This is a genomic window from Roseateles sp. P5_D6 (assembly GCF_054049415.1).
Genome location: NZ_JBFUMK010000013.1, coordinates 112299 through 225967, shown reverse-complemented (window position 1 = coordinate 225967; position 113669 = coordinate 112299). Strand labels below are relative to the sequence as shown.

The 113669-nt window shown below is 67.4% G+C and carries 104 protein-coding genes and 1 tRNA gene (2 of these 105 cut by a window edge); 57 read left to right on the top strand and 48 right to left on the bottom strand.

All coding sequences use genetic code 11. The annotated features are described in order from the left end of the window. The 4 genes in view from aroE to ACXJKM_RS18955 are tightly spaced (at most 18 nt apart) and all read right to left on the bottom strand, a layout consistent with a single transcriptional unit that may run on beyond the window. A protein-coding gene (gene aroE / locus ACXJKM_RS18970) for a shikimate dehydrogenase (protein WP_457354331.1) crosses the window boundary here: on the bottom strand, positions 1–402 show its 5' end (the start). The gene continues 438 nt to the left of window position 1, outside the view; 402 of the gene's 840 nt are visible here — the first part of the coding sequence; its start codon is at positions 400–402; its stop codon lies off the left edge, out of view. Further along, positions 399–1253, bottom strand: a complete 855-nt coding sequence (locus ACXJKM_RS18965; RefSeq protein WP_457354329.1) for an energy transducer TonB — start codon at positions 1251–1253, stop codon at positions 399–401. Before ACXJKM_RS18965 ends, aroE begins: the two co-directional genes overlap by 4 nt. Before the next feature lie 2 nt (positions 1254–1255). Next, positions 1256–3280, bottom strand: coding sequence for a ribonuclease catalytic domain-containing protein (locus tag ACXJKM_RS18960; RefSeq protein WP_457354327.1), 2025 nt, complete (start codon positions 3278–3280; stop codon positions 1256–1258). Between the two features lie 18 nt (positions 3281–3298). Next, positions 3299–3889, bottom strand: coding sequence for a YqiA/YcfP family alpha/beta fold hydrolase (locus ACXJKM_RS18955; RefSeq protein WP_457354325.1), 591 nt, complete (start codon positions 3887–3889; stop codon positions 3299–3301). A 115-nt stretch (positions 3890–4004) separates the two neighbouring features. On the opposite strand from ACXJKM_RS18955, the gene ACXJKM_RS18950 reads away from it, so the two are divergent. Both ACXJKM_RS18950 and ACXJKM_RS18945 read left to right on the top strand, forming a co-directional pair. Then, positions 4005–6701, top strand: coding sequence for a zinc-dependent metalloprotease (locus tag ACXJKM_RS18950; protein WP_457354323.1), 2697 nt, complete (start codon positions 4005–4007; stop codon positions 6699–6701). An 83-nt stretch (positions 6702–6784) separates the two neighbouring features. Beyond that, positions 6785–7195: a PaaI family thioesterase gene (locus ACXJKM_RS18945; RefSeq protein WP_457354321.1), complete on the top strand. Its 411-nt coding sequence runs from the start codon at positions 6785–6787 to the stop codon at positions 7193–7195. A gap of 151 nt (positions 7196–7346) precedes the next feature. On the opposite strand, the gene mpl is transcribed toward ACXJKM_RS18945, so the two are convergent. The 3 genes from mpl to thiD are packed head-to-tail and all read right to left on the bottom strand — an operon-like array spanning position 7347 to position 10990. Further along, a complete protein-coding gene (gene mpl, locus ACXJKM_RS18940) occupies positions 7347–8708 on the bottom strand; it encodes a UDP-N-acetylmuramate:L-alanyl-gamma-D-glutamyl-meso-diaminopimelate ligase (RefSeq protein WP_056199486.1) in 1362 nt (453 codons plus the stop codon). Positions 8709–8737: 29 nt separating this feature from the next. Next, positions 8738–10024: a glutamate-1-semialdehyde 2,1-aminomutase gene (gene hemL, locus ACXJKM_RS18935; protein WP_457354319.1), complete on the bottom strand. Its 1287-nt coding sequence runs from the start codon at positions 10022–10024 to the stop codon at positions 8738–8740. Between the two features lie 18 nt (positions 10025–10042). Continuing rightward, a complete protein-coding gene (gene thiD, locus ACXJKM_RS18930; protein ID WP_056199479.1) occupies positions 10043–10990 on the bottom strand; it encodes a bifunctional hydroxymethylpyrimidine kinase/phosphomethylpyrimidine kinase in 948 nt (315 codons plus the stop codon). A 182-nt stretch (positions 10991–11172) separates the two neighbouring features. Between thiD and ACXJKM_RS18925 the strand changes: the two genes are divergently transcribed. The 7 genes from ACXJKM_RS18925 (at position 11173) to ACXJKM_RS18895 (ending at position 22399) form a co-directional block, all read left to right on the top strand. Beyond that, positions 11173–11325 (top strand): rubredoxin, encoded by a 153-nt coding sequence (locus tag ACXJKM_RS18925; RefSeq protein WP_056199756.1) that lies wholly within the window; start codon positions 11173–11175, stop codon positions 11323–11325. A gap of 70 nt (positions 11326–11395) precedes the next feature. Then, entirely contained in the window at positions 11396–11800 is a 405-nt protein-coding gene (locus tag ACXJKM_RS18920; protein ID WP_056199476.1) for a response regulator, read from the top strand. Between the two features lie 11 nt (positions 11801–11811). Then, complete coding sequence (locus ACXJKM_RS18915; protein ID WP_056199473.1) at positions 11812–12177, top strand: response regulator transcription factor; 366 nt, start codon at positions 11812–11814, stop codon at positions 12175–12177. Positions 12178–12261: 84 nt separating this feature from the next. Then, positions 12262–12792 (top strand): chemotaxis protein CheW, encoded by a 531-nt coding sequence (locus tag ACXJKM_RS18910; RefSeq protein ID WP_056199470.1) that lies wholly within the window; start codon positions 12262–12264, stop codon positions 12790–12792. A 72-nt stretch (positions 12793–12864) separates the two neighbouring features. Continuing rightward, positions 12865–15237, top strand: coding sequence for a methyl-accepting chemotaxis protein (locus ACXJKM_RS18905; protein ID WP_457354316.1), 2373 nt, complete (start codon positions 12865–12867; stop codon positions 15235–15237). A gap of 39 nt (positions 15238–15276) precedes the next feature. Further along, positions 15277–21354: an Hpt domain-containing protein gene (locus tag ACXJKM_RS18900; protein WP_457354314.1), complete on the top strand. Its 6078-nt coding sequence runs from the start codon at positions 15277–15279 to the stop codon at positions 21352–21354. A gap of 7 nt (positions 21355–21361) precedes the next feature. Beyond that, positions 21362–22399, top strand: a complete 1038-nt coding sequence (locus ACXJKM_RS18895) for a GGDEF domain-containing protein (protein ID WP_056199460.1) — start codon at positions 21362–21364, stop codon at positions 22397–22399. Between the two features lie 63 nt (positions 22400–22462). Here ACXJKM_RS18895 and ACXJKM_RS18890 read toward each other — a convergent pair whose 3' ends face one another. Next, a complete protein-coding gene (locus ACXJKM_RS18890; RefSeq protein ID WP_457354312.1) occupies positions 22463–23887 on the bottom strand; it encodes a cryptochrome/photolyase family protein in 1425 nt (474 codons plus the stop codon). A gap of 112 nt (positions 23888–23999) precedes the next feature. On the opposite strand from ACXJKM_RS18890, the gene ACXJKM_RS18885 reads away from it, so the two are divergent. The 6 genes from ACXJKM_RS18885 (at position 24000) to ACXJKM_RS18860 (ending at position 28529) form a co-directional block, all read left to right on the top strand. After that, positions 24000–24578 carry a YqgE/AlgH family protein gene (locus tag ACXJKM_RS18885; RefSeq protein ID WP_056199455.1) on the top strand — a complete coding sequence of 193 codons (579 nt, stop codon included), beginning with the start codon at positions 24000–24002 and terminating at the stop codon, positions 24576–24578. After that, the gene (ruvX, locus tag ACXJKM_RS18880; RefSeq protein ID WP_457354310.1) at positions 24575–24970 is read left to right on the top strand and encodes a Holliday junction resolvase RuvX; all 396 of its coding nucleotides are present in this window, start codon (positions 24575–24577) and stop codon (positions 24968–24970) included. Before ACXJKM_RS18885 ends, ruvX begins: the two co-directional genes overlap by 4 nt. Next, positions 24967–25455, top strand: a complete 489-nt coding sequence (gene pyrR, locus ACXJKM_RS18875) for a bifunctional pyr operon transcriptional regulator/uracil phosphoribosyltransferase PyrR (protein ID WP_056199449.1) — start codon at positions 24967–24969, stop codon at positions 25453–25455. Before ruvX ends, pyrR begins: the two co-directional genes overlap by 4 nt. Beyond that, complete coding sequence (locus tag ACXJKM_RS18870; protein WP_056199446.1) at positions 25455–26417, top strand: aspartate carbamoyltransferase catalytic subunit; 963 nt, start codon at positions 25455–25457, stop codon at positions 26415–26417. The genes pyrR and ACXJKM_RS18870 overlap by 1 nt, the downstream gene beginning before the upstream one ends. 2 nt (positions 26418–26419) lie before the next feature. Further along, a complete protein-coding gene (locus ACXJKM_RS18865; RefSeq protein ID WP_457354308.1) occupies positions 26420–27721 on the top strand; it encodes a dihydroorotase in 1302 nt (433 codons plus the stop codon). Positions 27722–27797: 76 nt separating this feature from the next. Then, a complete protein-coding gene (locus ACXJKM_RS18860) occupies positions 27798–28529 on the top strand; it encodes a lysophospholipid acyltransferase family protein (protein WP_056199441.1) in 732 nt (243 codons plus the stop codon). On the opposite strand, the gene ACXJKM_RS18855 is transcribed toward ACXJKM_RS18860, so the two are convergent. After that, complete coding sequence (locus tag ACXJKM_RS18855; RefSeq protein WP_457354306.1) at positions 28510–29271, bottom strand: hydroxypyruvate isomerase family protein; 762 nt, start codon at positions 29269–29271, stop codon at positions 28510–28512. The genes ACXJKM_RS18860 and ACXJKM_RS18855 overlap by 20 nt on opposite strands. Positions 29272–29415: 144 nt before the next feature. On the opposite strand from ACXJKM_RS18855, the gene ACXJKM_RS18850 reads away from it, so the two are divergent. Next, on the top strand, positions 29416–30348 hold the full coding sequence (locus ACXJKM_RS18850; protein ID WP_056199435.1) for a glycosyltransferase family 9 protein: 933 nt from the start codon (positions 29416–29418) through the stop codon (positions 30346–30348). On the opposite strand, the gene gpmA is transcribed toward ACXJKM_RS18850, so the two are convergent. Next, positions 30333–31076 carry a 2,3-diphosphoglycerate-dependent phosphoglycerate mutase gene (gpmA, locus tag ACXJKM_RS18845; RefSeq protein ID WP_457326075.1) on the bottom strand — a complete coding sequence of 248 codons (744 nt, stop codon included), beginning with the start codon at positions 31074–31076 and terminating at the stop codon, positions 30333–30335. The genes ACXJKM_RS18850 and gpmA overlap by 16 nt on opposite strands. Before the next feature lie 89 nt (positions 31077–31165). Between gpmA and ACXJKM_RS18840 the strand changes: the two genes are divergently transcribed. From ACXJKM_RS18840 to ACXJKM_RS18825, 4 genes are all read left to right on the top strand, one after another. Then, positions 31166–31576 carry a rhodanese-like domain-containing protein gene (locus tag ACXJKM_RS18840; protein WP_056199428.1) on the top strand — a complete coding sequence of 137 codons (411 nt, stop codon included), beginning with the start codon at positions 31166–31168 and terminating at the stop codon, positions 31574–31576. Between the two features lie 83 nt (positions 31577–31659). Further along, complete coding sequence (gene grxC / locus ACXJKM_RS18835) at positions 31660–31920, top strand: glutaredoxin 3 (RefSeq protein ID WP_457326074.1); 261 nt, start codon at positions 31660–31662, stop codon at positions 31918–31920. Positions 31921–32062: 142 nt separating this feature from the next. Next, positions 32063–32536: a protein-export chaperone SecB gene (secB, locus tag ACXJKM_RS18830; protein WP_056199425.1), complete on the top strand. Its 474-nt coding sequence runs from the start codon at positions 32063–32065 to the stop codon at positions 32534–32536. A 79-nt stretch (positions 32537–32615) separates the two neighbouring features. After that, on the top strand, positions 32616–33614 hold the full coding sequence (locus ACXJKM_RS18825; protein ID WP_056199422.1) for an NAD(P)H-dependent glycerol-3-phosphate dehydrogenase: 999 nt from the start codon (positions 32616–32618) through the stop codon (positions 33612–33614). Positions 33615–34022: 408 nt separating this feature from the next. On the opposite strand, the gene trmL is transcribed toward ACXJKM_RS18825, so the two are convergent. Then, positions 34023–34493, bottom strand: a complete 471-nt coding sequence (trmL, locus tag ACXJKM_RS18820) for a tRNA (uridine(34)/cytosine(34)/5-carboxymethylaminomethyluridine(34)-2'-O)-methyltransferase TrmL (protein ID WP_056199419.1) — start codon at positions 34491–34493, stop codon at positions 34023–34025. A gap of 23 nt (positions 34494–34516) precedes the next feature. Further along, the gene (locus ACXJKM_RS18815; protein WP_457354303.1) at positions 34517–35272 is read right to left on the bottom strand and encodes a ComF family protein; all 756 of its coding nucleotides are present in this window, start codon (positions 35270–35272) and stop codon (positions 34517–34519) included. Between the two features lie 23 nt (positions 35273–35295). Here ACXJKM_RS18815 and ACXJKM_RS18810 point away from each other — a divergent pair, with 23 nt between their 5' ends. From ACXJKM_RS18810 to ACXJKM_RS18780, 7 genes are all read left to right on the top strand, one after another. Beyond that, the gene (locus ACXJKM_RS18810) at positions 35296–36219 is read left to right on the top strand and encodes a biotin synthase (RefSeq protein ID WP_457324491.1); all 924 of its coding nucleotides are present in this window, start codon (positions 35296–35298) and stop codon (positions 36217–36219) included. Between the two features lie 186 nt (positions 36220–36405). Continuing rightward, positions 36406–37593 carry a cytochrome c oxidase subunit II gene (gene coxB, locus ACXJKM_RS18805; protein WP_457354301.1) on the top strand — a complete coding sequence of 396 codons (1188 nt, stop codon included), beginning with the start codon at positions 36406–36408 and terminating at the stop codon, positions 37591–37593. Positions 37594–37623: 30 nt separating this feature from the next. Then, positions 37624–39279 carry a cytochrome c oxidase subunit I gene (gene ctaD, locus ACXJKM_RS18800; RefSeq protein ID WP_457354299.1) on the top strand — a complete coding sequence of 552 codons (1656 nt, stop codon included), beginning with the start codon at positions 37624–37626 and terminating at the stop codon, positions 39277–39279. Further along, positions 39279–39395: a cytochrome oxidase small assembly protein gene (locus tag ACXJKM_RS18795; RefSeq protein WP_394326330.1), complete on the top strand. Its 117-nt coding sequence runs from the start codon at positions 39279–39281 to the stop codon at positions 39393–39395. The genes ctaD and ACXJKM_RS18795 overlap by 1 nt, the downstream gene beginning before the upstream one ends. A gap of 83 nt (positions 39396–39478) precedes the next feature. Further along, entirely contained in the window at positions 39479–40093 is a 615-nt protein-coding gene (locus tag ACXJKM_RS18790) for a cytochrome c oxidase assembly protein (RefSeq protein ID WP_056199405.1), read from the top strand. Beyond that, the gene (locus ACXJKM_RS18785; RefSeq protein ID WP_056199402.1) at positions 40090–40332 is read left to right on the top strand and encodes a DUF2970 domain-containing protein; all 243 of its coding nucleotides are present in this window, start codon (positions 40090–40092) and stop codon (positions 40330–40332) included. Before ACXJKM_RS18790 ends, ACXJKM_RS18785 begins: the two co-directional genes overlap by 4 nt. Positions 40333–40382: 50 nt before the next feature. Beyond that, the gene (locus ACXJKM_RS18780; protein ID WP_056199399.1) at positions 40383–41267 is read left to right on the top strand and encodes a cytochrome c oxidase subunit 3; all 885 of its coding nucleotides are present in this window, start codon (positions 40383–40385) and stop codon (positions 41265–41267) included. Positions 41268–41325: 58 nt separating this feature from the next. Here the strand turns inward: ACXJKM_RS18780 and ACXJKM_RS18775 are convergent, their stop codons facing one another. Continuing rightward, complete coding sequence (locus ACXJKM_RS18775) at positions 41326–41541, bottom strand: DUF2909 domain-containing protein (protein ID WP_056199395.1); 216 nt, start codon at positions 41539–41541, stop codon at positions 41326–41328. Positions 41542–41571: 30 nt separating this feature from the next. Between ACXJKM_RS18775 and ACXJKM_RS18770 the strand changes: the two genes are divergently transcribed. Genes ACXJKM_RS18770 through ACXJKM_RS18750 form a run of 5 tightly spaced genes read left to right on the top strand, consistent with a single transcriptional unit; the run spans position 41572 to position 45520 of the window. Beyond that, positions 41572–42282, top strand: coding sequence for an SURF1 family protein (locus ACXJKM_RS18770; protein ID WP_056199392.1), 711 nt, complete (start codon positions 41572–41574; stop codon positions 42280–42282). A 16-nt stretch (positions 42283–42298) separates the two neighbouring features. Further along, on the top strand, positions 42299–42931 hold the full coding sequence (locus tag ACXJKM_RS18765) for an SCO family protein (protein WP_327082885.1): 633 nt from the start codon (positions 42299–42301) through the stop codon (positions 42929–42931). Further along, positions 42928–44013 carry a COX15/CtaA family protein gene (locus ACXJKM_RS18760; RefSeq protein WP_056199387.1) on the top strand — a complete coding sequence of 362 codons (1086 nt, stop codon included), beginning with the start codon at positions 42928–42930 and terminating at the stop codon, positions 44011–44013. The genes ACXJKM_RS18765 and ACXJKM_RS18760 overlap by 4 nt, the downstream gene beginning before the upstream one ends. 2 nt (positions 44014–44015) lie before the next feature. After that, a complete protein-coding gene (cyoE, locus tag ACXJKM_RS18755) occupies positions 44016–44921 on the top strand; it encodes a heme o synthase (protein ID WP_056199384.1) in 906 nt (301 codons plus the stop codon). After that, the gene (locus ACXJKM_RS18750) at positions 44918–45520 is read left to right on the top strand and encodes an SCO family protein (RefSeq protein ID WP_056199381.1); all 603 of its coding nucleotides are present in this window, start codon (positions 44918–44920) and stop codon (positions 45518–45520) included. Before cyoE ends, ACXJKM_RS18750 begins: the two co-directional genes overlap by 4 nt. A 43-nt stretch (positions 45521–45563) precedes the next feature. Here ACXJKM_RS18750 and rpoH read toward each other — a convergent pair whose 3' ends face one another. The 4 genes from rpoH to ACXJKM_RS18730 form a co-directional block, all read right to left on the bottom strand. After that, a complete protein-coding gene (rpoH, locus tag ACXJKM_RS18745) occupies positions 45564–46481 on the bottom strand; it encodes an RNA polymerase sigma factor RpoH (RefSeq protein WP_394326329.1) in 918 nt (305 codons plus the stop codon). 148 nt (positions 46482–46629) lie between these two features. After that, a complete protein-coding gene (locus tag ACXJKM_RS18740) occupies positions 46630–47130 on the bottom strand; it encodes a chemotaxis protein CheW (RefSeq protein ID WP_056199375.1) in 501 nt (166 codons plus the stop codon). A 31-nt stretch (positions 47131–47161) separates the two neighbouring features. After that, the gene (locus tag ACXJKM_RS18735) at positions 47162–50338 is read right to left on the bottom strand and encodes an ATP-binding protein (protein WP_457354294.1); all 3177 of its coding nucleotides are present in this window, start codon (positions 50336–50338) and stop codon (positions 47162–47164) included. Positions 50339–50343: 5 nt separating this feature from the next. Further along, a complete protein-coding gene (locus tag ACXJKM_RS18730) occupies positions 50344–52911 on the bottom strand; it encodes an ABC transporter permease (protein WP_056199369.1) in 2568 nt (855 codons plus the stop codon). A gap of 55 nt (positions 52912–52966) precedes the next feature. On the opposite strand from ACXJKM_RS18730, the gene ACXJKM_RS18725 reads away from it, so the two are divergent. Next, positions 52967–53040: transfer RNA gene (locus ACXJKM_RS18725), tRNA-Gly, on the top strand. 187 nt (positions 53041–53227) lie between these two features. Here ACXJKM_RS18725 and ACXJKM_RS18720 read toward each other — a convergent pair. The 3 genes from ACXJKM_RS18720 to ACXJKM_RS18710 form a co-directional block, all read right to left on the bottom strand. Next, entirely contained in the window at positions 53228–54166 is a 939-nt protein-coding gene (locus ACXJKM_RS18720; RefSeq protein WP_327082884.1) for a diguanylate cyclase, read from the bottom strand. After that, positions 54163–56775 carry a response regulator gene (locus ACXJKM_RS18715; protein WP_457354291.1) on the bottom strand — a complete coding sequence of 871 codons (2613 nt, stop codon included), beginning with the start codon at positions 56773–56775 and terminating at the stop codon, positions 54163–54165. The genes ACXJKM_RS18720 and ACXJKM_RS18715 overlap by 4 nt, the downstream gene beginning before the upstream one ends. A 121-nt stretch (positions 56776–56896) precedes the next feature. After that, entirely contained in the window at positions 56897–58573 is a 1677-nt protein-coding gene (locus ACXJKM_RS18710) for a bifunctional metallophosphatase/5'-nucleotidase (protein ID WP_457354289.1), read from the bottom strand. 413 nt (positions 58574–58986) lie between these two features. On the opposite strand from ACXJKM_RS18710, the gene ACXJKM_RS18705 reads away from it, so the two are divergent. Next, positions 58987–61542 (top strand): TonB-dependent receptor, encoded by a 2556-nt coding sequence (locus ACXJKM_RS18705; RefSeq protein WP_457354287.1) that lies wholly within the window; start codon positions 58987–58989, stop codon positions 61540–61542. Positions 61543–61644: 102 nt separating this feature from the next. Here ACXJKM_RS18705 and ACXJKM_RS18700 read toward each other — a convergent pair whose 3' ends face one another. Further along, positions 61645–63129 (bottom strand): NAD-dependent succinate-semialdehyde dehydrogenase, encoded by a 1485-nt coding sequence (locus ACXJKM_RS18700; RefSeq protein ID WP_457354285.1) that lies wholly within the window; start codon positions 63127–63129, stop codon positions 61645–61647. A gap of 103 nt (positions 63130–63232) precedes the next feature. On the opposite strand from ACXJKM_RS18700, the gene alaS reads away from it, so the two are divergent. Together alaS and ACXJKM_RS18690 are read left to right on the top strand one after the other, a co-directional pair. After that, positions 63233–65857, top strand: coding sequence for an alanine--tRNA ligase (alaS, locus tag ACXJKM_RS18695; RefSeq protein WP_457354283.1), 2625 nt, complete (start codon positions 63233–63235; stop codon positions 65855–65857). 250 nt (positions 65858–66107) lie between these two features. Continuing rightward, the gene (locus ACXJKM_RS18690) at positions 66108–67244 is read left to right on the top strand and encodes a serine hydrolase domain-containing protein (RefSeq protein ID WP_457354281.1); all 1137 of its coding nucleotides are present in this window, start codon (positions 66108–66110) and stop codon (positions 67242–67244) included. A gap of 28 nt (positions 67245–67272) precedes the next feature. Here the strand turns inward: ACXJKM_RS18690 and ACXJKM_RS18685 are convergent, their stop codons facing one another. The 5 genes from ACXJKM_RS18685 to ACXJKM_RS18665 all read right to left on the bottom strand — a co-directional run bounded on the left by ACXJKM_RS18685 (position 67273) and on the right by ACXJKM_RS18665 (position 73068). Then, positions 67273–69393 carry a methyl-accepting chemotaxis protein gene (locus tag ACXJKM_RS18685; protein WP_457354279.1) on the bottom strand — a complete coding sequence of 707 codons (2121 nt, stop codon included), beginning with the start codon at positions 69391–69393 and terminating at the stop codon, positions 67273–67275. 87 nt (positions 69394–69480) lie between these two features. Further along, the gene (locus ACXJKM_RS18680) at positions 69481–70005 is read right to left on the bottom strand and encodes a chemotaxis protein CheW (protein ID WP_056199343.1); all 525 of its coding nucleotides are present in this window, start codon (positions 70003–70005) and stop codon (positions 69481–69483) included. Between the two features lie 29 nt (positions 70006–70034). Continuing rightward, entirely contained in the window at positions 70035–72158 is a 2124-nt protein-coding gene (locus ACXJKM_RS18675; RefSeq protein ID WP_457354277.1) for a chemotaxis protein CheA, read from the bottom strand. A 25-nt stretch (positions 72159–72183) separates the two neighbouring features. Continuing rightward, positions 72184–72546: a response regulator gene (locus ACXJKM_RS18670; protein ID WP_056199337.1), complete on the bottom strand. Its 363-nt coding sequence runs from the start codon at positions 72544–72546 to the stop codon at positions 72184–72186. 54 nt (positions 72547–72600) lie between these two features. Beyond that, positions 72601–73068, bottom strand: coding sequence for a hypothetical protein (locus ACXJKM_RS18665; RefSeq protein WP_056199334.1), 468 nt, complete (start codon positions 73066–73068; stop codon positions 72601–72603). Between the two features lie 197 nt (positions 73069–73265). Here ACXJKM_RS18665 and ACXJKM_RS18660 point away from each other — a divergent pair, with 197 nt between their 5' ends. The 6 genes from ACXJKM_RS18660 to ACXJKM_RS18635 all read left to right on the top strand — a co-directional run bounded on the left by ACXJKM_RS18660 (position 73266) and on the right by ACXJKM_RS18635 (position 79773). Beyond that, positions 73266–74423: a response regulator gene (locus ACXJKM_RS18660; protein ID WP_457354275.1), complete on the top strand. Its 1158-nt coding sequence runs from the start codon at positions 73266–73268 to the stop codon at positions 74421–74423. Further along, positions 74420–75067, top strand: coding sequence for a response regulator (locus ACXJKM_RS18655; protein WP_056199324.1), 648 nt, complete (start codon positions 74420–74422; stop codon positions 75065–75067). Before ACXJKM_RS18660 ends, ACXJKM_RS18655 begins: the two co-directional genes overlap by 4 nt. 217 nt (positions 75068–75284) lie before the next feature. Continuing rightward, positions 75285–76505, top strand: coding sequence for an efflux RND transporter periplasmic adaptor subunit (locus ACXJKM_RS18650; protein WP_457354273.1), 1221 nt, complete (start codon positions 75285–75287; stop codon positions 76503–76505). A gap of 4 nt (positions 76506–76509) precedes the next feature. Then, on the top strand, positions 76510–77196 hold the full coding sequence (locus tag ACXJKM_RS18645; protein ID WP_056199321.1) for an ABC transporter ATP-binding protein: 687 nt from the start codon (positions 76510–76512) through the stop codon (positions 77194–77196). A gap of 88 nt (positions 77197–77284) precedes the next feature. Then, the gene (locus tag ACXJKM_RS18640; protein ID WP_056199318.1) at positions 77285–78454 is read left to right on the top strand and encodes an ABC transporter permease; all 1170 of its coding nucleotides are present in this window, start codon (positions 77285–77287) and stop codon (positions 78452–78454) included. Between the two features lie 2 nt (positions 78455–78456). Then, a complete protein-coding gene (locus ACXJKM_RS18635) occupies positions 78457–79773 on the top strand; it encodes an ABC transporter permease (RefSeq protein WP_056199315.1) in 1317 nt (438 codons plus the stop codon). On the opposite strand, the gene fliR is transcribed toward ACXJKM_RS18635, so the two are convergent. The 13 genes from fliR to fliF form a co-directional block, all read right to left on the bottom strand. Continuing rightward, entirely contained in the window at positions 79770–80534 is a 765-nt protein-coding gene (gene fliR, locus ACXJKM_RS18630; protein WP_457354271.1) for a flagellar biosynthetic protein FliR, read from the bottom strand. The genes ACXJKM_RS18635 and fliR overlap by 4 nt on opposite strands. A 676-nt stretch (positions 80535–81210) precedes the next feature. Continuing rightward, positions 81211–81480, bottom strand: coding sequence for a flagellar biosynthesis protein FliQ (gene fliQ / locus ACXJKM_RS18625; protein WP_056199307.1), 270 nt, complete (start codon positions 81478–81480; stop codon positions 81211–81213). Next, a complete protein-coding gene (gene fliP / locus ACXJKM_RS18620; protein ID WP_056199304.1) occupies positions 81480–82226 on the bottom strand; it encodes a flagellar type III secretion system pore protein FliP in 747 nt (248 codons plus the stop codon). The genes fliQ and fliP overlap by 1 nt, the downstream gene beginning before the upstream one ends. Then, positions 82216–82539 (bottom strand): FliO/MopB family protein, encoded by a 324-nt coding sequence (locus tag ACXJKM_RS18615; protein WP_457354269.1) that lies wholly within the window; start codon positions 82537–82539, stop codon positions 82216–82218. The genes fliP and ACXJKM_RS18615 overlap by 11 nt, the downstream gene beginning before the upstream one ends. A 94-nt stretch (positions 82540–82633) precedes the next feature. Beyond that, positions 82634–83080: a flagellar motor switch protein FliN gene (gene fliN, locus ACXJKM_RS18610; protein WP_056199299.1), complete on the bottom strand. Its 447-nt coding sequence runs from the start codon at positions 83078–83080 to the stop codon at positions 82634–82636. After that, positions 83070–84074 carry a flagellar motor switch protein FliM gene (fliM, locus tag ACXJKM_RS18605; protein ID WP_057295840.1) on the bottom strand — a complete coding sequence of 335 codons (1005 nt, stop codon included), beginning with the start codon at positions 84072–84074 and terminating at the stop codon, positions 83070–83072. The genes fliN and fliM overlap by 11 nt, the downstream gene beginning before the upstream one ends. A gap of 13 nt (positions 84075–84087) precedes the next feature. Beyond that, positions 84088–84687, bottom strand: coding sequence for a flagellar basal body-associated FliL family protein (locus ACXJKM_RS18600; protein ID WP_056199292.1), 600 nt, complete (start codon positions 84685–84687; stop codon positions 84088–84090). Between the two features lie 134 nt (positions 84688–84821). Then, a complete protein-coding gene (locus tag ACXJKM_RS18595; protein WP_457354266.1) occupies positions 84822–86147 on the bottom strand; it encodes a flagellar hook-length control protein FliK in 1326 nt (441 codons plus the stop codon). Between the two features lie 13 nt (positions 86148–86160). Further along, positions 86161–86616, bottom strand: coding sequence for a flagellar export protein FliJ (gene fliJ / locus ACXJKM_RS18590; protein WP_056199287.1), 456 nt, complete (start codon positions 86614–86616; stop codon positions 86161–86163). Between the two features lie 79 nt (positions 86617–86695). Next, positions 86696–88123 carry a flagellar protein export ATPase FliI gene (fliI, locus tag ACXJKM_RS18585; RefSeq protein ID WP_457354264.1) on the bottom strand — a complete coding sequence of 476 codons (1428 nt, stop codon included), beginning with the start codon at positions 88121–88123 and terminating at the stop codon, positions 86696–86698. Beyond that, positions 88120–88896, bottom strand: coding sequence for a FliH/SctL family protein (locus ACXJKM_RS18580; RefSeq protein ID WP_056199282.1), 777 nt, complete (start codon positions 88894–88896; stop codon positions 88120–88122). The genes fliI and ACXJKM_RS18580 overlap by 4 nt, the downstream gene beginning before the upstream one ends. A gap of 250 nt (positions 88897–89146) precedes the next feature. Beyond that, positions 89147–90142, bottom strand: a complete 996-nt coding sequence (gene fliG / locus ACXJKM_RS18575; RefSeq protein ID WP_056199280.1) for a flagellar motor switch protein FliG — start codon at positions 90140–90142, stop codon at positions 89147–89149. A gap of 229 nt (positions 90143–90371) precedes the next feature. After that, positions 90372–92024, bottom strand: coding sequence for a flagellar basal-body MS-ring/collar protein FliF (gene fliF, locus ACXJKM_RS18570; RefSeq protein WP_457354262.1), 1653 nt, complete (start codon positions 92022–92024; stop codon positions 90372–90374). 189 nt (positions 92025–92213) lie between these two features. Between fliF and fliE the strand changes: the two genes are divergently transcribed. Next, positions 92214–92540, top strand: coding sequence for a flagellar hook-basal body complex protein FliE (gene fliE / locus ACXJKM_RS18565; protein WP_056199272.1), 327 nt, complete (start codon positions 92214–92216; stop codon positions 92538–92540). Between the two features lie 61 nt (positions 92541–92601). Here fliE and ACXJKM_RS18560 read toward each other — a convergent pair whose 3' ends face one another. The 8 genes from ACXJKM_RS18560 to ACXJKM_RS18525 form a co-directional block, all read right to left on the bottom strand. Further along, a complete protein-coding gene (locus tag ACXJKM_RS18560) occupies positions 92602–93171 on the bottom strand; it encodes a pilus assembly FimT family protein (RefSeq protein ID WP_268795266.1) in 570 nt (189 codons plus the stop codon). Continuing rightward, a complete protein-coding gene (locus tag ACXJKM_RS18555; protein WP_457354259.1) occupies positions 93168–93899 on the bottom strand; it encodes a flagellar brake protein in 732 nt (243 codons plus the stop codon). The genes ACXJKM_RS18560 and ACXJKM_RS18555 overlap by 4 nt, the downstream gene beginning before the upstream one ends. A gap of 168 nt (positions 93900–94067) precedes the next feature. Then, positions 94068–94367 (bottom strand): flagellar protein FliT, encoded by a 300-nt coding sequence (locus ACXJKM_RS18550; RefSeq protein ID WP_056199261.1) that lies wholly within the window; start codon positions 94365–94367, stop codon positions 94068–94070. A 46-nt stretch (positions 94368–94413) separates the two neighbouring features. Further along, positions 94414–94851 (bottom strand): flagellar export chaperone FliS, encoded by a 438-nt coding sequence (fliS, locus tag ACXJKM_RS18545; RefSeq protein WP_056199259.1) that lies wholly within the window; start codon positions 94849–94851, stop codon positions 94414–94416. A 124-nt stretch (positions 94852–94975) separates the two neighbouring features. Continuing rightward, a complete protein-coding gene (gene fliD / locus ACXJKM_RS18540) occupies positions 94976–96376 on the bottom strand; it encodes a flagellar filament capping protein FliD (protein WP_056199256.1) in 1401 nt (466 codons plus the stop codon). Between the two features lie 146 nt (positions 96377–96522). Then, the gene (locus tag ACXJKM_RS18535) at positions 96523–97497 is read right to left on the bottom strand and encodes a flagellin N-terminal helical domain-containing protein (protein ID WP_056199253.1); all 975 of its coding nucleotides are present in this window, start codon (positions 97495–97497) and stop codon (positions 96523–96525) included. A gap of 199 nt (positions 97498–97696) precedes the next feature. After that, positions 97697–98614 carry a flagellin N-terminal helical domain-containing protein gene (locus ACXJKM_RS18530; protein ID WP_056199250.1) on the bottom strand — a complete coding sequence of 306 codons (918 nt, stop codon included), beginning with the start codon at positions 98612–98614 and terminating at the stop codon, positions 97697–97699. Between the two features lie 291 nt (positions 98615–98905). Next, complete coding sequence (locus ACXJKM_RS18525) at positions 98906–99817, bottom strand: flagellin N-terminal helical domain-containing protein (protein WP_056199247.1); 912 nt, start codon at positions 99815–99817, stop codon at positions 98906–98908. A 521-nt stretch (positions 99818–100338) separates the two neighbouring features. On the opposite strand from ACXJKM_RS18525, the gene ACXJKM_RS18520 reads away from it, so the two are divergent. From ACXJKM_RS18520 to ACXJKM_RS18480, 9 genes are all read left to right on the top strand, one after another. Next, the gene (locus ACXJKM_RS18520) at positions 100339–100722 is read left to right on the top strand and encodes a tetratricopeptide repeat protein (RefSeq protein WP_457323263.1); all 384 of its coding nucleotides are present in this window, start codon (positions 100339–100341) and stop codon (positions 100720–100722) included. Between the two features lie 223 nt (positions 100723–100945). Beyond that, entirely contained in the window at positions 100946–101266 is a 321-nt protein-coding gene (gene flhD / locus ACXJKM_RS18515) for a flagellar transcriptional regulator FlhD (protein ID WP_056199242.1), read from the top strand. A gap of 35 nt (positions 101267–101301) precedes the next feature. After that, entirely contained in the window at positions 101302–101838 is a 537-nt protein-coding gene (flhC, locus tag ACXJKM_RS18510; protein ID WP_056199239.1) for a flagellar transcriptional regulator FlhC, read from the top strand. A gap of 25 nt (positions 101839–101863) precedes the next feature. After that, positions 101864–102616, top strand: a complete 753-nt coding sequence (locus ACXJKM_RS18505) for a class I SAM-dependent methyltransferase (RefSeq protein WP_457354257.1) — start codon at positions 101864–101866, stop codon at positions 102614–102616. Positions 102617–102705: 89 nt separating this feature from the next. Continuing rightward, entirely contained in the window at positions 102706–103563 is an 858-nt protein-coding gene (gene motA / locus ACXJKM_RS18500) for a flagellar motor stator protein MotA (RefSeq protein ID WP_457354255.1), read from the top strand. 127 nt (positions 103564–103690) lie between these two features. Continuing rightward, positions 103691–104665 (top strand): flagellar motor protein MotB, encoded by a 975-nt coding sequence (gene motB, locus ACXJKM_RS18495; RefSeq protein ID WP_056199229.1) that lies wholly within the window; start codon positions 103691–103693, stop codon positions 104663–104665. Positions 104666–104720: 55 nt separating this feature from the next. Beyond that, positions 104721–105113, top strand: a complete 393-nt coding sequence (gene cheY / locus ACXJKM_RS18490; RefSeq protein ID WP_056199225.1) for a chemotaxis response regulator CheY — start codon at positions 104721–104723, stop codon at positions 105111–105113. Positions 105114–105140: 27 nt separating this feature from the next. After that, entirely contained in the window at positions 105141–105770 is a 630-nt protein-coding gene (locus ACXJKM_RS18485) for a protein phosphatase CheZ (RefSeq protein ID WP_157255979.1), read from the top strand. A 154-nt stretch (positions 105771–105924) separates the two neighbouring features. Beyond that, positions 105925–106503: a hypothetical protein gene (locus tag ACXJKM_RS18480; RefSeq protein ID WP_457354252.1), complete on the top strand. Its 579-nt coding sequence runs from the start codon at positions 105925–105927 to the stop codon at positions 106501–106503. 36 nt (positions 106504–106539) lie between these two features. Here ACXJKM_RS18480 and ACXJKM_RS18475 read toward each other — a convergent pair whose 3' ends face one another. Continuing rightward, positions 106540–107292, bottom strand: coding sequence for a substrate-binding periplasmic protein (locus ACXJKM_RS18475; protein ID WP_457354251.1), 753 nt, complete (start codon positions 107290–107292; stop codon positions 106540–106542). A gap of 171 nt (positions 107293–107463) precedes the next feature. Between ACXJKM_RS18475 and flhB the strand changes: the two genes are divergently transcribed. The 5 genes from flhB to ACXJKM_RS18450 form a co-directional block, all read left to right on the top strand. After that, on the top strand, positions 107464–108639 hold the full coding sequence (gene flhB, locus ACXJKM_RS18470) for a flagellar biosynthesis protein FlhB (protein ID WP_457354249.1): 1176 nt from the start codon (positions 107464–107466) through the stop codon (positions 108637–108639). Between the two features lie 95 nt (positions 108640–108734). After that, entirely contained in the window at positions 108735–110825 is a 2091-nt protein-coding gene (gene flhA, locus ACXJKM_RS18465) for a flagellar biosynthesis protein FlhA (protein WP_057295862.1), read from the top strand. After that, on the top strand, positions 110822–112483 hold the full coding sequence (gene flhF / locus ACXJKM_RS18460) for a flagellar biosynthesis protein FlhF (RefSeq protein WP_457354246.1): 1662 nt from the start codon (positions 110822–110824) through the stop codon (positions 112481–112483). Before flhA ends, flhF begins: the two co-directional genes overlap by 4 nt. A gap of 8 nt (positions 112484–112491) precedes the next feature. Next, entirely contained in the window at positions 112492–113268 is a 777-nt protein-coding gene (locus ACXJKM_RS18455) for a flagellar biosynthesis protein (RefSeq protein WP_200955297.1), read from the top strand. A 98-nt stretch (positions 113269–113366) separates the two neighbouring features. Then, positions 113367–113669, top strand: partial view of an RNA polymerase sigma factor FliA gene (locus ACXJKM_RS18450; RefSeq protein WP_056199199.1) — the beginning only. It continues 411 nt past the right edge of the window; 303 of the gene's 714 nt are visible here — the first part of the coding sequence; the start codon lies at positions 113367–113369; the stop codon falls past the right edge of the window.

Below are 113669 nucleotides of genomic sequence, written 5' to 3'. Positions count from 1 at the left end.
GCCGGCCGCCGCGCCTCCGGCGCCCACCAGCAGCACCTGCAGGCCTTCCAGCGGCCGGCGGGCGTTGCGCTGGATGTCGTTGACGAGACCGACGCCGTCGGTGTTGTCGCCCACCCAGCCGCCTTCGTCGAAGCGCAGCGAGTTGACGGCGCAGGCCAGCGCGGCGCGTTCCGTATGTTCGGTGGCCAGCGCAAAGGCATCGAACTTGAAGGGTACGGTGATGTTGCAACCCTTGGCGCCAGCGGCCGCGAACGCGCGCAGCGTGGCCTCGAAGCCATCCAGCGGCGCAAGCAGCCGCTCATAGACGAGCTGCTGCCCCGTCTGCTCCGCAAACATCGCGTGGATGGCCGGCGAGCGGCTGTGCGCCACCGGATTGCCCGCGACTGCATACCTATCAGTCATTGCGGCTGCCCCTGCAAAGTCGTTTCCAGGCTTTCGTCACGCGTGAACTTGAAGCGCGATGTGATGACCAGCACCTCAGCCCCGCGCAGCATCTCCTTGCTGAAATTGCCGAAGGGCGAGGCCGCCTGCACGATGGCGACGGCGCGCTTGTCCAGCGTCGGGTTGCCGCTGGAGGCGACGATCTCGGTCTCGATGACGCGGCCCTTGTGGTCGATGTGGATGTTCATGGTCAGCTCGCCATAAAGCTTCTTGCCGCGCGCCTCGGGGAAGTCGCGCGTGCCGCGCTCCTCGATGCGGCGGCGCAGGCCGTCGTAGTACTGGGCGTAGACCACCTCGCGCGTGGCCGGGCTGACGTAGCGCTTGCGCGGCCGGGCGCTCTCATCGTTGACGCGCTTCTCGATCTCGGCGAGCAGGTCCACGAGCTGTCGGCGTTTCTCGGCCAGGGCGCGCTCGGCAGCGTCGGTCTTTTCGCGGCGCGGGTCAGGCGGGGGCAGCAGGGCCAGCTCGCGCCTCACCTGGGTCAGCAACTGCTGTTGCTGCTGCTGCAACTGGGCGATCTGCGAGCTTTGCGCTTCGGCCGCATCACCCACTTCGCTTTGCCGCGCCGGTGGCAGTGGCGAAGTCGCGCGGCCGGTTTCCATGTTGCCGCCGCCGGCCAGGTTGGCCTGGGCCAGGGCCTGGGCCTTGACGGGGGCCTCGTTGGAGCGCGTGTTGACGAGCACGACCTCCAGCGGCGTGTCCTGGAAGATGCGGTTGAAAGCCTCGGGCGCGGCGATGCGCAGACTGCCCAGCGACGCATGCACGCCGAGCGAAATACCCAGCGCGATCTGCAGCGTGGTCAGCTTTCGCATCGTCAGGGCGCCGGAGCCGCTTCCGCCTCCGACTCATTGACGTCGATGGCCAGCGTCAGCGGTGCCGCGGCGGCTTCGAGCTCGTCCTCATCGCCTTCCGCTTCCTCCGCGGCCGGCGCTTCATCCAGCCGCTCGATCAGCGTCGCATGCACGTCCAGCGTCATCTCGTCCAGGCCGGTGATGCGCACCTTCACATGGCTGCCGCGCGGCAGCGAGTCGCAGCCCAGCGCCTTGAACACCAGCGGCAGGTCGTCGGCGCGCACCAGGCCGTCCTTCATGACGGCGGCGGTCAGTTCGGTCGTGCCGTTCTGCTGCAGCCAGCGCAGCGTCCAGAAGCGCTCGATGCCGTTCTGGAAGCCGTTGTAGGCCATGTAGGYGGACTCGAAGCCCGAGATGATGGAGAACAGCTGCGCGTCCTTGGGCTTGAAGGGCGCGGCCAGCGCTGCCATCTTGCCGTGGCGAGCGCAGGCAATGATCTGCCACTGGTTGACCAGGTCGACATAGCGGCGCAGCGGCGACGTGGCCCAGGTGTACTGCGCCACACCCATGCCGGCATGGGGCAGGGCCTTGACGCCCATGCGCACCTTGATGCCCGGCGCGAGGCTGGCCTGGCTGCGGTAGATGCCGGGCAGGCCCAGCTCGGCCAGCCAGCCACCCCAGGCGGAGTTGGCCAGGATCATGGCCTCGGCCACGATCAGGTCCAGCGAGCTGCCGCGGGCGCGCATGCTGATCTCGACGGACTCCGTGCCGTTCGGCGCCTCCGAGCGTTCGCCGGCAAGGCGGAAGTTGTAGTCSGGCCGGTTGAAGTTCTCSGGYTTGCCGCGCACGACYTCRCGCTGSGCCTTCAAGTGCTTGGCCAGGCGCCAGGTGAAGGCGAGTTCGCGTGCGAAGGCGTAGTCGGCCGGCGCCTCGCCCGACAGCGTGGCGTCGGTGACGATGCCGTCGAGCTTGTCGTGGCGCAGGTTGGCGGCGATGTGCACGCGCTCCAGCCTGGTCTCGCGTGCCTTGATCTCGAAGGTGGCCTCATCCATCGTGAAGTAGATGGAGACTGCCGGGCAGTCGCGGCCCTCGATCAGCGTGTAGGCCTGCACGACGTCGTCGGGCAGCATGGTCAGCTTCCAGCCCGGCATGTAGACGGTGGACAGCCGCTCGCGGGCGACCTTGTCGACGGCAGAGTCTGGCGTGATGGCCAGGCCAGGTGCGGCGATGTGCACGCCGAAGGTGACGGTGCYCGTGCCCAGCCCCTGCACCGACAGCGCATCGTCGATCTCGGTGGTCTGCGAGTCGTCGATGGAGAAGGCCTGTGCCGGCGATAGCGACAGTTCGTCCTTGATCTCCGGCGCCGTCAGCGCCGGGAAGCCGGCGCCCTTGGGGAAGTTCTCGAACAGGAAGCGCTTCCAGTGGAACTGGTAGGCGCTGGTGATGGCGCCTGCTCCTTGCAGCAGGTCCAGCGGCGCCTTGTGCGACTTCTTGCTGGCCTCGACCACGGCCTTGTACTCGGGGCCGTTCTTGTCGGGCTTGAAGAGGATCTTGTAGATCTGCTCCTGGATGGGCGCAGGGCAGGTGCCCGCCGCCAGTTCGTCGGCCCAGGCCTCGATCTGCAGTTGTTGCTGGCGCTTGCGCTCGATGCCGAGCAAGGCCGCCTTGACGATCTCCTCGGGCGCCTTCTTGAACTGCCCCTTGCCGGCGCGGCGGAAGTAATGGGGCGCCTCATACAGGCGAAACAGGGCGGCGGCTTGCTGCAGGGTGCCGGCCTTGGCGTCGAAATAGTCGCGCGCCAGGTCGGCGAAGCCGAATTCGCCTTCGGGGGCGAATTCCCAGGCCAGGTCGAGGTCGATGTCGTCGGCCAGCTTGCGGGCCTCCGCCAGCAACACGGCTGGCGCCGGCTGCTCGAATTTCAACAGCACGTTGGCGGACTTGACCTTGACCCGCTTGCCCGAGTCCAGCTCGACCTGCAGCGAGGCATCGGCCTCCGACATCACCCGGCCGGCGAGAAATTTCCCGGCGTCATCAAACAGCGCAAACATAGGAGGGCGATTGTCGCCTCAGCCTTGAAGGTGTTTCAGCAAGCCGGGCAGGTGGTCTTCGAAGTCGGTCAACCCGTGGTCGCTGCCCTCCAGCACCTCGCCGTCGCAGCCGGCATAACGGGCCAGCATCTCGCGCCAGTCCAGCAGCTCGTCGCCCTTGGCGATCAGCGCGTAATAGCGCAGCGGCTTGGTCAGCCTCGCCGGTGGCGTCAGGGCGGCCAGTTCCGCCACATGCTGGGCCGTGAACTCGAACTTCAGCTGCGGGTCGTGCCAGGCCGTCAGCGTGCCGATGTGGCGGGACAGATCGCGCGCCGGGTCCACCGCGGGGTTCAGCACGGCGACGCGCCAGCCGCGGTGAGCGCGCTGCTCGGCCAGCGAGGTGGCGTAGAAACCGCCCAGCGAGCTGCCGATGACGGCGGCACCCTCGGATGGCCAGGCCGCCACGATTCCGGCGACAAGGGCCATGGCGTCAAGCGGGGAGGGCGGCAGCTGCGGGCAGGCGAAGGTCAGGCCCGGCTGTGTGGCCGCCCAGGCGGCCATTCGCAGCGCTTTGGCCGAGGCCGGCGACGAGCGAAAGCCGTGCAAATAGAGCAGATGAGTCAACGACATGACGGAAGTTTTTGCGTGAATTTCTGCCGCTCCGCGACGGGGGAGGGCTCCGATTGACGCGAGTGTCGCTCCCAGCCACAGTGCCTGCCTTTCCGCAATCCCGGACCGTCACCCCATGATCCCGATGCCCCGCACCGCCCTGGCCGCCGCCGCCCTGCTCGCGCTGGCTGCGGTTGCCCACGCCCAGACCCCGCCCGCGCCCAATGGCGCCGCTTCGGCCCCCGGCGCCGCCGCTTCGGCACCCGCTCCCGCCCGCCCGCCGGCCGACCCGACGGCGCCCAAGCCCTTTGCCGAGATCATCAAGGGCGCCAAGGAGCAGCCCGGCCTGTTCCCGATCTGGCGCAAGGACGAGAAGGTCTGGATCGAGATCCCCAAGGAAGCCTTCAACAAGCCCTTCCTGTTCAGTGTCAACGTCGCCAACGCCGTCGGCGAGCGCGGCCTGTACGCCAGCCAGATGCTGGGCGACGAGCTGGCCGAATGGCGTCGCATTGGCAACCATGTGCAGCTGATTGCGCTGAACACCAAGTTCCGCACGGACAACCCGTCCAGCAAGCTGGCCATCGAGCAGGCTTTCTCGCCCAGCCTGATCGGCGGCGTGCCGGTCGCCAGCGCCGACCACCCGGACCGCAAGTCGGTGCTGATCGACGCCAGCAACCTGCTGCTGGGCGACATTCCGGGCTACTCCACGCGCCTGGAATTTGCCTACCGCCTGCCGTTTGCGCCCGACCGAGGCAACTCATTCATCGAAGCCACCCGCGCTGATGCCCAGGTTTCCACGCTGACTTCACGCGTGCACTTCGCCACGCCGCGCATTCCCGCGCCGCCGCTGGTTCCCGTGCCCGTGCCTGTGCCCACGCCGCCTCAGGCGACGCCGGACCCGCGTTCGATGTTCTTCAGCTTCGTCTACAGCTTCCGTGCCTTGCCGGAGCAGCCGGCCGCCGTGCGCCATGCCGATCCGCGCCTGGGTCATTTCATGGAGAGCTACAGCGACTTCGGCGACGACCTGAAGGCCAACCCGCGCGTGCACATGATCGCCCGCTGGCGCCTGGAGAAGAAGGACCCGAGCGCAGCGCTGTCGGAGCCCGTGCAGCCCATCGTCTACTGGATGGACAAGAACATCCCGACCAAATACCGCGCGGCGGTCAAGGCCGGCATCGAGGAGTGGAACAAGGCCTTCGAGAAGATCGGCTTCAAGGACGCCGTGCAGGCCAGGCAGCAGCCCGACGACGCTGACTGGGACAACATGGATTCGACGCACGCGTCCGTCCGCTGGTTCACCGGCGCCGACGTCGGCTTTGCCATCGGCCCTAGCAACAAGGACCCGCGCACCGGTGAAATCCTGGACGCCGACATCGGCATGAGCGACGTCTTCGGCCGCGGCTCGCGCCGCCTGGCTTCGGACGACGTCGTGGGCTTCCATGGACACGACCATGCCGCCAGCAGCTGGATGGGTGAGCGCAGCCTGCGGCTTTCCGAGCAGCAATGCAATTACATGGCCGACCAGGCCAACGAGTTCGGCTTCGCGCTGGATTTGCTGTCCCTGCGGGGCGGGGCAGAGGGCATGGACATGAACGGCCCCGAGGCCGAGGCCCTGGCCCAGGCTGTCATCAAGGACGTGGTGATGCATGAGGTCGGCCACACGCTCGGCCTCAAGCACAACTTCAAGTCCTCCACGACGGTCACCCAGGCCCAGCTCAAGGACAAGGCTTTCACCGAGGCCAATGGCATCTCCAACTCGGTGATGGACTACAACGCCTACAACCTGCCGCTCAAGGGCGAGGCCAAGGCCAGCCTGACGAACACCACGCTGGGCGCCTACGACTACTGGGCCATCGAGTACGCCTACAAGCCCATCGTTGCGGAGCAGGAAGCGGCGGAACTCGCCAAGATCGCTGCGCGCTCGACCGAGCCCAAGCTGGCCTATGGCGACGACTTCGACCAGGGCGTCGGCGGCCCCTACGATGGCTTCGACCCGCGCACCAACCAGCGCGACCTGGGCGACGACCCACTGGCCTATGCCAAGAAGCGTCTCAAGCTCAGCCAGGAATTGTGGGATCGCGTGCAATCGCGCCCGGCCGCTGTCGGTGACGACCCGCTGCGCAACCGCCGCTCCATCTTTGAGAGCTTCCGCCAATTGGGCATGACGGCCAACAACGTCAGCAAATACGTGGGCGGCATGCAGGCCGAGCGCGTGGTGCCGGGCATCACGACCGGTCCGGCTTTCAAGCCGGTCGACAACGCCCAGCAGCGCGAGGCCCTGCGCTTCATTGCCAGCGGCCTGCTGTCCAGCGATTCGTTCAAGTTCAAGCCCGAGTTCCTCGTCACTCAGACGCTGGACTACAACGAGTGGGACCGCGGCCTGCCCATCTCCATCCCGGACAGCGTCAGTGCGCTGCAGGGCCGGGTGCTGGACCGCCTGATGTCGCCCAACACGGCGCGCCGCCTCATCGAGCAGGGCGCTTACCTGCCCGAGGCCCAGCGCAAGGGCGCGGTGTCGCTGAGCGAGGTCTATGGCACGCTGCAGGGCGCGATCTTCAGTGAGCTGAAGACCGGCGCCGAGATCGACCGCATGCGCCGCAGCCTGCAACGCGAATACCTGCGCCGCCTGCAAGGCCAGCTGAACCGTGCGACCAATGGGGCGACGGTGTACGCCGACGCTTTCTCGATGGCACGCTGGCACGCGACTCAGCTCGCCAACGAGCTGCGTGTGGCCTCGGCCAAGCCGGGCCTGTCGGTCGAGACGCGTGCGCATTTGGCGGAGACGCTGGACATGCTGAATTCGATGCTGAAGGCGTCGCTGGTGCGCAGCTGATCGGCTTCGTGCTCAATCAAAGGCCGGCTTCATGCCGGCCCTTTTTCTTGTCTTAGCATGGCCGCCACTTCGAGGGATCCGCCATGTCCACACCCGACAAACTGAATCAATTCGGTGCCAGGAACCTGCCTGGCCATCTGGGCATTGTCTTCACCCAGGCCGACCCCGGCGAGATCAAGGCTGAGCTGGTGGTGCGCGAGGAGCTGATGGCACCCAACGGCTATCTGCACGCCGGCAGCATCGTCACGCTGGCGGACAGCTGCGCCGGCTACGGCTGCATTGCCAACCTGCCGCCGGGCGCGGTGGGCTTCACGACCATCGAGCTGAAGTCCAACCACCTCGGCACGGCGCGCGAGGGCACTATCGCCTGCGTGGCCCGGCCCGTGCACCTGGGCAAGACGACGCAGATCTGGGATGCGGTGGTGACGAACAAGGAGACCGGGAAGACGATGGCTTTGTTCAGGTGTACGCAGATGGTGTTGTACGGGAAGTGAGTTGGTGTGGTTTGCTCTTGCAGGCGTCCTCATGACTCGCGTGCAGTGCCGCGGGAATCCGCCCCGCGAGGGCGGGTAACTTTCTTCTGGCGCCGCAGAAGAAAGTTACCCGGCCGCCGGGACGGACTCCCGGCAATGCATCGAGCAGACGCTATTTGGACAGAGCGTCCAACAGCTTCTCGTGGATCCCGCCAAACCCACCATTGCTCATACACAGCAAATGGTCCCCAGGCTTGGCGGCCTTGACGACAGCCGCCACCAACGCATCCACATCCGCACCCACAACCGCTGACGCACCCATCGGCGCCAGCGCCTCCTTGGCATCCCAGCTCAAACCCTGCTGATTGCAAAACGCGAGGTCCACTTCCTCCAGCGCCCAGGGCAACTGAGCCTTCATCGTGCCCAGCTTCATCGTGTTGGAGCGCGGCTCGAATATCGCGAGGATGCGGTCGACGGGCGCAATGCGGCGGCGCAGGCCGTTGACGGTGGTGCGCATCGCCGTCGGGTGATGTGCGAAGTCGTCGTACACCTTGATGCCGCGCACCTCGCCGCGCAGTTCCATGCGGCGCTTGACGTTCTGGAACTCGGCCAGGGCCGCCGCCGATTGCTCGGGCGACACGCCGACATGCTCCGCGGCGGCGATCGCAGCCAGCGCATTCAACTGGTTGTGCTCGCCGAACAGGCTCCACTCGACACGCGCGACCTTGAGGCTGCCGCGCAGCACGTCGAAAGCCTGCGGCTCGCCGCGCGCGCGCAGCATGCCGGCCTCTTCCTTCTTGGCGCCGAAGCGCAGCACCTCGCTCCAGCAGCCGCGCGCGATGACGCGCTGCAAGGCCTCCTCGCGGGCGTTGACGACCAGGCGGCCGCTGGCTGGCACGGTGCGCACGAGGTGATGGAACTGGGTCTCGATGGCGGCCAGGTCCGGGAAGATGTCGGCGTGGTCGTGCTCGAGGTTGTTCAGCACAGCCGTGCGCGGCCGGTAGTGCACGAATTTGCTGCGCTTGTCGAAGAAGGCGGTGTCGTACTCGTCCGCTTCGATGACGAAGGTCTTGCCCTCACCGAGGCGAGCCGACACGCCGAAATTCTGCGGCACACCACCCACCAGGAAGCCGGGCTTGAGGCCGGCATGCGCCAGGATCCAGGCCAGCATCGACGTCGTCGACGTCTTGCCATGCGTGCCGGCCACGGCCAGCACGTGGCGCCCCTGCAGCACATGCTCCGCCAGCCATTGCGGGCCCGATGTGTAGGGCAGGCCGGTGTCAAGGATGGCTTCCATCAGCGGGAAACGCTCGCCGCGCGTGATGACATTGCCGATGACGAAGACATCGGGCTTGAGTTCCAGCTGCTCGGCGCCGAAGCCGGTGATGAGCTCGATGCCTAACGCCTCGAGCTGGGTGCTCATTGGCGGGTAGACGTTGGCATCGCAGCCGGTGACCTTGTGGCCGGCTTCGCGTGCGAGTGCCGCGAGGCCACCCATGAAGGTGCCGCAGATGCCGAGGATGTGGAGATGCATGTCAACGCGCCCCGAAGGACGTCAAGAGATCAGCGCAATGCGGTGCGTGCGGCCGCGAGGGTGGCGTCGATATCGGCCTGGCTGTGGGCCGCCGACACGAAGCCCGCCTCATACAAGGCCGGAGCAAGATAGATGCCGGCATCCAGCATCGCATGGAAGAAGCGGTTGAAGCGCTCCTTGTCCGTCGTCATGACGGTGGTGTAGTTCTGCGGCAGATCGGGCATCAGGAAGAAGCCGAACATGCCGCCTTCACAGTCGGCGCTGAAGGGCGCGCCGTTCTCGGCGGCGACGGCCTTGAGGCCATCGACGAGCTGGCGGGTCTTGGCCGACAGGGCCTCGAAGAAGCCGGGCTTCTGGATCTCGCGCAGCGTTGCCAGCCCGCAGGCCGTGGCCACCGGGTTGCCGGACAGCGTGCCGGCCTGGTAGACGCCACCCAGCGGCGCCAGATGCTGCATGACCGCGCGCCGGGCACCAAAAGCCGCCAGCGGCATGCCGCCGCCGATGACTTTGCCGAAGACCGATATGTCGGGTGCAAAACCCGGGATGAGCCGGGCGTAGTGAGCCTGGGCGCTGCCGAGGCCGACGCGAAAGCCCGTCATCACCTCATCCAGCACCAGCAGGGCGCCATGCTGGGTGCACAGGCGGCGCATGGCGCTCATGAAGGCCACTGACGAGCGCACGAAATTCATGTTGCCGGCGATGGGCTCGACGATGACGCAGGACAGTTCGCTGCCGTACTGGGCGAAGGCGGCTTCGAGCTGCTCGACGTTGTTGTATTCCAGGACGACGGTGTCGGCCGCGGCTCCCGGCGTGACGCCGGCACTGGTCGGGTGGCCGAAGGTGGCCAGGCCGGAACCGGCTTTCACGAGCAACGCGTCGGTGTGGCCGTGGTAGCAGCCTTCGAACTTGATGAACTTGGCGCGGCCGGTGGCGCCGCGCGCCAGGCGGATGGCGCTCATGGTCGCCTCGGTGCCCGAGCTGACCAGGCGCACCTGGTCCATGCTGGGCACGAGCTTCAAGATCTCCTCGGCCAGCTCGATCTCCCGCTCCGTCGGCGCGCCGAAGGAGAAGCCTTCGGCTGCGGCCTTTGTGACTGCTTCGAGCACGGCCGGGTGGCCGTGGCCGAGGATCATCGGCCCCCAGGAGCCGATGTAGTCGACATAACGCTTGCCTTCGGCGTCATGGATGTAGGCGCCTTCGCCGCGCTGGATGAAGCGCGGCGTGCCGCCGACGGCGCGGAAGGCGCGCACGGGGGAATTCACGCCCCCTGGAATGACGCGCGCGGCGCGCTCGAAGAGCTCTGAATTGCTGGCCATGAGAGAGGAGTCAGGAGATCAATGCATGCGCCGCGGCGTCTTGGGCGGCTGCTCGGGTTCGGGTTCGGGCTCGAAGTCGGGCGGCTCGCCGCCTTCTTCGTCCGCTGCGGGCAGGGCCCAGAAGAAGCGGTCGGGGATGACGTTGCCCATACCGGGACGAAAACCCGCATCCAGCGACTGGTCCAGGAAGGACAAGGCTTCACTGACGGCCGAGTGCAGTTCCGCGCCCACCGACAGCAGCGCCGCGAGCGCCGCCGACAGCGTGTCGCCCGCGCCGACGAAGGCCGTCTCGAAGCGCTCGAACTTCTCCCCGGTGATAGGCCCCTGCGAGTTGGCCAGCACGTTGTCCACGAACTGGTTGGGCAGCTGGATGCCGGTCACCAGCACGTGCTGGGCGCCGGCCTGGGCGGCGGCGACGGCCAGCTCGCGGGCCGACGGCGCGCGCTCGTTGTCCCAATCGGGCAGCAGGAAGTCCGTCATGGTCTTGTGGTTGCCCACCAGCACGGCGGTCTGCGGCAGCACCAGCTCGCGAAGCGCGTCCAGGTACTGCTGCTGGTCGTCCTCGTCGATCCAGGCGACGGAGGGCAGATAGGTCACCAGCGGCACGTCGGGGTAGTCGCTCAGCACCTCGGCCACGGCGCTGACGGCCTCGGCATTGCCCAGGAAGCCGACCTTCCAGGCCGTGATGGGCACGTCTTCCAGGATGTGGCGGGCCTGCTCGGCGACGGTGTCGGCGTCGAGGTTCTCGTGCTCGAAGGTCTCGGCCGTGTCGCGCAGCACGATGGCGGTGACGACGGGCAGGCAGTGCGCGCCCATAGCCGCAATCGTGGCTACATCGCCGGCCAGGCCGCCTGCGCCAGAGGCGTCGCTGGCATTGAAGCTCAGCACGCAAGCTGGCGGCGGGCTTTCCTGTTCGTCTTGGGCATCTTCGGCCGCGGGGTCGGTGGGGAGGGGTGTTGGGCTCATGGGGAAGTCATGGCGGTCGCGGCCAAATAGCAGCCGCAAAGCGTGGAGTCTGCCGCTAAAAGGGCGCTTCTGAGGCCCGGGGCACAGGCGTTTGCCCTCAGCATTGCGCTTTCGAGCCCTGGCTAGAATGATTCGATTGTAGTGAGCAAACTCTAAGCACCGTGAGCGAACCCAGTACCTGGATGTGCCTGATCTGTGGATGGATCTATGACGAAGCAGCGGGCGATCCGGAGCACGGCATCGCGCCGGGCACCGCCTGGGCCGATGTGGACATGAACTGGACCTGCCCCGACTGCGGCGCGCGCAAAGAGGATTTTGAGATGGTGCGCATCTGACTCGGCCTCACATGCCTCACAGGGGGCCGAAAGGGCCGGGCCCCGAGCTGAAGTTCCGAGGAGACGACGTTTGAACGAGCAAGTTTCCGGTGCAGGACCCACCCGCATCCTGGTCATCGACGACAGCAACACCATCCGCCGCAGCGCGGAGATCTTCCTGAAGCAGGGCGGCCATGAGGTGGCCCTGGCCGAGGACGGCTTCGATGCGTTGGCGAAGCTGGGCGACTTTCATCCCGATCTCGTGTTCTGCGACATCCTGATGCCCCGCCTGGACGGTTATCAGACCTGCGCCATCATCAAGCGCAACCCGCAGTTCTCGGGAGTGCCGGTGATCATGCTGTCGTCAAAAGACGGCCTCTTCGACAAGGCCCGCGGGCGCATGGTGGGCTCGCAGGACTATCTGACCAAGCCTTTCACCAAGGACCAGCTGCTTCAGGCGGTGCTCCAGCACCGTCGGCAAGAAGCGCGTACGTAAAGAGAACTGCCATGAGCATTCACAACATCCTGCTGGTTGACGATTCCAAGACCGAACTGCATGCCTTATCGGAAATGCTGGGCAAGCGCGGCTTCACTGTCCGCACGGCCGAGAACGCCGAAGAGGCCATGAAGCGCCTGGCCGAGGCCAAGCCCGACCTGATCCTGATGGACGTCGTCATGCCCGGCCAGAACGGCTTCCAGCTGACGCGTGCAATCACCCGCGACGAGCGCTACATCGGCATCCCCATCATCATGTGCACGAGCAAGGGCCAGGAGACGGACAAGGTCTGGGGCATGCGCCAGGGCGCCAGCGACTACGTCGTCAAACCCGTCAAGGCCGAAGAGCTGCTGGCCAAGATCAAAGCCCTGGGCTGAAATGATGACGCCCCCACGTTCACTTCGTTCACTGCCCCCCGCGGGGGCGCTTCATCGCCTTCGGGCGGCCGGGCGGCGCTGAGCATGGCAAACAAGACGGCACTCCGCGAACTCCAGCAGCGCTTGGCCGAGCGCATGGCGGCCGCGCGCGAGCAGACGCTCGTGGCGAACTGGCTGGCCGTGGAATGTGCCGGCGTCGGCCTGTTGTTCTCGCTGAAGCAGGCCAGCGAAATCTTCGCGCCCGTGCCCATCAAGCCCGTGCCCTATGCCAAGCCATGGCTGGCGGGCGTGGCCAACCTGCGCGGCGGCTTGTTCACCGTGGTCGACCTGGCCGTCTACCTGGGCTTGCGCGATCCCGCGCCTGGCCGCGCCGTGGCGGTGCAAAGCCGCCTGGTGTCGCTGGGTAGCGACCTGAACCTGAACTGCGCGTTGCTCGTCGACCGGCTGGCCGGCCTGCGCAGCGACGAGCAACTGCCGCTGGCCGAGCAGCAGCCCGCCGGGCCGCTGCCCCGTTTTGCTGGCGCCCTGCGCCGCGACGAAGCCGGGCGCAACTGGCAAGAAATCAATCTCGAAGCGTTGTCGCGGCAGGAGAATTTCCTGCACATCGTCGCGTGATGCGCGCATCTGTTTCCAAGCTTCAAGCCGCGCGCGAGTGCGGCACCACAAACACTGAAGGACGAGGGTGAGATGAGCCTGCTGGACAAAATCAGGGGAAAGTCCGAAGCCGATGATCTGCCGCTGGCGCCGCCGGAAGGCGTCGACACGACCATCGATTCGCGCAGCAACGTCGGCTTCGACGCCACCCGCAACGCCGACTCCACCCTGGCCGGCGTCGAGATTCCCGCGCGCACCGAGGTGTATCCACGCACCGAGGCGCCGTCCATCATTTCGCAGGCGGTGCCCACCGAACCGGGTCCGAACAGCGAGTTCGCGCCCAGCAGCACGATGAGCTTCGCGCCCACCACGCAGGCCGCCGACCCGACCATGCTGCCGCCCAAGGCGGCCACCGGTGCCGAGAAGCTGACCGACCTGTTCGGCCGCCACCGCCAGCGCGCACTGACCGGCCTCGTCGTCCTCGGCCTCGTCGGCACGGCCGTGTCGGTCAGCCTGGTGCTGGCCAGTTCCAGCCGCAGTGCGGCCCAGGTGCGTGCCACCGGTCAGGCGCTGATGCATTCGCAGCGCATGGCCAAGTCCGTGTCCGCGGCCCTCGTCGGCAATCCAGCCGCGTTCGCGGAGCTGCGCGAGTCGGTCAGCACGCTGAGCGGCGTCGTCAACAACCTGCGCACCGGCGAAGGCGACCTGGCGGTCGCGCCGGCCGCCGTGCAGCCGACGCTGGACATGGTCAAGCCGCTGGTCGAACGTGCCGAGAAGAACGGCAAGGTCGTGCAGTCCCAGGAAAAGATCCTGACCCAGGTCGGCCAGGCGCTGCGCGCCATCAACCGGCAGTCCAGCGACCTGCTGGAAAGCGCCGAGGCCGTGTCATCTCAAGCCCTGCAGATCGGCTCGTCGGCGGGTGAAGTCTCTGCCGTCGGCCAGCTCGTCATGCTGACCCAGCGTATCGGCAAGAGCGCCAACGAATTCCTGACCCAGGAAGGCGTCAGCCCCGAGGCGGTGTTCCTGCTGGGCAAGGACTTGAACTCCTTCAAGCTCATCACCGAAGCGCTCATCAGCGGCAGCCCCGAGCTGCGCCTGAACGCGGCACGCGACCCGCAACTGAAGGAACGCCTGCAGACCCTGCTCAAGCAGTACGAGCAGACCCGCACGCAAGCCTCTGCGATTCTGGGCAACCTGCAGGGCCTGGTGTCGGCACGTGAAGCTCAGACGGCCATCCTGAACGATTCCGAGCCGCTGCGTAAGGGCCTGGAGCAGGCCGCCGGCGAGCTGGAAAAGTCCGGCGGCGCGGGCTGGGGCCTGATCGCCTTCATGGTGCTGTCCCTGATTGCCCTGGTGGCCGGTGCCTTCGGTTTCCTGCGCCTGTTCGTGGCCGACCAGTCCGAGCGCGCGGCGCTCGCCGAAGCCTCACGCCGTGAAGCCGAGGCCCAGGAGCAAGAGGCCAAGCGCGTCAACGACGCCAACCAGGCCGCCATTTTGCGGTTGATGAACGAACTGGCCAGCGTCGCTGAAGGCGACCTGACGCAACAAGCGACGGTGACGGAAGACATCACCGGCGCGATTGCCGACTCCGTGAACTACACGGTGGAAGAGCTGCGCAACCTGGTCGGCCAGGTGCAGGCCACGGCGGCTCGCGTGACAGACACGACCGGCGCGGTGGACCAGACGTCCACCGACCTGCTGGCGGCCTCCAAGGAGCAGCTGCACGAGATCCGCGCCACCGGCGAGGCCGTGCTCGGCATGGCGAGCCGAATCACCGACGTGTCCGCGCAGGCGCAGACAACGGCCGGTGTGGCGCGCCAGAGCCGTCAGGCTGCCGAGCAGGGTCTCTCCGCGATGCAGAACAACATCGCCGGTATGAACACCATCCGCGACTCCATCCAGGAGACCTCCAAGCGCATCAAGCGACTGGGCGAGTCGTCTCAGGAAATCGGCGAGATCACGGAGCTGATCTCGGACATCACGGAACAGACGAACGTGCTGGCCTTGAACGCCGCCATTCAGGCCGCGTCCGCCGGCGAAGCCGGTCGCGGCTTCTCGGTGGTTGCGGAAGAAGTGCAGCGCCTGGCGGAACGCTCCGGCGACGCGACGCGGCGAATCGCTGCGCTGGTCAAGACCATTCAGACCGACACCCACGATGCGGTGGCCGCCATGGAGCGTTCGACGCGCGGGGTGGTGGAAGGTACGCAGCTGTCTGACGCGGCCGGCAAGGCGCTGGAAGACATCGACAGCGTGTCCCGCCAGCTGGACAACCTGATCGGCCAGATCTCGACCCAGGCCCAGCAGGAAGCCGAGCATGCCAACGAGGTGGCCTCCAACATCCAGCACATCTTCGCGGTGACCGAGCAGACGTCGGAGGGCACGCGCTCCACCGCCCAGATGGTGCATGAGCTGTCGCGCTCTGCCGAGGCGCTGCGCACGTCCGTGTCCCGATTCAAGGTCGCCTGACCGGCCCCGCCCTACCGCATCGAGCGAGAAAGCCCACGCATGGACAGCTCCCTGCGAGACTCCGAACTCCCGGCCGACCTCAGCCCACTGGCCTGGGTGCAGGAGGAGTTACGCCGCTCCCTGGAGTCGGTGCACAAGACCCTGCGCCGCCTCGTGCGCGACAGCGGCGACAACCGCCTCTCCGCCTTTGGCGGTGATGCCCAGCCCAGCGCGCCGCTGCAGCAGGCGGCCGCGCAGTTGCACCAGGTCAGCGGCGTGCTGTCGCTGGTCGGCCTGCCGGCCGGCGCCAGCGTGCTGCGCGCCGCCGAAGTGGCCGTCGCGCGTCTGGCCGAGCGGCCGCTGGAGGTCGAAGCCAGCACCGTCGACACCATCGAACGCGCCGACTTTGCCCTGCTGGCCTATGTCGCCCGCCTGCTGGCTGGCAACAAGACCTCGTCGCTGGCCCTCTACCCGGGCTATCGCGCGCTGCAGCAGCTCAATGGTGCCGATCGCATCCACCCGGCCGACCTCTGGCAGTACGACTGGTCCTGGCGCAGCATTGCGTCCGAAGCCGGTGTGTCGCCGCGTTCGCCCGAGGCCGTGCGCGCGCCTTTTGAAGCCGCATTGCTGCGCCATATGCGCGAGCCCAGCTCGACGCATGCAGCCAATCTTTCCGGCCTGTGCGCTGGTCTGGCAGCCGCCTTGCCGGCTGGTACGACGCGCACGCTGTGGCAGCTCGCCGCTGCCGTCTTCGAAGGCCAGGCGCTCAAGCTGATTCCCAGCGACGGCTATGCCAAACGCCTGGGCTCCAAGCTGCTGCATGAACTGCGCCTCGTTGGCCATGGCGACCAGATGGATCCGGCGCGCGAACGCCTGGCCCAGGACCTGCTGTTCTTCTGTGCCCAGTGCCGCGTCAACCAAGGCGCCGGCCCGCGCCTGACAGCGGTGCATGAAACCTACCGCCTCACTGATGAGCATGCCGGCGACTACGAGGACGCCGGCCTCGGCCGCATCGATCCGGCCTGGGTCGCGCAAGCCAAGCGCCGCGTGATTTCAGCCAAGGAAAGCTGGTCCAGCGCCGCCGAAGGCGACCAGCACCGCCTGGCCGGCCTGGACGAGCAGTTCGCCGGTCTGGCCGATTCGCTGACCCGCCTCTTCCCCAGCGGTGAAGTGCTGGCTCAGACACTGCAGCGCGCCGTCGTCGCGACGCTGCGCTCGCGCAGCACGCCGCCACCCGCGCTGGCCATGGAAATCGCCACCAGCCTGCTCTATGTCGAAGCCGCGCTGGAAGACGCCGCGTTCGACCAGCCCGAGCAGGCCGATCGCGTGCGTCGCCTGGCGCGCCGCGTCGAGGCCGTGGCCCATGGCCAGACGCCCGAGCCGCTGGAAGACTGGATGGAGGACCTGTACCGCCGGGTCTCCGACCGCCAGACCCTGGGCAGCGTCGTGCACGAGCTGCGTGCCAGCCTGTCGGAAGTCGAGAAGCAGTGCGACGAATACTTCCGCGACCCGGCTCGGCGTGAGCTGCTGATCCCCGTGCCCGGCCAGTTGCAGGCGATGCGCGGCGTGCTCAGCGTGCTGGGCCTGGACCAGGCGGCGCAGGCCACCGTTCGCATGCGCGACGAGGTCGACGGCCTGGCCAACACCGAGATCGATTTCGAGCGCGCCAGCGCCCGTGGCGTGTTTGAGCGCCTGGCCAACAACCTCGGCGCCCTGGGTTTCCTGATCGACATGCTCAGCGTCCAGCCTCAGCTGGCCAAGCGCATGTTCCAGTTCGACGACGCCAGCGGCCGCCTGGACGCCGTCATGGGCCGCCGCGAAGGCGCCGTCGAGCTGCCGAGTTTCGAGGCCAGCGGCTTCCACGTCGACCTGGTCGACGAATCGGCCCAGATTGCCGCTCCCGCCGCCTACGACGCCACCCAGCCCTTGCGCATCGACCTGGGGACGCTGGACCTGCCCGACCTCAGCCTGCCCGACGTCGACCTGTCGCAGCCGGCCGCTCCCGCACCCGTTCCCGTGGTTGCTCCCCCGCCGCCCGCGCCCAGCGTCGCGGACGACCCCGAGATGCGCGAGATCTTCCTCGAGGAAGCCGACGAGGTCATCGGCAACGCCCGGGCCGCGCTGGAAGAGCTGCGCCAGGCCCCCGCCGACCACGGCCAGCTCACCATCGTGCGTCGCGCCTTCCACACCCTCAAGGGCAGCGCCCGCATGGTCGGCCTGGACCCCTTCGGTGAAGGTGCCTGGGCCTGCGAACAGCTCTACAACGCCCGCCTCGCCGAAGCCACCCCCCAGGCCGACGCCGCCTTGCTGGGCTTCACCACCGAGGCGCTGGACTACTTTGCCCACTGGCGCAACCAGATCGCTGGCACGGAACCGGGCCACAGCTTGCCCGACCCGGTGCGCCGCAGTGCCGATTCGTTGCGCCTGCATGGCCAGCCCCTGCCTATTGCCGTTTCGGCTGCTCCGGCCGCCGAAGCCATCGAAGCGGTAGAAGCCCAAGGCCTCGACCTGCCGCTGGACGCCGCGACCCCGGTCGAAGCCATCGAGCGTGGCCCCGAGGTCATGGCCGAGCCGGCCGCAGAACCCATCGTCGCCGCACTGCCGGCGGAGATGGAGGAGACGCCGCCGCTGGTGCCCGACTTCGTTCTCGAGCTTGGCGCACCGGCCAACGAGGCCCCCATCGAGGCTGACCTCGACCTCGCCCTGCCCGAGGTCACGCTGGATCTCGACCCGACCGAACTACCCGCCGAGCTGGTCAGCGAGTTCGACGCCCACGCACCGACCGAACCCCTGCCGCTGCCACCCACGCCTGATGAAGAGCCGACCTTGGCCAACTTCGGCGTCGTGCTGGATCTGGACGAGCCTGAGCCTGTCATTGCCGCCGAACCCCTGGCCGAGCCCCSGGTCCGGCCGGAGGAGTCCACGCTGGCCCTGCACAAGCTGCTCGAGGAGGACGAGGAGCCGGCCGCGCCGGTTCTCACGCTGGTCAGCCCTGCCGAGACGGAGCTGGAGCCTGAACCCGAGTCGGCCGACCCCGACGAAGGCTTCAAGGTCATCGGCTCGCTGCGCATCAGCATCGCGCTGTTCAACATCTTCCTGAACGAGGCCGACGAGCTGTCGCGCAAGCTGTCCATCGGCCTGGCCGAGTGGGCCGTCGAGCTCAGCCACCCGGTGCCGCAGAGCTGCGAAGTGCAGGCTCACGCCCTGGCCGGCAATGCGGCTACGGTGGGCTACGAGGAGCTCTCCATCCTGGCCCGGGAACTCGAGCACACCCTGGGTCGCGCCCATCGCGCCGTGCGCTACGAGCAGGCCGACGCCGAACTGTTCGTGCGCGCCGCCGACGACATCCGCCGCCTGCTGCACCAGTTCGCAGCCGGCTTCCTGAAGCCCAACGATCCCGAGGTCGTCGCGCAACTGCATGCCTACGAGCCGCAGGAAGAGTCCTTCACGGCATCCGCGCCCCTGGACGCGCTGCCTGTGCCAGCCCTGCACGACACCCTCGCCGGCGACCTGGATGACCAGGTCACCGTGGCTGCTGATCTGCCGGAGCCCGTCGTTGATCTCGCCGATCTTGTCGACCTGGCCGAACCCCTCGTCGAGCCCATTGCCGAGCCGGCCACAGAGACGGTTGCCGAGGCTGTGCCGCAAACCGAGCCTGCCCCGCTGCTGGCGGCCGACGACGAGCCCGAGCCGGGCCTGCCCGACCACATCGAGCCCGACCTCTATCCCATCTTCGAGGAGGAAGGGCGCGACCTGCTGGAACAACTGCACGGTGCGCTGCGCGACTGGTTGGCCCATCCGGGCGAGCTGGGTCGCTCCGACGCCTGCATGCGTGCTCTGCACACCTTCAAGGGTGGCGCCCGCCTGGCCGGCGCCATGCGCCTGGGCGAGCAGGCCCACAACCTCGAGTCCGCCATCGAGAACCTGCTGAGGGCCGGCAGCGCCAACCACGGCCAGGTCCAGGCGCTGCAGCATGAGGGTGATGCCCTCGAGCACGCCTTCGAGGAACTCGGTCGCCGGCTCGCATCTGCCGCCGTGCCGGCCGCGCCGGCCATCGTCGCCCCGCCACCGCCCGCACCCGCTGCCAAGCCGCCGGTCGTTGTCGAGGCGGCTGCGCCGGCGCCTGAACCCGAGCGCCTGCTGGCCGAGATTGCCCAAGCCGATGTGCGGCCGGTCGCATCCACCTTCGTCGAGAAGCCCGCCGAACCGGCGCGCGAGATCGACTGGAGCCGCTTCACCGACACCGCCGAGGTCGCTGCCGGCAGCGACAACCTCGCCATCGGCCAGGCCCTGGTGCGTGTGCGCGGCAGCTTGCTGGAGCGCATGGCCACGCAGGCCGGTGAGGTCAGCATCCGCCGTGCGCGGATGGAGTCCGAGCTGGTCCAGATGAAGGGCGCGCTGCTTGACCTGGACGACAACCTGGAGCGCCTGCGCGCCCAGTTGCGCGAGCTGGATCTGCAAGCCGAGGCCCAGATGCACGCCCAGCAAGAGGCGGCGCAGCAGGGCGGCCGCGAGTTCGACCCGCTGGAGTTCGACCGCTACACGCGCTTCCAGGAACTGACCCGCATGCTGACCGAGTCGGTCGGTGACGTGGCCACGCTGCAGCGCACACTGGGCCGCAACGTCCAGACCGGCGAAGACGAGCTGGCCGCGCAATCCCGGCTGACGCGCGAGCTGCAGGACGACCTGCTGCGCACCCGCCTCGTCGACTTCGACAGCATCGGCGAGCGCATGCACCGCGTCGTGCGGCAGGCTGCCCGCGATGCCGGCAAGCAGGTCAAGCTGGAGATCACCGGCGGCCAGACCGAACTGGACCGCTCGGTGCTGGAACGTACCGCTGGGGCCTTCGAGCATCTGCTGCGCAACAGCGTCGCTCACGGCATCGAGTCGCCCGAGGTGCGCACGGCTTCGGCCAAGGACCCGGTCGGCACGTTGCGCATCGAGGTCAGCCAGCACGGCAACGAAGTGCTGCTGAATTTCTCCGACAACGGCGCCGGCCTCAACCTCGGACGCATCCGCGAGCGCGGCCTGCAGCTCGGGTTGATCTCGCCCGACGCCGAGCCTGACGACGCGCAGCTCAAGCGCCTGATCTTCGCGCCGGGCTTCTCCACGGCCAGCCAGGTTACCGAGTTGAGCGGCCGCGGCATCGGCATGGACGTCGTGCGTGCCGAGGTCGGCACGCTGGGCGGCACCATCGAAACCACGTCGACCACCGGCCAGGGCACCAGCTTCCTGCTGCGCCTGCCGCTCACCACGGCGCTGACGCAGGTCGTGCTGCTGAAGAGCTCCGATCAGGTCATCGCCGTCCCCGCGGCGCTGATGCAGTCAGTGCAGCGCGTGCCCGTCGATGCAGTCGAGGCGGCCTATGCCACCGGCAAGCTGCAGCATGGCGGTGTCGAGATGCCCTTCTACTGGCTGGGCGGCCTGCTCGGCCACGCGGGCCGTGGCCATGTCCATGGCCGCCACACCCATGTGGTGCTGGTGCGCAGCGCCCAGGGCGCACTGGCCCTGCACGTGGATGAGGTCGTCGGCAACCAGGAAGTTGTCGTCAAGAACCTCGGCGCCCAGCTCAACCGCGTACCGGGCCTGGCGGGCATCAGCCTGCTGGCTTCGGGCGAAGTGGCGCTGATCTACAACGTCGTGGCACTCGCCGACTGGTACGGCCTCGACGCCCAGGCCCGGCTGGCGGCGGCCCATGCCATGTCGCTGGGCGAAACGCCGCAGCAGACCGCACCGGTCGTCGAGACGGTGACGCAGGCGCCGCTCGTCCTCGTCGTCGACGACTCGCTGACGGTGCGTCGCGTGACCCAGCGCTTCCTCGAGCGCGTCGGCCTGCGCGTCATGCTGGCCAAGGACGGCCTGGATGCGATGGAGAAGCTGTCGGGTGACGAGTTGCCTTCGGTGGTACTGTCCGACATCGAAATGCCCCGTATGGACGGTTTCGACCTGGTGCGCAACATGCGCGCCGACTCGCGGCTGGCTGCTCTGCCCGTCATCATGATCACCTCGCGCATTGCCCAGAAGCACCGCGACTACGCAGCTCAGCTGGGTGTCGACCACTACCTGGGCAAGCCCTACGATGAGGAGTATCTGCTCGGGTTGATCCAGCAGTTCACCCAGCAGACCGTGGCGGCCTGAGCCCCCCATGTCCCAGGTTGTCGACCATCTTGCTGAACTGACCGGTTTTCGTGACCGGGATGTCATGGACGTCACCCTGGTCATGGCGCTGCGTGACCTGCTGGAGCCCGAGTCCGTCGCGATCTACCGCAGCGTCGGCGAGCCGGGCGACGAACGTTGGCTGACCCGTGCCCATCTGCGCGCGGGTGATGCGGTCGCGTCGGCCGACCCGCTGTGGGCCAAGCCTGGTGCGCTGCCGAAGGCGACCGACCATCCGCTGCGCCTGGAAGCCATGCGCAGCCGCAGCGTCACCCAGGTGGCCCAGGGCGGCCAGTGGCTGTATCTGTTCCCGATCGCCACCGACCGCGACGTCATCGGCGTCATCGAGATCCTGTCCACGCGGCGCCTGGGCACGGGCGCGCAGCGCATGGTCAGCAGCGTGCTGCGGATCTATCACAACTTCCAGGGCCTGCTCGACTACTCCGAGCGTGACACGCTGACGGGGTTGCTGAACCGCAAGACCTTCGACGAGAGCTTCCTGAAGGTGCTGTCGGACATCCCGACGCGTGCCGACGTGACGCACGAGGCCGAGGACCGTCGCCACGAGACGGCCATCCAACACTATGTGCTCGGCGTGATCGACATTGATCACTTCAAGACCGTCAATGACCGCTTCGGGCACCTGATCGGCGACGAAGTGCTGTTGTTGCTGTCGCGCCTGATGCGCGGCTCTTTCCGCTTTCACGACATGCTCTATCGCTTCGGCGGCGAGGAGTTCGTCGTGCTGATGCGCTGCGACGAGGAGATCCACGCGGGCGAGGCCTTCGAGCGCCTGCGCCTGAACACCGAACGCTACGCCTTCCCGCAGGTGGGCCGCATCACCGTCAGCATCGGCTTCACCGAGGTGCGCCCGGGCGACGGGCCAGCCGATGCCTTCGAGCGCGCCGACAAGGCGGTCTATCACGCCAAGGGCCATGGCCGCAACCAGGTCCACAACTACGCGGCCCTGGTGGCCAGCGGCGTGATCCAGGAATCGGCACAGCTCAGCGACGTCGAGCTGTTCTGAAGCCGCCGCGCTGAAGCATTCGTCACCCGCGCAAGACCGCAGGCTGACCTTTTTGCTCTCCGTTCATCGCCTGACGACGGCGTAGCGGGCCAGCGTGCGCTCCCGTGCGATGGCGTGGTCGACGATAGGGCGCGGGTAGACGCTGCCCTGCATCTGCAGCGGCGCGCGCGTCCAGGGCTCGTGGATGGTCTTGGCCGGCAGCTCCGCCAGTTCGGGGCAGTAGCGGCGGATGAAGCGGCCCTGCGCGTCGAACTTCTCGCTCTGGCTCACCGGGTTGAAGATGCGGAAATAGGGCTGGGCGTCGCAGCCGCTGCTGCTGGCCCATTGCCAGCCACCGTTGTTGGCCGCGAGGTCGAAGTCCAGCAGCTGCTGCGCGAAATAAGCCTCGCCGCGTTGCCAGGCGATGCCGAGATCCTTGGTCAGGAAGCTGGCCGTCACCATGCGCAGGCGGTTGTGCATATAGCCCGTCTGGTTGAGCTGGCGCATGGCGGCGTCCACCAGCGGGTAGCCGGTGCGGCCCTCGCACCAGGCGGCGAACAGCGCGTCGGCTTCAGCGCCGGTCTCCCAACGGATGGCGTCGTACTCGGGCTTGAAGGCCGCCGTCATCGCATGCGGGTGGTGGTGCATGACCTGGTGATAGAAGTCGCGCCAGATCAGTTCTGACAGCCAGACCTCGGCGCCATGTTCGCCGCCCAGCATCCGCTGGTGCGCGATGCGCGCGAGGCGCCGGATCGACACCGTGCCGAAGCGCAGGTGCACGCTCAGATAGCTCGGCCCCTTCATCGCCGGGAAGTCCCGCCTGCTGTCATACGCGTCGATGCGGTTCAGGAAGTCCTCCAGCAGCGCCTCGGCGCCGCGGACGCCCTGGCCGACATGCTCGGTCAGCCCGGCGGGCTTGAAGCCGATTTCTTCGAGTTTGGGGATCTCAGTGGCCAGCTTGCTCTTCGCCAGCGCATGCGCATGCCGCTCGATGGGATAGCTGCCCAGATAGAACTCATCCACCTTGCGCAGCCAGGCGTTCTTGTAGGGTGTGAACACGCTGTACGGCCCGCCCGCGGCCGTCATGACCTCGCCGCGCTCGAAGATGACGTGGTCCTTGAAGGTGCGCAGCTCGGCATTGAAGGGCTTCAGCAGGTCGGCCACCAGCGCGTCGCGTATCAGCGCCTGCGGTTCGTCGTCGTGGTTGGTGAACACGGCCTGCGCGCCCAGCTCGGCCACCAGGCGCGGGATCTCGTCCGCCGCAAAGCCATGCCGCACGATCAGCGCCCCGCCGAGCTTGCCCAGGTCCTCGTCCAGCACCTGCAGCGCGCCCAGGATGAACTCGACGCGTCGGTCCGCGCGTGGCAGGGCGTCGAGGATGTCGCGGTCCAAGACGAAAGCGCAGAAGACCTGTTTCGCGCTGCGCAGCGCGTGATACAGCGCGGCCTGGTCGTCCGCGCGCAGGTCGCGGCGAAACCAGACAAGAGCGCGGTCAAGGTGAGCAGGCATGGGCGCAGATTAAGGTCTTTGCGCGCCCGCCCAGGCTGGGCGACCTCGGCAAGCACCAGTCTCCCGGGCGATAAAGCGCTGAAGCGCAAAGCGGCCAGAATAAAATGCCGCCATGCCCGCCGACCGGATCGTCCTGACCAACCAATTCCTCATCGCCATGCCCGGCATGGCCGACGAGGCCTTCGCAGGCACCGTGGTCTACCTCTGCGAGCACAACGACAACGGCGCCCTGGGCCTCGTCATCAACAAACCCATCTCTCTGACGCTGGGCAATCTGTTCGAGAAGGTCGAGCTCAGCCCACCGGCCGAACCGCTGGCCGACAGCCCCGTCTTCTATGGCGGCCCGGTGCAGACCGACCGCGGTTTCGTGCTGCACGAGCCGCTGGACGAAGAGGGTGGCCACTACAACGCGACGCTGGCCGTGCCCGGCGGCCTGGAGATGACGACCAGCCGCGACGTGCTTGAAGCGCTATCCAACGGCGCCGGCCCCAGGAAGATCTTTGTCACGCTCGGCTACAGCGGTTGGGCCGCGGGCCAGCTCGAAGAGGAAATCGGCCGCAACGGCTGGCTGACGGTGGACGCGGCGCCCGAGATCATCTTCGACACGCCGGTGGAGCAGCGCTACGAGCGCGCACTGGCCCTGCTGGGCGTGGACCCACGCATGCTCAGCTCGGACGCGGGGCACGCATGATGGCGGCGTTGGCGCCGTCGCATCAGATCTTTCTTGCTTTTGACTTTGGCACTCGACGCATCGGCGTCGCCTCGGGCACGCGCTTGCTCGGTTCGGCCGAGCCGCGTGCCACGGTCAGGAGTGGCGATTTCGACGCGATTGCCGCCCTCGTCAAGACCTGGCAGCCCGACGCCCTCGTCATCGGCGTGCCGCGCCACCCCGACGGCGCGCCGCACGAGATGACGGCCAAGGCACAGAATTTCGGTCGCCGGCTGGCCGGGCGCCATCACCTGCCGGTCTTCGAAGTGGACGAGCGCTACACCAGCGTCGAAGCCGAGGCTGAAGGCGCGCACGACGTGGACGCCGCAGCGGCTGCCCTCATCCTTGAACAATTTTTCCGGGAACACCCATGAGTGACCTCAAGCTGGACGCTGAAGGCCTTTACCTCGAGCTCAGGCGCGGCGTGCAGCGACTGCTGACTGCCGACACCGCCCTCGTGGGCATCTGGAGCGGCGGCGCCTGGCTGGCCGAGCGGCTGGCCGTCGACCTGGGCCTGGCCGACGCCGGCACCATCTCCAGCGTGCTGCACCGCGACGACTTCGGCTCGCGCGGCCTGGCCAAGGCCGACCACACCTCGCTGCCTTTCGACGTCAACGGCCGCGACATCCTGCTCATCGACGACGTGCTCTACACCGGCCGCACGACGCGGGCCGTGCTCAACGAGTTGTTCGACTTCGGCCGCCCGGCGAGCGTGCAGCTGGCGGTGCTGGTGGACCGCGGCGGGCGGCAGCTGCCGATCGAGCCGGCGTTCTCTGCGGCCCGCGTCACGCTCGCCGCAGACCAGAGCCTGCGCCTCGCGCGCGCCGACGGGGGCCGATTTGCCTTTGAGGTGAAGTGATGCTTTCCAAACGCAACCCCCAGCTCAACAAGCACGGCGAGCTGATCCACCTGCTGTCCACCGAAGGCCTGCCGCGTGCGGTCATGGAGCAGATCCTGGACACCGCGGGCAGCTTCCTCTCGGTCAACGACCGTGAGGTCAAGAAGGTGCCGCTGCTGCGCGGCAAGTCGGTGTTCAACCTGTTCTTCGAGAACAGCACCCGCACCCGCACCACCTTCGAGATCGCCGCCAAGCGCCTGTCGGCCGAYGTCATCAACCTGGACATCGCGCGCAGCTCCACGGCCAAGGGCGAGACGCTGCTGGACACGGTGGCCAACCTCAGCGCCATGCACGCCGACATGTTCGTCGTGCGCCACAGCGAGAGCGGCGCGCCCCACCTGATCGCCCAGCATTGCGCGCCGCACGTGCACGTTGTCAACGCCGGCGACGGCCGCCACGCCCACCCGACTCAAGGGCTGCTGGACATGTACACGATCCGGCACTTCAAGAAAGACTTCCGCAACCTGACCGTATCCATAGTCGGCGACATCGTTCACTCGCGCGTCGCTCGCAGCGACATCCACGCGCTCAACATCCTGGGCGTGCCGGAGATCCGCGCGGTGGGCCCCAAGACCCTGGTCCCCGGCGACCTGCGCGACATGGGCGTGCGCGTCTGCCACGACATGGCCGAAGGCGTGAAGGACGCCGACGTCATCATCATGCTGCGCCTGCAGAACGAGCGCATGAACGGCGGCATGCTGCCCAGCAGCGGCGAGTTCTTCAAGCACTTCGGCCTGACGCCCGACAAGTTGCGCCTGGCCAAGCCCGACGCCATCGTCATGCACCCGGGGCCCATCAACCGCGGCGTCGAGATCGCGTCCGAAGTGGCCGACGGCAAGAGCAGCGTCATCCTGCCGCAGGTCACCTTCGGCATCGCGGTGCGCATGGCCGTCATGGCCATCCTGGCTGGCAACGAGGCATGAGCATGAAGATCCTGATCAAAGGCGGCCGACTGATCGACCCGGCGTCCAATCTCGACCGCATCGGCGACGTCGCCATCGCGAACGGCCGCATCGTGCATCTGGGCGCCGTGGCTGACTTCGGTGCTGACCGCACGGTTGACGCGAGCGGCCTCATCGTCGCGCCCGGCCTCGTCGACCTGTGCGCCCGGCTGCGCGAGCCCGGGCACGAGCATGAAGGCCTGCTCGAAAGCGAACTSGCCGCRGCCGYSGCKGGCGGCGTGACCAGCCTKGTCTGCCCGCCYGAYACCGAYCCGGTGCTCGACGAGCCCGGTCTTGTCGAGATGCTGAAGTTCCGCGCCCGCAAGCTCAGTCGCTGCCGCCTATTCCCGCTCGGCGCGCTGACGCGCCAGTTGAACGGCACGGCACTCACCGAGATGGCCGAACTGACCGAAGCCGGTTGCATCGGCTTCTCGCAGGCCGAGGTGCCGATCAAGGACACGCTGGTGCTGAGCCGGGCGCTTCAATACGCCGCCACCTATGGCTACACGGTCTGGCTGCGCCCGCAGGACGCTTATCTCGGCGGTGGCGTCGCGGCCAGCGGCTCGGTTGCGACGCGGTTGGGCCTGTCCGGCGTGCCGGTCAGCGCCGAGACGGTGGCCCTGCACACCATTTTTGAATTGGTCCGCGCCACGGGCGCCCGTGTCCATATCTGCCGCCTCAGTAGCGCCGCCGGCGTCGAGCTGGTGCGCGCGGCCAAGCGCGAGGGCCTGCCCGTCACGGCGGACGTGTCCATCAATTCGCTGCACCTCAGTGACGTCGACATCGGCTACTTTGATTCGGCCATGCGCCTGACGCCGCCGCTGCGCCAAGGCCGTGATCGCGATGCGCTGCGCGCGGGCCTCGCCGATGGAACTATTGACGCGCTGGTGTCCGACCACATGCCCGTGACGACCGACGAGAAGGCTGTGCCCTTTGCCGAGGCCACGCCGGGCGCGACGGGCCTGGAGCTGCTGCTGAGCCTGGCGCTGCGCTGGGCCCAGGATTCCAAGCTGCCGCTGCAGCGCGCGCTGGCCGTCGTGACGGCCGAACCGGTGCGGGTGCTGGGCAGCGCACTCGGCTCTTTGTCCGCCAGCGCCGGTCGCCTGGTGGAAGGTGGCGTCGCCGATGTCTGCGTGTTCGACGCGGCGGCGAGCTGGTCCGTCACGCCCGACGCCCTGGCCAGCCAGGGCAAGCACACGCCGTTTGCCTTCGCCTCCAGCGGTTTCGAGCTGCCCGCGCGCGTGCGTTGCACCCTTGTCGCCGGCCACGTCGCCTACGAAGGATGACGGCCCCCACGCGCGCTTCGCACGCTGCCCCCCGAGGGGGTGCAGCCTCCCTAGGGGCGGCCCGGCGGGAGGCTGAATGAGATCCCTGATCGCCACCTGGCGCCTCACGCGCCTTGTGCCGCATGTGCTGCACGGCCTGTGGATCGTCAAGCGCCGCTTCGAGCTGCTGACGGCGTCCGAGCGGCATGGGCTGATCCAGTGGTGGTCGCTCAAGACGCTGCGCATCCTCGGCATCGCGCTGAAGTCTCAGGGCCAGGCCTTGCCGACGGGTCATCTCATGGTGGCCAACCACATCTCCTGGCTGGACATCGCCGGCGTCCACGCGGTGCTGCCGCAGGCGCGCTTCGTGTCCAAGGCGGACGTGAGGCACTGGCCGGTGGTCGGCGCCCTCGTCGAAGGCGCCGGCACGCTCTTCATCGAGCGCGCCAGCAAGCGCGATGCGCTGCGTGTCGTGCACCAGACGGCCGCAGCCCTGCAGGCGGGCGACTGTGTCGCCGTCTTCCCCGAGGGCACCACGGGCGCCGGGCCCGAGATGCTGCCCTTCCACGCCAACCTGCTGCAGGCGGCGGTGTCGGTCGATGCCCCGGTGCTGCCCGTCGTGCTGCGGTGGCACGAGCCCGGCGAGCGCTTCAGCTCGTCGGCGCGCTTCATTGGCGACACGACGTTGGTTGAGAGCCTGTGGCGCATTGCTTCGGCCAAGGGGCTGGGCATTGATGTGCAGATCCTGCCCAGCGTGATGACGACCGGCCAGGACCGTCGCGCCCTTGGTGCGATGCTGCGCGGCGTGATCAGCGCGAAGCTGGGCTGAGCCAGGCCAGGCCGGCCGACGTATTGCCACGGGGCCGGTATTCCAGGCCGACAACGCCTTGCCAGCCACGCGCGTCCAGCAGGGCCAGCTCTGCCGCGAATTCACCGGCCTCGGGCTCATGCCGCCCGGCAACGCCGGCGAGCTGCACATGGCCCAGCACGCCGAGGTCCAGCGCGCGCGCCAGATGTGTCAGTGATTCACCTTCAGCGACGCGGCAATGGTAGAGGTCGAGTTGCAGTTGCACGCGTGGCGTGTCCAGCGCCGCCAAGAGCTCCAGCGCCTGGGCCTGGCGATGCAGGAAATAGCCGGGCATGTCGCGGCGGTTGATGGGCTCGACGACCAGGGGCAGGGGGGACTGCTCGGCGGCCCAGCCGAGGTTGGCCAGCCAGGTCGAGCGGTGCTCGGGCGTGTCCTCGGCCAAGCCTGACAGAAGATGCACGCGGGCCGCGCCAAGGCGGTCGGCCAAGTCCAGGCCGCGCAGCGTCGCGTCGCGAAACTCGGCCTCGCGGCCGGGCAGGGCGGTGAAGCCGCGCTCGCCGACGGCCCAGTCGCCGGCAGGGGCGTTGATGAGGACGACCTTCAGCCCCGCCAGCGCGGCCGTCAGCGGTGGGCGGTCATGCAGATGCGGCTGCTGCAGCTCGACGGCGGCAAAGCCGTCGGCCCGTGCCACCGCCGGCCGGTCGAGATAGGCGTGCTCGGTGTAGAGCCAATCGAGATTGGCTGCGAAGCGTGGCGGGATCACTGCGACTCCGCTACCAGGGCGGCGTCATGGATGGCGATCACTTTGGCTGAGTAGGGCAGGGTGATCTCGGGCATGGAGAGCGGGCCTGCGCAGGGAGAATCCCGCGTCACTTGTAAAGAATCGCTGATGATAGAAGCCCGACCGTTGATCGTCCGTCTGCGCAACTTCGTTGGCGACACGGTTTTGAGCATTCCGGCGCTGCGGCTGCTGCAAAGCCACGGCTATCGCCTTGAACTGGTCGGCAAGAGCTGGGCACGCGGGTTGTTGGAGACGGAAGGCTGGCGCGTCCATGTGCGGCCCGAGAGGCTCGGCGAGCGCGTGGCGCAGTTGCGCGCGCTGCGGCGGCAGCTGCGTGCGCAAGACCCCGGATTCGACCGGCGCTCCAATACGCTGCTCTTTCCCTACGCGTTTTCAGCGGCGCTGGACGCGCGACTGGCCGGCCTGCGCGCCGAGGGCCATGCGGTGGAGGGGCGCACCTGGCTGATGCGCCGTGGTCACCCGCGGCGCCCGGGGCGGCACACGCTGGTCGAATACTGGGAACTGGCCTGCGACTTCCTCGGCATCGACGAGCCGCCTCCGCCGGCCATCGGCCTGCAGGTCAGCGAGGCCCAGCGGGAGCGGGCCGCGGCTCTGCTGGCGGGGCAAGGCATCGCGCCGGGGCGCTACGTGATGATCTGCCCGTTCGCCAACGGGAAAACCGAGTTCCTGGACCGTACCTGGCCGGCTTTCCCGGAATTCGTGCGCCGCCTGAATGCGGCGGGGCGCCGCATCGTGATGGTGCCGGGACCGACCGAGCTGGAGGGTGCCCGCCAGCTCTACCCTGACGTGGTGCGGTTCGAAGGCGTGGGCCTGGGCATCTACGCCGCGTTGCTGCAGATGGCCGGCATCGTCGTCTCCAACGACACCGGGCCGGGCCACATCGCCGCCGGCGTCGGCGCACGGCTGCTCACCCCCTGGGGGCCGGCCGATCCCGCGGTCTGGGCGCCGTGGGGGCCGACGGTCAAGCTGCTTCAGTACTGGCCCGGCTGGGCCAGCGTGGAGGAGGTGCTGGCCGAGGTGGATCAGGCCTTGCCCTGATTGGCCACGGCGGCAGCCGCCTTGGCGGCGGCTTCGGCGTCGCCCAGGTAGTAGCTCTTGATCGGCTTCAGGTTCTCGTCCAGCTCATAGACCAGCGGGATGCCGTTGGGGATGTTGACGCCAACGATGGCGTCGTCGGCGATGTTGTCGAGGTACTTCACCAACGCGCGGATGCTGTTGCCATGGGCGGCGATGAGCACGCGCTGGCCGCCCTTGATGGCGGGCGCGACGGTCTCGTTCCAGAAGGGCAGCACGCGGGCGACCGTGTCCTTCAGGCATTCCGTCAGCGGAATGTCCTCGGCGTCCAGGCCGCGGTAGCGAGGGTCGCTGCGTTCGCTGCGTGGGTCGGTCGCTTCCAGCGCCGGCGGCGGTGTGTCGTAGCTGCGGCGCCAGATCAGCACCTGCTCGTCGCCGTACTGCTTGGCCATGTCGGCCTTGTTCAGGCCCTGCAGGCCGCCGTAATGGCGCTCGTTGAGGCGCCAGGCGTGGCGCACCGGCAGCCAGGTGCGGTCCATCTGGTCCAGGGCGTGCCACAGCGTCCACACGGCGCGCTTGAGCACCGAGGTGTAGGCGATGTCGAAGTCATAGCCCGCTTCCTTCAGCAGCCGGCCGGCCGTCTTGGCCTGCTCGACACCGGTGGGCGTCAGGTCCACGTCGGTCCAGCCGGTGAAGCGGTTTTCCAGGTTCCAGGTCGATTCGCCGTGGCGGATRAGGACGAGYTTGTACATGGGGCAAGGCGCGCTGAGGTGGTGGGAAGCGGCGGATTATCCGACCCAGCGATAATCGCCGGCTTCGTTGAATTACACGGGATGCTTGCTTGAACTTCCTGATCGAGAACTGGTTTCTGCTCGTCGCCGCACTTGTGTCCGGTGGCCTGTTGCTCTGGCCCATGCTGATGTCGGGTGCACAGGGCGGCGGCCTCGCCCCCGCCCAGGCGGTGCAACTGATCAACCGCGAGAAGGGCGTGCTGATCGATGTCAGCGAGCCCGAAGAGTTTGCCAAGGGCCATGCCGTCGGCGCGCGCAACATCCCCTTTGGCCAGATCGAGGGCCACAAGTCCTTGCCGTCCAACAAGGCCCTGCCGCTGGTGTTGGTGTGCCCGACCGGCGCACGCGCCGGCCGCGCCGCGGGCATGCTGCGCAAGCTGGGCTATGACAAGGCCCAGGTGCTGGCCGGCGGCCTCAAGGCCTGGCGGGAGGCGAATTTGCCGGTGGAAAAAAGCGCGTGAGCGGTTTTTCGCCCAACCGACTTTTTCTGCCTTTCATTGGGCAGAAATCTGCGTAGGCAGATTTGCGGCTGAAGGAGATTGAGATGGCTGCCGTCAAGATGTACACCACCCTGGTCTGTCCGTTCTGCGTGCGCGCCAAGATGCTGCTCAAGCAACGCGGCGTCGAGCAGATCGACGAGGTCCGCGTCGACCTCAACCCGGGCGAACGCCAGGAGATGATGGCCAGGACGGGCCGCCGCACCGTGCCGCAGATCTTCATCGGCGACACCCATGTCGGGGGGTGCGATGACCTCATCGCCCTCGACCAGAAGGGCGGCTTGCTGCCCTTGCTCCAAGCGGCCTGAAGGGTCGCTTTGGGCGTTCTGGCCTGATTTCAACACCGGGCAAGCCCGATCGGCTTGTCACGAGGCCTCGCCCATAATCCAGCCACCGCCCGCAGCACGCCGCCTGCGGGCTTTTGTTTGACGCTTCGCTAGAAAGAATCCCATGGCCGACGAGATCCAAGCCGCCCCCGAAGGCACCCCCGTGTTCCAGATCCAGCGCATGTACCTGAAGGATCTGTCGCTGGAGCAGCCCAATGCGCCGCACATCCTGCTGGAGCAGCAGCAGCCCCAGGTCGACATCAACCTGACGCTGTCGGCCGAGAACGTCACCGACGGTATCTTCGAGGTCTGCGTGACGGCCACGGTCAACACCAAGGTCGGCGACAAGACGCTGTTCCTGGTCGAAGCCAAGCAGGCCGGCATCTTCGAGATCCGCAATGTGCCGCAGGACCAGCTCGAAGGCATCCTGGGCATCGTCTGCCCGCAGATGGTCTACCCCTATCTGCGCGCCATCGTGTCCGACGTCTGCACCCGCGCCGGCTTCCCGCCGGTGCTGCTGACGGAAGTGAACTTCCAGGCCATGTTCGAGGCCCAGCAGGCCCAGCGCGAAGCCCAGGGCGGCCAGGCCGTCAACTGAGCATCGAGGCTCGCCTCGTGATGACGCCCCGCTCCGTGCGGGGCGTTTTACTTGGGTGACACTTCTGCGCATGACGACGATGAAGATCAGCGTTCTCGGCGCCGGTGCCTGGGGCACGGCCCTGGCCATCCAGGCGGCCAACGCCGGCCATGACGTGAGCCTGTGGGGCCGTGACGCAACTGCCATCGGACAAATGCGGGCCAGCCGCCGCAACGCGGCCTATCTGCCCGACGGCGAACTGCCCGCCGCGCTCGGCCTGACCGGCGACCGCGCCGCAGCCATTGCGCACGCCGCCGACGGGCTGACCATCGTCGCGACGCCGATGTCCGGCCTGCGCGAAACCCTCGCCGTCCTGCCATCCACGCAGCGCGTGCTGTGGCTGTGCAAGGGCTTCGAGGCCGGCACTGGGCGGCTCGGCCATGAGATCGCACGCGAGTTGCAGCCGGCGATGCGCGTGGGCAGTCTGTCTGGCCCCAGCTTTGCGCAGGAGGTGGCCGCCGGGCGGCCCACGGCCCTCGTTGCGGCGAGCGAGGATGTCGACCTCGCCCAGGCCGCCGTCGATGCCTTTCATGGCGACAGGCTGCGCGTCTACACGTCCAACGATCCGGTTGGCGTCGAAGTCGGCGGCGCGGTCAAGAACGTCATGGCCATTGCCGTGGGCGTCTGTGACGGCCTCTCCGGCGCCGCACCTGATGCACCCGGGCTGAACGCCCGCGCCGCCGTCATCACGCGCGGCCTGGCCGAGATGCTGCGCCTGGGCCTGGCCCTGGGCGCCAAGGCCGAGACCTTCATGGGTCTGTCGGGCCTGGGCGACTTGGTGCTGACCGCCACCGGTGACCTGTCGCGCAATCGCCGCGTCGGCCTGATGCTGGCGCAGGGGCTTGCATTGCCGGACATCCTGGCCAGGCTGGGCCATGTGGCCGAAGGCGTCTACAGCGCGCCGACGGTGCTGGCGCGTGCGCGCGAAGCCGGCGTCGAGATGCCGATCACCGAGGCCATGGTGGCTTTGCTGGACGGGCGGCTGCGCGTTGGTGAGGCGGTGGAGCGGCTGATGAGCCGCGATGCGCGGGCGGAGTAGGGCGCGGCATGGTCAGAAGCTGCGCACAGTGCGGAAATGAAATTCCGGAAGACGGGGCAATGTGCCCGCGCTGCGGCGCTGATGGCCTGCCCGAGCAAGTGCCACCTGTTGGCCTGCTCGACTCGATTGCCTCGTCTGTTGATCGGGTTCTCGTGGGTGGCGCGGTGTGGTTGGGCTACATGGCCTTTGCCGTCGCCGCAGTCTTCCTCGGAGGTTCCTTGGCAGGGAAGACCTTGATGGGCTTTGGACTGCTGATAGCCCTTGCAGCCAGTGTCTGGGCAGCCATTCCAGTTCTTCGCTGGGTATCAGGCAGACTGGTGGGCGCTCGTCGTGGGGCAAAGAAGCCAACCTTGGAATAGGGCCGGTCGGGTGCTTGCTCGTCGCCCCTTTGCTGCAACCAGTGCACTGTCAGCTGCCACCCGCGTAGTCGTTCTGCCGCCAGGCTTCGAACACAGCCACCGCCACGCTGTTGCTCAGGTTGAGGCTGCGCTGGCCCTCGCGCATCGGCAGGCGCACGCGCTGCTCGACGGGGAAGCTTTCTCGCAGTGCCGGCGCTAACCCGGCCGTCTCGCTGCCGAAAACGAGGTAGTCACCCGGCTGCCAGGCGACCTCGCCAAAAGGCCGGCTGCCGCGCGTGGTGAAGGCGAACATTCGCGCCGGGCCGGGCGACTCGGCCGCGAGGAAGGCCGCCCAGTCCGCATGGCGTTGCACGCGGGCGTACTCGTGATAGTCCAGCCCCGCGCGCTGCAGCAACTTGTCCTCCATCGAGAAACCCAGCGGCTCGATCAGGTGCAGGCTGCAGCCGGTGTTGGCAGCAAGGCGGATCACGTTGCCGGTGTTGGGCGGAATTTCCGGCTGGACGAGGACGATATGGAACATGGGGCAGGAGTATCCCGCCGGCTTCACTCACCTCCCGGCTCGGGCGTGCGCGCAATGACCCAGGCCTGCACGCTCATCGCGCCGGCCTGCAGCAGCACATGGGCCAGCTCGAACAGCGTCGCGCCGCTGGTCATCACGTCGTCGACCAGCGCGACGCTGGTGCCGCGCAACTGCGCCGCGCGCAGCGGCTCGACGGCGAAGACGCCGCGCACATTGGCTGCGCGCGCCTCCAGCCTCAGGCTGGCTTGGGCAGCGTTGTGGCGTACCCGCAGCAGCATCTCCGGCTCGCAGCGCAGGCCGCGCCGGCGCGCCAGCGCCTTGGCCAGCTCGTGTGCCTGGTTGTAGCCGCGCTCGCGCAGGCGGTCGTTCGACAGCGGCACGGGCAGCAGCCAGTCTGGCGCGTCGACCTCGGCCGCGGTCAGCGCCGTGTTCAGGCGCTCCAGCAGGCTCTCGCGCAGTTCCAGGGCCTGGTGGTATTTGAAGTGCTGCAGCAAGCCGTCCCAGGGGAAGCGGTAGTCCAGCGCAGCCACGGCGCGGTCCAGCGGTGGTGCCGCGTGCAGGCAGCGCCCGCATTGGGGGCGGGGCCTGCCGGTCAATTCGATGGGCAGCCTGGCCGCGCAGGTCCAGCAGCGCGGCTGCGGGCGTGCGTAGAGGGCCAGGCAGGCTTCGCAGATGGTCTGGTGGCTCCAGGCGCGGCAGACGGCGCACTGGCCGGCGCAGCGCAGCAGGACTTTCTCGATCAGAGCAGGCTTCGTTGCCGACAGGGAGCGCTCGGGCATCGGCTCAATATACTGACCGCTCCATGAGTGAACCGGCTTCGACCCCTACTTCAAACAAGGGGCCGCGGCCCCAGGACCTCGACGCCGCCGCCGTTCGCCACCAGGCGCGCCGCCTCGCGGCCGCTGCGCAGCCGCCGTGGTTGCACGACGAGGTCGCCGGGCGCATGGCCGAACGCCTGACCTATATCAAGCTGCAGCCGAACCGCGTGCTGGACGCATCGCCGGCCCTGGGCGCCAGTGGCGAGCTGCTGCGCCTGGCTTACCCGAGCGCGGAGTTGCTGTGGCATGAAGCCGACACGGCGCTGGCGGCTCGCGCGGCCGAGAAGCGCCAGCGCAACTGGTGGCAGAAGCTGCGTGGCGCCTCCTCCGGTCATGTCGATTCGCTGCCAGCGTTGCCCCAGGTCGACCTGCTGTGGTCCAACATGGCCCTGCATGCCTGCGCCGACCTGCCGGAGCTGCTCGACACCTGGCAGGCCAGCGTCGCGGTCGGCGGCTTTGTGATGTTTTCCTGCCTGGGCCCGGACAGCTTCGTCGAACTGCGGCCGTTGTATGCGCGCGCCGGCTGGGGCCGGCCGGCGCCTGACTGGTGGGACATGCATGACATCGGCGACCTGGTGCTCAAGGCCGGCTTTGCCGACCCCGTCATGGACCAGCAGCGGCTGCGCCTGACCTGGGCCACGCCCGAAAGCCTGCTGGCCGACCTGCGGGCGCTGGGCGGCAACCTGGCGCCCGCGCGCTTCGCCGGCTTGCGCGGTCGCAAGTGGAAGGCGGCACTGCTGGCGCAGCTGGAAACGCTGCGCGACGGCGAAGGCCGGCTTGCGCTGACGGTGGAGCTCGTCTTCGGCCACGCCTTCAAGGCGGCGCCGCGGCTGACGATGGCGGCCGAGACCCATGTGTCCATCGACGCCATGCGCGCAACGCTGCGCAAGGGCCGTGAAACCGGGTGAAGGGGGATGAAGGGGGTGAATCCCCGGGGGCGGCATGGGCCGCCCCTCTCGGAGCCTGGGCTAAAATCCCGCGCCGCATAGAGGGCTTTGGGGCAACACCCGGCTCAACCCACGGAACTTGCCTCCCAAATCCAGCTGTCGGGCTGGACAAGCAAGCCCCGCTCTTCAAAGAACCAAGTGACAACCATGACGATGATGAACGCACGAGTGCATAGCGCCTCACGCGCTTGGGGCCGTTGGGCCACGGCGGCGATGGCGGCCCTGGCGGCCGGCCCAGCCCTGGCGGTCAACGACCTGAAGGGCGGCCCCGGCGTCAATCAGCTCAATCTGCACGAGCCGGTCACGCGCATCGCGGCCGACCAGATGTGGCTGCACAACTTCGTGATGATCGTCTGCCTGGTCATCTTCTTCGCGGTGTTCGGGGTGATGTTCTATTCCATCTTCAAGCACCGCAAGTCCAAGGGCGCGGTGTCGGCCAACTTCCACGAGAGCGTGGCCGTCGAGATCGCCTGGACGGTGGTGCCCTTCCTCATCGTCATCGGCATGGCCCTGCCGGCGACCAAGGTCGTCGTCGCGATGAAGGACACCACCRMCGCCGACSTSACCATCAAGGCCACCGGCWWCCAGTGGAAATGGGGCTAYGACTACMTSAAGGGTGAAGGCGAAGGCATCGGCTTCCTGGCCACGTTGGACACCGCTCAACGCGAGTCATCCAACACCGGCAAGCCCGAGCCGGTCGACAACTACCTGCTCAAGGTCGACAACCCGCTGGTCGTGCCGGTGGACAAGAAGGTCCGCATCATCACGACGGCCAACGACGTCATCCACGCCTGGATGGTGCCGGCCTTCGGCGTCAAGCAGGATGCCATCCCCGGCTTCGTGCGCGACACCTGGTTCAAGGCCGAGAAGATCGGTGACTACTACGGCCAATGCGCCGAGCTGTGCGGCAAGGAACACGCCTACATGCCCATCCACGTGAAGGTCGTGTCCGCCGAGGACTACACCAAGTGGGTCGATGGCAAGAAGAAGGAAATCGCCGCCAAGGCCGATGACCCGAACAAGGTCTGGGAGCAAGCCGCCCTGGTCGCCCGCGGCGAGAAGGTCTATGGCGCCAACTGCGCCGTCTGCCACAAGGCCGACGGCTCGGGCGCCGGCCCGATCAAGCCGCTGGACAAGTCGCCGGTCGTGCTCGCCGAAGACAAACTGCAGCAGGTTCAGGTCGTGCTGAACGGCCGCATGGACAAGGGCATGCCCGCCTGGAAGCAGCTCAGCGATACCGACATCGCCGCCGTGATCACGTACACGAAGAACAGCTGGTCCAACAAGACGGGCCAGACGGTGCAACCGGCCGAAGTGCTGGCCGCCCGCAAGTAATCGACCGAACGCCGAATCAGAGGAAATCACATGAGTGCAGTGCTCCCCCCCCACGGCGCGGTCGGTGGCCATGACGGCCACGCCCACGATCACGATCACGACCACCACGATGATCACCACGCACCCCACGGCTGGCGCCGCTGGGTGTTCGCGACCAACCACAAGGACATCGGCACCCTCTACCTGCTGTTCTCCTTCACGATGCTGATGGTCGGCGGCATCCTGGCCCTGTGCATCCGCGCCGAGCTGTTCCAGCCGGGCCTGCAGTTCTTCAACCCCGAACTCTTCAACCAGTTCACGACCATGCACGGTCTGATCATGGTGTTCGGCGCCATCATGCCGGCCTTCGTCGGCTTCGCGAACTGGATGATCCCGCTGCAGATCGGCGCGGCCGACATGGCTTTCGCGCGGATGAACAACTTCAGCTTCTGGCTGCTGATCCCCGCGGCCATCATGCTGGTGGGCAGCTTCTTCATGCCCGGTGGCGCCCCCGCCGCGGGCTGGACGCTGTACGCGCCCCTGACGCTGCAGATGGGCCCGTCGATGGACGCCGGCATCTTCGCGATGCACATCATGGGCGCCTCGTCCATCATGGGCTCCATCAACATCATCGTCACCATCCTCAACATGCGCGCCCCCGGCATGACGCTGATGAAGATGCCGATGTTCGCCTGGACCTGGCTGATCACGGCCTATCTGCTGATCGCCGTCATGCCCGTGCTGGCCGGCGCCATCACGATGACGCTGACTGACCGCCACTTCGGCACCGCCTTCTTCAACCCCGCGGGCGGCGGCGACCCGGTCATGTACCAGCACATCTTCTGGTTCTTCGGCCACCCCGAGGTCTACATCATGATCTTGCCGGCCTTCGGCATCGTCAGCCAGATCGTGCCGGCCTTCGCCCGCAAGCGCCTGTTCGGCTACRCCTCSATGGTGTACGCGACSGCGTCGATCGCKATCCTGTCSTTCATCGTCTGGGCKCACCACATGTTCGCSACCGGCATGCCGGTGACGGGCCAGCTGTTCTTCATGTACGCSACSATGCTGATCGCSGTGCCSACSGGCGTGAAGATCTTCAACTGGMTSGCGACGATGTGGCGCGGCTCGATGACCTTCGAGACGCCGATGCTGTTCGCCGTCGGCTTCATCTTCGTGTTCACGATGGGCGGCTTCACCGGCCTGATCCTGGCGATGGCACCGGTCGACATCCAGCTGCAGGACACCTACTACGTCGTGGCCCACTTCCACTACGTGCTGGTGGCCGGCTCGCTGTACGGCATGTTCGCCGGCTACTACTACTGGTCGCCGAAGTGGACCGGCGTGATGTATTCGGAGACCCGCGGCAAGATCCACTTCTGGGGTTCGCTGATCTTCTTCAACATCACCTTCTTCCCGATGCACTTCCTGGGTCTGGCCGGCATGCCGCGTCGCTATGCCGACTACCCGATGCAGTTCGCCGACTTCAACGCGATTGCATCCATCGGCGCCTTCGGCTTCGGCCTGATGCAGGTCTACTTCTTCCTGTTCGTCGTCGTGCCGGCCATGCGCGGCAAGGGTGAGAAGGCGGCGCAGAAGCCCTGGGAAGCCGCCGAAGGCCTGGAGTGGGAAGTGCCGTCGCCGGCACCCTTCCACACCTTCGAGACGCCGCCCAAGCTGAACGCTTCGGCCACCAAGATCGTCGCCTGATGGCCATGACGCCCGAACAGCGCAAAGCCAACCGACGGCTGGGATTGATCCTGCTGTCGATTGCCTTGATTTTCGGCATCGGCTTCGTCACGAAGATGGTGCTGCTGGCTCACTGACATGATGAAGCCCCCACGCGCACTTCGTTTGCTGCCCCCCGAGGGGGCGCGTCAGCGCCTTCGGGCGGCCGGGCGGCACTGACATGCGCTTCCTGGCCGCTCTGCATCGCGACAACCGGCAGCTCGTCATGAAGCTGGCGGTGGTGGTCGCGTTGATGTTCGGCTTCGGTTACGCGCTGGTGCCGCTGTACAAGGCCATCTGCAATGCGCTGGGCATCAACGTGCTGTCGCTGGCCGAGCGCCAGACCGCGCTTTCTGCCAAAGGCATCGCCGACGGCAACGGCCAGATCGACTTCAGCCGTGAAATCACGGTCGAGTTCGACGCCAATGCCCGCGGTCCCTGGGACTTCAAGCCGGCGGTGCGCCATCTGACGGTGCACCCGGGCGAACTGACCCAGGTCATGTACGAGTTCCGCAACGTGCAGGACCGCACCATGGCGGCCCAGGCCATCCCGAGCTATGCGCCGATGCAGGCGAGTGCGCATTTCAACAAGCTGGAATGCTTCTGCTTCAACGAATACACGTTGAAGCCGGGCGAGAGCAAGCAGTGGCCGGTCGTGTTCGTCATCGACCCCAAGCTGCCCAAGGATGTGAAGACCATCACCCTGTCCTATACCTTCTTCGAGGTGGCGGGCAAGGGCGGTGTGAAGTTGGGCCAGGCGCCTGGATCCCGTTCAGCGACGGGAGCCGCGCTGTGAGCGAAGCCGGCAAGGATCTGAAGGAAGCCGTGGGCCGCAAGGCCTCGTTCGCCCAGACGATCTCGGCTGTGGCCTGGAGTTTTTTCGGCGTGCGCCGGGGCAAGGACCATGAGAACGACATGGCCAAGCTCAACCCGGTGCATGTGTTGATCGCGGGCGTGCTTGGCGCCGCCCTGTTTGTATTGGTGCTGGTGCTGCTGGTCCGTTGGGTCATCAGCAGTGGCGTGGCCGGGGCCTGAGGGCCCGAGCCGCAACAGAGTTCAGAACGAGCGAGTACTAGGAGAACAACATGTCGGCAGCGACTACCCCGGGCAAGACCCCGTACTACTTCGTCCCGGCGCCTTCACGGCATCCGGTGATGGCCGCGATCGGCCTGTTCTTCGTCATCCTCGGCGCGGGCCAGTGGGTCAACGGCCATGGCTGGGGCATGTACTCGCTGTTCGGCGGCCTGGCCTTCTGGGCCTTCGTGCTGCAGCAATGGTTCCGCCAGGCCATCGGCGAGAGCGAGGGCGGCCTGTACAGCGACCGTATCGATGTCTCCTTCCGCTGGAGCATGGGCTGGTTCATCTTCTCGGAGGTGATGTTCTTCGCCGCCTTCTTCGGCGCGCTGTTCTGGTCCCGCCTGTACTCGGTGCCGGTGCTTGGCAGCCTGGAAAACGCCTTGCTGTGGCCCGACTTCAAGGCCATCTGGCCCAGCACGGCGCCCGGCTTTACCGCTGCGCCGGCGGGCACCGTCGAGGCTTTCAGCACCATGGGCCCCTGGCCCATCCCGACGATCAACACGGCCCTGCTGTTGACCTCGGGCGTCACGCTGACCATCGCCCATCACGCGCTGATCGCCGGCAACCGCGGCAAGACCATCCTGTGGATGTGGATCACCGTGCTGCTGGGCGCGACCTTCGTCGGCTTCCAGGCCTATGAATACCACCACGCCTACACCGAGCTCAACCTGAAGCTGACCTCCGGCATCTACGGCTCGACCTTCTTCATGCTGACCGGCTTCCACGGCTTTCACGTCTGCGTGGGCGCACTGATGCTGCTGTTCATCACCATCCGCCTGATGAAGGGCCACTTCACGCCGGAGCGCCACTTCGGCTTCGAAGGCGCCGCCTGGTACTGGCACTTCGTGGACGTGGTGTGGCTGGGCCTGTACGTCATCGTCTACTGGATGTGACTTCCCGGTCTCGCAATGAGAAAGCGCCGCAGCAGCGGCGCTTTTTTGTTGTTGAAGCTCAGGATTTCACCGGCAGTCCGGTCGGCTGTATCCAGCCCATCTGCCAGCTCAGCAGGATGATCAGGAACAGCGTCACCGACACGGCGACCCGCACCGCCAGCGCACGGGCCATGTTGGGGCTTTTCTTGTTGCCGCCCTTGCGCAGCATGAAGAAGCCGGCCGCGCCGAGCGCGCCGAGGATGCCGATGAAGGCGATCAGGATCACGAATTTCATGGTGTCGAATTATCCGCCCGGAGGTTTTGCATGACCGCCAGGCGTTGGCTGGTGCTGCTGGCGGCCCTGCTGGGCGCCGCGCTGACGGCGCGGCTGGGCGTCTGGCAGCTTGACCGTGCCGCGCAGAAGATCGCGTTGCAAGCAGCCATCGAGGCCGAAGCCGACAAGCCGGCGCTCACCGAGGCCGAGTTGGGCGGCGAAGGCCAACTGCACCGCCGTGTGGCCCTGCGTGGCACCTGGATGGCCGAACGCACGATCTGGCTGGACAACCGGCCCATGGACGGCCGCACGGGCTTCTTCGTCGTCACGCCGCTGCGCCTGGCGGGCCGCGACGACGTCGTCCTGGTACAGCGCGGCTGGGCGCCGCGCAATCAACTCGACCGCCAGCAGCTGCCCCCCTTGCTCACGCCGCCCGGCGAGGTTGCCGTCGAAGGGCGGCTGGCGACGTCGCCCTCCCGGCTTTACGAGCTGGGCGAAGGGTCGGCCGGCACGATCCGGCAAAATCTCGACCCTGCGGCCTTCGCCGTCGAGTCCGGCCTGAAGCTCTTGCCGCTGACCGTCGTGCAGACCGCCACCGATTCGCCCGACGACACGTTGCTGCGCCATTGGCCAGCGCCCGACCTCGGCCTGCAAAAACACTATGGCTATGCCTTTCAATGGTTTGCGCTCTGCGCGCTGATCGTCGGTCTCTATGTCTGGTTCCAACTCATCCGTCCCCGGCTCCGCCGTCAGCAGTCCTGAACCGCTGAGCTTCGCGGTGCACAGCCTGCCCGATCCCGGCACGACGGGGCAGCAGCGCGTCGGCCGCTGGAAGATGCTGCTGGTGCTGGCCATGTGCGCGGCGCCGGTCGTCGCCTCCTACTTCACCTTCTACGTCGTCAGGCCCAGCGGCTCGGCCTATGGCGAACTGATCGCGCCTGCCGTCGACATGCCTGCCGACCTGCCGCTCACCGACCTGCAGGGCAGGGCGGTCGCGCCGGCTTCCTTGCGGGGTCAATGGCTGCTGGCCGTCGTGCACGGTTCCGACTGCCCGGCCGCCTGCGAACAGCAGCTCTTCGTGCAGCGCCAACTGCGCGAGATGCTGGGCAAGGAGCGGGCGCGCGTGGACAAGCTCTGGCTCATTCCCGATACCGGCACGCCGCGCCCCGAAGTGATGGCTGCCGTCAGTCAGAAGGGCGCCGAAGTGACCGTGCTGCGCGTGCCCAGGGACCGGTTGGATGCCTGGCTCAAACCCGCCTCGGGCAAGGCGCTGGCCGACCATTTCTACATCGTCGACCCCATGGGCAACTGGATGGAGCGCGCCCCTGCCGAGCCCGAGCCCAAGAAGCTCAAAGCCGATCTCGACAGGCTGCTGCGCGCCAGCGCCAGCTGGGATACGGCAGGCCGATGAACGACCTGCTGGTCCCTCTTGGCCAGGTCGCCGCCATCGGCGGCGCGGTCGCCATCGGCCCACTGCTCTGGTGGCGCCAGCGCTCGCGAAGCGCGACGCCGGCAGGGCGGCTGCGCGCGCTGACCCTGCTGACGCTGTTCCTGACCTTCGACCTCATCGTCTTCGGCGCCTTCACGCGCCTGACCGATTCGGGCCTGGGCTGCCCGGACTGGCCGGGTTGCTACAGCGCTGCAAGCCCGGCCGGCGCCCACGACCACATCGAGGCCGCCCAGACCGCGATGCCCACCGGCCCGGTCACGCACGGCAAAGCCTGGATCGAGATGGTTCACCGCTATCTGGCCAGCGGCGTGGGCCTGCTCATCCTCGTCATGGCTGCGCTGAGTTGGCGGCTGAAGCGGCGGGGCGCAGAGACCGCACCATCGCCCTGGCTGCCGACGCTGACGCTGGCCTGGGTCTGCGTGCAGGGGGCCTTCGGCGCGCTGACGGTCACGATGAAGCTCTTCCCGGCCATCGTCACGCTGCACCTGCTGCTCGGCATCGGCCTCTTGATGCTGCTCGCCTGGCAGCACGAGGCCTACGAGCCGCGGCCGATCATCGCGCCGTCGGCGTTGCGCCGTGCGGTCGCCGTCGTCCTTGTGCTTGCACTTGTCCAGGTCGCCCTTGGCGGCTGGGTCAGCACGAATTACGCCGTGCTGGCCTGCGACGAATTCCCCACCTGCCACGGCGGCCAGTGGTGGCCGCAACTGGACTTCGCGCAGGGCTTTCAGCTCTGGCGCGCACTGGGCCAGCGCGCCGACGGCGGCTGGCTCGGGTTCGAGGCGCTGGCCGCCATCCACACGGCCCATCGCATCGGCGCGGGCGTCGTCTTTGCGGCCATCCTGGCACTGGCCTGGCGGCTGCGTCGGCATGCGGCGAACTGGTCCAACTGGCTGCTCGCCGCGGCTGGCTGGCAGCTCGCCTCCGGCCTGTCCAATGTCGCGCTCGACTGGCCTATCGTGGCTGCCCTCGCCCACACCGCTGGCGCCGCTCTGCTGCTAGCCCTGCTCACCATCTTGCTCGCGCGCCTGAGGGCGCAAACTTGACCATGGCCTCCACGTCCACCGCCAGCGCCTTCGTGCACAGCCCGCGCTGGCAGCAGTTCTACCAGCTGACCAAGCCGCGCGTCGTCCAGCTCATCGTCTTCTGCGCAGCCATCGGCATGGCCCTGGCCGTGCCCGGCCTGCCCTCGCCGGAACAGGCCCTCACCATGCTTGCCGCCGTCGCTGGCATCTGGCTGGTCGCCGGCGCTGCGGCCGCCTTCAACTGCCTCATCGAGGACGGCATCGACGCGCGCATGAAGCGCACCGCCTGGCGCGCCACGGCCAAGGGTGAGCTCAGCCGTACGCAGACGCTCACCTTCTCGGCCCTGCTGTGCGCAGCCGGCATGGCGCTGCTGGGTTTCTACGTCAACGTGTTGACGATGTGGCTGACCTTCGCCACCTTCATCGGCTATGCCGTCATCTACACCGTCATCCTGAAGCCGATGACGCCGCAGAACATCGTCATCGGCGGCGCCTCGGGCGCCATGCCGCCGGTGCTGGGCTGGGCCGCGCTGCGTGGCGACCTCGGCCCCGAGCCCTGGCTGCTGTGCTTGATCATCTTCCTGTGGACGCCGCCGCACTTCTGGGCGCTGGCGCTGTACCGCGCTGAAGATTACGCGCGCGCCGGCCTACCCATGCTGCCCGTCACGCATGGCAACGACTACACGCGGCTGCAGATCCTGCTCTACACCTGGGTGCTGTTTGCGGCCACGCTGCTGCCCTTCCTGACCGGCATGAGCGGCTGGTTCTACCTCGCCAGCGCCGTCGCACTCGGCCTGGGCTTCTGCGGCTATGCCTTCCGGCTGTGGCGCTCGTATTCGGAGATGCTGGCGCGGCGGACCTTCTGGTTCTCCATCTGGCATTTGTCGCTGCTCTTTGCGGCGCTGTTGATCGACCACTACATCGCATGAACACCCGTCGTTTCGCGCTGACCGCGCTGGCCGCACTGTCGTTGGCCGCCTGCCAGAAGGCGAGCCCCGACAAGCCTGCCTTCAAGGGCATCGACCTGACCGGCGCCGAGTACGCCCGCACGCTGAACCTGACCGACCAGGACGGCCGCGCCCGCTCGCTGGCTGACTTCAAGGGCAAGGTGCTGGTGGTCTTCTTCGGCTACACCCAATGCCCCGACGTCTGCCCGACGACGATGGCCGAGGTGGCCGAAGTCAAGCGCAGCCTGGGCGCGGACGGCGACAAGGTGCAGGGCATCTTCGTCACCGTCGACCCGGAGCGCGATACGGCGCAGCTGCTCAAGGCCTATCTGGCCAGCTTCGATCCCAGCTTTGTCGGCCTGCGCGGCAGCGAGGAGCAGACGAAGGCCGCGGCCAAGGAGTTCAAGGTCTTCTACGCCAAGGCGCCGGGCAAGACACCCGAGACCTACACGATGGACCACACGGCGGCGAGCTTCATCTTCGACACCGAAGGCCGCGTGCGCGTTTACGCGCGCTACGGCTCGGGCGCCCAGCCGCTGGCGGACGACATCAAGCTGCTGCTGGCCGAAGCCAAAAAGTAGAAAAGGCCCCGAGGGGCCTTTTACTTGGAGCCAAGGAGGTCAATCAGGCCGCTTCGGTCAGCGCCTTCTTCATCTTCTTCATCGCCGCCACCTCGATCTGGCGGATGCGCTCGGCCGACACGCCGTATTCGGCAGCCAGCTCGTGCAGCGTCATGCCGCCCGACGAATCGTCGTTCACCTTCAGCCAGCGCTCCTCGACGATGCGGCGGCTGCGCGCGTCCAGCACGTCCAGGGCGCGGTGGATGCCGTCGCCGGCCAGTTCGTCGCGCGAACGCGCCTCGATGACGCGGGTCGGCTCATGGCTGTCGTCGGCCAGGTAGGCGATGGGCGCGAAGCTCTCGCCATCGTCGTCGGTCTGCGGCTCCAGCGCCACGTCGCCGCCCGACATGCGGGTCTCCATCTCCAGCACTTCCTCGCGCTTGACGTTCAGCGTGCTGGCGACATGGGCCAGTTCGGCCTCGGTGAGCGTGTTGCGATGCGTCTGGCCGTCGGCCTGGTCGGCCTTCATCTGGTGCTTCATCGAGCGCAGATTGAAGAACAGCTTGCGTTGGGCCTTGGTCGTCGCGACCTTGACCATGCGCCAGTTCTTCAGGATGTACTCGTGGATCTCGGCCTTGATCCAGTGCATGGCATAGCTCACCAGGCGCACACCCTGGTCCGGGTCGAAGCGCTTGACGGCCTTCATCAGGCCGACATTGCCTTCCTGGATCAGGTCGCCCTGGGGCAGGCCGTAGCCCATGTACTGGCGGGAGATGGCCACCACCAGGCGCAGATGCGACAGCACCATGCGGCCGGCGGCTTCCAGGTCGCCCTTGTCGCGCAGGCTGCGCGCGGCGGACCCTTCTTCCTCGGCCGTCAGCAGCGGCAGGCGGTTGACGGCGGAGATGTATGCGTCCAGATTGCCCAGCGAAGGCACCATGGCCCAGGGGTCGCGGACGGCAATGGCAGAAGAGGCGGACATCGTCATGAATCCTTGCTAAACCGCGGCGCGGAATGCCGCGGTGAGCAGGATATTAGCACTCTGGTTTGGCGAGTGCTAAGTCAGTTCGTGACGGTGCTGGAATGCAATGTTTCCAACGGTGAAACAGTCAGCGATCGCTAACTTTCCTTCAGTCGACCAGGCCGAAATCCGGGCTTTTGATCATGGCCTCGATATCCAGCAGGATCAGCATGCGCTCGCCGAGCTTGCCCAGGCCGGTGATGAAGCGGGCGTCCAGGGCGGCGGCCACTTCCGGGCGCGGCTTGATCTCGTCGGCGCTCAGTTCCAGCACGTCGGACACCGAATCCACGACGACACCGACGACGCGGCCGGCCACATTGAGCACGATGACGACGGTGAAAGCGTTGTATTCACCGGCCTGGCCCAGGCGGATGCGCAGGTCCACGATGGGCACGATGACGCCGCGCAGGTTGACGACGCCCTTGACGAAGGCCGGTGCATTGGCAACGCGGGTGGGCGGCTCGTAAGAGCGGATTTCCTGCACGCGCAGGATGTTGAGGCCGTATTCCTCTGCGCCGATGCGAAAGGTCAGGAACTGGCGACCATCGGTGCGTGCCAGGGCCTGCACGGCCTGGGCACCGGTGCTGGGAACGAGATCGGTGGAACTCATCGGGCGCTGACGCGTGTTGGGGACTGGGCCCTCATTCTGCCCCCGCTACGACGGAGCCCGGCGCCAACAATTCATCGACCAGGGCGAGCAATTCACGCACGTCCAGCGGCTTGGTCAGATAGTGCTGGGCGCCCGCCACCTCGGCGGCGGCGATCTGCTCGGGCTGGGCATTGGCCGACACGACGACGACGGGGGGAAGCGGCTGGCCCAGCTCGCGCATGCGGCTCAGCAGCGTCAGACCGTCGCCGTCGGGCAGCTGCCAGTCGAGCAGCAGCAGGGCCGGCGGGCGCTCGCGCAAGGCGCGCAGGCCGGCTTCAACGGTCGGCGCCACTTCCAGCTCGATGCCGGGCCGCTGCTCCAGGATGCCGCGCATGACTTCGGCGTTGAGCGGGTTGTCCTCCACGTAGAGCACGCTCCGCTGGGGGCTGGGGCGCGGGCTGGTCGGTTCGTCCGGGGCTGTCTCCTGGGACAGTGCAGCGGCAGCGCCGCTGGCCGGCAGCCTCAGCACGAAGCAGGCGCCGGGGCCGTCCTGCTCTTCGGCGCGCAGGCTGCCGCCCATCATCTCGGCCAGGCGCTGGCTGATGACCAGGCCGATACCCGTGCCCGGCAGGCCGCTGCGCTCGCGGCCCAGGCGGTTGAAAGGTTGGAAGAGGGCGGCGCGCTGCTCTTCGGTAAGGCCCAGCCCGGTGTCGCGCACGGCGATTTCGACCCACCCCAGCTCAGGACGAGCCACCTCGACGCTGACGCTGCCGCCTGGGCGGTTGTACTTGACCGCGTTGCTGAGCAGGTTGGTCAGGATTTGGGTAACCCGCGTGGGGTCGCCGACGAGGCGCACGGCGGCCGGGTCGATACGCTGGCTGATGGCCAGGCCGCGCTCTGCGGCTTGACCTTGCACCAGCGCCAAGGCCCGGGCCAGCAGCGGCGGCAGCTCCAGCAGCACAGGCTCCAGGCGCAGCGAGCCTGCCTCGATGCGCGACAGGTCCAGCGTGTCGTTGATCATTTCCAGCAGATGCCAGCCGGCCTGGGCGATCTGCTGGGCGCGTGCGCGCTGGCCCGGTGCCAGCGGTTCACCGGCGTCCATCTGCATCAGCTGCGTGAAGCCGAGGATGGCGTTCATCGGTGTGCGCAGCTCATGGCTCATGCGCGACAGGAACTCGCTCTTGGCCTGGTTGGCCGCCTCGGCGGCCTCGCGGGCGCGGTCCAGCTCCTCGATGCGCAATTGGTCGGTGATGTCCTCGATGATGCCCACCAGCCGGTGTGGCCGGCCGTCCGCGCCGCGCAGCAGGCTGACCAGCACGCGCGCATGGGCGGTGCTGCCGTCGGGACGGATATAGCGCTTCAAGCGGCGGTAGAACGGGATCTCACCGCGCATCAGCCGGCGTGCCAGGCGGATGTCCTCACGGCGGTCATCGGCATGGGTCACGTCGATGGAGCGCTTGTTCGCGAGCGCCTCGGCCGTGTAGCCGACCAGATGGCAGAAATGGGCATTGACCTCCTGGAAGCCGCCGTTGAGGTCGGTGAAGGCGATGCCGATGGGCGCAGTCTCGAAGATGCTGTGAAAGCGTTGCTCGCTCTGGCTCAGCGCGCGCTCGCCCTGGGCGCGGTTGGCAACCTCGCGCTCCAGCGCGGCGGTGCGTTCCTGCACCAGCGCCTCGACATGCTGGGTGCGGCCCGACATCAGCAGCAGCAGCGCGCCCACCATGGCCGTGGCCAGCAGGCCGACGAGGGCGAAGGCCCAGCTGCGCCCCGGCGCCTGCACCAAGCCGGGCAGGTCATAGATGCGAATCTCCCATGACCGGCCGCCGAACTCCAGCGGCATCTTGACCAGGGGCAGGTCGGCACCCCCACGTTGCACGGCCTCGCAGCCCAGGCGCCCGCCCAGTCGCGGATAGAGCGCGCCGCGCTCCAGGTCGACGAGACAGGCGCCGAGATGCTCGGGCCAGTTGGCCGCCAGGCGCGACAGCAGCAGGTCGGGCCTCAGCGTGGCGAAGACGACGCCGTCCAAGGCCTGCTCGCTGGGCGCCGCCTGGCCCCGGTAGAGGGGCTGGTAGACCAYAACGCCGACCGCGGCCTCCTTGTCCTGCGACAGCTGGAAGCCCGCCGACGCCACCGGTTTCCCCAGCGAAGCGGCGCGCTCGATGGCCGCGCGCGCGCCGGGGATGGTGCGCACGTTCACGCCCAGCGCGCCGGCATTGCGCGACAGCGGTTCGATGAGGCGGATGGCCAGCATGTCCTCGTCCGCCGGTGGGCGCAGGTCGCCGGCACGCAGGCGGTCGCGCGCCTGGTAGCCGCCGGGAAAGGCATCGGCCGCGGCAGCCGCGTTGAAGCGGTCGACGTCGGCGCGCGCAACACGCAGCGTCAGGCCCAGCGCGATCAACGGGCTCTCCTCGGTCAGGAAGCCGCTCGTCGCTTGGGCGAACTCCGCGCGCGTCGGCCTTGGTTTGACCTTGACGAGGCCGTGCACGCCCTCCAGTGCCAGCAGCGGCTCGCGCAGCCGGCCGGCCAGGTCCTGGGCGGCGCTGGTCGCGTCGCGCGTGAAGTCGGCGCGGTTGCGCTGGCGGTCCCATTCCATCGTGACGGCCACGCCCAGGCCCACGAGCAGCGTGGTCAGCAGCATCGGCAGGCCGACGCTGAAGCGCCGCGTTGCCCAGGCCGAACGCGGCTGGCCGATCAGGGCCAGGGTGATCGGCGTGGCGATGAGCACGCCCATCAGGTCGCCGGTCCACCAGATCGTCCAGACCAGGCCCATCTGCGCGGTGGCGATGACGCCGAAGGCCTTCAGCACCAAGCTCGCGCAAGTTGGGCTGACGACGCCCGCCAGCGCCGCCGCGAACAGATAGCCGGCGATCTCGCGCGGCGAGGCCAGCACCAGCGGCCGGCCGCACCAGCGCCGCATCAGCAGCGTGCCGGCCACTGCCTGGGCGGCGGCACCCAGGCCGATGCCCAGGGCCAGCGGCAGCACGCCGCTCAGTTCGTTCATCGTCGTGGCCTGCACGATGAAGGACCCCAGGGCCACGGCCGGCGTGTAGCGCAGGCCCCAGACAAGCAGCACGGCCAGGCCCCAGCCGGCGGCGGGGTAGATGGGCGCGACCTGGTAGGGCGGCAGCACCATCAGCAGGCCCAGCCGCGCCAGCACGTAATAGACGGCGACGATGGCCGCCGACAGCGCCAGGTAGCGGCCCACGTCGCGGGCGCTCAGCGGCCGCATGGCCTTCATTCGGCCTGGGCCTCCCTCAGCGTCTGCACGACGGGCCGCTGCAGCACGCCGCGCAGGCTCCACCAGCCGGCGCTCCAGGCCAGCAGCGCGCCGCAGGCCGCGCCAACCAGCGGCACCCAGGGCTTGATGTGCCAGTCGAACTCGAAGACGAAGCGCGCCAGCAGGGCCGCCAGCACCAGCGCCACGGCGCCGGCCAGGAAGCCGGCCAGGGCGCCGACACCCAGCAGCTCGGCGCGCTGCACCTGGGCCAGCAGCGACGACGGCGCGCCCAGCGCCCGCATCAGCGCGAACTCACGCGTGCGCGCCTCGCGCGTGCTGCCCACGGCCGCCAGCAGCACGACCAGGCCGGTCGCCAGCGTGAAGCTGAACAGGAACTGCACCGCCTGGATGACCTGATCCAGCACGCCCTGCACCTGATTGAGCTGGGCCGACACGTCGATGACCGTGAGATTGGGGAACTGGCGCGCCAGCTCGCGGTCCAGCTTGGTGGCCGGCGGGCTGCGGTAGGCGGCGATCTGCGTGGACGGCAGGTCGGGCAGTTCTGCCTTCTCGAACAGCACGAAGAAGTTGACGCGCATGGACGACCAATCGACCTTGCGCAGATTGGTGATGCGCCCCTGCACGGGCTGGCCGGCGATGTCGAAGGCCAGCGTGTCGCCGAGCTTCAGGCCGAGCGTCTGGGCCAGGCCTTCTTCGACGCTCAGGCCGGTCTCGTCGGGCTTGGCATCACCCCAGCGGCCGCTGGTGATCTGGTTGTGGGCCGGCTTGTCGGCCGTGTGGCTGAGGTTGAACTCGCGCTCGGCCAGGCGCTGGGCGCGTTCCTCGGCAAAGCGCTTGGCCTGCACCGGCTCGCCGTTGATCGCCGTCAGGCGGCCGCGGATCATCGGGTACCAGTCGTAGTCCTTCACGCCGGCGTCGGTCAGCGTCTTGCGAAAGGCTGTTGCCTGGTCGGGCTGGATGTTGATGACGAAGCGGTCCGGTGCGGCCGCCGGCGTCGCGCGGCGCCAGCTGTCGATCAGGTCGGTGCGCAGCAGCACCAGCAGCGCCAGCGCCAGCAGGCCAACGGCCAACGAGGACACCTGCATGACTGCAAAGCCCGGCCGTGCCGCGACCTGGCGCGTGGCCAGCAGCAGCCAGCGCGGCACGCCCGCACCGCTGACATTGACCGGCACCAGCCGGCGCAGCAGCCACACCGCCGCCCAGGCCAGCAGCGCGAACAGCAGCACCGCGGCGGCAAAGCCTGCGGCGGCGATGGCGCCGAGCTTCACGTCGCCTGCCAGCACGACGAGGATGGCCGCGAGGCCCGCCACACCCGCGCCGAGCACCAGCAGTGAGCCGGCCTTGGGCGCGCCGAGGTCGCGGCGGATGACGCGCAGCGGCGGCACGGCGGCGAGCTGCAGCACCGGCGGCAGGCCGAAGCCCAGCAGCAGCGACAAGCCCAGGCCCAGGCCCAGCAGCGCCGGCCAGATGCTGGGCGGTGGCAGGTCGACGTCGATCAGCCCGGCCAGTAGCGACACGAAAACCTGGTGCAGGGCCAGGCCGCCCAGCACGCCGACCGCGCTGGCGCTCAGGCCTGCGAGCAGGAACTCCAGCCCGTACGCCCAGGCGATGCGGCGCTGCGGCTGGCCGAGCACGCGCAGCATGGCGCAGTCGTCCAGATGGCGGGCTGCAAAGTCGCGTGCCGCCAGCGCCACGGCCACGGCTGCGAGCAGGGCTGACAGCATGGCCACCAGGCGCAGGAAGCGGGCCGCGCGGTCCAGCGTCTGGCGCATCTCGGGGCGGCCGGACTCCAACGACTCCAGGCGCACGCCGCGCAGCTTGTCCTTCTCGACGAGTTGCTCGGCGCCGGCCACGAAGCGGCCGACGGCACCCGGTGCTGCGCCCGGGCCGGGCACGACCGCCATGCGGTAGGTGAGGCGGCTGGCGGGCTGCACGAGACGGGTGGCGGCGAGGTCGGCCTCGGCCAGCATGACGCGCGGCGCGAAGCTCATGAACCCAGCGCCGCGGTCGGGCTCGGTCTCGATCAGCGCGGCGAGCTTCAGCTTCGCGTCGCCGAGCAGCAGCGAGTCACCGAGCTTCAGCCCCAGGCCATCGGCTACGGCCGGATCGACCCAGACCTCGCCGGCGGCTGGCGCACCGCTGCGGCCGGGCAGGGCCTCACGCAGCTTGATGCTGCCGCGCAGCGGATAACCCGCACCAACGGCCTTCACGGCCACCAGCCGGCTCTCGCCGCCATGGGCTTCGTCGCTGCGCGCCATGCTGGGGAAGGTGGCCGTGCGCACGGTGGTCAGGTTCTGGGCGGCGGCCAGGTCGACGAGGGCAGGGGCCGTGGGCTGGTCACTGGCAACGACTGCATCGCCGCCCAGCAGCTTGGCTGCGTCGCGGCGCAGGCCCTGGTCGAGGCGGTCGGACAGGAAGGCCACAGCGCACAGCGCCGCGACGGCCAGGGCCACGGCCAGCATCAGCAAGCGCAACTCGCCGGCCCGCCAGTCCCGCAGCAACTGGCGCCAGGCGATCAGCAAAGTGGCAGGCGGACGCTGGGCGGGCGAGGCGGAGGACGTCATGCGCGCGACTGTAGCCGTGGGAATCGCATTCAGCCCTGTAAACTCGCGGCCCATTGCGGGTGTAGTTCAATGGTAGAACTTCAGCTTCCCAAGCTGACTACGTGGGTTCGATTCCCATCACCCGCTCCAAATGCCAACGGCCCCACTCGGGGCCGTTGGCATTTGGGGTGGGGGCTTGGGATGAGAACCCACGGTTCGCTCAAGGACAGCCGGTGGCTGTCCTTGGACGGCGCCGTGCGCCGGGCCGAGTACCAGCGAGGCCGATGGATCGGTCCGACCGATCCATCGCATTCCGAGCATTCCCTTCCCGCCGCCGTCAGCCCTCTACCCAGCTGACGCGCCCACGCCCCGCAGCCTTGGCCAAATACAGCGCCTTGTCCGCCGCCTCGACGAGCCCCTGGGCCTGCGACCCCGCTGACACCCCCAGGCTGATCGTCACGCAGCCCTCCACCCCCGGATGCGGCAGCGACAACGCCCTCACCGTGTCCTCCATCAGCTGCGCCACCCCGATCGCCCCTGCCAGATCGGTGTCCGGGAGCAGGCAGACGAACTCCTCTCCGCCGTAGCGCGCCAGCAGATCGGTAGGCCGCCTCAAGCAAGCCCGCAGCGCCCCCGCCACGCGCCGCAGGCAGTCGTCCCCCGCCAGATGCCCCAGCGCATCGTTGTAGCGCTTGAAGTGGTCGACATCGGCGAGCACGATGGCCAGTGGCGAGCGCGAGCGCTGCGCACGCCGGGCTTCGGCGATGAAGCGCTCGTCGAAATGCCGGCGGTTGTGCACGCCGGTCAGCCCGTCGATGAAGGCGAGCTCGCGCAAAAGGTCCGACTGGGCTTTCAAGGTCAGCTGGGTCCGCACCCGCGCCCGCACGACGGTGGGATTGAAGGGCTTGGTGATGAAGTCGGCCGCGCCGGCGTCCAGCGCGCGGGTCTCGTCCTCGGGCTGGTCCTGCGCGGTCACGAAGATGACGGCGATGCTGCGCAGCAGCGGGTCGGCCTTCAATTCGGCGCAGAGCTGGTGGCCGTCCATGCCGGGCATCTGCACGTCCAGCAGCACGAGGTCGGGCTGGCGGTCGCGGCACAGCTGCAGGGCGCGGCTGCCGTCGGTGGCCATCAGCACCTGGCAATCGCTCGCGAAGACGCGGTGCAGGGCCTGGATGTTGACCGGCTGGTCGTCGACGATGAGCAGGCGCGGGCGGCGGCCGGCCGGCGCGTGGCCGGGCGTCAGCGGTGCGCGGTCAGGCAGGGAGAGCTGCATCATGTCGGGGCCTCCAGCGTCGTGCGCAGGCGGCGGCACAGCGTCAGCGCGGTGCCGAAGTCGAGGGCTTCCATGGCCGAATCGAGGGCAGTCACCGTGCCTTCATCGCCCTTCTGCCGCAGCCGCTCGCGCAGGCCCTGGTGGAAGTCGAGCGCAGCGAGGTCGGCGCCGTCGAGCAGTTCGGCGAGGGCATCCACGTGCTGGGCGAGGCTGCCGGGCGCTGCGGGCCGCTGCTGTTCGGCGAGATCGTCATGCAGGGCCTGGCGGGCGTGCAGGTCGGCGGCGAGCCGGTCCAGCGCGGCAAGATCGGCCTGGCGGCGCTCGAGAAAACGGCGGCGCCAGTCTTCGTCGGGCGCGCCGGCATGTTCACCTTCGGCGGCCAGGGCCGCCAGTTCCCCCGCGCCGAGCATGGCGGCCAGCCCGCGGTAGCCATGCAGGCCGCGCGTGGCGGTACGGCCACCCTCGGCCAGGGCCCGGGCGAGCTTGCGGTCCTGTTCGTGCAGGGCGGCCAGCGTGCGTTCGAACAGCTCAATGCGGCCGGACATGCGCGCGAGCGCCTCGGCCAGTGCGATGCCGGCACGGCCCGCGTCGGCCAGCAGGGTGGGGGGCAGCTCGGCGGCCACGGTCCTGGGCGCCGTGGGCGCAGCGCCGCAGCGCCGGCTGATCACGGCGACCAGCACGTCGGGGTCGAAGGGCTTGCCGATGTGCTCGTCCATGCCGGCTTCCAGGCAGGCCTGGCGTTCCGCGTCCAACGCGCCCGCCGTCATCGCAATGATGGGCAGGGTCAGGCCCAGCTGGCGGCGGATCAGCCGCGTGGCCGTCGTGCCGTCCATGACGGGCATCTGCACGTCCATCAGCACGGCGTCAAAGCCGCGCCGGCCGCGGGTCTGGGCGAGCAGGGTCAGGGCCTGCTGGCCGTCGCCGGCCAGGCTGACCTGGGCACCTTCGAGTTCAAGCAGTTCGCGCGTGACCTGCTGGTTGCCGGGGTTGTCCTCGACGACGAGGAGATGCAGGCCGGCCAGGCGCTGCGGTGCCGGTTCGGGCGGCTCGCCGTCACTGCAGCGTGCCTGGATGGCCGCGCTGACGGCCTGGCTCAGCAGGGTCGCGGTGATGGGCTTGACGAGGAAGCCGTCGAGCAGGGCCTGCTCGGCCGCGCTGCGCTGGGCCAGGCGTTCGCGGTCGTAGCTGGTGACCATCAGGATCAGCGGCTCGGGGCCGAGGCGCTGGCGCAGGTGCACGGCGGTCTGCCAGCCATCCATGCCGGGCATGACCCAGTCGAGCAGCACGACCTCCGGCGTGCCGCTGGTGATCAGCTCCAGCGCCTCGGCACCGCTGGCCGCCAGGCGTGCCGTCCAGCCCAGGGATTGGGCCAGTGTGCCGATGACCCGGCGTGCCTCGGCATGGTCGTCGATGACGAGGGCCTGTAGGGCCTGGCGCGGCGCCGGCGCGCACTCCTCGGCGGGCAAGGGGAAGCTCAGCGTGAAGCTGAAGCGGCTGCCCTTGCCGGGCGTGCTTTCGATGTGGATGTCGCCGCCCATCAGGCGCACCAGGCGGCGGCTGATGGCCAGGCCCAGSCCRGTGCCGCCGAAGCGCCGGGCCGTTGACGCCTCGGCCTGGGCAAAGCCCGAGAAGATGCGCTGCTGCTGCTCGGGCGCGATGCCGATGCCGGTGTCGCGCACCGAGAAGGCGAGCACGACGCTGCTGGCGTTCTGCGACACGAGCGAGATGCCGAGCACGACCTCGCCGGCCTGCGTGAACTTGATGGCGTTGCCGGCCAGGTTGATGAGCACCTGCTGCAGGCGCAGTGCATCGGCGACCACGACCGGCGGCAGGGCGGGGTCGAGGTCGAACAGCAGCTCGAGCTCGCGCTTGTCGACGTTGGCGGCCAGGATGACGGAGAGGTCGCGCAGCAGCTCGTCCAGGCGTGTCGGGTGCGGGTCCAGGCCGAGGTGGCCGGCTTCGATCTTGGAGAAGTCGAGGATGTCGTTGAGCAGGCCGAGCAAGCCACGCGCGGCGCCTTCGCTCTTGACGGCGTAGTCACGCTGGCGAGCGTCCAGCGGCGTCTTCTGCAGCAGGCGCAGCATGCCCAGCACGGCATTCATCGGCGTGCGGATCTCGTGGCTCATATTGGCCAGGAAGCGCGTCTTGGCTTGCGACGCGCGCTCGGCGGCGAGGCGGGCCTGGGCCTGGGGCGTCAGGTCGAGGACCGTCAGCACGAGGCCACCATCGGGAAGGGGCGCCGTGCGGGCCTCGATGAGGCGCTCGCCGGTGCGGTAGGTCTCGAGGCGGTTGGCGCGCTGGTCGCGGCCCAGGGCCAGGGCCGCGTCGACCGCGGCGCGGGCCTGTTCGCCTTCGCCATAGTCGCCGCGCGCGGCGAAGAAGAGGATCAGGTCGTCGAAGCGCAGCGGCGGTTCTTCGAAAAGGGAGGCCGGCACGTTGAGCAGGCGCTCGAACTCGGCGTTGTGCACGAGGAGACGGCGTTCGGCGTCGAAAACGGCCAAGCCGCAGGGCAGGTGGGCAATGACCTCGCGGATCAACGGGCTGGGCGCGCCGGGCGTGGGGCTCGCGGCTGCAGGACCGGCCTGAGGCTGGGCGTCACCGCCGGCTTGCATGTCCCACGCCATCACGCCCCCGAGCCGCTGCTGCCCAGCCAGCATTGCCGGGCGCTTCGAGTCTAGGGCGGCCTCGTCAGGGCGCCGGGCCGGGGTCGCTACAAGAAGTTACAGGTTTGCCCTAGTCGCGCACGATGCGGCCCGGCGCCGCCTGGGAAAGCGCCTGTGGGTTGTCGCGCAGCAGCTCGACGAGGGCGTCGATGTCGGTGCCGAGCACGGCGCGGTCGCGGCCATGCTTGAAACCCGCCTGGGCGTCGCCGCCTTCGGAGAGGAAGTTGTTGATGACGACGCGGTAGTTGCGAGCCGGATCCACCGGTTCGCCGTTGATGCGCGGGTCGACGAGTTGGGCGACGCCATCGGCCGCGGCGCGCCAGTGGTAGTGCAGCGTCGACGAGGGCTGCAGCATGCGCGGGGCGGCGTCGCCCTTGGGCAGCTGGCGCTGCAGAATGTCCAGCAGCTGCTGGCCGGTCAGCGTCACCGCGACGATGTCGTTGCCGAAGGGCTGGATGGCGAGCAGGTCACTCATCGTCGTGGGCTTGCCGGGCTTCACGGTCAGGTCGGCGCGGATGCCGCCGGGGTTCATGAAAGCCACGTCGGCCGGGCCCTGCTTGCGCGCGAAGGCGAGCTGGCTGTCCGCGATGAGGTTACCCAGCGCGGAGTCGCCATGGGGCTCCTTGGCATTGCGCGAGGCGCCTTGCGTCAAGGTGGTGACCGGCTTGTTGCGGGCTGCTTCGGTCAGCGCGGCGGCCTGGGCGACCAGGGCGGCCAGTGCCGGGTTGGGCGCGTAGGCCGACTGCAGCACCGGGTGGTTGACGGCCTGGGCATCGAGCACGCGGCCGGCAGCGTCGAACTTGAGATGGCTTTCGGTGATCCAGCCGCCATAGCTGCCGGCTTGCACGACGAGGCGGCCATCGATCTTGCAGGTGTAGGCCTGATGGGTGTGGCCGCCGATGATGATGGCGTAGGCGGGGTCCAGGCGCTTGGCGATGTCCTGCACGCGGCCGGTCAACGTCGGGCAGGCGTAGCTCGGATCGTTGGCACTGGCGTCCCTTCCTTGAACGCCACCCTCGTGCATGACGGCCACCAGCACTTGCGCGCCTTCCGCCTTGAGCTGGGGGACGAGGGCATTCAGCGTGTCGGCCTCGTCGGCGAAGCGGATGCCTTTGATCGCCCGGGCGACGATGACATGGGGCGTCTCCAGCGTCGCTACGCCCGCGATGGCGACTTTCAGCGCGCCAGCCTGCTTGATGACATGGCTGGGCAGCAGCGGCTTGCCGGTGTTCGCGTCCAGCACATTGGCGCCGAGATAGGGAAAGCCGGGGCCCTTGTAGCCCGGCCACAGGCAACCGCCTGCGCCGCATTCGCCGCGGGTCTGGCGCAGCAGCTCGGGCAGGCCGGCATCCAGCTCGTGGTTGCCCAGGGCGCTGGCGGCGATGCCGAGCTGGGACATGGCCGTCAGCGTCGGTTCGTCGCGCAGCAGATTGGAGATCAGCGGCGAAGCGCCAATCAGGTCGCCGCCCGCCACAACCAGGGCGTCGGGGTTCCTGGCCTTCAACGCAGACAGGGCCGTGGCCAGATACGCGGCACCGCCGGCAGGCTGGGACTTGAGCGCGCCTGTGGCGTCGGGGAGGCGCGGCAGCAGCGGCGTCGGGTCGGCGGGCTGGATGTTGCCGTGGAAGTCGTTGATGGACAGCAGCGTCAGCTCTGTCGTGGCGGGCTGCTGCTGGGTGGCGCAGCCGGCAAACAGGGCGCCCAGCACGAGGCCGGTGGCGAGACGGAAGGAGTGGGTAAAGGCCATGACGGAGCTGCTTGGAGGAGGCTGGGATCTTGGAGGTCGGTTTGTAGCGCGAGTTTGTCGCGGTTTCGCGACATCACGAGGTTCTGCCGCAAGGTTTACATTTCAGTAAAGATCGCACCATTTCGGTGCTGCCGGTGGCCCGATTCGTGGCTTGGGTCCGTGATTCCCAAGTCAGCGGGCCAAAAAACGGGGAGCAATGTCGCCGGCCGGCGACGCACTGTCCCAGTGCTTCACGCCGGGCGCGAGTGTCTGAATCGGGCCACTTCTGACTTACCCGTAAAGTTCTGTCACAGAAAGTCATGACAATTCCGGGGCGCTTTGCGAAGCGTCTTTCTGCCGCGGTCATCGACGAACGGCACCCTACTGAATCTGTTGAAGCCCGCGCGCTTGGCGCACCCACTAGGAGTCTAGGAATGAAGAGCAGACTATTCTGCAAGACCGCCACCGCCCTGGCAGTTTCCGTGCTGGCCACCGGCACGGTGTACGCGCAGCAAGCGCCGGTGGATCAAGCCAAGGAAGAGGCCGCACCGCGCGCCAAGGACGATGCCGTCCGCCTGGGCACGATCACGGTCATTGGTTCCGGTGCCAAGCTGGCCGGTGGCAATATGATCAATGACGACTCCGTCAAGGGCCGCAGCACGATCACCAAGGCCGCGATGGAAAAGGAAATCGCCACCGGAAACGTGCTGCAGAGCATTGCGCAGCTGCCCGGCGTGAACACCTACAACTACGACGCGACCGGCCTAAACGGCGGCGACGTGAGCATCCGCGGCTTCGGCTCCGATCAGATCGGCTTCACGGTGAACGGCGTGCCGGTCAACGATTCGGGCGGCTATGCTTTCTACGCCCAGGAAATGATCGACAAGGAGAACCTCTGTACCGCTTCGGTGGCCCAGGGCTCTCCCGAGCTGGAATCGCCCCACAGCGGCGCCACCGGCGGCAGCGTGAGCATGATCACCTGCGACCCGAATGACACGAGCCGCCTCCGCTTCTCGCAGACGTTCGGTGGCCTGAACCTGTTCCGCTCCTTCCTGCGTGTCGATACGGGTCGTTTCCTGGACAACAAGGCCAAGGTCTTCCTGAGCTATTCGCATGCCGAAGCCGACAAGTGGAAGGGTGTCGGCAAGCTCAAGAAGGACCATGTCGACGCCGGCTTCACGCTCGACCTGAACGAGGACAACCACATCCTGGGCTCGATCCTGTACAACCGTTTGTACAACCAGAACATCTTCTCGGTCAGCCTGTGCCAAGCTCAGCTCGTTCCGCTCTCCAGCTGCGCCGCCTCCTTTGCCTCTGGCTCTGATGCCAATGGCACGCCCTATGGCTACAACTATGACTACGGCGCGAACTTCAAGGCGCTGAAGACACCGGTGGGCGGCACGGCCCAGACCGACGTCACCCAGTCGCCGGTCTACTACGGCATGGCGCTGAACCCGTTCAAGAACGTGATTGCGTCGGTGTCGGGTTCCTTCAAGGTCGCCCAGGACACTTATTTGAAGGTCCAGCCCTACATGTGGTACGGCTTTGGCAACGGCGGCTGGTCGCAAGTCATCCTTGACGAAACCGGTACCGCTGCCAAGACCGGTAGCTCGGGGACTAGCCTGATTGGCGGCGCCATTGACATCAATGGCGATGGCGACAAGCTGGACAAGGTTGCCGTGGGCCGCGCCAGCGTGACCAAGACCATGCGTCCCGGCATCACCGGCGAACTCAGCACCACGCTGGACAGCCACTACCTGAAGCTGGGCCTGTGGTATGAGCGTGCCCAGCACCGCCAGACCCAGCCGGGCGTCCGCATCAATGCCGACGGCACGCCGGCGGACCCCTGGCTGCAGGACGGCTGCATCAAGCGCACTGACGGCACCTGCTACGAAGGTCGCGACAGCAAGACGATCAGCACCGCCTACCAGATCTACCTGAACGACCAGATCACGCTGTTGAACGACCGCGCCTTCATTTCGCTGGGCCTGCGCCTGCCGCATGTGACGCGTGACGTGACCAACTACGCTAGCGAGACCCCGGTCCCGACCTACACGCTGGTCAATGGCGTCTATACCAAGGGCGCCAACGTCTACCAAGACTTCAACATTACGCGTTCGTTCCGCAAGGCGCTGCCGCAAATCGGTGCCCGCTTCAACCTGGACAGCAAACAGCATGTCTTCCTGAATGCCGCGAAGAACTTCCGCGCACCACCGAACTATGCCTATCAGGTCAGCTCCAGCGGCGTCTATGTAGCATCCGTCAACGGCGGCCCGGTCCAGCCCTTCGTAGAGGTCAAGCCGGAAACGTCGACGATGATCGACGGCGGCTACCGCTTCCAGTCGAAGGACATCTCGTTCACGGCTACGCTGTTCAGCTCAGACTTCAAGAACCGCCAGGTCTCGGCGACGGACCCGAATACCCTGGTCGCCACCTATGTAAATGCCGGCGGCGTGAAGAACCGTGGCCTGGAGATGGAAGTGGGCAGCGGCGTCTTCGGCGGCTTCTCGGCCTATGGCTCGCTGACGCTGCAGAAGAGCAAGATCACGGACGATCTGCAGCTGACCGCTACCGGCTTCCTGCCGATCAAGGACAAGGAGTTCGGCAAGACGCCCAAGAAGATGGCCGCCCTGTCCGTGCAATACGAGCAAGGCCCGGTCTATGTGCGCCTGAAGGGCAAGTACACCGGCTCGCAGTACGTGGACCTGATGAACCAGGAAGCCGCCCCCGCTTACACCACCGGTGACCTGGACGCCGGCTTCAAGTTCGGCAACTTCGGCTCGCAGCTGAAGAACGCCCAACTGCGCCTGAACGTCAGCAACATCGGCAATGCGAAGTACCGCAGCGCGTCTTCGATCCTGACCAACACGCAGGCAACGCCGCTGCGGACGACGAATGGCTCGACCGCATCGCAATCTGCCAGCACCGAGTTCTACTACCTCGGTGCCCCGCGCTTCACCTCGCTGACCTTCAGCGTGGATTTCGAGTAAGTAGCTTGACTGCCGGGTGCACAAGGCCCGGTCAGTCGGTTCGGCAACCGCGAGTGCAGCCAGAAGCTGCCTCGCGGTTTTTTTGTTGCCGGGGCCTGGTTTTCAGCGGTGGATGTCGCCCAGGCAGAGGTACTTCACCTCGACATAGTCCTCGATGCCCTGGCGCCCGCCCTCGCGGCCCAGGCCCGATTGCTTCACACCGCCGAACGGCACCTCGGCGGTCGAGATCAACCCGGTGTTGACGCCCACCATGCCGTAYTCCAGCGCCTCGSCSACGCGGWARATGCGGCCGATGTCGCGGCTGTARAAATAGCTGGCCAGGCCGAACTCGGTGGAGTTGGCCAACCGGATCGCGTCCTCTTCGGTCTGGAACTTGAAGATGGGCGCCACCGGGCCGAAGGTCTCCTCGCGCGAGCACAGCATCTGCGGCGTCGCATCGGCCAGCAGCGTCGGCTCGAAGAAGTTGCCGCCGGCGGTCTCGATGCGCTTGCCGCCCGCCAGCAGTTTGGCACCCAAGGCGATGGCGTCGGCGACATGGGTCTCGACCTTTTCCAGCGCTGCAGCGTCGATCAGCGGCCCGACATTGATGCCGGCATCAAACCCATTACCTGTCTTCAGCGCCGCGACCTTGGCCGCGAATTTCTCCAGGAAGGCGTCGTAGATACCCGCCTGCACATAGATGCGGTTGGCGCAGACGCAGGTCTGGCCGGCGTTGCGGTATTTGCTGGCGATGGCGCCTTCCACGGCGGAGTCGAGGTCGGCGTCGTCAAAGACGATGAAGGGCGCATTGCCGCCCAGCTCCAGGCTGAGCTTCTTGATCGACGGCGCGCACTGCTTCATCAGGATGCGGCCGACCTCCGTGCTGCCGGTGAAGGACAGATGGCGCACGACATCGCTCTCGCACAGCACCTGACCGATCTCGATGGATTGCTGGGAGTCCGCCGTCAGCACGTTCAGCACGCCGGCCGGCATGCCGGCCTGCTGGGCCAGTTCGGCAGCAGCCAGGGCCGTCAGTGGCGTCGCCTCGGCCGGCTTGATGATGACGGTGCAGCCGGCGGCCAGGGCCGGGGCGACCTTGCGCGTGATCATCGCCAACGGGAAGTTCCACGGCGTGATGGCCGCGCAGACGCCGACGGCCTGCTTGATGACCAGGTAGCGCTTGGTCGGGTCGGTTGTCGGGATGGTCTCGCCGTAGACGCGCTTGCCTTCCTCGGCAAACCAGTCGAGGAAGCTGGCGCCGTAGACGACTTCGCCACGCGCCTCCGCCAGCGGCTTGCCCTGCTCGGCCGTCATCAGCCGGGCCAGGTCGTCGGCGTGCTTGACCAGCAGTTGCTGCCAGCGCACCAGCACCGCGGCGCGCTCCTTGGCCGGCTTGGAGCGCCAGGCGTTCAGCGCATTGGCGGCGGCGGCGATGGCTGAATCGGCGTCGGCGCGGCCGAGGTTGGGCACCTGGGCCAGTTCGCGGCCGGTGGCCGGATCGTTGACCGCAAACGTGGCGGAGCCGCCGACCCATTCGCCATTGATCAGGGCCTGCGTGCGCAGCAGACCGGGATTCTCGAGCGCCTCCAGCGGCGAATTCGCGTCCATCAAGGTTCTCCAATCGAATTGAGAGGCACTCTACCCGGGCGATGTAAAGCCCCCTCTCTACAATCGCCCCTCCTTGTCACAGACCTTTTCCAGGAAACCCCGGATGAAAGCCGCCGAGATCCGCCAGACCTTTCTGAAGTTCTTCGAGTCGAAAGGCCACCAGATCGTCGCGTCCAGCCCCGTCGTGCCGGGTGACGACCCGACGCTGCTGTTCACGAACGCCGGCATGAACCAGTTCAAGGACGTGTTCCTGGGCTTTGACAAGCGCGCCTACTCGCGCGCCACCACCAGCCAGAAGTGCATCCGCGCCGGCGGCAAGCACAACGACCTGGACAACGTCGGCTACACGGCGCGCCATCACACCTTCTTCGAGATGCTGGGCAACTTCAGCTTCGGCGACTATTTCAAGAAGGACGCGATCAGCTATGCCTGGGAGCTGCTGACAGTCAACTTCAAGTTGCCGGCCGACAAGCTCTGGGTCACCGTCTACGAGGAAGACGACGAGGCCTACGACATCTGGAACAAGACCGTGGGCGTGCCCGCCGAGCGCATCGTGCGCATCGGCGACAACAAGGGCGCGCGCTACATGTCCGACAACTTCTGGATGATGGGCGACACGGGCCCCTGCGGCCCCTGCACCGAGATCTTCTACGACCACGGCCCCGACGTCGCCGGCGGCCCCCCGGGCTCGGCCGAGCAGGACGGCGACCGCTACATCGAGATCTGGAACAACGTCTTCATGCAGTTCAACCGGACTGAAGACGGCGTGATGCACCCGCTGCCCAAGCCGAGCGTGGACACGGGCATGGGCCTGGAGCGCCTGGCTGCGGTTCTGCAGCATGTGCATTCCAACTACGAGATCGACACCTTCGTGACGCTGCTGGCTGCGGCCAAGAAGGCTGTGGACGCGGCCGGTGGTGGCGACTGTGACGCCACCAGCCCGTCGCTGAAGGTCATCGCCGACCACATCCGCGCCTGCTCGTTCACCATCGTCGACGGTGTCATTCCCGGCAACGCCGGCCGCGGCTATGTGCTGCGCCGCATCGCCCGCCGCGCCATCCGCCACGGCTACAAGCTCGGCGCCCGCACGCCGTTCTTCCACAAGCTGGTCGCGGCGCTGAGCGCCGAGATGGGCGAGGCCTATCCCGAGCTGCGCGCGGCCCAGGCTCGCGTCACCGACGTGCTGAAGCAGGAGGAGGAGCGCTTCTTCCAGACCATCGCCACCGGCATGGAAATCCTCGAAGCAGCCCTCGCCAAGGGCGGCAACGTCGATGGCGACACGGCCTTCAAGCTGCATGACACCTACGGCTTCCCGGTCGACCTGACCGCCGACGTCTGCCGCGAGCGCGGCGTGACGGTGGACGAGACGCGCTTCAACGAACTGCTGGACGAGCAGAAGAACCGCGCCCGCGCCGCCGGCAAGTTCAAGATGGCGCAAGGCCTGGCCTACAGCGGCGCGCCGACCGAGTTCCACGGCTACGAGCACCTCGTCTGCGAGCACAGCAAGGTGACGGCCATCTACGTCGATGGCGCTCAGGTCAACGAGGCGCAGGCCGGTGACGATGCCGTCATCGTGCTCGACCACACGCCCTTCTACGCCGAGAGCGGCGGCCAGGTCGGCGACGCCGGCGAGTTGCGCAACGGCACGACACGCGTCGTCGTCGCGGACACGATCAAGATCCAGGCCGATGTGTTCGGCCACCATGGCCAGGTCGTGGAAGGCTCGGTCAAGGTGGGCGATGTGTTCGTTGCCCGCGTTGACGCCGAGCGCCGCGCCAAGACCGTGCGCAACCACAGCGCCACCCACCTGATGCACAAGGCCCTGCGCGAGGTGCTGGGTGCCCACGTGCAGCAGAAGGGCTCGCTGGTTACGCCTGAGCGCACGCGCTTCGACTTCGCGCACAACGCGCCGATGACGGCCGAGGAGATCCGCGAGGTCGAGTCGCTCGTGAATGCCGAGATCCTGGGCAATGCCGGGGCCAACGCCCAGGTCATGGCGCTGGACGACGCGCAGAAGTCGGGCGCCATGATGCTTTTCGGCGAGAAGTACGGCGAGACGGTGCGGGTGCTGTCCATCGGCTCCTCCAAGGAGCTCTGCGGCGGCACCCACGTGAAGGCCACGGGCGACATCGGCCTGTTCAAGATCGTGGCCGAGTCGGGCGTTGCAGCTGGCATCCGCCGCGTCGAAGCCGTCACCGGCGACAACGCGCTGGCCTATTTGCAGCTGCTGGAAACCACGGTGCAGGGTGCCGCGATGACGCTCAAGACCTCGCCGCACGAGCTGGGTGCCCGTCTGCACGCGGTGCTGGACCAGATCAAGTCGTTGGAGAAGGAACTCACCGCTGCCAAGAGCAAGCTGGCCTCCGCCCAGGGCGATGAGCTGCTGGCCCAGGCCGTGGACGTGGGTGGCATCAAGGTGCTGGCCGCCAAGCTGGAAGGCGCCGACGCCAAGACGCTGCGCGAGACCATGGACAAGCTCAAGGACAAGCTGAAGACGGCGGCCATCGTGCTGGCCGCGGTCGACGGCGACAAGGTCCAGCTGGCAGCCGGCGTGACGGCCGACAGCATTGGCAAGGTCAAGGCCGGCGAGCTGGTCAACTTCGTCGCCCAGCAGGTCGGTGGCAAGGGCGGCGGCAAGCCTGACCTGGCCATGGCCGGCGGCACGCAGCCGGCCGGCGTGGCCGCGGCGCTGCAGAGCGTGGCGGGCTGGGTGGCTGAGCGCGTGTAGTCAACACCTGGCCCCCGCCCTGAACAGGCCCGCTGATCGCGGGCCTTTTTCTTTGGTGGATACGGCCTGGGGCAGCAAGCTGCCGACCATGCCGACGATCGTGCGTTTCGTCGGCAAGTGCTGGCCCGCGAGGAGGGCGCCGACAACACTGCGCCGGCCCTCCAACCCTCCCCATGCCGCATGGCGGGCGGTCCTGCCTCGCCGTGTCGAGCCGCGGGATCGGTGTGTCCAGAACAGAAGAAACCCCGTGATGAACCACAGAATCTGCGCGATCGCCCTGGCCGCATGCGCCGCCTCGTTCACAGTCCTTGCAGCCGATGCGCCGCAGGCGCCCGCGTCTGCGGTCAAGGCGGCGCCCACCCTCGGTCTGCAGGCTCGCCTCGAAACCAGCCTGGGCGGCAAGGTGCCCGCCATGGGCGCCGTGGTGATACGCGGTGGCCAGGTGACGGAGCTTGTGGTGGCCGGCCTGCGCGCCAAGGGCGACGCCGAACCGGTCCGGCCGGGCGATGTCTGGCACCTCGGCTCCAACGGCAAGGCCATGACGGCCACGATGGTCGCGCGGCTGGTGGAACGGGGCGTGTTGTCCTGGGACGCCCCGCTGAGTCAGTTGCTACCCGAGCTGGCCGTGGACATGCAGGCCGCCTATCGTGACGTCACCCTGCGTGACCTGCTCGCACACCAGGCCGGCCTGCAAGCGGACATTGATGAATCCTGGATGGCGGTGTTCTACAAAGACAAGCGCCCTTTGCACGAACAGCGCCTGGCCTTCGCCCGCATCGCGTTGGCGCAGCCTCCCGCCTTTGCGCGCGGTGCCGGCGACGGCTACTCGAACTCGGGTGTGCTGATCGCCGGCCTGGCCGCCGAGCGCGCCGCTGGCTTGCCCTACGAGACCCTGTTGCAACGCGAGCTGTTCGAGCCGCTGGGCCTGCGCAGCGCGGGGTTTGGTGCCACCCACCGCGGCCAGCCCTTGGGGCACAAGGCTGGCGAACCCGTCGAAGGCGTGGAGGCGGACAACCCCGCCGTCATTGCGCCGGCCGGGGGCATCACCATGTCGCTGGAAGACTGGGCCAGGTTCGCGGTCGACCAGATGGCCGGCGAGCACGGACGCGGCAAGCTGCTGAAGGCGCAGACCTACCACCTGTTGCACCAACCGGCGCGTGAAGGCGGCAAGTTTGCGCTTGGTTGGCGGGCGCAGAACAGCATGGCCGGCGTGAACGCCCGCCACCTCGCCCACACCGGCAGCAATCAGGCCTGGTTCGCCCTCATCGTGCTGAAGCCGGACACCGAAGATGCCGTGCTGGTGACCAGCAACGCCAGCGAGGACGTCGAGGCCGACAAAGCCGTCCGCGCGGTGGCAGTTGCCACGCTCAAGGCCATGGCGCCCTAGGCGGGCATCAACAAGGAGCGCCCAGGGCTCAGAAGGTTTCCCAGTCGCCTTCGGCGGCCGCCGGTGCCGGTGCCGGTGCCGGGGCAGGGCGGGGCGCGACGACGGAGGCGGGCTTCGCGGCAGCGGGCTTGGGTGCTGCCGCCTTGAAAGGCGCCTTGGGTGCTGCGGCCTTTGGAGCGGGTGCGTGCGCCTTCGTCGGTGCCGGGGCGCTGGCCCTGCGCTGCGGCTCGCTGCCGGCCACGCGGAACACGGCGACGGCCTCGACAAGGCGCTGGGCTTGCTCCTTCAGGCTCTCGGCCGCGGCGGCGGACTCTTCSACCAGGGCGGCGTTCTGCTGCGTCATCTGGTCGAGCTGCACGACCGAGGTGTTGACCGAATTGATGCCCTCGCTCTGCTCGGTGGCGGCCGAGCTGATCTCGCCAATGATGTCCTGCACGCGCTGCACGCTGGAGACGATCTCGCCCATCGTCGTGCCGGCCGTCTGCACCAGACGGGCGCCGTTCTCGACGCGCTCGACGCTGTTGCCGATCAGGGCCTTGATCTGCTTGGCCGCCTCCGCGCTGCGGCCGGCCAGGGAACGCACCTCGCCGGCCACGACCGCGAAGCCGCGGCCCTGCTCGCCGGCRCGCGCCGCTTCSACGGCGGCGTTCAGCGCCAGGATGTTGGTCTGGAASGCGATGCCGTCGATSGYGCCGATGATGTCGGAGATCTTCTTGCTGGCGACATTGATCTCGTCCATGGTCGTGACGACCTGGCCGACGACCTCGCCACCGCGTGTCGCGGCCGCCACGGCGGACTGCACGAGCTGGTTGGCCGTGCGGGCCGAGTCAGCGGTCTGCCGCACGGTGCCGGTCAGTTCGCTCATGGACGAAGCAGCGTTCTGCAGGTTGCTGGCTGTCTGCTCGGTGCGCTGGCTCAAATCCAGGTTGCCGGTCGCGATCTCGGTGCTGGCCGTGCCGATGCTGTCGACCGAGTTGCGCACCGTGCCGATGGTGGTGGCCAGGCGCTGGCGCATGCCCTCGGTGTCCTGGATCAGTGAGCCGATCTCGTCGTTGCGACTGCTGCTGACCGACTGGGTCAGGTCGCCCTCGGCAATCGCGCCGACGGCCTTCTGCAGCGAGGCCAGCGGCTGTGCGACCCAACGGCGCATCATCCACATCAACCCGAAGCCCAGGCCCACGGCAGTCAGTGCGAGGGCGCCCCAGAAGAACCACAGCGTCGTGCGGCCGGCGGCCTGAGCCTCGCCGCGTGAGACCTGGGCGACGACCCAGTAGCCGGTCTTCTCGCTCTTGCGCGCCACGGCGAAGTTGTCGGTCTTGCCGTTGCCCAGCACATCGGGCACGTCGTCCAGCACGACGGCGCTGGCGGTCTGTTCGGCCAGCGTCTTCTCGAAGCCGGGTGCGACGCTGGACAGCAGCTTGCCCTTGGCCGACGGGTGGGCGGCGAGCAGGGCCTTGGTCGGGTCCTTGGGCACGGCCACGATATAGGTGCCGCCGTGCTCGAAGAACTTGGCACTGCCGGCCATGCGGTCCATGGCGAGCTCGAAGGCGTCGAGGTCGAAGCCGACGAAGAGGATGCCGATGACCTTGCCGGCGTCGCTTTTGATCGGTTCGTAATGCGTCATGTAGGCGCGGCCGAACAGCAGCGCGCGGCCGGTGTAGGGCTTGCCGGCGGAAACCGTGGCATGGGCAGGGTGCTGCTTGCCCAGCATCGTGCCCATGGCGCGTTCGCCCTTCTCGTTCTTCAGCGAGGTCGTGATGCGTTCGAAGTCGTCGCCCTTGGCCGCGAAAACGGTGGCCACACCGCCGTTGACGGCCGCGAACTTGTCGACCTGGGTGAAGTTGCCATTGAGCTTGGGGCCCCAGTCGCGCAGGTCGCCGGTGGCTTCGTCCAGTGTGAAGCTGGGGCCGAAATCCTGGCGGAAGGAGCCAAAGCTGCGCTGGATCTGCTTGGCGGCGACGTCGTCCATCGCCTGCATCGCGTCGATCAGCGACTCGGCCTTGTCGCCCACCCAGGTCTGCACCTGGTCATTGGCGGACCGCTTCAGCAGTGTGCCGACGATAAGGCTGACACCCAGCAGCACCACTGCAACGGCGACTGCGCCGGTCAGAGACACCTGGCGGGCAATGGAGTTGTTGGGCTGACTCATGCGAATCTCCAGGGGCCAAAGCAAGCAAGGCTCCGCACACCCCGCCTCGTTGCGGGGGGCACGTGAACAGGAATCAGGGCAGGGCGGTCAAGCGGCGATGGCCGCTTCCATCAGGCCCATCTCGGCACTGCTCATCAGGCCTTCGATGTCCATCAGGATCAACATGCGGTCGCCGACGGACCCGATGCCGGTGATGAAGCTGGTATCCACCGACGCCGAGCTCAACTCGGGGGCCGGCTTGATCGCGTCGCGGCTCAGCTCCAGCACGTCGGAGACCGAGTCCACGACGGCGCCGACGACGCGGTTCTTCACGTTCAGCACGATGACGACCGTGAAGCTGTTGTACTCGGCGCTCGGGCAGTTCAGCTTCAGGCGCAGGTCGACGATGGGCACGATGACGCCGCGCAGGTTGACGACACCTTTGATGAAGTCCGGCGCATTGGCGATGCGCGTGGGCTGCTCGTAGGAACGGATCTCCTGCACCTTCAGGATGTCAATGCCGTATTCCTCGGAGCCCAGGCGGAAGGTCAGGTACTCGCCGCTCTTGGGGCCATGGGCCTTGGCGCTGAGGGCACCGGGTTGGCGCAGGGCAGGGACGTTGCTGGCTTCCATGCAGACCTCCTAGTTATGTGTGTGATGGTTCAATGGCGCGAACGACGCACAAGGCTGCCGACGTCCAGGATCAAGGCCACGCGGCCGTCGCCCATGATGGTGGCGCCGGACACGTCATTGACCTTGCGGTAGTTGGCTTCGAGGTTCTTGACGACGACCTGCTGCTGGCCGAGCAGTTCGTCCACCAGCAGCGCGACGCGGCCGCCTTCGGCCTCGACGACGACCATGATGGAGCTGACATGCTCGAAGTCGAAGCGCGGCACGTCGAACACCTTCTCAAGCTCGATGACCGGCATGTACTCGTCACGCACCTCGACGACGCGGCCGGAGCCGGCGACGGTCTTGATGGTGTCGGACTGCACCTGGAAGGATTCGACGACGGAGGACAGCGGCAGGATGTAGCACTCGTCGCCAACGCCCACGCTCATGCCGTCCATGATGGCGAGTGTGAGCGGCAGGCGCACAGACACCTTCATGCCGTAGCCTTCCGCCGAGTCGATCTCGACCGTGCCGCCCAGCGACGTGATGTTCTTCTTGACCACGTCCATGCCGACGCCGCGGCCGGACACGTCGGTGACCACGTCGGCCGTGGAAAAGCCGGGCGCGAAGATCAGGCTCCAGCACTCGGCGTCGGTCATCGTGTCCGGCGCGTCGATGCCCTTCTCACGCGCCTTCTTGATGAGCTTGTCGCGGTTCAGGCCGCGGCCGTCGTCGCGAACCTCGATGACGATGCTGCCGCCCTGGTGGGAAGCGACCAGCGTGATCGTGCCTTGCTCGGGCTTGCCGCGGGCGGTGCGGTCTTCCGGCATCTCGATGCCGTGGTCGCAGCTGTTGCGCACCAGGTGGGTCAGCGGGTCGGTGATCTTCTCGACCAGGCTCTTGTCCAGTTCGGTGGCTTCACCCTGGGTGACCAGTTCGACCTTCTTGCCCAACTTGGCCGCCAGGTCGCGCAGCATGCGCGGGAAGCGGTTGAAGACCGTCGACATCGGAATCATCCGGATCGACATGACCGATTCCTGCAGATCGCGCGTGTTGCGCTCCAGGTCGGCCAGGCCCGAGGTCAGCTGCTGGTACATCGCCGGGTCGAGTTCGCGGCTGTTCTGGGCCAGCATGGCCTGGGTGATGACGAGTTCGCCGACGAGGTTGATGAGCTGGTCGACCTTCTCGATCGACACGCGCAGCGTCGTCTGGTCCATGGCCGCGGGCTTGGCCTCGGCCTTGGCGACTGGCGTGGCGGGGCGGGTCGGCACGATGGCGGCCGTGGGCGCGGCCTCCGCGGCGGGCGCTGCCGCAGCGACACTTTCGGGCACGCCGGGGGCGTCATCGAAGAAGCCGTAGCCGGGGTCGGCGGACGGTGCCTCGGCCGGTGGTGCGCCGGGCGCACCGTCGTAGAAGCCGAAGCCGGGGCCGAGCGGGATCAGCTTGACCTGCTCGCGGGCGACGTGGAAGGTGAAGAGGTCCAGCAGGTCGTTGTCGGTCGAGCTGGTCAGCACCTTGAAGCGGCGCATGCCGTCGGAACTCTGACCGGCGTCCAGCGGCTCGATGTTGCCGAGGTCGGTGATTTCCTTGAACAGCTCGACCAGGTTGTCGGCCAGGCTGAGGTCGGTCAGCGGGCCGACCTGCAGTTCCAGCAGGCGCGCGCCGGACTTGAGCGGTACGGCGGGCGCCGCGGCAGCAGGCGCGGGTGCAGCCTTGGGTGCCGGAGCGGCTGCTGCAGGTGCGGGCGCGCCGCCGCCTTCGACGAAGCTCTTGATGCTGACCAGCAGGTCGGTCGTGTCGAATACGTCGCCGCCCGAGCCCTGATGGCGGGCGAGCTGGGTGCGCAGCGCGTCGCCGGACTGCAGCAGCACGTCCACCATGGCGGCATTGGGCTGCAGCTCGTGGCGGCGCAGCTTGTCCAGCAGCGTCTCCATCTGGTGGGTCAGCTCGGCGACATCGCTGAAGCCGAAGGTTGCCGCGCCACCCTTGATGGAGTGGGCGCAGCGGAAGATGGCGTTCAACTCCTCGTCGTCGGCCGCCTCGACGTTCACATTGAGCAGCAGCCGCTCCATGTTGTCGAGGTTCTCGCCGGCTTCCTCGAAGAAGACCTGGTAGAACTGGCTGAGGTCGATGCCAGCACTGATGCTGGCGCCTTCTGTGGTCATGTCGCCCATGGCTGTTGCTCCGGTGGACCGAACTTCAGCGAATGACCTTGCCGATCACTTCGATCAGCTTGGCCGGGTCAAAGGGCTTGACCAGCCAGCCGGTGGCGCCGGCAGCCCGGCCCGCCTGCTTCATCGCATCGCTGGACTCGGTGGTCAGGATCAGGATGGGCGTGGTCTTGAACTTGGGGTTCTCGCGCAGCTTCTTGGTCAGGCTGATGCCGTCCATGCGCGGCATGTTCTGGTCGGTCAGCACGAGGTCGAAGTCACGCTGGCCCGATTTCTCCCAGGCGTCCTGCCCATCCACAGCTTCCACCACGTTGAAGCCGGCGTTCTTGAGCGTGAAGGCCACCATCTGGCGCATCGAGGCCGAATCGTCGACAGCGAGGATTGAGTGCATTTGAGTTTTCTCCGAGAGAACGTTGCCTGGGGGCTGAATTTAGCTTGGGGGGATTCAGAAAAGTTCGATGGAGCCGGCGTCCATCTCATCCTGCGTGACCGGGTTGGGCCGCAGCGGTGCGATCTCGACGACGGCCGCGCCGTCCTCGTCATCCGCACCGAAGGCGTCGCGGGCCAATTGGTCGGCGCAGTTGCGCAGGCGCTGGCTGGTGTGGGCGATGAGCTGGGTTGCCATGTCCTGGAACTGCAGCGCTGTGATGGCGCCAGCAATGTCCTGCATGATCTGCTTCAGGCCTTCGGAGGCCGGCGTGCCGTCGCTGCTGCTGAGCAGGGACATGACCTCGCCGGACGCGCTGTAGAAATGCGTGGACAGGGCTTCACCGGCATCGTCGAGAAGGCGCTGCAGGCGCTCAAGGTCGTTCGTCACCGTCATCAGGTGATCCTGCAGTTCCGCGGCCGCCAGCAGCGGCATGGCGGCCACGGCTCCATCGAATTCGGCGGCGGTGGAAGGTTCTGTCTGCATCGTGTCTCCGCGAGGGGATGCTGCTTCTTGTCCCAGCCCTGTGGATACCCTCAGGGCGAATGCATCATGGCATGTTCACTCCTTTTTCGGCCCCTGTCGACCTGGAGATGTCACGAGAACGAGCCGTATTACCGCTCTGACCCGCGTCAAGTGTGGCGCCGGGCCACCTGCCGCGAGCGGCGGCATACTGCGCCCCCATGACGATTTCTGCTATGGAGCAGGCGCCCCGGGTCCTGCGTGTGCTGCATGTCGAGGACTCCGAACTCGACCATCAACTCATCCTTGCCCAGCTCGGCCGTGCGGGGCTCAAGGTCGAGATGCAGAGGCTGGACGCCTTGCCCGCCGTGCTGGCCGCGCTGGAGCGCCCCTGGGACGCCATCATCTCGGACTACAACCTGCCTGGCTACTCGGGCCTGGATGTGCTGGAGGCGGTGAAGGCGCGCCAGCTGCTGACGCCTTTCATCCTCGTTTCCGGCGAGATCGGCGAGGACACCGCCGTGGGCGCGATGCGCAATGGCGCCTCCGACTACCTGCTGAAGAACAACCTGAACCGGCTGGCACCGGCCCTGCTGCATGCCATCGACGCCGCCGAGAACGAAAAGGCCCGTGTGGCCGCCGATCACGAACTGGTCAAGTCCAAGCAGCGCCTGCACCAGCTGGCCGGCCACCTGCAGACCAGCGTCGAACTGGAGCGGGCCGCCATCGCGCGGGAGATCCATGACGACGTCGGCGGGTCGTTGACCGCCGTCAAGTTCGACCTCGCCTGGATCGACCGCCATGCCCAGGAGCCTGAGGTGCGCCAGCGCGTTGCCGCGGCATTGGAGACTGTGAATGCCGCCATCGAGGCCAGCCAGCGCATCATGCACAACCTGCGTCCGGCTATCCTGGAGCAGGGCCTGGTTGCCGCCCTGCAGTGGATGACGGCCCGTTTCGAACGCCGCACCGGCATCGAGGCTGGCCTGCGCATCGGCGAAGAGCGGCTGGCGCTGCCCTCCGGCGTGCCGCTGGTGGCTTACCGCACGGCGCAGGAGGCGCTGACCAATGTATCCAAGCATGCGCTGGCGACCCGGGTCGACATCGAACTCAGCCAGGACTCCGGCGTGCTGACGCTGGAGATCCGCGACAACGGACGCGGCATGGGGCGGGGCGACCTCGCCAAGGAGCGGTCCTTCGGCATCCGTGGCCTGCACGAGCGCGCCGCGACGGTGGGCGGCTGGGTCGACCTGTCCAGCCCGCCGGGCGGCGGCACCAGCCTGATCCTGACCGTGCCGCTGGCCCAGGACGCCATTGACGCACTGGACGACTCGACCGACTTCGGCAAGGATGATGGCCAATCCATCTGGGGACGCGCGTGATCAAGGTCATCCTCTGCGACGACCACGGCCTGATCCGCCGCGGCATCCGTGACACGTTGGCGGATGCCCAGGACATCGAGGTCATTGGCGAGGCCGGCGACTACACCGAGCTGCGCGGCCTGCTGCACACCCTGGGCAAGGACAACCCCTGCGACGTGCTGGTGCTGGACATCAACATGCCCGGCCGCTCCGGCCTGGACGTGCTGCATGTGCTCAAGGACGAGGGCAACCCGGTACGCACGCTGATCGTGTCCATGTATCCCGAGGACCAGTACGCCATCCGCGCGCTCAAGGCCGGCGCCTATGGCTATGTCAACAAGGGCGGCGACCCCGCCACGCTGGTGCAGGCCGTGCGCACCGTGGCCCAGGGCCGAAAATATGTAACGCCCGAGATCGCGCAGATGCTGGTCGAAAGCCTGACCGCGCCCGTCACCGAGCAGGCCCACCACAAGCTCTCCGACCGCGAGCTGCAGACCCTGGTCATGATCGCCTCGGGCAAGCGGCTGTCCGACATCGCCGAGGAGCTGATGCTCAGCCCCAAGACCGTCAGCGTCTACCGCGCCCGCATGCTGGAGAAACTGGGCCTGAGCAACAACTCCGAGTTGACGGTCTATGCCATCCGCAACGGACTCGTCGCCAGCTGAATGACGCCGGCGCGCCAGGCCTGACTGCCGCCGTTCATCGCCTCTGGCTGTCGATTCGCCACCGCCAGCCGCCGTCCATCGATTGATGACATGCTGTGGCAGCAGCCACTGCACAATCCGCCCCGGTTCCAAATGGGTGGTCGAAAGACCGGTGCTGCTGCGGGCCTGAGGGTCCGCCCAAGCCAACTGTTCAAGGGGGCGTGTCATCGATACCGGATTGCTGAAAGAGTTGCGCATCGACGGTGCGCATCGCGAGGACCATGGCGACGGCGGGCCGCCCAAGTGGGTCTGGTCCCTGGTGGTGGCCGTCGTGCTGCTGGCCGCGGGCGGCGCCTGGGCCTGGTGGTGGCTGTCGGGGAACAAGCCGATCCCGGTGCAGACGGTCACGGTCCGCGCCAACGGTCAGGGCGCCAGCGCCGATGCGGTCCTGCAGGCGACGGGTTATGTGACGGCGCGCCGCATGGCGACCGTCTCGGCCCAGATGACCGGCACGCTGACTGAGGTGCTCATCGACGAGGGCTTCAAGGTCAAGAAGGGGCAGGTCCTGGCCCGGCTCGATGACACCGGCTTGAAGGCCGGCCTCGCCGCGGCCGAGGCGCAGATCCGCACGGCCGAAGCCAATCTCGGCCAGGTGCGCGCCCAGCTCGCCCAGGCCCAGGCCGACGAGCGCCGCCAGGCCGAGCTGAACGCCAGCGGCATGACGACGCGCCAGTCGCGCGAGCAGGCGGCCACGGCGGTGAAGACCGTGTCCGCGCAGATGGAAGCGTCTCAGCGCCAGATCGAGGCCGCCCAGGCCCAGGCGCGGCAGGCGCGCGTCAACTTCGACTACGCCACCGTGCGGGCGCCGTTTGACGGCGTCGTCACGGCCCGCGCGGCGCAGGTGGGCGAGATCATCTCGCCGCTGTCCGCCGGCGGGGGTTTTACCCGTACCGGCGTGGGCACCATCGTCGACATGGACTCGCTGGAAGTGAACGTCGACGTCAACGAGGCCTACATCGCCCAGGTCAAGCCCGACATGCCCTGCGAAGCCGTTCTCGACGCCTACCCGGACTGGAAGATCCCGGCCCATGTCGTTGCCGTCATCCCGAGCGCCGATCGTGGCAAGGCCACGGTCAAGGTGCGTGTGGCACTGGAAAAGAAGGACGAACGTCTGGTGCCCGACATGGGCGTGCGCGTGAGTTTCCTGGCGGCCAAGCCCAAGACCGAAGCCAAACCGGTACCCGGCGTGCTGCTGCCGCCGGAGGCCCTGGTGCAGCGCGACGGCGGCGACGCCGTGTTCGTCGCCCATGACGATCGCGCGGAGCAGCGCGCCGTGAAGCTCGGCGCCGACGCGGGCAAGTTCAAGCTGGTCACCAGCGGATTGAAGGCGGGCGAAACGGTCGTGCTGTCGCCGCCCACCGAACTGAAGCAGGGTTCCAACATCGTGAAGAAGGACTGAAGAGATGAGCGCACTGATCGAGATCCGTGACCTGTCCAAGGTCTACACCCGTGGCAAGCAGAAGGTGGAAGTGCTCCACCACATCGAGCTGGATGTGCAGCAGGGCGACTTCCTTGCTTTGATGGGCCCCTCGGGCTCCGGCAAGACCACGCTGCTCAACCTCATTGGCGGCCTGGACGCTCCCAGCGGCGGCGCCATCAGCGTTGGCGGTGAACGTATCGACAAGCTGTCCGGCGCGGCGCTGGCCAAGTGGCGCGCATCGCGCGTCGGCTTCGTGTTCCAGTTCTACAACCTGATGCCCACGCTGTCGGCGCAGAAGAACGTCGAGCTGCCACTGCTGCTGACCAAGCTGTCAGCGGGCGAGCGCAAGAAGCGCGCGGCGATTGCGCTGCAGCTCGTCGGCCTGGCCGACCGCGCCTCGCACAAGCCGACCGAACTGTCGGGCGGCCAGCAGCAGCGCGTGTCCATCGCGCGGGCCATCGTGTCGGACCCGACGCTGCTGGTCTGCGACGAACCCACCGGCGACCTGGACCGGCAATCCGCCGAGGATGTGCTGACGCTGCTGCAGGCCCTCAACCGCGATCATGGCAAGACCATCGTCATGGTCACCCACGACCCGCGCGCCGCCGCCCGAGCGAGCCACACGCTGCATCTGGACAAGGGCACGCTGGTAACCGAAGCCACCGCTTGAAGGAGCAGATGATGCCCCCACGCTCACTTTGTTCGCTGCCCCCCGAGGGGGCGTCCAGCCTCTTTGAGACGGCTCTGCGGAGGCTGGCATGAAATACCTTCATCTCATCTGGGCGGCGCTGTTCCGGCGCAAGGGGCGCACCTTCCTGACCCTGGTGTCCATCATCACGGCCTTCCTGCTGTTCGGCCTGCTGGACGCGGTGCGCGTCGGCTTCGACCAGGCCGGCAAGAGTGCCAACGGCGCCCAACGGTTGCAGACGGGCTCCAAGCTCAGCTTCATCCAGTTGCTGCCGATGTCGCTGGGCGCACGCATCTCGCAGATCGACGGCGTCAAGGATGTGGCCTTCGCCAACTGGTTCGGCGGCGCCTACCAGAAGCCCGAGAACGCGGTCTTCAGTTTTGCCGTCGCACCCAACTACCTGGACATCTACCCCGAGATGGAAGTCTCGGCCGAGCACCGCAAGGCGTTTGCCGAGACCAAGAATGGTGCCCTCGTCGGCGAAGGCCTGGCGCGCAAATTTGGCTGGAAGGTCGGCGACCAAGTGCCCATGCAGTCCACCATCTTCCCGGACCGCAACGGCAGCCAGAACTGGCCCTTCCAGATCGTCGGCATCATCCATGTGGCGGACAGGAAGGCGGCCGGCTGGTGGGACCAGATGTTCCTGCTGAACTGGAAATACTTCGACGACACCACGCCCTGGAACCAGGGCCAGGTGGGCTGGTATGTGACACGCGTCAAGGATGTGAACCAGGCTGACCGCGTGCTCAAGGCCATCGACGAGATCTCGGCCAACTCCGACCACGAGACGCGCACCCAGACCGAGGCAGCCGCCATGTCCAGCTGGATGAAGCAGGTGGCCGACATCAACCTCATCGTCACCTCCATCATGGGTGCGGTGTTCTTCACGCTGCTGCTGCTGGCCGGCAACACCATGATGCAGGCCGTGCGTGAACGCACCGGCGAGATCGCGGTGCTGAAGACCCTGGGCTTCTCGGGTGAGAGCGTGCTTTCGATGGTGCTGGCTGAGTCGGTGCTGCTGCTGCTGATCGGCGGCACGGCCGGCCTGGGGCTGGCCAGCGTCATCGGCCCCATCGTCAGTCAGGGTAGCGGCGGCGCACTCAACCTGCCGGCGGCAGGGGTGGACAGCTGGATGATCGGCGTGGGCCTGGCCCTGCTGTTCGGCTTGGCCGTCGGCGCGTTGCCGGCGTTGCGCGCCATGCGTATCAACATCACCGATGCACTGGCCGGGAGGGCATGAGCATGAAATTCCTGAAGAACTTCGGCCTCATCCTCCTCACCGTCCTGATGCTGGCCGCGTGGATCCTCATGCCTTGGTATGGCGCCCTCGCGCTGGCCGCGCTGCTGGCGCTGTGGATGCTGCTCTTTCGCAGCGGCGCGCAGGCGCTCTCGGTCACTTCGGTGGGTATCAGCACACTGACGCAGCGGCTGGGCTCCTCGGCCGTCATCGTCGTCGGCATTGCCGGCGTGGTGGGTGTGCTCGTGTCGCTGCTGGCCATGGCCGAGGGCTATGCGCAGACCCTGCGCAACTCGGGCAGCCTGGACACCGCCATCGTCATGCGCGGCGCATCCGCCAACGAGGTGTCGTCGTCGCTGACGCGGGAGGACGTCGTGCAGATCGGGCAGGCGCCTGGGGTGTCCCGCAACGCCAAGGGCGAGCCCATCCTCTCGGCCGAAACCGTGGTGGCGGCCAACCTGCCGGTCAAGGGCGGCAAGGCCGGCGACCAGGGCAGCGCCCAGGTGCGCGGCATCAGCGAGGCCGCCTTTACCGTGCGGCCCAATGTCAAGATCGTCGAGGGCAAGGTTTTCCAGCCGGGCCTGCGGGAACTGGTCGTCGGTAAGGGCGCAGTGCGGCAGTTCGACGGGCTCACGGTGGGCGCCACGTTGAAGCTCGGCAACCAGCCCTGGACCGTCGTCGGCATCTTCGCCTCAGGCGACGCGATGGAGTCCGAACTGTGGGGCGACGCCACGATGGTCAACGACGCCTACCGCCGTGGCAACGGTGCCAACTCGGCCACGGTGAAACTGGACAGCCCGGCGGCGATCAAGGCCTTCAGCGAATCGCTGGAGAACAACCCGCAGCTCAAGGTCAAGGCCACCACGACGGTGGAGTTCTTCGCCAAGCAGAGCGAGCAGATGACCAAGATCCTGCGCATCATCGGCATCGTGGTTGGCTCCATCATGGCCGTGGGCGCGGTGTTCGGCGCGCTGAACACCATGTTCGCCGCCGTGGCCGCACGGGCCCGCGAGATCGCCACGCTGCGGGCCATCGGCTTTCGCGGCTTGCCGGTCGTTGTCGCCGTGATGCTGGAGACAACGTTGCTGGCCTTGATCGGCGGCCTCATCGGCGGCGGCATCGCCTGGCTGATCTTCAACGGCTACGAGGCCTCCACGATGGCGGCCGGCTCGGTCGGCAAGCTCAGCTTCAACCTGGCCGTGTCGCCGGGACTGCTGTGGGAGGGCATCAAGTGGGCCTTGGCCATCGGCTTCGTGGGTGGCCTGTTCCCTGCGGTGCGGGCGGCTTCGCTGCCGGTGACGACGGCGTTGCGCGAGGCCTAACTGAATGCTGACAGCAGACGCTCCAGCGCCACCATGAACGGCGTCTGCATCAGCGGCAGGGTGGCCACCATGCCGATCAGGCCGATGCTGACGGTCAGCGGGAAGCCGACCGAGAAGACACCGATCTGAGGCGCGACGCGCGAGATGACGCCGAGCACGAGGTTGACGAACATCAGCATCGTGATCAGCGGCAGCGCGATCCACAGCCCGATGCTGAAGATCTCGGCCCCCCATTGCTGAGGTGTCGCCACGCGCAGGAAGGCGAAGGGTTCGCCGCCGACCGGGAAGGCGTGGAAGCTCTGGATCAGCGCGTTGATCAGCAGCAGATGGCCGTTGATGGCGATGAACAGGAAGGCCACCATGCTGCCGAAGAAGCGCGCGCTGGCCGTGCCCTGGGCGCCGGTGCTGGGGTCGAAGAAGCCGGCGAAGTTCAGGCCCATCTGCAGGCCGATGATTTCGCCGGCGAACTCCAGCGCCGCGAAGACGATGCGCACCGCGAAGCCCATGGACAGGCCGATCAGCAGCTGCTGGGCGACCAGCAGCGTTAAAGCGGGCAGCGAGTCCAGTGGCGTGACCGGCATCTCGGGCAGCGAGGGTTGGCTGGCGACCGAGATGAACAGGGCCAGGCCGACACGCAGGCGCAGCGGCACATTGCGCTGGCTGAAGGTGGGCATGCCGGCGAACAGGGCCAGCGTGCGGATGAAGGGCCACAAAAGTGGATTCAACCAGGCGAGGAGTTGGGCTTCGGTGACGGAGAACATTGGCTTGTTGTCGCTCCGTTCAATGGCTGTCGCCTGAGAGCGGGCTGCGTTCGTGGTAGTTGCCTAGCGCCACGTTGCCGGGAGTCCGTCCCGGCGGCCGGGTAACTTTCTTCTGCGGCGCCAGAAGAAAGTCACCAAAGAAGAGGCGCTGAACCGCACACGATCGCGACGACGCCATGAGCGTCGCGCGAAAACACTCACCTGCATTACGGGCAGACGCGACCCGCTGCGCTCTCGCTGCTGTCCTTGTGGAGAGCGCCATCCATTGCCCCTTCACGCCGCTTAACGCCGGCTGCACGCCGGGCTTATCAGGGAATACCGCGTCGCTGGGGCGACGCCGCCGAGCGCAACTAGCCGTCGCGTCGCCCGAGCGACGTTGTATTTGGTTTTCTGGTGAGCCCGGCGTGCAGCCGCGCGTTAAGCGGGCAGGCGGGGCGATGGATGGTGCTGGTGACAGGGACAGCAGCGAGAGCGCAGCGGTTCGCGTCTGACCACTCACCGTGCGGCTGTTGCACGGCGCAGCTCGTGCATGTGGTGCTGGTGTGCGGTTCAGGGCCTCTTCTTTGGTGACTTTCTTCTGGCCCCGCAGAAGAAAGTTACCCGGCCGCCGGGACGGACTCCCGGCAACGTGGCGCCAACCCGAAGCATTGACCAGCCGCCCACTCACGGCGCCAACCTACCCAACCACGTTCGGGATCGTCATCAACGTCCGCTGGATGTACTCCACCAGCGTCGTCATCATCCACGGCCCCGCAACGGCCAGCGTCAGCACCGTGGCGATGACCTTGGGTACGAAGGACAGCGTCGCTTCGTTGATCTGCGTGGCCGCCTGGATCACGCTGACGACGACGCCGACGAGCAGCACGACGATGAGCACTGGTGCGGCGACCAGCATCATCATGTAGAGGCCTTGCTGGCCGAAGGTGAAGACTTGTTGAGCGTCCATCAGGTCACAAAGCTCGCTGCAAGAGAACCAAGAAGCAAATTCCAGCCGTCCGCCAAGACGAACAGCATCAGCTTGAAGGGCAGGGCGACGAGCACGGGCGACAGCATCATCATGCCCAGGCTCATCAGTACGCTCGCCACGATCATGTCGATGACGAGGAAGGGGATGAAGATCAGGAAGGCGATCTGGAAGGCGCTCTTCAGCTCGCTGGTCACGAAGGCCGGCACCAGCACCTTGAAGGGCACGTCCTCGGCCTTGACGCTGGCATCCAGCTTGGCCAGGCGCGAGAACAGGGCCACGTCGGCCTGGCGCGTCTGCTTGAGCATGAAGCCGCGCATCGGCACCTCGGCGCGCTTCAAGGCCTCGTCGAACTGGATGGTGCCGGCGCTGTAGGGCTGCCAGGCCTCGGCGTAGACCTTGTCCAGCGTCGGGCTCATGACGAAGAAAGTCAGGAAGAGCGACAGGCCGACGATGACCTGGTTGGGCGGCGCGGCCTGCGTGCCCAGCGCCTGGCGCATCAGGCTCAGCACGATGGCGATGCGCGTGAAGGCCGTCATCATCAGGATGACTGCGGGCAGGAAGCCCAGGGCGGTGAAGAACAGCAGCGTCTGGATCGGCACCGAGTAGCTGCCGCCCGCACCCTGCCCAATCAGCAGCGGCACGGTGGCCGGCGGCGTCTGGGCTTGGGCAAAGGCGGCACCGGCTGCGAGCAGCAACGTGGCGCCAAGCAGGGGCTTAAGACGCATCTTGGCGCTCCTTGCTCAGCAGCTTGGCAAAGCTCGCCGGCGGGACGGGCTCGGCCTGGGGCGGCATCACATGCAGCGTCGTGATGTTCTGGGCGGTGGCGCCCAGAACCAGCCAGCGGCGGTCATCGCCCTGGCCGACCTCGACGACGAGGATGCGCTGGTTCGGCGCCGTGGGCAGTTGCGCCACGACACGCAGCACGCCGGTGGCCGCTGAGCCACCCAGCGGCGTGCGCTTGAGCAGCCACAGCGCGACCGGGATCAGCGCGACGATGCCGAGGAACCAGAGAAAGGGGAGCAGGCCGGAAGCATTCATGCCTCGGCATTCTGCGGACGGACTTGAGCTGCCGAACCCCCTAAATGGCCCGGCAAACCCTTGGTTGTCCGAAGACCATGCCTCGGGCGTGGTCTCAAGCGGCCTTGGACAGGCGGCGCATGCGCTCGGAAGGCGTGACGATGTCTGTCAGCCGGATGCCGAACTTGTCGTTCACGACCACCACCTCGCCCTGGGCGATCAAGTAGCCGTTGACCAGCACGTCCATCGGCTCGCCGGCCAGCGCGTCCAGCTCCACGACCGAGCCCTGAGCCAGTTGCAGGATGTTCTTGATCGGGATGCGGGTGCGGCCCAGTTCAACGGTCAGCTGGACGGGGATGTCCAGGATCATGTTGATGTCATTGCCCGGACCCGCGCCGCTGGTCGGCGTGAAGTTGGCGAAGCTGGGCGTGGACACCTGCTCCGGCACCTCGGTAACGACCTCGGTCGCGGTGGAGGGGGCGGGCGCGGCCTCGGCCAGCGCCGCGGCCCACTCGGCCGCCATCGCGTCTTGTTCTTCTTGGCTGGGTGAATCAGGGCTCATGTTTGGCTCCCAACCAGCTCTCTTGAGGGCCGGTCAGCATCTTGTCGATCTTGAGGGCATAACGCCCGTTGGACGTGCCGTAGTGGCAGTCGAAGACGGGCACGCCGTCCACCTTGGTCTGGATCATGGGGTCCAGGTCCAGTTCGATGAAATCGCCCGGCTTGAAGGCCAGCAATTGCTCGACGGTGGCCGGCGCCGTGCCCAGCTCCGCCACCAGTTCAACTTCGGCCGATTGGATCTGGGTCTTGAGCAGATTGATCCAGCGCCGGTCCGGCTCGGAGGAGTCGCCGACCGTCGTCGAATACAGCACGTCGCGGATGGGTTCCAGCGTCGAGTAGGGGATGCAGAAATAAATGGTGCCGCTGGTCTCGCCGATTTCCAGCGTGAACGAGGTCGACACGACGATCTCGCTGGGCGTGGCGATGGTGGCGAACTGGGGCTGCATCTCCGAGCGCTGGTATTCCAGCTCGAGCGGATAGATGCCCTTCCAGGCCTTGTGGTACTCGGCGAGGATGACCTCGACGATGCGGGTGATGACGCGCTGCTCGGTGGGCGAGAAGTCGCGGCCCTCGATGCGGGCGTGGAACTTGCCGATGCCGCCGAACAGGGAATCGATGACGGCGAACACCAGCGTCGGGTCGCAGACGATCAGCCCGCTGCCGCGCAGCGGCTTCACCGACACGATGTTGAAGTTGGTCGGGACGACGATCTCGCGCAGGAAGGCGCTGTACTTCTGCACCTTGATGCCGCCGATGGCGACTTCCGGGCTCTTGCGGATGAAGTTGAACAGGCCGACACGGATGTTGCGCGCGAACCGTTCGTTGATGATTTCCATCGTGGGCATGCGCCCACGAACGATGCGTTCCTGGCTGGCGAGGTTGTACTCGCGTATGCCGCCGACCTGCTCCTCTTCCTGCTCGAGCTTTTGGCTCTCGCCGGTGATGCCCTGGAGCAGTGCATCGACTTCGTCTTGGGAAAGGATCTGCTGATTCATTGCTGACCCAGGCTTACTGGACGATGAAGTTGGAGAACAGGACTTGCGTCACCGGGCTTTCGACGTGGGCCTTTTTCTTCTTTTTCTTCTTGGGCGCGTCGGCGGCTTCGTGCTCGTCGTCCTCATCGAGCTCGATCCCCATGGGGCGCACCGACTCGCGCATGATGTCCTTGGCGAGCTTGTCCTTGCCCTCGCGGGTCAAGAGCTCGGCGGCGGTCTTGTGCGCCAGCACCATCAGCACATTGCTGCGGATGGCAGGCATGTAGGCCTTGATCTGGTCGGCGAACTTCGGGTCTTCGACCTGCAGCGTGATGCCGATCTGGGCGAAGCGGTCCACGTCCTTGTCCGCCAGGTTGACCGTGAAGGGGTCCAGCGGCACGAAGGTGGGCGGGTGGTCGCTCTTGGCGTGGGCCTTGGGCTTGGCCGGGCTCTCGGTGGTGGCTTCGGCGCCGTCTTCACCGTCCTCGGCAACGGGCTTCTTCTTGAGCAGCATGACGGCCGCGCCGCCGCCCACCAGCACCAGCACCAGCACGGCGGCGAGGATGATGATGAGCTTCTTGCTGCCGCCCCCCTTGGGCGCGGCAGTTTCCGCAGCAGCCGGCGCAGTCGCCATGAGCACTCCTTGAGACGTCCATCGCCCAGGCCAGCCACTGCAGGCCGTGGGCACATGCGCTGGATTATTGACCCCGGGCCCGCCGGGCAAGCGCCGATTAGCTGGAGCGAGGTGTGCCTATTTCCGCTTCAGCTTCAGGCAAATGTGTCGAGCAGGCCGACGGCGCGCCGGGCGGGTGCTGCCGCGGTGCCGGCGGCGATGCGCCCGCCGCCGGTCGTTGTGCGCGAACTGCGGTCGTCACCGCTGTTGCCGGCGTCGGCATCGCTGCCCCTGGGATCCTTCTGATCCTGCTGGGTTTGCTGGAAGACGCCCCCTCCCGACAAGGTCAGTCCCTGGCTCTGCAGCGCGGCTGCCAGGTCGGGCAGGCTCTGCTCCAGCGCCTGGCGGGTTTCGGCCTGGGCGGCATGGAAGGAGACCTGCGCCTGGGAGCCGTCGATGACGATCTGCACCGCCACCGGGCCCATGTCGGCCGGGTTGAGCTGCAACTCGGCCTGCTGCACACCGTCCACCGCCAGCAGGCTGACGCGCGCGCCAAGCTCGGGCGCGAAGGCATTGCTGTGAACGGCGGCCTGCACCTGGCCACTGGCGCTGACCGGTGCGGTGTCGGCCGCGGCTGCCAGGGCCGGCATGGCCTGGGCGAGCACCGCGGCGAAGCTGGTGGGGAGGGCATCAGGCGAGGTGGCCGCGTGAGCCGTGCTGGCATCGCCGGAGGAGGCGGCTTGCAGGGCGTCACTGTGGATGGCCGCGCGTGCCGCCACCTTGTCGGCGGCAATGGCTTGTTCCACGCCCTTGGCGCGAGGCGCGACGTCCTGTGAGGTGGCGTCCGCCGGGCGGCGCTCGAAAGCTCCAGCCGAAGCGGCATCAGCGCCGGTACCGGCGCGGGCGGTTGATGTGCTGTCGTCGTCGGCCAGCCGGTTGATGCGCCCGCGGGCGACATGCTTGCCGCCAGGCGTGTCGTCTGCCGTGGCCTCGGCGCCCGGCTGAGCGGCCACGATGGCCTGGGCGGGCAAGGCCGGCGGCGTCAGGCCGATGAGCTGGGTGAACTCGGCCAGGCCGGAGGTTTCAAGGTCTTGCGCGCCGTCGCCGTCGGTCGTGGCGACGGTGCTGTCATCGCCTGCCTCGCCGCTGACGGCTCCCTGCTCGGGTTTGGCCGAAGCTGCAGCGTCGGGCGTGCGGCCCTGCGCCGGCTTGGCGGGTGCAGGCGCGGCAGGGCGGCGGGTTGTGGCTGTGGCTGTGGCGGCAGCTGGCGCGGGCTCGTGGGTCGGGGACTCAGGCTCGCGCGGCACCGGATCGGCGTGGGCCGGTGGCGTCGGCAACCCAGGCTGGTCGTTCAGGAATTGCGCAAAGCTCGGCCCGCCGGCCGCACCGCTGCCGGGCAGGGCGGGGTGGGCGGGCTGAGAAGCTTGAACGGAGGGCAAGGCGGCCGGCTTGGGAGCGATGGTCTGCGAGGAGGCGAGCATGGTGGCGGCCTCCTCAGGCGTGCGCCATGCGCCGCAGGTGGGCGCGGGCGGCAAATTCGTCGGTGGCGCGCTGTTCGCTGCGCTGCACCGCTTTGGCGGCTTCGGCCTGGCGGCGGGCGATCAGCTGGCGCAAGGCGGCGACGCGCATCTCGGCCTGGCCGAGGGCCTCGCGGGCGCGCACCTGGCGCTGGTCGGCGTGGCTGGCGACGTGGCCCTGCGTGTCCACGGCCTGGTCGATGCGGCGGCCAAAGCTCTGGTAGCAGCCGACGATGTCCATGGTCGTGGCCTGGGCGAAGGATTGCGTCCAACGCTGCTGGTAGTCCTGACGGTAGCCGGACAGCTCGCCATGCTGGGCACGGGCGGCCTGGGCCTGGGTGCTGGCGGCATGCAAGGCCTGAGCGGCGGCGTCGCGCTCGTTCTCGGCGCGTTCCAACAGCAGGCTCAGTGTGTCTTTGGCGGGTGCACTCATCTCAAACTCCAGCACAGCGCCCGGCGACCCCGACAGGGGGCCCGGCGCTCAGTCGATATCGGCGGCCCGACCCGAAAGGTTAGGCGCCTTGGACCACGGCCTGCAATTGGCTGACGCTGGCGTGAAGAAGTGCCGGGCTGTGCATGTCCTGCTGCAGCAGCCGCGTCATGTCGGCATGCAGGCGTACGGCCAGGTCCAGCTCGGGGTCGCTGCCCGGGGCATAGGCGCCAAGCTGGATCAGGTCGCGGGCCTTGTTGTATTTCGCCAGAAGCTGGCGGAATCGACGCGCGGAATCGACCTGGTTTTGGGGTGCAACACTGGTCATCACCCGGGAAATGGAGCGCTCGATGTCGATGGCCGGGTAGTGGCCGGCCTCGGCGAGGTCGCGCGACAGCACGATGTGGCCGTCCAGGATGCCCCGCGCCGCGTCGGCGATGGGGTCCTGCGGGTCGTCGCCCTCGGTCAGCACCGTGTAGAAGGCGGTGATGGAACCCTCGCCCGGCAGGCCGTTGCCGCTGCGCTCCACCAGCTGCGGCAGCTTGGCGAAGCAGCTCGGCGGGTAGCCCTTGGTGGCCGGCGGCTCGCCGATGGCCAGGGCAATCTCGCGCTGGGCCATCGCATAGCGGGTCAGCGAATCCATCAGCAGCAGCACATGGCGGCCCTGATCGCGGAAATGTTCCGCAATCGCCGTGGCGTAGTGCGCGCCCTGCATGCGCATCAGCGGCGGCGAATCGGCGGGTGCGGCGACGACGACGCTGCGCTGGCGGCCTTCAATGCCGAGGATGTCCTCGATGAATTCCTTGACTTCGCGGCCGCGCTCGCCGATCAGGCCGACGACGATGACATCGGCCTGGGTGTAGCGGGCCATCATGCCCAGCAGCACCGACTTGCCGACGCCCGTGCCGGCGAACAGCCCGAGGCGCTGGCCGCGGCCGACGGTCAGCAGTGCGTTGATSGCGCGMACGCCGGTGTCSAGCGGGMTGCGCACCGGGTCGCGGTCCATCGCGTTGATGGGGCGCCGCACCATGGGTTCGTTGTGGATGTCGGCCAGCTCGCCGCCGCGGTCCAGCGGGTGGCCATGCGGGTCGACGACGCGGCCGAGCAGGCCGTCGCCCATCGGCAGGTGCAGGCCGCGATCCTCGCCACGGCGCCAGGGGTGCAAGGGCTGGCCGAGTTGGGGAGCGAGCGGCGGCAGGTGGCGCGGCACGACGGTGGCGCCGCTGGACAGGCCCTGGACCTCGTCGGTGGGCATCAGATAGGCGCGGTCCCCCGAGAAGCCGACGACCTCGGCATTCACTGGCGCCGAGCCGCGGCGCGGGCTGTTGCCGCTGCTGGGCATCTGGATGCGGCAGACCGAGCCCATCGGCACCTTGATGCCGGTGGCTTCCAGCACCAGGCCGGCCACGCGAACCAGCTTGCCGTGGGATTCCAGCGGCGCGGTGTTGGCCGCCAGCGTCTCAAGGTCGGCGAGATAGCGCTGCCAGCGATCGGTGCGCGCCGAAGTCATTCGTCCTCCGTGCGCCGGTCTTCCCAGATCGATTGCTGGCCGATGGCCGAGACGGCCTGTTGCCAGCGCGTGGCAATCGTCGCGTCGACGCTGGCAATGTCGGCATCCACCTTGACGCCGCCGCGCGGCACCTCGGGATCGGGGATGAGCTGCGCCTCGCGGGCCTGCAACTCGTTGCCGGCGCCTTCCTGCACCAGGGGGTGGTCATCGGGGTGGACACGCACGCGCACGTGGCGCGCCGACAACTGCAGGGCCTCGACGGCGTCGTGGGCCACACGGGCGATCAGCTCGGGGCGTTGCTCAAGCTCGCTGCGCACGACCTGGCGGGCCAGCTCGACGGCGATACGGGCGATGGACTGGGCCATCTCGTCTTCCAGCGAGCGCATCTCGGTATCAAAGCCCGTCACTAGCGTGCCGAGCTGCTTGCTCATCTGCTGGGCAAAGCTCTGCTTGAAGGCGTCCAGCGCGGCCATGCCATCGCGGTAGCCGTCCTGATAGCCGCTCTGGCGCGCGGCGTGTAGCAGTTCCTGCGCGCTGGGTTCGGGCGGGGGCGGCGGCTCTACCGGTGCGGCGGCGGTGGGTGTGGCCGGCGGGTTGCCGGGGCGCATCGGCGCGAAGGGCGAGGGTGCGGCGTTGCCCAGGTTGTCGAGGTTCCAGGCCTTGGCGCCCTGGAGTTCCTCGCCAGGAATGAAGCGGGCATAGCTGCCACGCCGATCAGTCTCACGGCGATCAGGCGGCGGGACTTGCCGCGGGGGTTGGCGACCGGTGGCCATGTCAGTTGCTCCAATGTGCGTCGTTGCGCACCAGGGATTCTGCGGGCCGAGCGCCGGGCCGCTCCCTAGCCGGCCCGCGCTGGCGATGTGCTTGCCGGTCGAACTGGCAAGCATCGCCGTCCCCTCGGGGGCTGAGGCCGGACACATTGCGCCCAGTGGGCGCGATGTGCCTGCCGAAGAGCTGCGGCACATGCCGCAGCGCGGTCTGCAAGACCGGCCAAGGTAAGCCTTGGACGAGGGGCTTCATGTTCTAGACGAATTGGTCGTCGCCGCCGCCGACCAGCACGATCTGGCCCTCGTCGACGAGGCGGCGCACGATCTTGAGCATTTCCTTCTGCTCGGCCTCGACCTCGGACAGCCGCACCGGCCCGCGGGTCTCGAGGTCCTCGCGCAGCGTCTCGGCGGCGCGGGTGGACATGTTGCGGAAGATCTTTTCTCGCAGCTCAGCGCCGGCGCCCTTGAGTGCGACGATGAGTGCCTCGCTCTGCACTTCCTTGAGCACGGCCTGGATGCCCTTGTCCTCGATCTTGTTCAGATCGTCGAAGGTGAACATGTTGTCCATGATCTTCTGCGCCAGGTCGGAGTCGGCCTCGCGGATGTAGTCCAGCACCGAGGCCTCGACGCTGGAGCCCATCATGTTGATGATCTCAGCGGCCGTCTTGGCGCCGCCCAGCGAGCTCTTCTTCATGCGCTCGCCGCCGGCCAGGATTTGGCTCATCACTTCGTTGAGGTCCTTCAGCGCCGTTGGCTGGATGCCGTCCAGCGTGGCGATGCGGATCAGCACCTCATTGCGGCCGCGTTCGGTGAACATCTTCAGCACCGAGCTGGTCTGGTCGAAATCCAGGTGGGCCAGGATGGCCGCGATGATCTGCGGGTGTTCGTTGCGCAGCAGCTCGGCGACGCTGGCGGCGTCCATCCACTTCAGGCTCTCGATGGAGGAGACGTCGCTGCCCTGCAGGATGCGGTCCAGCAGCAGGTTGGCCTTGTCCTCGCCGAGGGCCTTGCGCAGCACGGCGCGCACGTATTCGTCGGTGTCGGTGACCAGAGTGCTCTGGGTCTCGGCGACGGCATCGAACTTGTCGAGCACGGTCTCGACCTGGGCCCGCTTGATGACCTTGAGCTTGGCGATCTGCTCCCCCAGCGCCTGCACCTCTTTGGGCGACAGATGCTTGAAGACCTCGCTGGCTTCTTCTTCGCCCAGCGACATCAACAGGATTGCAGCGTTCTCTATGCCCTTGTCATCCATGATCAAACCTCATTGCGAGGCGTAGTGCCTTCCGGGCCGAGCGCCGGGCTGCCAAGGGCCAGAGGCCCTTGGCCTGTCGTAGGCACAAGCAGTCCGCAGGGACTGCTTGTGTCCGACTCCAGTTCGCCAAGCCGGCCCGCCATGGCGGTGTGCTTGCGGCTCAACGCCGCAAGCATCGCCGTCCCCTCGGGGGACCGGCCAAGGTACGCCTTGGACGAGGGGTTCATTTTCACGCGGCGGTCTCGCCCGCCATCCAGTCGCGCATGATGTTGGCGACCGCTACCGGATTGTCGCGGGCCAGGGCGCGGGCACGCTCGAGTTTTTCGTTATGAATCGGCGCTTCAAGGCGCGGCATGCCGGCGCCCCCAGGCAGCAGCTCTTCGTCATCGACGACTTCATCCACCGTCTCGGCCTTGTCCTCGGGCGGCTGCGGCGCCGCGGCCTTGATGGYGGGGCGGATCATGCCGAAGACGGCGATCAGCGCGATGGCGACGAAGGCCAGCGGCACGATGGCGCTGCGGGCAACGTCCAGCAGCCAGGGTTGCTTCCAGATCGGCACATCGGCCGGTTCGGTCTTGTCGACGACGAAGGGCGCACTGATGACCTTGACCGAGTCGCCGCGCTCGGTGTTGAAGCCCATGGCTTCCTTGACGAGGTCGGTCAGGCGCGTGATCTCTTCAGCCGGCACGGGCTGCTGTGTCGTCTTGCCCTTGGCATCGGTCACCGAGCGGTGGTTGACGACGATGGCCGCGTTCAGGCGCTTGACGTTGCCGACCGCGCCGCGCGTGACGCGTACGGTCTTGTCGACCTCGTAGTTGGTGACCTGTTCGCGACGGCTGTTGCCGCCAGCTCCCGCTCCTTGAGCGGCCTGCAGCGGGGCGCTGGCGCCGTTGACCGGGGCGGTGGCCGGCACAGGCGGCTGGTTGGTGGCAGCACCGGGTACGCCGGTGGGCGTGGCGTTGCTGGCGTTGTTGCTCTCGTTGCTCTGGCTGGAGCGCACCGCAGCCTGAGCGTTCGGGCCCTGGTTGGGGCGGTACTCCTCGGCGGTGGCCTCGGTCTGTGAGAAGTCCACGTCGGCAGTGACGGAGGAGCGCAGGTTGTCGCGCCCGACAACGGGCTCCAGCAATTCGAAGATGCGCTTGTTGAAGCCGGCTTCGACCTGCTGCTTGTAAAGGAGCTGCTGGCTGTCGAGTCCGGTGGCGGTGTCCGCGCCGGTCTGGGAGATCAGGGCGCCGGTCTGGTCCAGTACGCTGACGGCCTTGGGATTGAGCTCGGGCACGGCACTGGAGACGAGGTGCACGATGCCGGCGATCTGGTTGCGATCCAGCGTGCGGCCGCCGCGCAGGGTCAGCACGACGGAGGCGCTGGGCTTTTGCTGCTCGCGGAAGAAGCCGTTCTGCTGCGGGATGGCCAGGTGCACGCGGGCATCGGCCACGTCCGACATGGCGGTGATGGTGCGTGTCAGCTCGCCTTCCAGACCGCGTTGGAAGTTCAGGCGTTCGTTGAACTGGGTCTGGCCGATGCTGGACTTGTCCATCAGCTCGAAGCCGACGGCGTTGCCGGTGCCGCCCTTGGGCAGGCCCATCGCCGCCAGCTTCATGCGCAGCTCGTAAACCTGGCCGGCGGGCACGAGGATGGTGCCGCCTGCCTCATGCTTGTAGGGCACCTGCAGGGCAGCCAGTTGGCCGATGACGGCACCACCGTCCTTGTCGGCCAGGCCGCTGAACAGCGGGCGGTAGTCGCCCTGGCTGGACCAGAGCGTGATGGCCAGCACGGCGCCGGCCAGGGCGGCCAGGCCGGCGCCCATGGTCAGCTTGCTGCGCAGCGGCAGGCCGTTCAAGCGCTGCACGAAGTTGGGCTGGGCGGTGATCGGGGTGATCATCACCGGGGCGGCAGCAGCAGAGGCGCTCAGGGCGTTGTCCATCGGATGGGCGAGTACAGCGGGGGCCGGGGAATCCGGCGATGGCGCAAATTATTCGTGCCAGGCCCCTAAAGAAAGCGCCGAAGTGGCCGACTGAGCCCGCGCATCTCCGCCCTTAGTGCGCGTGACTTGCTGCCAAAGTCCTGCCCCATGGACATGAAGTTGCGCCCCTTCGACTTTGCACAGGCCGCCGCCCGAGCGGGCCTGGCGGTCAATGGCACGCCGCTAGCGCCCAAGCCGGCCGCCACGTCAGGCGCCAGCTTCGGCGACGCGATGACGCAGGCGCTGAAGAATGTCAGCGCCTCGCAGAACGAGGCCGCCCGCCTGCAGCGCGAGGTGCAACTGGACAACCCGACCGTCAGCCTTGAAGAGACCATGGTCTCGATGCAGAAGGCGCAGATCGGCTTCCAGGCCACGCTGCAGGTCAGGAACCGCCTGGTCTCGGCCTACTCCGAGATCATGAACATGCAGATCTAGCGGCTTTCGGGCCGAGCGCTGGGCCGCTCCCGAGCCGGCCCGRCTTGGCGATGTGCACCACTCAGCAGGCGCCTTTTCGTGCGTCTGCTCCGCAGATCGCTGGCCGGCCCAACGGGTTCAAGTCCAGATACAGCTGCTGGTTGCGGTCGTTGGAGATGCCGATGCGCGTCCATTCCAGCGCCCGGCCCATGCCGGCCTGGAAGGTGACGCTCTGGCCAGACTGCAGCAGCGTGCCTTTGTGCTCGCGGGAGTTGATGGCGCCGAGCTCGCAGCGCGGCACGCCTGTGGCGCAGTCGCAGGGCGCGGTGCGGCTGGTGCCCCAGCACCATTGCGCGCCACTGCTGAAGCTGACATAGATGTTGCGGCCCTCGTCCACGCTCAGGCCGCGGGCGCGGCGCAGGTCCTGCTCCAGCATCTCGGCCACGTGGCGCAGGCGCTGGCGGGCCAGATAACTCGCGTAGCTGGGCACGGCCGCCGACAGGATGATGCCCAGCACGGCCAGCACGAAAACCACCTCGAGAAGCGTGAAACCTTGCCCCTCGGCGCGCGAGTACGCGCACCGGTCCCCCGAGGGAACGCGGGCTGGCTTGGGAGCGGCCCTGCGCTCAGCCCGTCCGCCGGCCGCGTTCATGGATCCAGCTTCAGCAGGCGACGGCGCTTTTGCGTCTGGTCCACATAGACCTGCAGCGAGCGGCCGGCGTTGGCATCGAGGTCGACGAAGGAGCATCCCAGCTGCTGCATGCCGCTCGTATCGCCGGCGATGGGGCTGACATGGTGGGGCAGCAGGGTGACGCGCAGGGCGCTGATGCGATCCAGCTCGAGCACCAGGCCGTCGCTGACCTCGCCCACGGGCAGGGGGCTGAAATCCGACGGCAGGGCCAGCGCGAGGCCGCCGATGCTGAGGTCCAGCACGCGCAGTGCGCGGCCGGGTTGCTCGGCGCCAGGCAGCACGATGCGCGGATAGGCACTGCCGGCCGGTTGCACGCGGAAGGACTGACGGCGCTGGAAGCGGTACAGGCGGGCTGGCAGCGCGCTGCRCAGCACCGTGCCCTGTTCGCCGCTGACGAGGACGGGGCCCTCGAGTTCGAATTGCAGCTTGATGGCGCCGAGGTAGGCGACGGCGGTGATCTCGCCCTCGGCCACCAGGGCCTGGCTGATGCCGTCGGGATCGGTGCCGATCTCCAGGCCGATGAGGTCGGCGTCGGCGTCCAGCGCGACGATGCGGCTGGACAGGCTCTGGCCCTGGGGGCCGCTCAGCAGCACGCCGGAATTCTCGCGCTGCAGTTGCTGCAGATACGCCGCGATCTCGGCAGTGGAGGCGACGCGCAGTTCCTCGGAGGTGGGTTCAGGGGCGCTCATGCCAGGATGGTAGCTGCGCGGGTTGGTTTTGCGGGCCGAGCGCCGGGCCGCCCCTAGCCGGCCCGCCTTGGGCGATGTGCTTGCGGCTCGACGCCGCAAGCATCGCCGTCCCCTCGGGGGACCGGCTGGACTCGCCCGCGTTCAGCAGGGCGAGACCGGACGAGGGGCTCAATGCACCATCCTGCTCTTGCCCTTCATCACATGATCCAGGTCTTCCAGCCAGGGTTCGGCCAGATGGCGGATCTCGGCGTCATTGAGCAGGATGCGCTGCATGATGCGGGTCTTCAGCGCCGATTCACTCGGGGCCAGCTGGGATTGGTTGGCGGCGGACTTGAGCTGCGAGATCAGCAGCACGCAGGCACCTTCGAGCTTGACGACTTCATCCCAGTTGCCGGTGCGGGCAGCTGACAGCATGTCGGCGCTGGCTTGTTCGATGGCCTCGTAATAGTTGAGCAGTTCGGAATTCATGGGGGCGTACCGGAAAGCGTGAGCAGGGCGGGGCGGAATGCGCGGATCAGGCGGCCCTGGGAGGGCGCACTGCGGGGTTGTCGGCGATGGCTTGCCAGGCGTCACGTACTGGCGCCAGCAGACGCTTGCACTCCTCGATGGCAGCGACGTCGCTGTGCAGGTTGGCTTGGGTCAGCCGCATGCACAGATACGCGTAAAGGTCGCGCAGGTCGTGGGCCAGCGGGGTGGATTCGAGGTTGAGGGCAGCCTTGAGACCTTCGTCCAGGATGCGCACACAGCGGCACAGTGAGTTGTTCTTGACCGGCGTGTTGCCTGCCTGGATCGCGGCCAGAGCCATGTTCATGCCTTCCATGACGCCGTCGAACAGCAGGGCGACGAGGCGGTGCGGGCTGGCGCTGAGGACATCGGTCTCGACGCCGACCTTGCCGTAGGCGGAGCCGGCGCGGTGAGCTCGGGAAGCAAACGGGGAGGAGGATCCGTACATGGGGGCTCTCTGGGCTGGATACCTTCAAATTTCGGCGCCCGGCCGGGGAACTTGAGGCGACCAACCCCCGCTGGCGGCACGAAAAAGGCGCCCTAAGGCGCCTTGTTTGCAATTCTTCACGGGCTCAGCTCGACGAGGTGCTGCCGAACTGCTTGTTGACATAGGACGACAGCGCGCTGAGCTGGCTCATCTTGGTGTCCAGCGCGCTGTACTGCGCGCGCAGGCGCTTTTCGGTCAATGTCAGCGAGTCCTGCATGTGGTCGATCGTGGCGTCGTTGCTGGCGATGCGCTTTTGCAGGCTGCTCTGGCCGTTGGTGATGGCACCGTCCGTGCCCAGGATCTGGGTGGCAAAGGTGTTCCATTGCAGAGCGAAGCCCCGGTTGCGCGGCGTGGCGGCGTCCGGCGCGGCGAACAGCTTCTTCAAGTCCGTGAGATTGGTCAGCGCCTTGTCGAGCTTCGTCGAGTTGACCGTCAGCGTGCCGTTCTGGCCGGGCTCCAGGCCGATGTCGGCCAGGCGGCCGAAGGCGCCGGCGAGTGTCGTGCTGCCGCCGGTGATGCCGCGCAGCATCTGTTGCACGGAAACTGCCTTGCTGTCGCCCTGAAGCACACCGGCGGTCTTGGTGCCGGCGTCGTACTTGGTCTGGTCGCGCATCAGGTTGAGCAGCTTGTTGTAGGAGTCTGCGAAATCCGTGATCGCCTTCTTGATGCTGGTCGTGTCGTTGCTGGTGCCGATGCTGATGGCGCTGGCCGTCGTCTTGAGCAGGGTCACGCTCATGCCGTCGGTGATGCCGGTCAGCGTGTTGCTTTCGGAGGTCAGGTCCAGCCCGTCCCAGTTGAACTGGGCATTGCTGGCGGCCTGGGTCTGGGCCATGCCTGCGCCGCTGCCGGGATCGTAGGTCAGGTCGGCCAGGGCGGCATCGGGGCTCGTGATCTGGAAGGCCTGGTTCTCGCCGGTGCTCAGCGACCGGATGACCAGGCGCGTGCCGGCCGCGTCGTTCACCAGGCTGGCGTTGACACCGACATTGGCGGCGTTGATCTTGTCGCGGATGCTGGACAGCGTGTCGGTCGCACTGACGGTGATGGCGGCGGGCGTGCCGCTGCCGGCGGTGAAGACCGGCGGGTCACCGGCCCAACGGCCCAGGGCGATGGTCAGGGTGCCGTCACCCAGGGTTTCGCTGCCACCAGTAAAGATGCGGCTGGCCACAGACTGGGCCGAGGCCAGCTGGCTGACCTTGAGCAGATGGTTCTGGCTGCCCGCGCTGCTGGCGCTGACGGTGGCGACCGAGGTGTCCGACACGCTGACCGTGGAAGCGTTCCACAGGCTGGCGTCGGACAGCTTCTGAGCGGCCGTCTGCATGCTGGATACGGCCGACTGCAGCTGGCCGTAAGCGGAGATCTTGGTCTGAAGCCTGGCAGAAGCCTGCTTGATGTTGTTGATCGGCTGCTGCTCGATCGACATCAGCTTGCTGACCAGGCTCTCGACATCAAGACCACTGCCGATACCGAGCGATGAGATGGTGGCCATAGCCCTTTCCTGTTAAGACCCGTTCCGTAACGCCTTCGGCATGCCGGTGGCGAACTTTAGGAAAACTTTCGCGGGACCGGCGCTGAAATGACAACGCCGGGACTTCCGACACGCGGATCCCGGCGTTTTTGGGTGCGGCGGGCGACTCAGCCCTTGAGCAGTTGCAGCACCTGCTGCGGCAGCTGGTTGGCCTGAGCGACCATGGCGTTGCCAGCCTGTTGCAGGATCTGTGCCCGCGACATGTTGGACGTTTCCTGGGCGTAGTCGGCATCCATGATGCGCGAGCGGGCTGCGGTCTGGTTCTCGACGGCGACCTGCAGGTTGGCGATCACCGAGTCGAAGCGGTTCTGCGTCGCACCGTAGGTGGAGCGAGCCAGATTGACCTGGGCGAGGGCGAAGTCCAGGAACTGGACGGCCACCGACGGGTCACCTTCGTCGCCGTTGGCGCCCGTCAGGGCGGGCGGCGCGCCAGCGGCGGAGAAATCCACCGCCGCGGTCGGCGGTACGCCCCCTGTGCCGCTGCCGGAGGCGCCAAGAATGTTGATCTTGGTGCTGTTGATGGCAGCTTCCAGGGCGCCGTCGTTGCCGTTGGGCGTGCCGCTGGTTCCCAGGGTCGTCGTCAGGATGTCGCTTTGGGTGATGACGATCTGGTCATCCACCGTGGCGTTGGCGCCGACCTGGAACGTGAACGAGGTCGCCGCGCCGGTCAGGATCTGCGAACCGTTGAAGTTGGTATTGCGGATCAGCCGCCCCACTTCGGTCTGCAGCTGCGTGAACTCGTTGTTCAGCGCCGCGCGGTCCTGCACGTTGTTGGTGCCGTTGGCAGCCTGCACGGCCAGTTCACGCATGCGTTGCAGCATGTCGCCAACCTTGCCGAGCGAGCCTTCAGCCGTCTGCGCCAGCGAGATGCCGTCATTGGCATTGCGCATGGCAACCGACATGCCACGGACCTGGGTGTTCATCCGTTCGGCGATCGCCAGACCGGCGGCGTCGTCCTTGGCGGAATTCACACGCATGCCAGAAGACAGGCGCTGCATCGACACCGCCAGCAGCCCTTGGGAACTGTTCAGGTTCCGCTGCGCGTTCATCGATGCGATGTTGGTATTGATCGTCTGGGGCATTTAAGCACTCCTGCAACAGCCCGGTTGATTCCGGTGTCCGCGCCGCAGAAGTCAGCGACGCGATGGAGTGAATTGTGTTGGTGCCCTGCGCAGGTCAAACCTGCGAACAACGGTCAAAACCACGGCTATTAAGGAAGCGTTGTTCAACGCTTCTCAAGCCCGTGCCGGCGGTGCCCCACCGCCGGCGGCCTTGCTTCTATCAGCCGCCGCGCAGCAGCGTCAGCACCTGCTGGGGCAGTTGGTTGGCCTGCGAGATCATCGCCGTGCCGGCCTGCTGCAGGATCTGCGCACGGCTCAGATTGGCGGTTTCGCTGGCGTAGTCAGCGTCCATGATGCGGCTGCGCGCGGCCGACTGGCTTTCCACCGACACCTGCAGGCTGGAGATGACGGCGTCGAAGCGGTTCTGGGCGGCACCGAAGGTGGAGCGGGCCGTGTTCACCTGGGACAGCGCCTGGTCGATCTTGGCGACCGAGTCCAGCGCACCTTTGGTGCCTGTGCCGGTGTAGAGATCGAAGGTGGCGCCGGTACCGGCCGCGCCGACCAGCAGGATGTCGGTGTTGGTCGTGTTGGTGACCTCGGCCAGGGCGCCCTGGTTGGTGCTGGCAGCGGTGGCGGCATTCAGGATGTCGGCACCGGTGATCGTGATGGTGTCGTTGGCCGTCGCGTTGGCGCCCACCTGGAAGGTGGTGGCTGCGGAGCCCGTCAGGATGGAGTTGCCGTTGAAGTTGGTGTTGCTGGACAGGCGCGTGATTTCGGACTGCAGCAGCGAGAATTCATTGTTCAGCGCAGTGCGGTCGTCGATGTTGTTCGTGCCGTTGGCTGATTGAACGGCCAGTTCACGCATGCGCTGCAGCATGTCGCCGATCTTGCCCAGCGCGCCTTCAGCGGTCTGCGCAAAGGAGATGCCATCGTTGGCGTTGCGGATGGCCACGCTCATGCCGCGCACCTGGGTGTTCATGCGTTCGGCGATGGCCAGGCCAGCGGCGTCGTCCTTGGCCGAGTTGACACGCAGGCCCGACGAGAGACGCTGCATGCTGACCATCAGCGAGCCCTGCGAGGCGGACGTGTTGCGCTGAGCGTTCAGCGAGGCGAGGTTGGTGTTGATGATTGCGGACATGGCGCGTTCCTTTCAGTGCCAATAGGTTGAATCCGAGTCCTGGGCAGCCGGCGCATGGGGCCTTGTGGCCTGTTGCTTGGGCTGACGAGCTGGGACCCGTTGAAACCGTTATCGGACCGGTCGGGGGAACGCTTGAGAGTGATCCTTTGTAAAACGGGCCGCTCAATCTCGCGAATTGCGGGGTGATTGGCGGCCTTTTAAGGTGCTTGAGCTGGCGGGCTTTGCCCTCGGGGGTCGACGACGACGGCTGTCGCGTCGGAGCTCAGGGCCAGCGTCGAGGCTGGCCCAGGATCATCGAAGAAGCGACAGCACTTGCTGCGGTTGCTGGTTGGCTTGGGCAATCATGGCCGTACCCGCCTGCTGCAGGATCTGCGCGCGGCTCAGGTTGGCGGTTTCCATGGCGTAGTCGGCATCCATGATGCGGCTGCGGGCGGCGGACTGGTTTTCGACCGCGGTGCCCAGGCTTTCGATCACGGCGTCAAAGCGGTTCTGGGCGGCGCCGAAGGTCGAACGGGCCACGTTGACCTGGGCGATGGCCTGGTCGATCTTGGCGATCGAATCCAGGGCGCCCTTGGTGCCGGTGCCGGTGTAGGCATCGAAGGTCGCGCCGGTGCCGGCCGCGCCCACGTTCGAGATGTCGGTGTTGGTCGTGTTGGCCACTTCAGCCAGGGCGCCGTCGTTCTTGCCGACTGCCGTGGTGGTGCCCAGCATGTTCTGGCCGCTGATGGTGATGGTGTCGTTGGCCGTCGCGTTGGCACCGACCTGGAAGTTGAACGACGTCGTGTTGGTCAGCACCGCCTGGCCGTTGAAGGTCGTGTTGGTGCTCAGGCGGGTGATTTCGCTCTGCAACTGCGTGAACTCGTTGTTCAGCGCGGTGCGGTCGTCGGTGTTGTTGGTGCCGTTGGCGGACTGCACGGCCAGTTCACGCATGCGCTGCAGCATGTCGTTGACTTTGCCCAAGGCGCCTTCAGCCGTCTGCGACAGCGAAATACCGTCGTTGGCGTTACGGATGGCGACATTCATTCCCTTGACCTGGGAATTCATGCGTTCCGCGATGGCCAGGCCGGCGGCGTCGTCACGTGCGGAGTTCACCCGCAGGCCGGACGACAGACGTTGCATGGAGGTGGCCAGCGAGCTTTGTGCGGAGCTGGCATTGCGCTGCGCGTTGAGCGACAGCAGGTTGGTATTGATAACTGCGGGCATGATGCGCTTCCTTTTAGCTAGAGATGACCCGGCAAAGCGCCGGCGAAGACCCGAGTGCCCGGGTGAGGCACCCGTGCTGCCCACGCAGACTCGCCTTACTAACTAATAGGCAAGCCCTTGTGGCTACGCCCGACGCCAGTCAACCGTTGAAGCTCGTCCGCCGCCTGAGCTTTGGACATCGCCTCGGCTTTCCAGCCGGACCACGGAACCGTTGCCGGCGCCGTTGCAATGGCTATCGGACGGGCCGACACGTTTCTTGAGTCGCTTTTGTCAAGGGGCGTGATCTTTTGAACAGAGGCATCTGCAAAGCCTTGTTCATCGGATCAGCCGGATGAAGATTTTTTGGCCTGCTCGGGCCTGCCTTTTCGTTGGATCGGTCGTCTGAGGCCTGCCTAAAGTCCGCTCCATCCCGGCCGAACCCGCACGCCGGACTGGAGCCTGCGATGCCCGCCTTGTCCGCCTCGACCCGTCAAAAAGCTGTTCACCTTCCCACCGCCGCTGCGCCGTTGGAGGAACCCCTGATGCTGCTGGCCCGCGCCCGCAATGCTGCCTTTGCCGAGGCCGCCCGGGGCAACCTGGGCCAGGGCCTGGGCATCCTGCAGGACGCCCTGGCCGACGAACCCATGAGCCACGAGCTGCTGGCCGACATGGGTGCGCTGCTGCTCGTGGCCGGCCGCCACGACCAGGCCGCCGCCAGTGCCGAGCGCGCGCTGAAGATCCAGCCCGATCACGGCCCCAGCCTGTACACCCTGGGCTTTGCGTTGTCCGGCCGCGGTGAGAAGAAGCGGGCGATCGAGGTGCTGACTGCGCTGCAGTCGGGCCCCGGCGCTGACAGCCTGCGAGCCGAGTCACCAGAACTGATGCCGGTCGCCATGATGGAATTGCACCGCTTGCAGCGCGACTGACGCGACTAATTTCACACCTTCAAGGCCCCGGCCAGCGCGAGCTGCCGGGGCCTTGGTTTTTGGGCGCCGGCAAGCCCGACGCGGCTGTAGGAATTTGGCTGACAAGACCTTCCAGAAAAGGTGACGTGGCGCACCGACGCAGCCTGATATCGCGAAAGAAGAGGGGTCAACACAATCCGTTTCACTGATCCGCAACACCCCATCACCTCTGACGGAAGCCGCCATGAACACCGACCAAATGCTCGCCGAGATCCGTGAAGCCAACCTGTCCTACCTGATGCTGGCCCAGAGCCTGATCCGCGCCGACCGCGAACAGGCCCTGTACCGCCTGGGCATCAGCGAGGACACGGCCACGCTGATTGGCACGCTGAGCCCGGCGCAGATCATGAAGATCGCTTCCGGCAACACGCTGCTGTGCGCCTTCCGCATGAGCGACGACCTGGTGTGGGGCCTGCTGACCAACCACAGCAAGCCCGGTGCGAACGAGAGCGTCAGCCGCCTGCACGCCTCCATCCTGATCGCCGGCCGCCACGAGCACGCCTGATCTAGAACCGCCCTTACTGATTCCGGAGCCACACCATGCGCGTCAAAAGCATCCTCACCGAAGCCAAGCAGATCGACCGTGCCGTTCAGCTGATCCATCTCGGTGCCCGCCTGCAGGTGCTGGAGTCGGAAACCGATCTGTCCTACGAGCGTCTGCTGCGCCTCTATAAGGAAGTGAGCGGCAAGTCGCCGTCCAAGGGCCAGTTGCCCTTCTCGACCGACTGGTTCATGACCTGGCAGCCCAACATCCACGCCAGCCTCTTCCTGAACATCCACGAGTACCTGAACAAGGCCGCGGAGATGGACGAGATCGACACCGTCATCAAGGCCTACCAGCTCTACCAGGAGCAGACGACGGCCCAGGGCCTGGAAGCCATGCTGTCGGTCACGCGTGCCTGGCGCCTGGTCAAGTTCGTCGACAACGGCATGCTGACCCTGACCAAGTGCGCCAAGTGCAATGGCCAGTTCGTCACCCACCCGCACGAGATCGCCCGCCATTTCGTCTGCGGCCTGTGCAACCCGCCCGCACGCGCTGGCAAGGGCCGCGCGCAGGGTTCCATCCAGATGCACTAACTCACACTCCGCTACCCTCTCGGGTATGTGGATTGCTCGCTGGCCGCTGCCCGCTCTGCTGAGCTGGCTGGCGGCCTGGTTCATTTATGCGGCCGCGCTTTTTGCCGGCCTGTCACCCGGCCCGGCCTTGGCGCTGGGTGCAGCCGTCGCCGCAGCCTTGGGTTGGCTGAATGGCGAGCGCTGGCGCCGCCTGATCGTCGCCCTGGGCTTCCCGGTGTCCGTGCTGGCCCTGGGCTGGCAGGGTGAGGCTTCGGGCTTGCTGTGGCTGGTGCCACTGGCGCTGCTGTGGTGGCTCTACCCGCGCCGGACCTGGAGCGAGGCTCCCCTGTTCCCGACCCCCCGCGGCGCGCTGGCCCGTTTGCCGGCACTGGCGCCCCTGTCGCCGGGTGCGCGCGTGCTGGACGCCGGCTGCGGTGTCGGCGATGGCCTGCGTGAATTGCTGCACGTCTACCCACAAGCCCGCGTCGAGGGCGTCGAATGGAGCCGGCCCCTGGCCTTGCTGGCGCGCTGGCGCGTGCGCGGCGCCATGGTGCGCCAGGGCGACCTGTGGGCCGACGACTGGGCGCCGTTCGCCCTGGTCTATGTCTTCCAGCGGCCCGAGTCCATGCCTCGTGTCTGGGCGAAGGCCTGCGCCGAGCAGGCGCCGGGATCCTGGCTGGTCAGCCTGGACTTTGCCGTGCCCGATGTGGTGCCCGTGGCCAACTGGCAGCTGCCGGGTGGGCAACCCGTATGGTTGTATGCAACTGTAGGGAAAGCCGTCTCAAAGGGGCCCAATTGAAAGTACTGCCGCAACTGACGCGCGGCATACTTGCTCAAGCCCCCCGGCTCCGGGCCGATATGGCCTGAACACCCCAAACTCAACCGCGCATGTTCGTCATCATCGGCTGGGCCATTTCCATGGTCTGCATCTTCGGCGTGTTCATCGCTCACGGCGGGAACATCGGCGTCATCCTGCACGCCTTGCCCTTCGAGATGATCACCATCTTCGGCGCGGCCATCGGCGCCTTCCTGGCCAACAACCAGATGAAGGTCGTCAAGGCGACGGCCGCCGGCTTGGGGCTTTGCTTCAAGGGCAGCAAATACAGCAAGGCCCGCTACATGGAGCTGCTGGCGCTGATGTACGACATCCTGCAGAAGGCGCGCAAGGAAGGCCTGATGTCCATCGAAAAGGACGTCGAGGACCCGCACAACAGCCCGCTGTTCCAGAAGTACGCGACGGTGGGCAACGACCACCATGTCACCGAATTCATCACCGACTACCTGCGCATGATGGTGTCGGGCAACCTGAACGCCCACGAGATCGAGTCGCTGATGGACAGCGAGATCGAGACCCACCACCAGGAAGAGCATGCGGCGGTTGCCGCGCTGCAGCGCCTGGCGGGCGGCCTGCCGGCCTTCGGCATCGTGGCCGCCGTGCTGGGCGTCGTGAACACCATGGGCTCGGTCGGTCAGCCGCCGGCAGTGCTCGGCGGCATGATCGGCTCGGCCCTGGTCGGCACCTTCCTGGGCATCCTGCTGGCCTACGGCTTCGCCGAGCCGCTGGCCGGCCTGCTGGAACAAAAGGTCGAGGACGCCGGTAAGGAATTCCAGTGCATCAAGACGACGCTGCTGGCCAGCATGCAGGGCTATGCGCCCCAGGTGGCCATCGAATTCGGCCGCAAGGTGCTGTTCTCTGGCGACCGCCCGTCGTTCACCGAACTCGAAGGTCACGTCAAGAAGAAATGACCCCCCCCCGAAGCGCCTTCGGCGCTCCCCCCCAGGGGGGCGCACCCAGTGGCCTGGCAAAGCCAGTTCCACGGCTGCCGCTTGAGGGTGGCGGCGCTTCGCGCGCCGGAAACACGGAGACCGTCTGATGGCTGGCGACGCAAAGAAGTTACAGCCCATCATCATCAAAAAGGTGAAGAAGGGCGGCCATGCGGTGCATGGCGGTGCGTGGAAGATCGCGTATGCCGACTTCGTCACGGCCATGATGGCGTTCTTCCTGCTGATGTGGCTGCTCGGTTCCACGACCGAGGGCGACAAGAAGGGCATTGCCGACTTCTTCCAGTCGCCCCTGAAGGTGGCGATGCTGGGCGGCTCGGGCTCGGGGGACTCCTCCAGCGTCATCCGCGGCGGCGGCAAGGACCTCACGCGCGAGACCGGCCAGGTCAAGGAAGGCGAGAGCGCCGCCAAGCGCGCCAGCTACACCTTGCGTGCGCTGAAGGAAGAACAGCGCAAGGCCGAGAAGGCGCGGCTGGAGCAGCTCAAGACCAAGGTCGAGGAAGTGCTGGCCGAGAACCCCAAGCTCGCCGCTTTAGGCGGTCAGATCCGCCTGGACATGACCAAGGAAGGCCTGCGCATCCAGATCGTCGACGAGGGCAACCGGCCGATGTTCGACAGTGGCAGTGCCGTCGTGAAGCCCTATATGCGTGAACTGCTGCGCGAGCTCGGCAGCGTGCTGACCGAGGTGCCCAACCGCCTGACGGTGGAGGGGCATACCGACGCCCAGGCCTTCCCCGGCGGCGACAAGGGCTACAGCAACTGGGAGTTGTCGGCCGACCGCGCCAATGCCTCGCGCCGTGAGCTCGTCGCGGGCGGGCTGTCGGAGGCGCGCATGCTGCGCGTGCAAGGCCTGGCCGCCAGCAAGCTGCTCGACGCCAAGGACCCCAACGGCGCGCTGAACCGGCGCATCAGCATCATCGTCATGAACCGCGACGCCGAAGACGCCGTGCTGAAGAACGTGCCCGACGAGCCCGAAGCCGACGCAGCGCCTGCGCAGACCGAGTCCACGCAAGTGCCGCAGAACGGAAAAATGCCGCAAACTCAATCGTCGGCGCCGGCTCGCTAGAAACTAGACTGCGTGCTGACCCTGAAATACCGCCTGCACCCGAGAGAGGATCGCCATGAGCACTGATATGAAATTCCTGGTCGTCGACGACTTCTCCACCATGCGCCGCATCGTGCGCGGCCTGCTCAAGGAGATTGGCTACAACAACTGCGAAGAGGCCGAGGACGGCGTCGAGGCGTTGAACATGCTCAAGGGCGCCAAGTTCGATTTCGTCGTCAGCGACATCAACATGCCCAACATGACGGGCTTCGAGTTGCTGAAGGCCATCAAGGAAGACCCCAACCTCAAGCACCTGCCCGTGCTGATGGTCACCGCTGAGGCGCGCAAGGAAGACATCGTGCTGGCCGCCCAGTCGGGTGCTGCGGGCTACATCGTCAAGCCTTTCACCAAGGCGACGCTGGAAGAAAAAGTCCTCAAGATCATGCAGAAGCTGGCCGCCGCGGCCTGACAACACCAAAAGGGGACTGTCATGTCGATGGATCAACTGGAGCAGTTGGGCAAGGCCCAGGAGCCGCTGCTCGTCTCGCCCGAAGTCTTTCAGCAACTTGGCACCATCACGCGCACGCTGCACGACACCATGCAGCGCCTGGGCGTCATGCCCAAGCTGCAGGTGGCCACCGACGGCCTGCCCGATGCGCGCAGCCGCCTGAGCTACATCGCGGAGAAGACCGCCGCCGCCGCCGAAAAGGTGCTGAACTCCGTCGACCAGGCCAAGGGCGAGCACGCCGGCATCAGCCGGGCGACCAAGGAATTGGCTGCTGCCATCGTTGCCGACCCTGTGCGCGCCGTTGCCAGTGGCGCCGTGATGAACTTCGTCAAGGATGTCGAGAACCGCACCGCGAGCATTGACGGCCATCTGACGGACATCATGCTGGCCCAGGACTTCCATGACCTGACCGGCCAGGTGGTGGCCAAGGTCGTGAAGCTGGCCAACGACCTGGAAGACAGCCTCGTCAAGCTGCTGGTGCAGGTCGTGCCGCCCGAGCAGCGCGAGAAGGTCGACCCGACCATCCTGCAGGGCCCGGTCGTCAACGCCGAGGGTCGTACCGACGTCGTCACGAACCAGGGCGAGGTCGACGATCTGCTGGCCAGTCTCGGCTTCTGAAGCGCTTCGCGCGCCCCGCATCAAGCCCGCCATTCGGCGGGCTTTTTCTTGTCCCGAAATGGGTGATGCCGCTCGCTGGGTGGGCGGCAGGCTTCTGCTACAAACGCCGCCGCGCCCGCAGACGGGCGGGCATCAACAACATCAGGGAAGTCAAATGATCCGAATCAAACAGGGGGCTGTCGCCCTGGCGGCCGCCATGCTGGCCGTCGCATCACCGCTGGCCCAGGCTCAATCCAGTGCGCCGGACTCGCGCATCGGTTGGTACGGCGACGTTGCCGTCGGTGGCACCCACTATGAGTCCGAACCCGGCTTCATCCTCTGCCGCTGCCGCAAAGGCAGTGCCACCTCCATCAAGGTCGGCGCCGGCTACCGCTTCGGCGTCTCCGCCGTCGAGGCTTGGTACGTGGACTTCGGCAAGGCAAATTTCGGCGCCGACTTCTACGGCCCGGCCACCTCGGCACATTTCCGTGCTGCCGTACTGGGCGGCGCCTGGGCCGTGCGGTGGGGGCAGCATGTCGAGGCCACCTGGCGCGCCGGCGCCGCCTTCGTCAATGCTTCTGCCGGCGGCAGCACCAAGCATGACGTGCGGCCCACGCTGGGCTTTTCCATCGGCTGGCGCACCACCGAAACCGCGACGCTGGAATTGAGCTGGGACTATCTTCGCGCCAGCGATGCCAGTGGCGCCCGTACCGACGCCGTGCCCATCACGCTGGGGTTCCGCCAGCGCTTCTGAACGCGCCAGGGCCGCCCGGCTTTTCTCTTTGGCGCCTCAGTCGGCCTGCGCTTCGGGCGGCAGCTCGCGGATGGCCTGATTGAGCTTGTCCAGCGTCTGTGACTTGACCTGCAGGGAGCAGGCCAGGTAGCGAAGTTCCCCGCGCGGCATGTCGGCGAACTCGACGCGCACCAGGGGCAGGGGGGCGAATTCGGGGTCCTTGCGCAGCCAGTTCAGGTCTTCCTCGTCGATCAGCATGTAGTCGGCGCGGCGGACTCCCACCATGCGCGCCAGCTGCAGTGGCGCCAGCTGGGCGCGCAAGGGCGGCTTGGCCGCCGTGGCGAGGAACTGGTCCAGCTGCGGGCCGTAAGACACACCATCCAGAACGCCGGGTTGCAGCGAAGCATCGGCAAAAAGCTGGGCGACGCGCGGGATGGCGCGGATCTGTGYCGCGACGCTGGCATGGGCCAGCACGACATGCGGCCGGTCGCGGTGGATGGGCAGGGAGAAGCGGGCAAAGGCCTCGCGCTCGGGGTTCTTGTACAGGCCCGGTGAACACAGCGCCGCCAGGTTGGCCTGCAGATTCTGAAGCGTGCGGCGGATCGGCACCTCGGCATAACGGGCCTCGATGCCGGCGCGCTTGAGCAGCTTGGCGGTGCGCTCCATCAGGAAGCCGGCCGGCTTGCCGTCCACCGTGTAGCTGTAGGGCGGCTTGTCGCGGTACTCGATGGCCAACGGTTCCGCCTGGGCCAGGGCTGCGCCGGCGCAGGACGCGGCCAACAGCGTGAGCAGGCGGGCAGAGCGGGGCACGGCCCGAGATTAGCGTGAGCCGCGCCGGCCTCGCCACCCTGGCGGCGGCAATCCTGCACACCTGGTCCGGCGCGCTGCGGCCCGGCTGGGATTAGCCGGGCATCCACCCTGCTTTTCTCGCTCAAGTTTCAGCGGCTGCCTCGAACAATTCGGTTCAGCTGCAGCACCACCATGGCCGACCACGACGCACAAGATCGCAACTTACCCGCCTCGCCCAAGAAGATCGAAAGGTCCCGGGCCGAGGGCCAGTTGCCGCGCTCGCGCGACCTGCCGCATTTCGCCATGATGGTCGCCGGCGGCGCCGTGCTGTCGGTGGGCGCGCCGCAGATTGTCGAGAAGCTGCGCCAGATGCTGATCAACGGCCTGCACTTCGATGCGCGCCTGCTGGCCCAAAAGGGGTTCATGGGTGAGCGGCTGGTCGAGATGACGCTGGCCTTCGCCGCCGTCATGGGACCGATCGCCGCCGTGCTGGTGATCGTCGGCATCGCCAGCAACCTGGCCAGCGGCGGCTGGAACTGGACGATGAAGCCGCTGGCGCCCAAGTTCAGCCATCTCAACCCCCTCGCCGGCCTGGGCCGCTTGTTCACCGGCCAGGGGTTCGGCTCGGCCCTGAAGGCCGTGCTGCTGGCCCTGGTGCTGGGCATCGTCGGCGCCATGGTGCTGAAGGACCGCCTGGCGGCCTATGTCGGCATCATGTCCGTGCCGTTGCCGTCCGCCCTGGCCTACGCGGGCCAGCAGCTGATGGGGGGCCTGGGCCTGCTGGCTGTGGCGCTGGCGGTGTTTGCCGCCATCGACGTGCCGCTGCAGCGTCAGCTCTGGCTGCGCCGCATGCGCATGAGCCGCGAAGAGGTCAAGCAGGAAATGAAGGAGGTTGAAGGCAACCTCGAGATCAAGGCCAAGATGCGCGCCATCATGCGCGACATGGCCAAGCGCCGCATGCTGGCCGCCGTGCCGCAGGCCGACCTGGTGGTCATGAACCCGACCCACTATGCCGTCGCGCTGAAGTACGAGGAAGGCAAGATGGCCGCGCCCAAGGTCATCGCCAAGGGCGCCGACCTGCTGGCCATGAAGATCCGCGACCTGGCCAAGGAGAGCAAGGTGCCGGTGCTGCAGCAGCCGGTGCTGGCCCGCGCCCTCTACGCCCATGCCAAGGTCGACCACGAGATCCCCGCCGCGCTGTTCGGTGCCGTGGCCCAGGTGCTGGCCTACGTTTACCAGCTGCGCGCCGCCCTGGCCTCGCGCAACATGGCCCGCCCGGATGTGCCGCATCCGCATGTGCCGCCGGAGCTCGACCCGCACAACAAGCCGGGCTGGGCACCCGAGCCCGAGGAAGACTTCACGGAGTGAGCGCTGCGGGGAGAACAGCCCGGCTTTCCCGCCGTTTCTCCGGCTCAAGTTTTCCGGGCCGCCGCGAAGAATGCAGGTGAGACCAGACCTGCCGCATGAACCAGCTCACCGCCAAACTCCAAGCCCTGCTCGGCCCGCGCGCAGGCATCATCGCCGCGCTCGGCGCGCCCATCGCGGTGCTGCTCGTGCTGTCCATGATGGTGCTGCCGCTGCCGCCCTTCGCGCTGGACCTGCTGTTCACCTTCAACATCGCGATGGCCGTGATGGTCATGATGGTCGCCGCCCACATGGTGCGGCCGCTGGACTTCGCGGCCTTCCCGACCGTGCTGCTGCTGACCACGCTGATGCGGCTGTCGCTGAACGTCGCCTCCACGCGCGTGGTGCTGCTGGAAGGCCACACCGGCACGGGCGCCGCCGGCAAGGTCATTGAATCGTTCGGCCACTTCCTGATCGGCGGCAATTTCGCGGTCGGCCTGATCGTCTTCGCCATCCTGGTGGTCATCAACTTCATCGTCGTGACCAAGGGCGCTGAGCGCATCGCCGAAGTCGGTGCGCGTTTCACGCTGGACGCGATGCCCGGCAAGCAGATGGCCGTGGACGCCGACCTGAACGCCGGCCTCATCAACGAAGCGGAGGCCAAGCGCCGCCGCGTGGAACTCTCCGACGAGGCCGACTTCTTCGGCTCCATGGACGGTGCCAGCAAGTTCGTGCGCGGCGACGCCGTCGCCGGCATGCTGATCCTGGCCATCAACATCGTCGGCGGCTTCATCATCGGCGTGGCCCAGCATGGCCTGTCCGCCGGCCAGGCCGCCGACAGCTACATCCTGCTGGCCGTCGGTGACGCGCTGGTGGCCCAGGTGCCGGCCCTGTTGATCTCGGTCGCGGCTGCCATGGTGGTGTCGCGCGTCGGCACGGACAAGGACATCGGCAGCCAGATCGGCAAGCAGGTGTTCGGCTCGGCCAAGTCGCTGGCCATCACGGCCGGCGTCATCGCTGCGCTGGGTCTGATCCCTGGCATGCCCCACGTCGTCTTCCTGCTGATCGCCGCCGGCCTGGGCTACCTGGCCTACTGGCTGCGCAGCAAGGAGCAGGCACTGGAGGCCGCCAAGGCCGTCAAGCCCATCATGCCCAGCAGCGAAGGCGCCGGAGAGGCGAGCTGGGAAGACCTGGTGCCGGTCGACACCCTGGGCCTGGAGGTCGGCTACCGCCTCATCACCCTGGTCGACAAGAGCAAGGAAGGCGACCTGCTGAGCCGCATCAAGGGCGTGCGCCGCAAGTTCGCGCAGGAAGTCGGCTTCCTGCCGCCGCCGGTGCACATCCGCGACAACCTGGAGCTGCGCCCCAGCCAGTACCGCATCTCGCTGCGCGGCGCCGTTGTCGGCGAGGCCGAGGCCTTCCCCGGCATGTGGCTGGCCATCAACCCCGGCCATGCGACGCAAAAGCTCATCGGCACGCCGACGACCGACCCCGCCTTCGGCCTGCCGGCCGTGTGGATCGAGGAGCGGCAAAAGGAGATGGCCCAAATGAGCGGGTTTACGGTCGTTGATTGCTCGACCGTGGTGGCCACCCATCTTTCACACTTGATGCAAGTGCACGCGGCCAAGTTGTTGGGCCGCGTGGAGACACAAGCCCTGGTGGAACACCTCACCAAGCAGGCGCCGCAATTGATCGAAGACGTGATTCCCAAGATGGTCAGCATCGCCACACTGCAACGCGTTCTCCAGCTGCTGCTGGAGGAGGGCGTGCACGTCCGCGACATGCGCTCCATCGTCGAATGCCTGGCCGAGCATGCCGCCGCTGTGACCGACCCCGTCGAGCTGGCTCGCCGCATCCGCACCCATATCGCGCCGGCCATCGTGCAGCAGATCTACGGCTCCACCAAGGAGCTGGACGTCATCGCGCTGGAGCCCGAGCTGGAGCGCCTCGTCACCCAGGCCCTCAATTCGCCGCACGGCGCAGCGCTCGACCCGGGCGTGGCCGACACGCTGGCGCGCAGCGCCGCCGAGAACGCCCAGAAGCAGGAAGACCGCGGCGTGCCCGCCACGTTGCTGGTCCCCGACCTGATCCGCGCGCCCATGGCGCGCCTGCTCAGGCGCGCCGCGCCCCGCCTCAAGGTGCTCGGCCACAGCGAGATTCCTGAGACCCACACCATCCGCATCGGCTCCATCATCGGAGGCACAGCATGAACGTCCGCAAATTCACCGCTCGCACATCCCGCGAGGCGCTCGCGCTCGTCAAGCAGGCGTTCGGCGCCGACGCCGTCGTGCTGTCCAACAAGACCGTGCCAGAAGGCGTCGAGGTGCTGGCGATGGCGCCGGAAGGCATGGGGCAGATCGAGCAGATGGCCCACAGTGCGCCGCGCAGCCAGACCCGCCCGCAGGTGCCGCCGCCCACCGTGCAACCGCAGGCGCCTGCCGCCCGTGCCAATTTCGCCGACCGCTCCCGCATGGAGCCCAGCTTCGGCAGCCCCGAGGTGAGTGGCGACGTCGAGCAACTCGCCATGAGCACGCTGAGCTTCCAGGACTATGTGCGCGAGCGCGTGCTGCGCCGCCGCCAGGCCGAGATGACGGGCCAGCCCGATCCCATCGCAACGGCACCGCGGATCGCCCCGCCGCCGACCCAGCCGGCGGCTACCTCCCTGGACGCCGCCCGCCAGCAGCGCGAGCGCCGCGCCGCCGAGGCCATTGCCGCGCTGGCACCCAAGCGCGCCGCTGCACCGGTTCAATCTCAGCCTCAGCCTAAACCTCGCCCGGCGCCGCCCGTGCTGCGCGACGAGATCCGCATCCCGTCAGCCAGTTCGCAACGCGCGGTGCCGCAGCTCAGCGACATCGGTGCCGTGGAGCCCATGCCGCTGCCCGGCCAGCCCAATGCCAGCCAGCGCAACCAGATGGACATGGCTTCCGAGCTGCGCCAGATGCGTGGCCTGATCGAAGAACGTTTTTCGTCGCTGGCCTTCATGGAAAAGCTGCAGCGCCAGCCCGTGCAGGCGCGTCTGACGCAAAAGCTGCTGGAACTGGGCTTCAGCCCGGCCCTGGTTCGCAAGCTGGCCGAGAGCTGCCCGTCCGAGTTCAAGCCCGGCTCGCCCGCCGACCCGGCCGACGAGACCGCCTGGGCCGCCCATGTGCTGTCACGCAACCTGCATACCGATGAGGCCGCCCCGGCCATCGAGGACCGCGGCGGCGTGTTCGCGCTGATCGGCTCCACCGGCGTAGGCAAGACGACGACGACCGCCAAGCTGGCTGCCCACTTCGCCACCAAGTTCGGTGCCAGCCAGCTCGGCCTCATCACGCTGGATGCCTACCGCATCGGCGCTCACGAACAACTGCGCGCCTACGGCCGCATCCTCGGTGTGCCCGTGCACACCGCGCATGACCGCGCCTCGCTGGACGACCTGCTGGACCTGCTGTCCAGCAAGAAGCTGGTGCTGATCGACACCGCCGGCATGGCCCAGCGCGACAGCCGCACCCAGGAGCTGCTGGAGATGCTGGCCCACCCCAGCATCAAGAAGCTGCTCGTCATCAATGCCGCCCAGCAGGGTGAAACCATTGAAGACGTCGTCAACGCCTGGAAGGGCGCGGCCTGCGAAGGCGTCGTGCTCAGCAAGATCGACGAAGCCGTCAAGCTCGCTCCGGCCCTGGACACCCTGATCCGCCACAAGCTCAAGGTGCTGGGCGTGGCCAACGGCCAGCGCGTGCCCGAAGACTGGCACCGCCTGCCCAGCGTCGGCCTGGTGCAGCGTGCCCTGAAGGGCGCCGCCTCGGGTGCCTGGCGCATGGACAACACCGACGTCAATCTCATCTTTGCCGGTGCGCCGCTGACCGAAGGCATGAGGGCAGTCCACTGATGTCCATCATGCAAGACCAAGCCCACGGCCTGCGGCGGCTGTTCGCCGCTTCCAAGACCCGCTTCGTGCCGGTTGTCAGCAATCCGCGCGTCATGGGGGCCGGCGTGCTGCTGGAAGGCCTGTGCGCGGCCTTTGCCGAGCTGAACCTGAACACCCTGGTCGTCGACGCCGGTGAACACTCGGCCAAGCCCTCGGAGCTGGCCAGCGTCGATCTGTCCAACTGCATCGAGCGCCTGTCGCCCAAGGTGTCCTACCTTGCCGCGCGCGGGCTGCCGCTGCGCCACATCAATGCCCATGGTTCGGCGGCTTCCTTCCTGGAGGCCGTGGCCGACGCCGCACCCGACGCCGACGTCATCCTGCTGCACGCCCCGGCGGCCGAACTCGCCCGCATCGTGGCCCTGCGAGAGGTGCGCCCGCTGCTGCTGGCTGATACCGAGCCTGCGAGCGTCACGGAAGCCTACGCGGGCATGAAATGGCTCACACAACGAGCGGGGCTGATGGTCTACAGTCTGCTGATGGCCTGCCACCCTCAACTGCGCGTGGCCACCCGCATCGCGCAACAGCTTCATTCCTGCGCCGACGGCTTCCTCGGCGCGGTGCTGCGCGATTGGGCCTGCCTGGACCCAAGAGCCTCCCAGCACGCACCACTCACGCCTGAACTGCGCCATCTCGCCCGCGAGCTGCTGCTTGCAGCTCCCCCGGGAGCGGCCGTTGACGCCGCCTCCGACGCGACTCCGCTGCGCCCGGCGCGCAAGGCGTCTTCCCCGTTCATCGCTGCGCATTGATCTCGCCGGAGACCAAACATGATGCCCCCACGCTCACTGCGTTCGCTGCCCCCCGCGGGGGCGCTTCAGCCCCTTCGGGCGGCCGTGCGGAGCTGACCATGTACACACCCAAAGGCCGCCTCGACAACAGCACGCTGATCAAGCAGTACAGCCCGCTGGTCCGACGCCTGGCGCACCAGATGATTGCCAAGCTGCCGGCCAATGTGGAGGTGGATGACCTGATCCAGGTCGGGCTGATCGGCCTGACCGATGCGCTGTCGCGCTTCGACGCCGAGCAGGGCGTGCAGTTCGAGACCTTCGCCACTCAGCGCATCCGCGGCGCCATGCTCGACGAGTTGCGCGGCGGCGACTGGATGAGCCGCGGCACGCGCCGCCAGCAGCGTGAGATCGAAGTCGCGGTG

Excerpts from the sequence above, each read along its gene's own strand:
- flhD (WP_056199242.1), top strand. The coding sequence starts at position 100,946 with ATGAACACCGACCAAATGCTCGCCGAGATCCGTGAAGCCAACCTGTCC.
- fliQ (WP_056199307.1), bottom strand. The coding sequence starts at position 81,480 with ATGGACGCTCAACAAGTCTTCACCTTCGGCCAGCAAGGCCTCTACATG.
- cheY (WP_056199225.1), top strand. The coding sequence starts at position 104,721 with ATGAGCACTGATATGAAATTCCTGGTCGTCGACGACTTCTCCACCATG.
- ACXJKM_RS18705 (WP_457354287.1), top strand. The coding sequence starts at position 58,987 with ATGAAGAGCAGACTATTCTGCAAGACCGCCACCGCCCTGGCAGTTTCC.
- ACXJKM_RS18645 (WP_056199321.1), top strand. The coding sequence starts at position 76,510 with ATGAGCGCACTGATCGAGATCCGTGACCTGTCCAAGGTCTACACCCGT.
- ACXJKM_RS18600 (WP_056199292.1), bottom strand. The coding sequence starts at position 84,687 with ATGGCGACTGCGCCGGCTGCTGCGGAAACTGCCGCGCCCAAGGGGGGC.
- ACXJKM_RS18680 (WP_056199343.1), bottom strand. The coding sequence starts at position 70,005 with ATGGAAGCCAGCAACGTCCCTGCCCTGCGCCAACCCGGTGCCCTCAGC.
- fliE (WP_056199272.1), top strand. The coding sequence starts at position 92,214 with ATGGACATGAAGTTGCGCCCCTTCGACTTTGCACAGGCCGCCGCCCGA.
- ACXJKM_RS18640 (WP_056199318.1), top strand. The coding sequence starts at position 77,285 with ATGAAATACCTTCATCTCATCTGGGCGGCGCTGTTCCGGCGCAAGGGG.
- fliS (WP_056199259.1), bottom strand. The coding sequence starts at position 94,851 with ATGTACGGATCCTCCTCCCCGTTTGCTTCCCGAGCTCACCGCGCCGGC.
- flhC (WP_056199239.1), top strand. The coding sequence starts at position 101,302 with ATGCGCGTCAAAAGCATCCTCACCGAAGCCAAGCAGATCGACCGTGCC.
- hemL (WP_457354319.1), bottom strand. The coding sequence starts at position 10,024 with ATGGCCAGCAATTCAGAGCTCTTCGAGCGCGCCGCGCGCGTCATTCCA.
- ACXJKM_RS18810 (WP_457324491.1), top strand. The coding sequence starts at position 35,296 with ATGAGTGAACCGGCTTCGACCCCTACTTCAAACAAGGGGCCGCGGCCC.
- fliD (WP_056199256.1), bottom strand. The coding sequence starts at position 96,376 with ATGGCCACCATCTCATCGCTCGGTATCGGCAGTGGTCTTGATGTCGAG.
- grxC (WP_457326074.1), top strand. The coding sequence starts at position 31,660 with ATGGCTGCCGTCAAGATGTACACCACCCTGGTCTGTCCGTTCTGCGTG.
- ACXJKM_RS18520 (WP_457323263.1), top strand. The coding sequence starts at position 100,339 with ATGCTGCTGGCCCGCGCCCGCAATGCTGCCTTTGCCGAGGCCGCCCGG.
- fliJ (WP_056199287.1), bottom strand. The coding sequence starts at position 86,616 with ATGAGTGCACCCGCCAAAGACACACTGAGCCTGCTGTTGGAACGCGCC.
- ACXJKM_RS18915 (WP_056199473.1), top strand. The coding sequence starts at position 11,812 with ATGAGCATTCACAACATCCTGCTGGTTGACGATTCCAAGACCGAACTG.
- ACXJKM_RS18905 (WP_457354316.1), top strand. The coding sequence starts at position 12,865 with ATGAGCCTGCTGGACAAAATCAGGGGAAAGTCCGAAGCCGATGATCTG.
- ACXJKM_RS18485 (WP_157255979.1), top strand. The coding sequence starts at position 105,141 with ATGGATCAACTGGAGCAGTTGGGCAAGGCCCAGGAGCCGCTGCTCGTC.
- ACXJKM_RS18815 (WP_457354303.1), bottom strand. The coding sequence starts at position 35,272 with ATGCCCGAGCGCTCCCTGTCGGCAACGAAGCCTGCTCTGATCGAGAAA.
- ACXJKM_RS18535 (WP_056199253.1), bottom strand. The coding sequence starts at position 97,497 with ATGCCCCAGACGATCAATACCAACATCGCATCGATGAACGCGCAGCGG.
- ACXJKM_RS18595 (WP_457354266.1), bottom strand. The coding sequence starts at position 86,147 with ATGCTCGCCTCCTCGCAGACCATCGCTCCCAAGCCGGCCGCCTTGCCC.
- ACXJKM_RS18780 (WP_056199399.1), top strand. The coding sequence starts at position 40,383 with ATGTCGGCAGCGACTACCCCGGGCAAGACCCCGTACTACTTCGTCCCG.
- ACXJKM_RS18885 (WP_056199455.1), top strand. The coding sequence starts at position 24,000 with ATGCCCGCCGACCGGATCGTCCTGACCAACCAATTCCTCATCGCCATG.
- ACXJKM_RS18760 (WP_056199387.1), top strand. The coding sequence starts at position 42,928 with ATGAACGACCTGCTGGTCCCTCTTGGCCAGGTCGCCGCCATCGGCGGC.
- fliN (WP_056199299.1), bottom strand. The coding sequence starts at position 83,080 with ATGAGCCCTGATTCACCCAGCCAAGAAGAACAAGACGCGATGGCGGCC.
- ruvX (WP_457354310.1), top strand. The coding sequence starts at position 24,575 with ATGATGGCGGCGTTGGCGCCGTCGCATCAGATCTTTCTTGCTTTTGAC.
- ACXJKM_RS18740 (WP_056199375.1), bottom strand. The coding sequence starts at position 47,130 with ATGAGTTCCACCGATCTCGTTCCCAGCACCGGTGCCCAGGCCGTGCAG.
- ACXJKM_RS18945 (WP_457354321.1), top strand. The coding sequence starts at position 6,785 with ATGTCCACACCCGACAAACTGAATCAATTCGGTGCCAGGAACCTGCCT.
- ACXJKM_RS18790 (WP_056199405.1), top strand. The coding sequence starts at position 39,479 with ATGCGCTTCCTGGCCGCTCTGCATCGCGACAACCGGCAGCTCGTCATG.
- ACXJKM_RS18660 (WP_457354275.1), top strand. The coding sequence starts at position 73,266 with ATGACGATTTCTGCTATGGAGCAGGCGCCCCGGGTCCTGCGTGTGCTG.
- mpl (WP_056199486.1), bottom strand. The coding sequence starts at position 8,708 with ATGCATCTCCACATCCTCGGCATCTGCGGCACCTTCATGGGTGGCCTC.
- rpoH (WP_394326329.1), bottom strand. The coding sequence starts at position 46,481 with ATGTCCGCCTCTTCTGCCATTGCCGTCCGCGACCCCTGGGCCATGGTG.
- ACXJKM_RS18550 (WP_056199261.1), bottom strand. The coding sequence starts at position 94,367 with ATGAATTCCGAACTGCTCAACTATTACGAGGCCATCGAACAAGCCAGC.
- ACXJKM_RS18530 (WP_056199250.1), bottom strand. The coding sequence starts at position 98,614 with ATGTCCGCAATCATCAACACCAACCTCGCCTCGCTGAACGCTCAGCGC.
- flhB (WP_457354249.1), top strand. The coding sequence starts at position 107,464 with ATGGCCGACCACGACGCACAAGATCGCAACTTACCCGCCTCGCCCAAG.
- ACXJKM_RS18795 (WP_394326330.1), top strand. The coding sequence starts at position 39,279 with ATGGCCATGACGCCCGAACAGCGCAAAGCCAACCGACGGCTGGGATTG.
- ACXJKM_RS18825 (WP_056199422.1), top strand. The coding sequence starts at position 32,616 with ATGAAGATCAGCGTTCTCGGCGCCGGTGCCTGGGGCACGGCCCTGGCC.
- ACXJKM_RS18730 (WP_056199369.1), bottom strand. The coding sequence starts at position 52,911 with ATGACGTCCTCCGCCTCGCCCGCCCAGCGTCCGCCTGCCACTTTGCTG.
- ACXJKM_RS18525 (WP_056199247.1), bottom strand. The coding sequence starts at position 99,817 with ATGCCCGCAGTTATCAATACCAACCTGCTGTCGCTCAACGCGCAGCGC.
- fliR (WP_457354271.1), bottom strand. The coding sequence starts at position 80,534 with ATGTTCTCCGTCACCGAAGCCCAACTCCTCGCCTGGTTGAATCCACTT.
- pyrR (WP_056199449.1), top strand. The coding sequence starts at position 24,967 with ATGAGTGACCTCAAGCTGGACGCTGAAGGCCTTTACCTCGAGCTCAGG.
- cyoE (WP_056199384.1), top strand. The coding sequence starts at position 44,016 with ATGGCCTCCACGTCCACCGCCAGCGCCTTCGTGCACAGCCCGCGCTGG.
- ACXJKM_RS18505 (WP_457354257.1), top strand. The coding sequence starts at position 101,864 with ATGTGGATTGCTCGCTGGCCGCTGCCCGCTCTGCTGAGCTGGCTGGCG.
- ACXJKM_RS18925 (WP_056199756.1), top strand. The coding sequence starts at position 11,173 with ATGTGCCTGATCTGTGGATGGATCTATGACGAAGCAGCGGGCGATCCG.
- secB (WP_056199425.1), top strand. The coding sequence starts at position 32,063 with ATGGCCGACGAGATCCAAGCCGCCCCCGAAGGCACCCCCGTGTTCCAG.
- motA (WP_457354255.1), top strand. The coding sequence starts at position 102,706 with ATGTTCGTCATCATCGGCTGGGCCATTTCCATGGTCTGCATCTTCGGC.
- fliM (WP_057295840.1), bottom strand. The coding sequence starts at position 84,074 with ATGAATCAGCAGATCCTTTCCCAAGACGAAGTCGATGCACTGCTCCAG.
- ACXJKM_RS18675 (WP_457354277.1), bottom strand. The coding sequence starts at position 72,158 with ATGGGCGACATGACCACAGAAGGCGCCAGCATCAGTGCTGGCATCGAC.
- thiD (WP_056199479.1), bottom strand. The coding sequence starts at position 10,990 with ATGAGCCCAACACCCCTCCCCACCGACCCCGCGGCCGAAGATGCCCAA.
- ACXJKM_RS18670 (WP_056199337.1), bottom strand. The coding sequence starts at position 72,546 with ATGCACTCAATCCTCGCTGTCGACGATTCGGCCTCGATGCGCCAGATG.
- flhA (WP_057295862.1), top strand. The coding sequence starts at position 108,735 with ATGAACCAGCTCACCGCCAAACTCCAAGCCCTGCTCGGCCCGCGCGCA.
- ACXJKM_RS18890 (WP_457354312.1), bottom strand. The coding sequence starts at position 23,887 with ATGCCTGCTCACCTTGACCGCGCTCTTGTCTGGTTTCGCCGCGACCTG.
- alaS (WP_457354283.1), top strand. The coding sequence starts at position 63,233 with ATGAAAGCCGCCGAGATCCGCCAGACCTTTCTGAAGTTCTTCGAGTCG.
- ACXJKM_RS18955 (WP_457354325.1), bottom strand. The coding sequence starts at position 3,889 with ATGTCGTTGACTCATCTGCTCTATTTGCACGGCTTTCGCTCGTCGCCG.
- ACXJKM_RS18455 (WP_200955297.1), top strand. The coding sequence starts at position 112,492 with ATGCAAGACCAAGCCCACGGCCTGCGGCGGCTGTTCGCCGCTTCCAAG.
- ACXJKM_RS18710 (WP_457354289.1), bottom strand. The coding sequence starts at position 58,573 with ATGGCCTTTACCCACTCCTTCCGTCTCGCCACCGGCCTCGTGCTGGGC.
- ACXJKM_RS18860 (WP_056199441.1), top strand. The coding sequence starts at position 27,798 with ATGAGATCCCTGATCGCCACCTGGCGCCTCACGCGCCTTGTGCCGCAT.
- ACXJKM_RS18690 (WP_457354281.1), top strand. The coding sequence starts at position 66,108 with ATGAACCACAGAATCTGCGCGATCGCCCTGGCCGCATGCGCCGCCTCG.
- ACXJKM_RS18965 (WP_457354329.1), bottom strand. The coding sequence starts at position 1,253 with ATGCGAAAGCTGACCACGCTGCAGATCGCGCTGGGTATTTCGCTCGGC.
- motB (WP_056199229.1), top strand. The coding sequence starts at position 103,691 with ATGGCTGGCGACGCAAAGAAGTTACAGCCCATCATCATCAAAAAGGTG.
- fliP (WP_056199304.1), bottom strand. The coding sequence starts at position 82,226 with ATGCGTCTTAAGCCCCTGCTTGGCGCCACGTTGCTGCTCGCAGCCGGT.
- ACXJKM_RS18950 (WP_457354323.1), top strand. The coding sequence starts at position 4,005 with ATGATCCCGATGCCCCGCACCGCCCTGGCCGCCGCCGCCCTGCTCGCG.
- ACXJKM_RS18720 (WP_327082884.1), bottom strand. The coding sequence starts at position 54,166 with ATGATGCAGCTCTCCCTGCCTGACCGCGCACCGCTGACGCCCGGCCAC.
- flhF (WP_457354246.1), top strand. The coding sequence starts at position 110,822 with ATGAACGTCCGCAAATTCACCGCTCGCACATCCCGCGAGGCGCTCGCG.
- ACXJKM_RS18580 (WP_056199282.1), bottom strand. The coding sequence starts at position 88,896 with ATGGCCACCGGTCGCCAACCCCCGCGGCAAGTCCCGCCGCCTGATCGC.
- ACXJKM_RS18910 (WP_056199470.1), top strand. The coding sequence starts at position 12,262 with ATGGCAAACAAGACGGCACTCCGCGAACTCCAGCAGCGCTTGGCCGAG.
- ACXJKM_RS18775 (WP_056199395.1), bottom strand. The coding sequence starts at position 41,541 with ATGAAATTCGTGATCCTGATCGCCTTCATCGGCATCCTCGGCGCGCTC.
- ACXJKM_RS18750 (WP_056199381.1), top strand. The coding sequence starts at position 44,918 with ATGAACACCCGTCGTTTCGCGCTGACCGCGCTGGCCGCACTGTCGTTG.
- ACXJKM_RS18480 (WP_457354252.1), top strand. The coding sequence starts at position 105,925 with ATGATCCGAATCAAACAGGGGGCTGTCGCCCTGGCGGCCGCCATGCTG.
- fliG (WP_056199280.1), bottom strand. The coding sequence starts at position 90,142 with ATGGATGACAAGGGCATAGAGAACGCTGCAATCCTGTTGATGTCGCTG.
- ACXJKM_RS18770 (WP_056199392.1), top strand. The coding sequence starts at position 41,572 with ATGACCGCCAGGCGTTGGCTGGTGCTGCTGGCGGCCCTGCTGGGCGCC.
- ACXJKM_RS18615 (WP_457354269.1), bottom strand. The coding sequence starts at position 82,539 with ATGAATGCTTCCGGCCTGCTCCCCTTTCTCTGGTTCCTCGGCATCGTC.
- ACXJKM_RS18560 (WP_268795266.1), bottom strand. The coding sequence starts at position 93,171 with ATGAACGCGGCCGGCGGACGGGCTGAGCGCAGGGCCGCTCCCAAGCCA.
- ACXJKM_RS18895 (WP_056199460.1), top strand. The coding sequence starts at position 21,362 with ATGTCCCAGGTTGTCGACCATCTTGCTGAACTGACCGGTTTTCGTGAC.
- ACXJKM_RS18635 (WP_056199315.1), top strand. The coding sequence starts at position 78,457 with ATGAAATTCCTGAAGAACTTCGGCCTCATCCTCCTCACCGTCCTGATG.
- ACXJKM_RS18665 (WP_056199334.1), bottom strand. The coding sequence starts at position 73,068 with ATGCAGACAGAACCTTCCACCGCCGCCGAATTCGATGGAGCCGTGGCC.
- trmL (WP_056199419.1), bottom strand. The coding sequence starts at position 34,493 with ATGTTCCATATCGTCCTCGTCCAGCCGGAAATTCCGCCCAACACCGGC.